Raw genomic sequence first — 112,994 nt, forward strand, 5'->3', positions numbered from 1 at the left:
CAGGCATTGCCCTGGCTCACAGCAGTGGCTACCTGCGCAGCCAGCGTACGGCCACCCCGTTCGGCGCCCAGTGCAGCGCGATGGTCACCGTCGACGGCTGCACGCAGTGCGTCCAGCAGGTGATGCGCCAGATCGCCATCCCACAGCGATTGCACTGCGCCCATCGCCACGTAGTTCTCCACGCCCGGTGCGAACACCGGCGAGGTCAGGCTGAGCGCCTGCAGTTTTTCCAACGGTTTCTTGGTCACCCGTGCCATCGCGCGCAGATCCATCACCCGCACCTGCGCATCGGGCAGGGCATGGATGAGGTCGGCCATCAGCCCGAACGACAGGAAGCCGCCGCTGACCGATTCGCCGTAGACCAGCGTGACCAGGCGCGCGCCACGGCGGCGGGCCAGGTCCAGGGTCTGTGCGAGGTGGGCGAAGTAGCCGTTGATGCCCAGCAGTTCATCGCGGCGCGCCAGCCGCTGGCCGGCGGTATCGACCAGCATCACGATGGGACGCTGCGGATGAGCAGCGGTGCTGGCCAGCACGGTGTCGGCCAGCACCAGCGCGTGGTCCACACCGACTTCGATCCTGTCGGTGGTGCCGATCACCGTCACCTCACCGTCGTCGGTGGTCGCTGTGCCGGTCAGTACCGAATCGTTCACCGCGATCGTATGGCCACGCGGGAACAGTGCGTCCAGCAGCGAATTCAATGGCAGGCTCATGGCAGGCTCCGGTGCGCAGTGGCGGCAAGGAAGGCATCGGTTTCCAGCAGCGCCAGACGTTCCGGGTCGGCAATGCCCTGGCGTGCCCAGATCTGCAGGCCATCGTTGCAGTCGCCCCACGCCTGTACGCGCGCCTTCAACGCGGCGTGGCGTGCCTGCAACGCGGCCAGTGCCGCGTCGGGGTCGGCGCTGGCGGTGTCGGGCTGCAGCGCATCCGAGGCGGCCTCGGCGAACGCGCTGATCGCATCGGGCACCAGCACCTGCGCCTGGTCGATCAGGTAGCGGTGCTTGCCACCGGTCACCCGCCACACCAATGCGCGGTCGCGCGAATCGAATTCCTCCACGCCGCGCACGGTCTCGATCACTTCGGGGCCGGACAGCGACAGCCGTCCTTCTTCGGACATGATCACCGTGCTGCAGCAGCGGGCGACGATGCCCATGCCACCGAAGGCGCCGTTGCCGCTGCCGATCAGCGCCACCACCGGTATCCCGGCGGCCCGCGCGGCGAGCGTGGCGCGCATGATTTCGGAAATGGCGATCAATCCCGCATTGGCTTCATGCAGGCGCACACCGCCGGTATCGAGCAGCAGCAGCACGCCATCGGGATGGGTGTCCGCCGCGCGGCGCAGCAGGCCGGTCAACTTGGCGCCATGCACCTCACCCACGCCGCCGCCCATGAATTCACCCTGCTGCGCGGCCACCAGCACGTGCTTGCCGTGCAGGCGTCCCTCACCGACGACGATGCCATCGTCGAAGGCGGCCGGCTGGTCCAGTTGCGCCAGATGCGGGCTGATGGCGCGCTGGGCTGGGCCGAGAAATTCGCGGAACGATCCTGCATCAAGCAGCCCGGCGATGCGCGCGCGGGCATCGGCTTCGTAATAGCTGATGCGCTGTGCGAGCGTCATGGCTGGCCTCCGGCAAGCAGGGTCTCGACGGCCTGGTCCAGGCGCAGGCTGACCACCGCCGGTGTAGCGCCGGCATCATTGATCGACACGCGTACATCGCGCAGGGGATGACGCTGGGCGAAGTCGGCGATCACCGCCTGCCATACCGTGCCGAAGCCACGTGCAGCGGTGATGATGCGCACGGTCATCGCACCGTCCAGGTCGGCCGGTTCCAGCAGGATTTCCAGGTTGCCCGAGGCCAGTACGCCCACCAGCACCGCATCGGTGGGGAAGCGCACGGGCGTCGTGCCGGCGAATCGATAGTCGAGGGTTTCCATGGCGTGGCCCTTACCAGTTGCGGAAGCGCTTGGGCGGGTCGTACAGACCGCCGGACCAGCGCACCAGGTCTTTCACCGAACGCGCGGCAAGAAGATCGCGGCTGGCATCGCGCACGTTGATGCCGAGATCGTCCGGGCGGCGGATCACTCCGCGGTCGCGCAGATTTTCCACCATGGCGCGGTCCCGTCCCCTGCCCACGGCGGTATAGCCGGCCACGCCGCGGATCGCCTGCTCGCGCTCTTCCGGGCTGCGGCACAGCAGCAGGTTGGCGATGCCTTCCTCGGTCAGCACATGGCTGACGTCGTCGCCGTAGATCATCACCGGCGGCAGCGGCATGCTCGCGCGTTCGGCCAGTTCCCAGGCATCGAGGCGGTCGACGAAGGCCGGCGCCATGTGCTCGCGGAAGGTTTCCACCATCTGCACCACCAGTTTGCGCCCGCGTGGCATCTCGCCGGGCCGCGCGGCCTGCTGGCCCGCCTTGATCCAGGCGTCGCTGGCGTGGCGGCGGCCGCGTGCATCCGAACCCATGTTGGGCGCACCACCAAAGCCGGCGATGCGGTCGCGCGTTGCGGTGGAGCTGTTGCCCTGCAGGTCGATCTGCAGGGTGGAGCCGATGAACATGTCGCAGGCATACAGCCCTGCGGTCTGCGAAAACGCGCGGTTGGAGCGCATCGAACCATCGGCGCCGGTGAAGAACACATCCCCGCGCGCGGCGATGTACTTCTCCATGCCCAGTTCCGAACCAAACGAGTGCACGGATTTGACGAAACCCGATTCGATGGCTGGAATCAGTGCCGGGTGCGGGTTGAGCGCCCAGTGCTGGCAGATCTTTCCCTTCAGCCCCAGCGACTCGGCGTAGGTCGGCAGCAGCAGTTCGATTGCTGCGGTATCGAAACCGATGCCATGGTTGAGCCGGTTCACCCCGTACTCGGCGTAGATGCCCTTGATCGCCATCATCGCCATCAGCACCTGGATCTCGGAGATCTGTGCCGGATCGCGGGTGAACAGCGGTTCGATATGGTTCGGGCGCGGCGCCTGCACCACGAAGTTGACCCAGTCGGCAGGAATATCGACGCGGGGGACGGTGTCGACGATCTCGTTGACCTGGGCGATGACGATGCCGCCACCGAATGCGGTGGCCTCCACGATCACCGGCGTGTCTTCGGTGTTGGGGCCGGTGTAGAGATTGCCGTGGCGGTCGGCGGCCTGCGCCGCGACCAGTGCCACACGCGGTGTGAGGTCGATGAAGTAGCGGCCGAACAGTTCCAGGTAGGTGTGGATGGCACCGATCTGGATGCGTCCTTCGGCCACCAGGTTGGCCAGCCGCACCGACTGCGGCCCGGAGAAGGAGAAGTCCAGCCTGGAGGCGATGCCGCGTTCGAACACATCCAGGTGCGAGGGCAGCGACAGCACCGACTGCACCATGTGCAGGTCATGCACCCGTCCCGGGTCGAGGTCGGCCAGCGTCTGGGCGAGGAAGTCGGCCTGCTTCTGGTTGTTGCCTTCCAGGCAGACCTTGTCGCCCGGCTCCAGCAGCGCGTGCAGCAGCTCGGCGACATCGCCAGCCGCCACCTCGTGGCCCCTGGCCCATGGCGCGGCGCGTTCCAGCCGCGCCTGGCGGCCCCGCTCCAGCGTGTCCCAACTCGGGTTCATCGACGGACTTCCGAATGGCGTTGGAATAATTACGCCATAATTACGGAGGGGTGTGCAACCCGCAGTGCAGCAAAGAAAAGGCCCGCGCGAAGGCGGGCCCATTCAGGTGGGCCACGACCGTGGGTCGTGGCGGAGCGTCAGAAGCGTGCCGACCAACGGTCGGCACCCACCCCCCCAACAGTGGGCACCCCCCAATGGTCGGAACCCACCGTTCCCGGGTTGCTCAGAACTTCCAGCGCAGGCTGGCCGCCACGAAGCGCGGTTCGCCATAGTTGTTGTAGTCGAGGTTGGCCCAGTAGGTCTTGTCCAGCGCGTTGCGCACGCTCAGCGTCGCCGTCCAGTTGTCGCTGATGCGGTAGTTGGCGTTGAACTGCACCAGCGCATACGCCGGCTGGTTCACCGTCACCGTGCCGCCGAGCGGGTAGGGGATGTTGTAGCCCTGCACCTTGCTCTGCCACTGCACGCCACCGCCGATGCTCAGGCGTTCCAGCGCGCCGCGCAGCTGCAGCTGGGTGTTGAGCTGCAGCAGGTCTTCGGCCGGATTGGCGTACAGCAGATCGGTGGCCGCGCGGGTCACCTTGACGTGGGTATAGCCGGCATTGACCGTCCAGCCCGGCAGGATCTCGCCGTTGACGTCCACTTCCCAGCCGCGCGCCTTGGTGCCGTTGACGCCGATGTAGGCCGAGCTGCCGTCGCTGAGTGAGCCTTCCGGCACGCTCATGTCACGCACCGCGTAGTTGTCCTGCTTGGCTTCGAACACCGCCGCGTTGGCGGTCAGGCGACCGTCGAACCACTGCGTCTTCAGGCCCGCTTCCAGGTTGGAGCCCTGCACCGGCGCCAGCAGGTTCTCGTTGCGGTCCTTGTAGTTCTGCGGGTTGAAGATCTCGGTGTAGCTGGCATAGGCCGCCACGTTCGGGGTGATGTCGTACACCAGGCCCACGTACGGGGTCACCTCATCGCTCACCTTGTACGCGCCGCTGGTGGCGGTGTAGGCGCCGGCCGCGTTGTAGGCGCGGGTCTGGGTCTGCCAGCGGCTCAGGCGTGCGCCGGCGATCAGCGCCAGCGGATCGGCCAGGCGCAGGCGGGTGGCCAGGTAGAAGCCGCTCTGCGTGGTCTTGGCCACGCGGCGTGCGCCGGTGAGGGTGTAGGTCACTTCGGAGATGTCGCCATCCCAGGTGTGCACGTTGGGAATGTAGTAGCAGCGCTCGCTGCCGCAACGAGCCCAGTCGCGCGGATAGTTCAGCGCCAGCGTGTTGGTGGTGCCTTCCAGGTCGGCCCACTGCGCGCCCACGGTCACGTCGTGCTGCTGGCCCCACAGGTTGAAGGTGCCGGTCAGGTAGGCGTCGACGTTGCGGCGGGTGTCTTCCGAATCGCCGGCGGCGGTGCGCAGGTAGATGCCCGCGCCGGTCACCGGATCGGGATTGCCGGTGCCGTACAGGCGCATGTTCTGCACGTTGCCACGCGTGTAGGCGGTGTTGATCTTCAGCAGCCAGTTGTCACCGAAGCGCTGCTCCAGGTTGGCGAACACCGTGCTGGTCTCGCGCTGCCAGTAGCTCCACTTCGGTGCCAGGTTGGTCGAGCGCGGCAGATGGGCGAAGTTGCCCTGGCTGTCGAAGAACGGCACGGTGCCCCAGGTCGAGCCCACCGGGTTGTTGTCCTGGGTCTGGTAGCCGACGGTGACCGTGGTGCTGTCGGTCACATCGCCTTCCAGCACGGCCATGCCGGCCATCTTGTTCTCTTTGTAGCGGTCGTAATAGAAATCACGATCGGTGTAGGCGGCGACCACGCGGCTGCGGAAGCGGCCGTCGGCGGTCAGTGGTGCGGTCACGTCCGCTTCCATGCGGCGGTAGTCCCAGCTGCCGGCACTGACCGAGAACGAAGCGTCGAACTCCTTGCCCGGGCGCTTGCGCAGCAGGTTCACCGTGGCCGACGGCACACCCGCGCCGCTGAGCAGGCCGTTGGCGCCGCGGATCACTTCCACCCGGTCATAGAAGGCGGTGTCGTATTCCTGGTTGGTCGAGCCGCTGTAGGTCGGAATGCCATCCACCTGGAAATCGGTGATGGCAAAACCACGCGCGTAGTACAGCGGGCGCTGGGTGTCATAGAAGGACACGCTGACGCCGGTGACATTGCGCATCACGTCGTTGAGGCTGAACAACGATTCGTCCTGCAGGCGCTGCAGGCCGATCACCGTCGACGACTGCGGTGTTTCCTGCAGGGTGATCGGCAGGCGGGTGGTGCTCGATGGTGGCGCGGACTGCTCGGCGCGCACGCTCACCCGGTCCAGGGTCTTGGCGTCGGAGGCGTAGGCAGCGACCTCGGCCAATGCCGACGGCGCAGCCAGGGTGAGGCAGGACAGCAGGGCGGCGGGCAGCAGCGCACGGCGGGGCAGGCGGCTGGGGAAAATCTGGGTCATGGCGGGCTCGGAGCGTAGAGGCGGGGAAGGGGCGGCAACAGTCGTCCAGCACCCGGGGCGGCGGCTTCGGGCACGTCAGGTCCATCTGGGAGGGGCGCGGTCACTGCGCAGGACGCAAATGTAAATAATTCTTAACAACATTACAATTCGCGTCATTGCGCAGGGGCTTTCAGGCGCGCAGCAAGCGTCAGGGCGGGGTCGGATCCCATTGCCGCAGGCACTGGGCTCTGACCCTGCGAGGGGTCTCCCGGAACGGGTCAGAGCCCTCCCGTGCGGGAGGGATCCGCCCCGTCGCCGCGCGCAAACGCAGACGGCCACCCGAAGGTGGCCGTCCGCAGGCATCCGCCAAGCGCAGGCTTACAGCGCCTGCAGCTCTTCGTTGGCGTTGCGCTTTTCCTTGGCCGGGGCCGGCGCGGCCGTCGGTGCCAGTGCAGGCGTCGTACCTGCTTCCACCGGAACCTCCAGGTAGGGCAGGTGCAGGGTCTGGCTGGTCAACGTGCGGATCTCGTTGGTCAGCGCGGCACTTTCGTTGAGCTTGCGGCCGTACGAGGGAACGATCTCGCGCAGGCGGGCTTCCCAACCGGCCTTCATCTGTTCCGGGAAGGCCTTGGCCATCAGGTCCAGCATGATCGGCGGCGAGGTCGAAGCGCCCGGCGAGGCACCCAGCAGCGCAGCGAGGGTGTGGTCCTTGTCGGTCACGATCTCGGTACCGAACTGCAGCACCGCGCCCTTCAGCGGATCACGCTTGATGATCTGCACGCGCTGGCCGGCGGTGACCAGCTTCCAGTCGCCCGGCTTGGCATTGGGGAAGTACTTGACCAGTTCGGCCTGGCGATCGGCATCGTTCAGGCGCGCCTGGCCCATCAGGTACTGCACCAGGTCCAGGTTGTCCTTGCCCACTTCCAGCATCGGGCCGACGTTGTTGTGGTTGACCGACGAATACAGGTCCCACCACGAGCCGTGCTTGAGGAACTTGGTGCTGTACAGCGCGAACGGCCCGAACAGGACCACCGGCTTGCCATCCAGCTTGCGCGCATCCAGGTGCGGCACCGACATCGGCGGCGAACCGGTCTCGGCCATGCCATAGGCCTTCACGCCATGGCGCGAGGTCACGTCCTGGCCCTGGAAGGCGAGGAACTGGCCGCCCACCGGGAAGCCGGCGTAGTCCTTCGATTCCGGGATGCCCGACATCTGCAGCAGCTTCAGCGCCGCGCCACCGGCACCGATGAACACGAAGCGGGCGTGGGTGGTCGATTCGGTGCCGGCCTTGAGGTCCTTCACCGTCACGTTCCAGCTCTTGTCCGCGTTCTGCCGCAACGCGCTGACCTCGTGGTTGAGGTGCAGGCCGAAGTTCGGGCTGTGCTGCAGGCCGGCGGTCAGCTGGCGGGTGATGACGCCGAAGTTGACGTCGGTGCCCAGCGGCATCCACGTTGCGGCAACCTTCTGCTTCGGGTCGCGGCCTTCCATCAGCAGCGGTGCCCACTGCTTGATCTGCGCCGGGTCCTCGGAGTACTGCATGCCGTAGAACAGCGGGTTCTTCACCAGCGCCTGCTGGCGCTTGTGCAGGTAGGCGATGTTGTCATCGCCCCAGACGAAGCTCATGTGCGGGGTCGGGTTGATGAAGTCGCTGGGCTGGCTCAGCCGCCCCTCCTTCACCTGGTGCGACCAGAACTGGCGCGAGACTTCGAACGATTCGGCGATGCCGACCGCGCGCTTGGTCTCGATGCTGCCATCGGGCAGTTCCGGGGTGTAGTTCAGTTCGGCGAATGCCGAGTGGCCGGTGCCGGCGTTGTTCCAGCCGTCCGAGCTTTCACCGGCGACGCCGTCGAGACGCTCGTAGACCTGGATGTTCCAGTCCGGCTGCAGTTCCTGCAGGTAGGTGGCCAGGGTGATGCTCATGATGCCGGCGCCGACCAGCACGACATCGACGGGCTTGTCGTTGTTCGCGGCGGGCACCGAGCGCTGGGTCAGCGGCCAGTACAGGAACAGCGCGGCCACCAGCAACAGCAGCACGAGCAGGGCGAGCAGGGCCTTGCCAAATTTCTTCATGGGGGCGGGATCGTTGGCGGGGAAGGGGGTCAGGATGCGCAAGAAACAGGGAAAGAGCGTGAAGAAACAACGCCTTGCAGCATTCCTGTGGCAATTTTAACCGCTTCCGGTCCGATTTTGATGCAACGCAGCATCCGATGGCTTGCGGCACCCTCACCCGGTAGCGCCGGGCCATGCCCGGCGATGCCCTCGATCACGCCAGCTCAAGGATCTCGTCACCGGCCTCATCGATCTCGCCGGTCGCCTTCCAGCCCAAGTGCCGGTAGAAGCCATGGGAACGCGAGCGCGGGTCGGCCGAGCAGGCCAGGAACAGGCGGCTGTGGCCGGCATCGCGGCTCAGGCTGACCACGTCCTGCAGCAGTTGCCGGCCGATGCCACGGTTCTCGAATTCCGGCAGCAGGGCCAGCACCAGCACCTCGCCGCTTTCGCGGTCGGCAAAGCAGTAACCGGCCATCCGTTGGCCCTCCCAGGCGACGCGGCCAATCGAATCGCCATCGGCGATACCTGCGGCCCAGCTCTCTTCGGTGATGCCCAGTTCGGCCAGTTGCGCGGCACTGAAGGCGTTCTCGCGGGTACGCCCGCGCAGGTCGATGCAGGCGGCGGCGTCATCGGGACGGGCATTGCGGTAGTGGATCGTCATCTGGGAAACCTGCGGTCGAATGGAACCGGGCGATTGTGGCCGACGCCTATGGAGATTGGATGGAGACCGGCGGCGCTCCTCACTCACTGCCGATGGTGAAGTACTCCGTCGCGAAGTAGCCCAGTTGATAGGCCAGCGTCGCTGCGGCCAGCCCCAGTTGCGCGCGCGTACTGCGCAGATGCCAGCCCAGCGCGGCGACGATGAGCATCAGCACCGTATGCAGGGGGTAGGCCTCGCCCAGCAGCCGCCATCGGCTTCCCCCTTTGATCGCGGTATCCACAAGATCCAGAAGGGTCAATATCGCGACCACCCCGAAGATCCAGCGTCGACGCTGCATCAGGTAGTTGCCGTAACTGCCGTACTCGCGCAGGTCTTCGGGAAACAGCAGCGCGCACAGCAGGAACCAGGTCGCGCAGTAGGTGATCACGAACAGATAGATTTCAAACGTCCAGCGGTGTACTTCAACCAGGCGGAATTCCCACCACCAGAAGGTCACCAGCGATACCAGCGTCCACACCACCCAGCACAGGTGCAGCGCCGAACAGCCACGCCGCTGCGGGTGTTCGATGATCTGCGCCAGCCCCTTCAACAGGGTGGTGATGGACAGGCCGAGGATGATCCCCATCACCACGCGGATATGCAGGAATACCGGTTCGGTTTCCATCGGTCAGCCCCCTCGTCGGTCGCACCGATGCTTGCATGAAAAGGGGGCGGAGGGGATCAAGGCGTTTGTAGCACAAGCGACTTGATCCTCTCCGTCCCCTCTTCAGCGCCTGCGCTGCACCAGTGCCGAGGCGGCGTCCAGCACTGCCCGGGTCAGCAGCGCCATCGTCTGCACGTCGCCTTTCCAGTGCTGCCAGTACAGCGGCACGTCTTCCCACGCGCGCTGCCGCACGTAGACCAGGCGCCCGGCGTCCAGATGGCGCTTGACCAGCGGCAGCGGGTTCATCGTCCAGCCCAGCCCGCCCAGATTGGCCTGCACGAAGGCGCGGGTGGAGGGAATCCACCACGTCGGCGCGGTGCTGGGCAGGTCGGCGCCGGCCATGCGCCGGGCAAAGCGTGACTGCATGTCGTCCTTGCGGTTGAACACCAGCACCGGTGCCTGCGCTAGCGCCTGTGCGGTCACGCCCTTGGCGAAGTGCTGCTCGCGGAACTCCGGCGTACAGGTGGCGGCGTAGCGGATGCTGCCCAGCGCGTGGATCTGGCAACCCTGCACCGGCTCGTCCAGGGTGGTCACGGCCCCCAGCACGGTGCCCTGGCGCAGCAGTTCGACGGTGTGGTCCTGGTCCTCCACCCGCAGGTCCAGGGTGGTGCCGGTGCCCTGCGCGAACTGCTGGGCGGCTTGTGGGAACCAGGTCTCCAGGCTGTCGTGGTTCACCGCTACGGGGATGCTGGCCTGCGGCAGGTCCTCGTCGGCCAGGCCCATCCGGTGCAGCGCGTCGTGCTCCAGCAGGGCGGTCTGCTCGGCCAGCTGCACCAGCAACTGGCCCTCGACAGTCGCGGTCGCAGGCGTGCCGCGCTTGACCAGCAGGCGGCCGATGCGGTCTTCCAGTGCCTTGACCCGCTGCGAGATGGCCGAGGGGGTGACGTTGAGCGACTGCGCGGCACGGTCGAAGCTGCCTTCGCGGATCACCGCAGCCAGGGCCCGCAGCTGGGCATGGTCGATGCGCATGGCGATTAAGCTCCGCTAATGTTGGTTTAGTAAGTTTAGCTCGTCTTTTCTATGTTGCGGCGCGACAATGGCGCCCGTTCCGGTGCTGTCCGCCTTCGCGAGGCACCGCTCCCCCCAAGCAAGACAAGGTAGTGAATCCCATGTTCTCGGTCATCTCCGCCAGCACCGGCCTTGGTGCCTGGTTCAGTGGTGCGGCTACCGGCATCGGCCTGTTTGCCGTGGTCGGCGCCCAGAGCGCCTTCATCCTGCGCCAGGGCATCCTGCGCAAGCACATCGTGCCGGTGGTCGCCACCTGCGCGGCCATCGATGCAATCTTCATCTTCGCCAGCGTGGCCGGCCTGCGCACGCTCACCACCGCGCTGCCGTGGCTGACCACCGCCGTCCTCTGGACCGGTGTGGCCTTCCTGGCCTGGTATGCGATGAAGTCGGCACGCCGTGCGATCGCCGGTGGCGGTGGCATGGGCGAAGCCGACAGCGATGACGGCAGCCGTCGTGCGGTGCTGATGGCGGCAGTCGGCTTCTCGCTGATCAATCCGCACTTCTGGCTGGACATGATGGTGATCGGCTCCATCGCCGAGAACTTCGGCAATGCGCGCATGGCCTTCGCGGCCGGCGTGGTCACCGCCAGCTGCCTGTGGCTGACCGCGCAGGGCCTGGGCGCGCGCCTGCTTGCGCCGCTGTTCACCAAGCCCAGCACCTGGCGCGTGCTGGACGGCACCATCGCGGTGATCCTCAGCATCCTGGCCCTCACTCTGGCGATGCGCGGGGTCCATTGACCCGGCGCACGCCCCCCGAACCCACGTCCTTACTCTCTCTCCAAGGTAGTGGCAACGACGGCACCGGCAACGGTGCCGTCGTTTTTTCTGCCCACTGGCGGCGCGGCCGCTTGCCTGCCTAGAATCGAGACTGCGGGCAGGGAGTCCGTTCTCAGGGGGAAGGATGCGCAGGATTGTGCTTGCCGCGCTGCTGTGCGCGGTGGTGGGCGGGACGTCGGCGGGTACCGGCGGGGGGGACCTGGACCGCTACCTGCGGCAGGAAGCATTCGCCGACATCAAGATTTCGCCGGGTGGCGAGTACGTGGCTGCCACGGTTCCGATCGAGGCGGGTACGGCGCTGGCGATCTACCGGATCGCCGACATGAAGATGGTCGGCACCTTCCGCCCACCCCGCAACAACCACGCCCATACCTTCGACTGGGTAAGCAATGAACGCCTGCTGGTGGGCATGGCGCAGAAGCTGGGTGTGCTGGATCGACCGGCGCCCACCGGCGAGCTGTTCGGCATCAACGCCAACGGCAAGGGGGGAGAACTGCTGGTCGGCTACCGCACCGCTGAAACCGGACTGGGCACCAACATCAAGGTCAAGCCTGCGGGAATGGTGGCGGCTTTCCTCACCGATGAGTTGAAGGACGACGATCGCAACGTGCTGGTGGCGGTCACTCCGTTCACCGACAACGCGGCCACCCAGATCGAACGCATGGACGTGAGCACCGGTCGCCGCAACGCGGTCGCGCGCGCGCCGATCGCGCAGGCCGCCTTCACTACCGACGCCCGGGGCGAAGTGCGCTTCGCTTACGGCGTCGGACCTGACCAGAAAAAGAAGCTGTATTACCGCGCCGGTGCCAGCAGCGAATGGATACTGCTGCACGACGAGGCCTTGAACCCGCGCAACGAAGCGGCCATCGGCTTCTCGGCCGACGGCCGCCTGGCCTATCTGCAGGTGGAGCAGGCCGAAGGCCCCGACGTGATCGTCAGCTGGGACCCGCAGAGCAACGAGCGGCGAACGGTTCTGCGTGATGAGATCGCCGACCCTGCACGCATCATCCACCGCCCCGGTACGCAGGTGCCGGTGGGCGCGCTGTTCATGGGCACTACCCCACGCACGCGCTTCTTCGATGAGACCTCGGAGGATGCCCGGCTTTATCGCAGCCTGGAAACCGCGCTGGGTGCTCCGGTATACATCACCTCCAGCACCCGCAACGGCAGCACTGTCCTGGTGGAATCCTGGTCGGGCCGCAATCCGGGTGATTTCTACCTGTATGACACGCTGGGCAAGCGCGCCCGGCACCTGATCAGCCGCAGCGACTGGATCGACCCGGCGCAGAGTGCCGACGTACGCGCCATCACCTTGCAGGCCCGCGACGGCCGCCCCCTGCATGGGTTCCTTACCGTGCCACCGGGGGTGCCGATGCGCGCGCTACCGATGGTGGTGGTGCCGCATGGCGGTCCGATCGGGGTCCTGGACGATGGCACGTACTCCACCGAGACGCAGATGCTGGCGGCCGCCGGCTATGCCGTGCTGCAGGTGAATTTCCGTGGCTCGGCCGGTTACGGGCGCGCACATGCGCAGGCTGCGCGCAAACAGTGGGGCGCGGCGATGCAGGATGATGTGACCGATGCCACGCGCTGGGCCATCGAGCAGGGAATTGCCGACCGTGAACGCATCTGCATCTATGGGGCCAGCTACGGCGCCTATGCGGCGCTGATGGGGACGGTGCGAGAGCCGGGTCTTTACCGTTGTGCGGCAGGTTACGTTGGCATCTACGACCTGCCCTTGATGTATGCGCGCGGGGATATCCAGAGTGACGAATCCGGGTTGATCTACCTGCGCGAGTGGCTGGGACGGCCCAAGGATCTTGTCGAACGCTCGCCGGTCAACCTGGCCGCGCAGGTTGGCGTGCCGGTGCTGCTGGCCGCCGGCCGCGAAGACCAGCGCGCACCGGTGCTGCATACCGAGCGGATGGAGGCGGCATTGAAGCAGGCCGGAACGCCTGTGCAGGCCCTGTACTACAAGAACGAAGGGCATGGGCTGTACAACCTGGCCAACCAGCGCGACTACTACGGCCACCTGCTGGCGTTCCTGTCGCGCAGCCTGGGCGGAGCAACGGCGCAGGTGACGGCCGCTGGCAATGCGGAGAAGGCGCCCTGAGTCCGGCGATGGCGGCCTCGCCACTGGCGGAGCCATCGCGGGCCTGCCTAGAATCGGCGAATCTGGACCGGGTGTCCGGGCAGGGAGGGGGAAGGATGCGAAGGACTGTACTTGCCGCGCTGTTGTGCGCGGTGGTGGGCGGGACGTCGGCGGGTACCGGCGGGGTGGACCTGGAGAAGTACCTGAAACCGGAGTCGTTTTCGAACGTCAAGCTCTCGCCCGGCGGCGACTACGTTGCCGGCACGGTACCGCTGGACGATTCCACCGCGCTGGTCATCCTGCGCACGTCCGACCGCAAGCCTGCCGGCGTGTTCCGCCCGCAGGACAAGAACCACGCCAACACCTTTGAATGGGTGAGCAACGAGCGCCTGCTGGTCGGCCTGGCCGAGAAGCTCGGAGTACTCGATACGCCGCAGCCCACCGGTGAACTGTACGGGGTCAACGTCGATGGCAAGGGCGGGGAACTGCTGGTCGGCTACCGCGTGCAGGGGCGCGGGTTGGGCACGCGCATCCAGCCGAAGAAGGTGGAGGACGTCGCGGCCTTCCTCACCGACGAACTGGCGGGCGACGACCGCAATGTGCTGATCGCGGTATGGCCCTTCGCCGAGGACCCCTACGCCCGGGTCGAGCGGCTTGACGTGGTCAGTGGGCGTCGCGTGCGCGTTTCCGGTTCACCCGTGCAGCGTGCCGATTTCACTACCGATCATCAGGGTGAAGTGCGCTTCGCCCACGGCGCAGCGTCGGACAACGTCAACAAGCTCTACTACCGCGCCGGGACCAATGCGCAGTGGTCGCTGGTCAATGACGAGTCGCTGAGCCACCGGATAGAAACCGCAATCGGCTTCTCCGAAGATGGCGCGCTGGCCTATCTGCAGGTCGAGCAGCCCACCGGGCCCGATGCCATCGTCAGCTGGAACCCTCAGACCGGCCAACGGCGCGAGGTGCTGCGCGATGGCGTGGTCGATCCTTACGCGATCATCTTCCGCCCGGGCACCCGCGTGCCGGTGGGCGCGCTGTTTGCCGGCGATGCACCGCGTACGCGGTTCTTCGATGAGAAGGGCGCCGATGCCCGTCAGTACCGCAGCCTTGAAGCGGCGTTCGGCGGCCCGGTGTTCATCACCTCCAGTACCCGTGATGGCGGCAAGGTGGTGGTGCAGACGTGGTCGGGCAGCAATCCCGGGGATTTCTACCTGTTCGACACCCGCGCGAAGGCCGCCGAGCATCTGCTCAGCCGCAGCGAATGGATCGACCCGAAACTGGCCGCCACCGTGCGTCCGTTCTCGCTCAAGGCGCGCGACGGACTGACGCTGCACGGCTTCCTGACCCTGCCGCCGGGCAGCGAAGGGCGCAATCTGCCGTTGGTCGTGCTGCCGCACGGTGGCCCCATCGGCGTATTCGATGAGGGCAGCTACAGCAACGAGCCGCAGATGCTGGCAGCAGCAGGGTATGCCGTGTTGCAGGTCAACTTCCGTGGTTCGGCCAACTATGGCCGCGCGTTCACCCAGGCGGGTGCGAAGCAGTGGGGCGCGGCCATGCAGGACGATGTGACCGACGCCACCCGCTGGGCCATCGCAGAGGGCATCGCCGACAGCAACCGCATCTGCATCTATGGGGCCAGCTACGGTGCGTATGCCGCGATGATGGGGCCGATCCGCGAACCCGGACTGTACCAGTGCGCGGCCGGCTACGTCGGTGTGTACGACCTGCCGCTGATGTTCAGTGGTGAGGCACAGTTGAGCGATTCGGCCATGGCCTGGCAGCGCGAATGGGTAGGCGATCCGAAGACCCTAGGAGCCCGTTCGCCGGTGAACCTGGCCGCGCAGCTGAAAGTGCCGGTGTTCCTGGCCGCTGGCGGCGAAGACACGCGTGCGCCGATCAAGCACACCGAGCGCATGGAGGCAGCGCTGAAGGCGGCCGGCTCACCGGTGGAGAGCCTGTACTACCGCACCGAAGGGCACGGTTTCCACCGGCCTGAGCACCAGCGCGAGTACTACAGCAGGCTGCTGGCCTTCCTGTCACGCAGCCTGGGCGGCAGCACCGCCAGCACCAGCGCGAGCGCAAGCGCCGACAAGGCGCCGTAAGGCAGGCGAGCCGCGCGCCGCGGACCCGGTGCCGGGCAGGGGGATGCCCGGCTTCAAGGAGAACGTCATGAAACATGCAACGGTGCTGGCCGCATTGATGGCCATCTGCGGCGTGGGTGGGGCGGAGGCTGCGGAGGTTTCGCTGGACGGCTACGTACGCCGCGCGGAGTTCAATGACATCCAGCTCTCGCCCACCGGCGAGTACCTGGCCATGACCTTGCCACTGGACGGCGCAACTGCCGTGGCGGTGCTGCGTACCGACACGATGGAACTGGTCGGCAATTTCCGGCCGCCACGCAACAATCATGCAGCCGAGGTCGACTGGGTGAGTGACACCCGCCTGCTCATCGGCCTGGCCGAGAAATGGGGGCCACTGGACCAGCCACGGCCGACCGGCGAACTGTATGCCATCGATGCCAATGGCAAGCGCGGTGATCTGCTGGTCGGTTACCGTGCGCGCCCGGACGAGCCCGGCTTCGTGACCGGACGGGTGGCCGAGCAGGTCGCTGCATTCCTGGCCGATCCGCTGGCTGCCGACGAGCGCAACGTGTTGATCTCGCTGTGGCCATTTGCCAACGACACCAATACGCGGTTGGAACGGATGGATGTCATCACCGGGCGCCGCGTCCTGGTCTCGCGCTCGCCGGTGCAGCGCGCAACGTTCACCACCGACAATCAAGGTGAACTGCGCTTCGCCCACGGTGCCGCCGCCGACAACGTCAACAAGCTCTACTATCGCCAGGACCGCGATCAGTGGACCCTGGTCAACGACGAAGGCAGCAGCCATCGCATCGAACGCCCGATCGGCTTCTCCGCCGATAACCGGCTGGCCTACCTGGTGGTGGAGCAGGCCCGTGGCCCCGATACGGTGGTCAGCTGGGACCCGGTCAGCGGCGAACGACGTACGCTGCTGCAGGACGACACCGTCGACCCCACTCGCGTGGTCTACCAGCCCGGCACGCGCGTGCCGGTGGGTATCCAGTTCGTCAGCGCCGTCACGCGCACCGCCTTCTTCGATGAGCAGTCGCCGACCGCCAGCACCCAGCGCAGGCTTGAAAAGGCGTTTCCCGGGCAGGTCGTGAGCCTGCTCACCGGCACCCGCGACAACGCGCGCCTGCTGGTGAAGGTGAGCTCTGCGACCAATCCCGGCGACTATTTCCTGTACACCACCGCCACCCGCAACGCCGCGTTCCTCACCAGCCGCCATCGCTGGTTTGATCGTGACGGCGGTGCCAGCGTTCGCCCGGTCACCCTGGCTGCACGGGACGGCCTGCCGCTGCATGGCTTCCTGACCCTGCCCAGGGGCAGTGATGGCCACAACCTGCCGATGGTGGTGGTCCCGCATGGTGGCCCGATCGGCGTGTTCGATGACGGTGGTTTCGAGCGCGAGAACCAGTTGCTGGCCGACGCCGGCTACGCGGTGCTGCAGGTCAACTTCCGCGGCTCGGGCAACTACGGCCGTGCACATACCCAGGCCGCTGCCCGGCAATGGGGCCGCGCGATGCAGGACGATGTGACCGACGCCACCCGCTGGGCGATCAGCCAAGGCATCGCCGACAGCGCACGCATCTGCATCTACGGTGCCAGCTACGGTGCGTACTCGGCCATGATGGGCGCTGTGCGCGAGCCGGGGCTGTACCGCTGCGCGGCAGGCTATGTGGGGGTGTACGACCTGCCGTTGATGTTCAAACGCGGCGACATCCAGGATCGCGCCTCCGGCGTGACCTATCTGCAGGAGTGGCTGGGTGATCCGGCCACGCTGGCGGCGGTGTCGCCGGTGAATCTTGCGGCGAGCATCAAGGTGCCCGTGCTGCTGGCCGCTGGTCGCGAAGATCTGCGTGCCCCGGTGCAGCACACCGAACGCATGGAAGCGGCATTGAAACAGGCCGGCGTGCCCGTGGAAGCGCTGTATTACCCGCGCGAGGGCCATGGCCTGTACGCCGAGGCCAACCAGCGCGACTACTACAGCCGATTGCTTGCCTTCCTGTCACGCAGCCTGGGCGGTGGCACGGCTGCCGCCGCGACGTCTTCCGACAAGGGCAAGGCGCCCTGAAACACGCGCGGCGGCGACCGACGTGGTGGCCGCCGCGGCATCCTACCGCCGGGCGTTACTTCACCCCATGCATCATCCGCTTCAACAGCGGCGCAGCGATGAAGGCCAGCAACGCGCAGCCCAGGCCGATCCACATCAGCAGCCAGAACAGGTGCGCATAGGCACCGGCCGCAGCGGCCATGTCCAGCGTTTCGCCTTCAGGCACGTCGATCGCCGCCAGCTTGCCGAACAGCGCGGCCAGCGTTTCGGAGAAGGCCGTCGCCAGGAACCAGGTGCCCATCATCAGGCTCATCACCCGTGGCACCGCCAGCTGGGTGACCGCCGACAGGCCGACCGGCGACAGGCACATCTCGCCGCTGGCCAGCAGGAAGTAGGCCAGCACCAGCCACCACACGCTGGCCATCTCGCCGGTGGCACCAACGTGCTGCGCGGCCAGCGCCAGCGGTACGAACGAGAGCGCACCGATCACCAGGCCCCAGGCCGACTTCACCGGCTTGCCCGGTTCCCAGCCGCGACGGTCCATCCAGGTCCACAACGCGGCGAAGGCCGGCGCCAGCAGCACCAGGAACAGGCCTCCGAGGTAGGTCAGCGAACCGGCGGTCTGCGGGATCACCAGGCAGTCGCGCACCAGCAGCACCAGCATCAACGCGACGATGGCGATGAAGAACGTGCGCGGCGCGGACGAGCCGGGGCGACGCTCGGACAGGCGCGCGCTGACCACGAAGCCCAGCGGTGCCAGCAGCAGCGAGAGGATCGACCACGGCAGCGGTGAGCCTTCGCGGATCACCAGCGCCGGCACGATGTCCTTGGTCAGCAGGCGGTCGGTGAAGGTCACCCACGAACCATACGACTGCTCGTACATCGTGAAGAACACCAGCGCCATGAAGATCAGCACCATCAGCGCGACCATCTGCTGGCGCTGCACCGGCGTGCACTGGGTGCCGGTGAACCACGCGAACCAGACCAGCACGCCGCCCAACACCACCAGCATCAGCATCAGTGCCAGGCTGATTTCACCGCCAAGCGCGAAGGCACCGTTGCCGGCCGCCCACATCAGCCAGGCCACCGGCAGCACGCCGATCACCGCGCACAGGTAGATCAGCCATTCGCGCGGCAGGCCCAGCACCTTCTGCTTCAAGGTCGCCGGTTGCGGCGGCTCGGCGTGGCCCTGCAGGTATTTCTGGCCCCACAGGAACATCGCCAGGCCGGCCAGCATGCCGATGCCGGCCGCACCGAAGCCGTACTTCCAACCGTAAACCTCGCCCAGGAAACCGCACACCAGCGAAGAGAACAGGGCGCCCAGGTTGATGCCGGCATAGAACAGCGAGAAGCCCGAATCGCGGCGCGGATCGTCCTGCGGATAGAGCTTGCCGACGATGGTGGAGATGTTCGGCTTGAGGAAGCCGACGCCCATGATGATCAGCGCCAGCGACAGGTAGGTCACGGCCAATGCCGAGGTGTCGCGCACTACTTCGCCATTGACCCGGTATGCGGCGTGGCCCTCGAAGGCCATGCCGAGGTGGCCGAGCACCAGCAGGATGCCGCCGAACAGCACCGCCCGGCGCATGCCCAGCCAGCGGTCGGCCAACATGCCGCCGAACACCGGGATGCAGTACACCAGCCCGCCGTAGGCGCCGAGCAGGTCCAGCCCGGCCTTGTCGCCGAACAGGTGGTACTTGGTGAGGTACAGCAGCAGCAGCGCCTTCATGCCGTAGAAGGAGAAGCGCTCCCACATTTCGGTGAAGAAGCAGACGTAGACGCCCTTGGGATGGCCCAGGAAGTCGTCGGAAACGATAGCAGTGGAATTCATCGCGGAATTATAGGCGTGCGCTGCAGGCCGCGCCGGGCAGCACCGGGCCATGCCCGGCGGTCCTGCGCAACGCCGGGCATGGCCCGGCGCTACCGTTCACAGGTACCGCAGCCAGGCCAGGTCGCGTCGGCGCGCCTTGAACCGCGCGAACGCCCGCGTCGGCGGGTACAGCACCACCGCCAATGCACAGGCCACCAGCAGCAGGCCGGCCACCGAGTCCAGTGCATACAGGCAACCGTGGGTCGGGCCCCAGGTCTTCAGGGCCGCCAGGTACAGCAGCTTCAGCACGTACAGGTGCAGCAGATAGAAGAACATCGGCGCTGCGCCGATATCGGCCAGCGGCTGCAGCGCACGCGCCAGCGGCGGCCACTCGTACAGCCGCAACAGCAGCAGGCCCACGCCCAGGGTCAGCAGCAGGAACTGCAGCGAGGGCGGGTACTTGGTGATGTTGAACACGCTCATCCACGTGCGCAGCGTGGTCTGCTGGTACTGCCACGGCGTGTCGCCATAGCCGTTGGCGAAGCGCAGCAGGGCGAAGGCGGCCAGCGCGCCCAGCCCGGACCACAGCAGCCGCTGCCGGCGCTGCTGCGGGTCGCTGCCGGCAGCGAACCACGGCGCCATCAGGTAGCCCAGCGCGATCACCCCGATCCACGGCAGCACGGGATAGGAGGTACGCAGGCTCAACGGCCCAGCCTCGATCCAGTCGCGCTGGTGCAGCACCTTCCACAGCACCGCCAGGGCGCCGTCGCCCTGCACCCGTACGCCGTCCAGCAGGTTGTGGCCGACCACCAGCGTCACCGCCAGAACGGCCAGCAGCGGCCGCGGCAGCCACAGCAGGCCGGCCAGCGCGATCATGCTCAGGCCGATCGCCCAGATCACCTGCAGGTACACCGTCTCCGGCGGCCACTGGAAGGTCCAGGCGACGTTGACCAGAGTCAGTTCCAGCACCACCAGGAACAGGCCGCGCTTGAGCAGGAAAGCCGCAATGGCACGGCGCGGATCGGCATGGCGCTGGCCGTACAGCCCGGCCGACAGGCCGGTCAGCAGCACGAACACCGGCGCGCACAGGTGGGCCAGCAGGCGGCACGCGAACAGGGCAGGGGACACCGTCGCCGCGTCCATCGGATCGCTGACCTGATGCTGCAGGAAGAACGTCTCGCGCACGTGGTCGAGCAGCATCAGCAGCATCACGGTGCCGCGCAACTGGTCGATGGAGGCCAGCCGGGAGGAGGGGAAGGAGGACATGCGGTGGGTGGGTACAGGTCAACCGAAAGTTATAACATAGCGTTTGCGGAGTGCCCACTCGGGCTTTGCCGCATCGGCTGGCTCGCGGTGCCGCTGCGGGCCCGTGCCTGTTCCAGCTGCAACCCCCATCCTTTGGCACGCTGGACTTGCTGCCCCCTGAACGCTAGCGTGACAGGGATTTTTTGCCAGCAGGGGCTTTCATGAACCATGACGCTGCGCCCAAGCAGCTCACTTTCCGCGCGGTGGTCCTGGCCATCGTGCTGGCGGTGGTGCTGTCGGCCGCAAACGCCTACCTCGGTCTGTTCGCAGGCCTGACCATCGCCACCGCGATTCCCGCCGCGGTCATTTCCATGGGCGTGCTGCGCCTGCTGGGGGGCGGTTCGATACTTGAGAACAACATCGTGCAGACCGGCGCTTCGGCCGGTTCGTCGATCGCCGCCGGTGTGATCTTCACCATCCCCGCGCTGGTGATCATGGGCTACTGGCCGGACTTCAAGTACTGGTGGGTGCTGGGCATCGCCGGTCTCGGTGGCCTGCTGGGCGTGCTGTTCTCGGTGCCGCTGCGCCGTTCGATGATCGTCGAAGATCCGCTTCCGTTCCCGGAAGGCAAGGCTGCGGCCGAAGTGCTCAAGGCCGGTGAGAACCCCGGCCCGGGCCTGAAGATCCTCGGCCTGTCGGCGGTGATCGGTGCGTTCGTGAAGCTGGCCGCGGAAAGCGGCATGCGCCTGATCCCAGACGCCTGGGCCACCTCGGCCTATGTCGGCAGCTCCAAGGTCACCGCCTTCATCGGCACCAACCTGTCGCCCGCACTGCTGGGCGTGGGCTACATCGTCGGCCTCAACGTCGGCATCGTGGTGGTGTCCGGCTCGATCCTGACCTGGCACATCGCCATCCCGATCTACCAGGCGTTCTTCATGAACACCGATCCGGCGCTGGCCGCCTCGATCGCCACCGCCTCGTCCACCGAAGCGGCGTTCGCCATCTGGGGTGCGAAGATGCGCTACCTCGGTGTCGGCGCGATGCTGATCGGCGGCATCTGGACCCTGATCTCGCTGCGCAAGTCGCTGCTCAACGGCGTCAAGAGTGGCTTTGCGGCCGCGCGCAAGAGCGGTGGCCCGGTGCTGGCGCACACCGAGCGCGACCTGCCGATGAAGTGGATGCTGGTGGCCTTGGTGGTGTTCACCCTGCCGCTGCTGGCGCTGTACCAGGCCATCGTCGGCCAGTGGCATGTGTCGATCCCGATGACCCTCATCATGATCGTCGCCGGCTTCCTGTTCGTTTCGGTGTCGGCCTACCTGGCCGGCCTGATCGGTTCGTCCAACAACCCGGTCTCGGGCATCACCATCTCCACCATCCTGTTCGCTTCGGCGGTGCTGGTGCTGCTGCTGGGCAAGGATGGCCTGCAGCCGGTCGGTGCCTTCGGTGCGCCGCTGGGTGCGGTGGCCGCGATCATGATCGGCGCGGTGGTGTGCTGTGCCGCCGCCGTCGGTGGCGACAACCTGCAGGACCTCAAGGCCGGCTACATCGTCGGCGCCACCCCGTGGAAGCAGCAGCTGATGCTGGGCATCGGCGCGTTCTCGTGCGCGCTGATCATGGCCCCGGTGCTGAACCTGCTGGCCACCGCCTACGGCATCGGCGTCAAGTCCGAGCTGCACCCGAATGCGCTGGCCGCACCGCAGGCCAACCTGATGGCGTCGGTGGCCAAGGGCCTGTTCGGTGGCGAGCTGCCGTGGACCTTCATCGGCATCGGTGCCGTGGTCGGTGCCGCCATCATCGCGTTCGACAGCTGGCTGAAGTCGCGCAACTCGCGTTTCCGCGTGCCGGTGCTGGCCGCGGCGATCGGCATCTACCTGCCGCTGGAACTGATGGTGCCGATCTTCCTCGGTGGCCTGATCTCCTATCTGGTCGAACGCTTCCACAAGGTGCGCGCCGATGACGAAGAGGGCCGCGACCGCGTGCACAAACCGGGCGTGCTGTTCGCTGCCGGCCTGATCACCGGTGAGGCGCTGATGGGTATCGCCATCGCCGTGCCGATCGTGGTCAGCAGCCGTGCCGACGTGCTGGCCGTGCCGTTCCACCTGCCGGCCGCGCAGTGGATCGGCCTGGCCGTGCTGTTCCTGGTCGGCTGGCTGATCTACCGCACCGGCAAGCGCGCCGTGGCGTAAGGGATGGGGGAGTGCCGGCCGCTGGCCGGCAACCCTGGAACCCGTAACGCCCCATGGGTGCCGGCCAGCGGCCGGCACTACCGGTGTCCCAAGTAAACCGCGCTACGGCGCGGTTTGCTTTTTCTGGCGGCAGCTCAGCCACGGCCATGACCGATGGCCTTGGCAGGCCCGGCCGCGCAGGCCTACCATCGGTTTTTTGCCGTCCTGCGGAGACCCCGATGAAACTGCGTCATGCCCTGCTGCCACTGAGCCTGCTGGCTGCCCTGCCCAGCGTCGCCGCTGCCCGTGGCCTGGAAGTCCGCGACATGGTGGCCATGGACCGCGTCTCCGCGCCGGTATTGACCGCCGACGGCGGCACCGTGGTGTTCGCCAAGCGCAGCACCGATGCCAACCTCAAGGCCAGCACCGCACTGTTCGCGCGCAACCTGCGCACCCGCGACGCGGCACCGCCGAAGCAGATCACGCCGGCTGGCTGGAACGTCAACTCTGCATCGCTGTCGGCCGATGGCCAGACCGTGTACTTCCTCAGCGCCAAGAACGGCAGCCAACAGCTGTACGCACAGCCGATCAGTGGCGGCGCCCCGCGCCAGCTGACCGACTTCCCGGTGGACGTGGACAGCTACCACGTGTCGCCGCAGGACGACCGCGTGCTGTTCAGCGCCGGCGTGTTCCAGGCCTGTGCCTCGGACCTGGCCTGCACCGAAAAGAAGCTGAAGGACGTGGAAGGCGCCAAGGCCAGCGGCAAGGTCTTCGATTCGCTGTTCGTGCGCCACTGGGATACCTGGAACGACGGCCGCCGCAACACCCTGTTCGTCGCCCCGTTGCCGTCAGCCAAGGCCGGTGCGGTCAAGGGCGCTTCGGCGCTGAGCGCGACCATCGACGGCGACGCTCCGTCCAAGCCGTTCGGTGGCAATGACGATTTCGCCTGGTCGCCGGATGGCAGCAGCGTGGTCGCCAGCATCCGCGTGGCCGGCAAGCAGGAGCCGTGGTCGACCAACTTCGACCTGTACCGCTTCGATGCCGCCGGCAAGCAGGCGCCGGTCAACCTGACCGCGTCCAACCCGGCCTGGGATGCCGGCCCGGTGTTCAGCGCTGACGGCAAGACCCTGTTCTACCGCGCGATGAAGCGCCCGGGCTTCGAGGCGGACCGCTTCGGCCTGATGGCGATGGACCTGGCCAGCGGCAAGACGCGCGAGATCGCGCCGCAGTGGGACCGTTCGGCCGGCGGCATCACTCTGTCCGCCGACGGCGCCAGCATCTACACCACCGCCGACGACCTCGGCGAACACCCGCTGTTCCAGATCGACGTGGCCAGCGGCAAGGCCACCAAGCTGATCGGCGATGGCAGCGTCACCGCCGTCGACGTGGCCGGCAACAGCGTGGCCATTACCCGCAACAGCCTGAAGAGCAATGACCAGGTGCTGGTCGGCCTGCTGCCGGCCGCTGGCGAGCCGATCGGCGCGCTGCGCGCGCTGACCCCGGCCGCTGGCGAAGTGCTCAAGGATGTGAGCTTCGGCGACTACGAGCAGTTCGAGTTCAAGGGCTGGAACAACGACACCGTGCACGGCTATGTGGTCAAGCCGCACAACTACCAGGAAGGCAAGTCCTACCCGGTTGCGTTCCTTATCCATGGCGGCCCGCAGGGCAGCTTCGGTAATGGCTGGAGCTACCGCTGGAACCCGCAGACGTACGCAGGCCAGGGCTACGCTGTGGTGATGATCGATTTCCACGGCTCCACCGGTTACGGCCAGGCCTTCACCGATGCGATCAGCCAGCACTGGGGTGACCGTCCGCTGGAAGACCTGCAGAAGGGCTGGAGCGCGGCGCTGAAGAAGTACGACTTCCTCAACGGTGACAAGGCCTGCGCACTGGGTGCCAGCTACGGCGGCTTCATGGTCAACTGGATCGCCGGCAACTGGAACAGCCCGTTCAAGTGCCTGGTCAACCATGACGGTGTGTTCGACCAGCGCATGATGGGCTATGCCACCGAAGAACTGTGGTTCACCGAGTGGGAGCAGGGCGGCACCCCGTACCAGAAGGCGGCGAACTACGAGAAGTTCAACCCGGTCAACCACGTGGCTGACTGGAAGAAGCCGATCCTGGTGATCCATGGCCAGCAGGACTTCCGCATTCCGGTCGAGCAGGGCCTGGCTGCCTTCACCGCGGCCCAGCGCCAGGGCATCGAGTCGAAGTTCCTGTACTTCCCGGACGAGAACCACTGGGTGCTGAAGCCGAACAACAGCATCCTGTGGCATGACACCGTCAACGCCTGGCTGAAGCAGCACATCGGCGAGTAAGCGATACCGGCGCCGCCCTTGTGGCGGCGCGCGGCTTTCCGGTAGTGCCGGCCGCTGGCCGGCAACTGCACGTTGCGACCTACCTACATGGGGTTGCCGGCCAGCGGCCGGCACTACCAGGATGCCTGCATGCCCTCGACTGCCCTGATCCAGAACGACATCGTCGTCTTCGGCCTGATCGCCGCCACCCTTGGCGCCGTGTTCTGGACCGCTTCGCGCGAGCAGGGCCTGTGGAAGCGCTTCTACACCTTCGTGCCGGCGCTGCTGCTGTGCTATCTGCTGCCGGGCATCTACAACACGTTCGGCCTGATCGACGGGCAGAACACCAAGCTGTACAACCCGGTCGCGCGTGACATCCTGCTGCCGGCGGCGCTGATCCTGCTGACTTTGGCGGTCGACATCAAGGGCATCCTGCGGCTGGGGCCCAAGCTGGTGCTGATGTACCTGGGCGCCTCGGCCAGCATCATGCTGGGTGCGGTGGTCGCGTTCCTGGTCATGCGTGCCATCCATCCGGACACCGTCGCCGGCGATACCTGGGCCGGCATGGCGGCGCTGGCCGGCAGCTGGATCGGCGGCGGTGCCAACATGCTGGCCATGCGCGAAGTGTTCGATGTCAACGCGACCACGTTCGGCCAGTTCGCCGTGGTCGATGTGGGTGTCGGCTACGTGTGGATGGCGGCGTTGATCTTCATGGCTGGGCGCGCGGCGAAGATCGATGCGCGCAGCGGTGCCGATACCTCCGCCATCGACGAGCTGAAGGAGCGCATCGCACGCTTCCAGGCCGAGCATGAGCGCATTCCCAGCCTGACCGATCTGATGCTGATCGTGGCCGTGGCCTTCGGTGGCGTCGGCCTGGCTCACGCCATCGGCGCGCCGCTGGCGGCCTGGTTCAAGGTCCACGTCAGCTGGGCATCGCAGTTCAGCCTGGATGCGCCGTTCGTGTGGGTGGTGGTGCTGTCGACTACGCTCGGCCTGGGCCTCAGCTTCACCCGTGCACGTACGCTGGAAGGCGCGGGCGCCTCGCGCCTGGGCTCGCTGCTGCTGTACTTCCTGATCGCCTGCATCGGCATGCAGATGGATCTGCTGGCGTTGCTGGATCGCCCGTGGCTGTTCCTGCTCGGCATCATCTGGATCAGCGTGCACATCGCGCTGCTGTGGTGTCTGGGCAAGCTGTTGAAGGTGCCGTTCTTCTACTTCGCCATCGGTTCGCAGTCGAACATCGGCGGCCCGGCCTCGGCACCGGTGGTGGCCGCTGCGTTCCATCCGGCGTTGGCGCCGGTAGGCGTGCTGCTGGGCACGATGGGCTATGCCACCGGCACCTATCTGGCGTATGTGGTCGGCATCACCCTGCGCGCGCTGGCCACGTGACCCACGGTAGCGCCGGGCCATGCCCGGCGAACCCCATCGCGGCGGCGGATGTGCATGCCGCCGGGCATGGCCCGGCGCTACCGATGCGTTAAGCCACCGGCAAGCCGCGTTCGATCAGCCAAGCCTTTGCGTCTTCGGCGTCCTGTTCAAACCACGCCTTCGTCGACCCCAATCGATACGTATACCCCCACGCATCCATGTCGGCCATCAGCCGCTCACTGCCGACACCGGGCAGGTGCCCGGCCAGCACGATCTGCAGGTAGCAGGTGGCGTCTTCTTCGGGCACCGAATCGGTGGCGTCGGTATGCACCTGCGCGCGCCGCTCCGGTGGCAGCACGATCAGGTGGCAGGCTTCGTGCAGCATCGAATGCACTGGCGTGTCATCGCGCACGTAGACGTCGCTGGCGATGATGCCCGCCTCGGGCTCGCCCCAGTAACTGCCCGGGATCGGTTCGCCGGCCGCAACGTGGTGCAGGCGCAGCTCATGTGCAGCGAGCAGGCGCTGGGCATCGGCGAAGGCGATGTCGCCGACGCGGGTAACGTTCGGTTCGGGCGTGGTATCAGTCATGCGGGTCAGGCAGCCCCGCCCATGCAGGCACGGGCGGGGCAGGGGGGTCAGGGTTTGTCCGGGCCTTCAGGCAGCGCCACGGAGATGTCCAGCACGTCGTGCTGGCCATCCTTGACCAGGTCCACCTTCACTGCATCGACGTCGATGTTGACGTACTTCTTGATCACTTCCAGCAGCTCGCGCTGCAGCAGCGGCAGGTAGTCGGGACCGCCGCGGTGGCTGCGCTCCTGCGCGATGATGATCTGCAGGCGGTTCTTGGCGGTTTCGGCGGTGGTCTTCTTCGCTTTGAGGAAATCAAACAGGCCCATGCTTACCCTCCGAACAGCTTGCTGAAGAAGCCCTTCTTCTCGACGTTGGTGAAGCGCATCGGGCGTTCTTCGCCGAGGATGCGTGCGACGGCGTCGTCATAGGCCTGGCCGGCAGCGGATTCGCCATCCAGGATGACCGGCTCGCCCTTGTTGGAGGCATTGAGCACGTCGCCCGATTCGGGGATCACGCCGATCGCCTTCAGGCCAAGGACCTCCTCGACGTCGGCGATGCTGAGCATCTCGCCGCTTTCCACGCGCACCGGGGTGTAGCGGGTCAGCAGCAGGAAGGCCGGCACGTCCTGGCCGGATTCGGCCTTGTGGGTCTTCGAATCGAGCAGGCCGATGATGCGGTCCGAGTCGCGTACCGAGGACACTTCCGGGTTCACCACCACCACGGCGCGGTCGGCGAAGTACATCGCCAGGAAGGCGCCCTTCTCGATGCCGGCCGGGGAGTCGCAGATGATGTAGTCGAAGCCGTCGGCGGCCAGGTCCTTCAGGACCTTGCCCACGCCTTCCTGGGTCAGTGCATCCTTGTCGCGCGTCTGCGAGGCAGCCAGCACGAACAGGTTGTCGAAGCGCTTGTCCTTGATCAGGGCCTGCTTGAGGGTGGCTTCGCCGTGCACGACATTCACGAAGTCGTACACCACGCGGCGTTCGCAGCCCATGATCAGGTCGAGGTTGCGCAGGCCGACGTCGAAGTCGATCACCGCCACCTTCTTGCCACGCCTTGCCAGGCCGCAGGCCAGGCTTGCGCTGGAAGTGGTCTTGCCGACGCCGCCCTTGCCGGAGGTGACTACGATGATTTCAGCCAAAGGACTTCTCCTGATGATTCTGTTTGAGGTGCTGCATCAGTCCAGCGCAGCGATCTTGATCTGGTCCTGTTCCAGCCACACCTGCACGGCTTTGCCGCGCAGGGTTTCCGGTACATCGTCCAGTACCTTGTAGTGGCCTGCAATGGCGACCAGTTCCGCATGGAAATCACGGCAGAAAATGCGTGCCGCGGTGTTGCCCTGGGCCCCTGCCAGCGCACGGCCGCGCAGGGTTCCGTAGATATGGATGCTGCCATCGGCGATGACCTCGGCGCCGGCGCCGACGGTGGCCATCACGGTCAGGTCGCAGTTTTCCGCATACAGCTGCTGCCCCGAACGCACGTTGCCCAGCTGCATGCGGCCCGGCTGTGGCGCGGCGGCATCGGCAGCCTTGCCCATCGGCGTGGCCGGAGCCGGAGCCGGCGCGGCCTTCGCTTCGGCGCGCGCGGCACGGCGCGGTTCCGGTGCGGCTGCCGGCGGCGGGGCAGGTTCTGCCTCGGCGCGCTCGTACTGGGCGCGGAACTTGGCCAGCAGCGGCAGGCCGAGCTGCTGCGAGAGCAGGTCGACCGCACTGGTGCCATAGGCCAATGCCACCGGCAGTACGCCGGCACCGCGCAGGCCATCGACCAGCGCCTGCGCCGTTGCCACGTCGGGCACCTGGCTGAGGCCGCCGAAGTCCAGAATCACCGCTGCACGGCCGAACAGCTTCGGTGCACGGCTTACCCGTTCCTGCATTTCCTGCACGAGGCGTTCAACATCAAGGGTGCGGATGCGCAGGTTGGCGATGCCCACCTGGCCGATCTTCAGTTCACCGGCCTGTTCGTAATCGAAATTCACTGCCACGCTCAGGTCCCCGTCGACCGCTGTGCCTGCGCCGGCAGCTGCCGGTCGCGCGCCCATGCAACATCAGGCAGCTTGCCGCCATAGGTTTCATTCACCCACGGGAAGCTGCACAGTTCCTTGGCCAGCATGCTGGCGCGCACGTCCACCTGCGGCATGGTGTTCTGGCCCAGCTCGCGGAAGCCGAAGCTGCCGTGGAACAGCAGGGCGGCATCGGCGCCGTGGTCCAGGAACACTTCACAGGTCATCTGCGGGTAGCGCAGCTCGGCGAAGCTCTGCGCATCGGCGTAGAACGCACGGCCGACGCCACCACCGCGACGGCGGCTGGCGACCACGATGCGGTCGATATAGAAGAAGGGGGTGTCCAGGTGCTGCTTGAACCAGGCGAAATTGCTGCTGTCGTGCTGGCTGTCGCTGCCGAAGCCGATCAGGAAGCCGGCCAGGTTGCCGTCGCGCTCGGCGACGCGGAAATATTCAGCGGTTGCATAGAACAGGCGCAGGCGCTCGGCATCCAGGGGAAGGATGGCCAGGCCAGCATTGTTGTTCAAAGCCAGGACGGAATCGAGCTCGTGCTCGCGCACGTCGCGGATGACAATCGACATTGTGACTCCGTGGGGTAACGCGGTTGGTCCCATGTACGGACCCTGCGCATGATTATTGCATGCCCGGGGTGGGCTGCGGCATGAACAGGGGACCGCACCGAACATGACTTTATGCCCTTGGGCCCTGACGCGCACAGGCTACGATGGGCCATGCTGGCCCGACTCAACCACAATGCGATGCTGCGCTACTCCGGGTTGTTCACCTGGGGCACCGTCGGCCTTTGGCTTGCGATCTACCTGATCGATCCGGTGTCGCTGACACTGGAAAGCCTGGACGGCGAGGCCGGCTTCCGGATCATTCCCTGGGCCTCGGCCTACCTGGCCTTCGGCTTCGTGTACTGGGTGCTGACGCGCTCGCTGGGCGAAAGCCGGCCCGGCTTCTTCGACCATGCCGCGCTGATCCTGCTGACGGCCTGCGCGATCGGCGTGAGCTATTTCTCCGGCACCGCACTGGGCAGCATCCTGCTGATGGTGGTGGCCGGCCTGCTGCCCTGGCTGCTGGGCCCGCGCATCGGCGTGGTGTGGCTGGTGGCCAGCAACCTGGCCGTGCTGCCGGTCTACATCCAGCCGCTGGGCTTCCCACCGGTCATCGCCGTGCTGCAGGCCGTCGGCTACATGGGTTTTTCCAGCTTCGTGTTCGTGATCGCGCTGGTGGCCCGCCGCCAGGCCGAAGCGCGCGAGGAGCAGCGCCGGCTGAATGCAGAGCTGCGCGCCACGCGTGCGCTGCTGGCCGAAAGCGCGCGGGTGAACGAGCGCACCCGCATTTCGCGCGAACTGCATGATCTGCTGGGCCACCAGCTGACCGCGTTGACCCTGAATCTGGAAGTGGCCGGCCACCTGGCCGAAGGGCAGGCGCTGGAGCACGTGAAGCGCTCGCATGCCCTGGCCAAGCTGCTGCTGGGCAATGTGCGCGAGGTGGTCAGCCAGCTGCGCGAGACCGGCGCCATCGACCTGGCCGCTGCGCTGCGTCCGCTGACCGAGCACGTGCCGTCGCTGGACATCCAGCTGGAGATCGAGGAGCCGCTGAACGTGGAAGACCCGCAGCGGGCCCACGTACTGCTGCGCTGCACCCAGGAGATCATCACCAACACCGTGCGCCATGCCGGCGCCCGCCACCTGTGGCTGCGGGTGTACCGTGAGGTCCCGGACCAGGTCGTGGTGGAAGCCCGCGACGACGGCGTCGGGGCGGAAACGGTCAATGTGGGCAATGGTTTGCGCGGCATGCGCGAACGCCTGCAACAATGTGGAGGCCAGCTGCAGGTGGAAACCCGCCCCGGCGAAGGCTTCCGGCTGCGGGCGACGGTACCGGCAACGGTGCTGGCGGCCCTTACCCAGGTTCCTGAAGGAGTGCGTTGATGATTCGCGTCTGCCTGGTCGACGACCAAACCCTGGTGCGGCAGGGGATCCGCTCGCTGCTGGCGCTCGACGACGGCATCGAAGTGGTGGCCGAGGCCGCCGATGGCCGCCAGGCGGTCGAGCTGATCCCGCAGATTCGCCCGGACGTGGTCCTGATGGACATGCGCATGCCGGTGATGTCCGGGCTGGAGGCGCTGCAGGTGCTGTCACGGCAGGAACAGCTGCCGCCGACCATCATCCTGACCACCTTCGACGATGACCAGCTGGTGCTGGCCGGGCTCAAGGCCGGTGCCAAGGGCTACCTGCTCAAGGATGTGACCCTGGCGCAGCTGGTCGGGGCGATCCGCACGGTGGCCGATGGCGGTTCACTGGTGCAGCCGGCGGTGACCCAGCGGCTGCTGTCCGGGCTGGAGCACATGCGCAACGACTTCGTCAGCCTGGACCGGCCCGACCCGCTGACCGACCGTGAGACCGAGATCCTGCGGCTGATGGCCAGCGGTTTCTCCAACAAGGAGATCGCCAATTCGCTGGGGGTCGCCGAGGGCACGATCAAGAACCATGTGTCCAACATCCTTTCCAAACTGGGCGTACGTGACCGTACGCGTGCAGTCCTGAAAGCGTTTGAACTCCAGTTGGTGTGAGGAAAATCCTTTAGCGACAAAGACTTGGCACGCAGTCTGGGCCCGGATTCAGGGTTGCCCCCCACTTGCCCCCTACATGCCGGGTACGCGGATGCGTTACCCTTCGAATTCTTTGTGCATACAAATGCGCAGCCGGCACGGAAACCGGTGCGCCAATCCCGATAACCAATGCCCGCGAAGCCTGCTAGGATTGGCGCTTCGCTTCAATCAACCCGGCCGTGGGATCGGCCCCGGAGACTCTCTGAATGACCCGTATTATCGAGTTCCTGATCGCCTTGGGGATCGTGGCTGGCCTGTTCGTCATCATTGGCGTCTGTCTGCCGGGCGAGCGTCACATCACCGAAAGCATCGAGACCAACCGCAAGATGACGATCGTGTACGACACGGTCAGCAGTCTGCGCCGCTTCAAGGACTGGAACCCGCTGGTACTGCGCGATCCCGCCGTTGAACTGAAGCTGTCCGGCCCGGCCTCCGGCGTCGGTGCCACTCTCGACTACACCTCCAAGGACCTGGGCACCGGTTCCTGGAAGGTGACCGAAGCCGAAGAGAACAAGCGTGTTGTTATCGCCATCGACGACGCCTCCAAGGGTCACGACAAGGTCAGCACCTTCACCCTGGAGCCGACCGGCAAGGGCGGTCGCAACGTCAAGATCACCCAGGACTACTCGGTGAAGTATGGCTTTGACCTGTTCGGTCGCTACGCAGGCCTGTATGTCAGCCGCCAGATCGGCGATGACATCAAGATGGGTCTGTCGCGCCTGGCGAACATGCTGGCCACCGTGCCGAATGTCGACTACCGCACCTCCGAAGCCCCGCTGACCGATCTGGGCATCGTCGATGTCCCGGCCGAAGACCTGCTGGTCGTCACCGCCGGTAATGTCGACCGTGGCCAGGATTCCATCACCAAGTCCATCAAGGACAACCAGGAGTGGATCAAGCGCGTGATCGAGGCCAATGGCCTGGAAGCCGCCGGTCCGCTGCGTATCATCACCACCGATTTCGGTGCTGAGAAGTACGCCTTCGACATCGCCCAGCCGGTGAAGAAGAAGGGTGCCGAAGGCGTGCCGGCCGAACAGCTGACCGTCAAGATCGACGGTGGCGCTCCGGTCAAGTACGTCCGCGTTGCTCCGCACCGTTCGGCGCATGCGGCCTACACCGGTCACATGGCAGGCCTGGACGTTGCCCGCAGCGCCCTGCGCGCCTGGGCCGTGACCTCGGGTAACGAAGTCATCGACCGTCCGTACGAAACCTGGAAGGACGGCGTGGACAAGTCGTTCACCCCGGAAGCGACGTACGACATCTACTGGGCCGTCAAGTAAGCCTCGGCTGACTCATGTAGTGCTGGACACGAAAACGCGCCGCTTCCTGCGGCGCGTTTTTTTTCATCCCGAGCCCGGTGTCGGGCATTGCGCAAGGAGCTGTCATGTTCAATTCCGAACGACGCGCGCGTAAACCGTCGTTGCTGGCCTGCCTGGGGGCGCTGATGGCAGCGGCCTCGATCGGTCTCTCGGCCTATGCCGCGCATGGCGTGTCCGATCCGCTGGCGCAGCAGCACCTGAACATGGCGGCGTTGTACGCCTTTGCCCACGGAGCGGTACTGGCCGCCCTCGGCCCGCGCGCGCAGGGCGCGATCGCGCATCTGGCGTTGTACGTGTTGCTGCTGGGCGTGCTGCTGTTCTCCGGCAGCCTGGTGGGCGGTGCGCTGTGGCAGTGGCCGACCCGGCTGGCGCCGGTAGGTGGCACCACGCTGATGGCCGGGTGGGTATTGCTGGCGATCAACGCGCTGCGGCGCTAGCCGCAACGCCCAAGCACTGGTAGCGCCGGGCCACGCCCGAGGTCGAGCGCAGCGACCCGCGTCTGCCTTTGCTTTTTTGTTTGTTCAATTCCGTGGCGGACGCACGCGGAAACTGTCCGTGGCCGGGAGGATGGGCGGCGCAGGGGCGTAAGCGCCATGGATGGCGCGCCCGAGCTTACATGGGCGTACTTGCAGCGGCCCCTGCGCCGCCCACCCTCCCGGCCAGCCCGAGGACCACAGTCGAGCAGCCGCCACGAAGGGCTCAGCCGTTGGCCGGTTTCCAGCACCAGTGCCACGGTTCGTAGACGATCCCATGCGGGTTGTCGCGCGGATAGCTCAGATGGAACCCGTGCGCCGCGGCATTGGCCTGCAGCCACGCAAACGCAGCGGTCGCCTCGAAGGTCTCCTCTGCCGGCGCATCCCCCGGTGTGCCGATGTCCAGGGCGTGACCACTGTGGTGTTCGCTGAAACCAGGGGCGGCATTGACCTTCAGGATCTGCGGCACGCTCTGCCCGCGCGCCAGCTTGCGTTCGAAAATGCCGAGCTGATACGCATGGCTGCGGAAGCCGGAGATCGCGTCCAGTGCAATTCCATCCCGGGCGGCATGCAGGCGCATCCGTCGCCAGCCCTGCGCGGCACCGCGGCGCAGCCACAACGGGCGGGCAAAGCGATCACGTCCGGCCCAGTGCAGCACGCACGGCTCGGCTTCCAGTGCCAGCCCGCTGTCGTGCGCATAGCGCTGTGCATCCAGGCCCAGCTGCTGCAGGCGCTGCTGCAGGCCAACCAGCGGCAGCCACTGGTCTTCCAGTGCAGCGCCGAACGGTCGTGACCGTGCGCCATCCAGCAGGGCCAGCGCGTCCTCCACGCCGGGCTCGCGTGGCAGGCGCGGCACCAGCGAGTGCACACCGTGCGCCAGTACTGCCGCCAGGTATCGGCCATCGCGCTTGCGCCGCAGTACCCATTGCGCGCGGGCCAGCAGGCGGGCGTCGAGATTGCTGCGCGCGCGCAGCAGCGGCGCAGGCCATAGTTCGACGATCTCGGTATTGATCAACAGCGGAGTGGTGCGGTGCATCGATCCAGCTTACTGCCGTGGCGCCGTGGCGGCCACCTTGCGCAGCGCCTCGAGCAGGGCCTGCGGGCGCTCCAGGCTGAGCAGCAGGGTGCTGCCGCCGCGCACCGGAATCACCAGCGTGCGTGCGCGGTCGGTGACCAGGGCAAAGCCCTTGCCGCCGCCCTGCAGGCGGAAGTGCCCGGAGTAGAAGCCGGGCATGCTGTAGCCGTTGGTCTTGAAACGGATGCCATAGCGGCGATCACGGCTCAGGTCGACCACCTCGGCCTGGTCCAGCAGCAGGTCGGCCACCGGCGTGCGGCGACGGTACAAGGTTGAACGCACGTCCAGCACGTTGCCTGCCAGCTCCACCCGGCGGCGGAAGAACGCCCAGCCCAGGCCGATGCCCATCAGCACGATCACCGCCAGGCTCCATGCCGCGCTGCCGCCCATCAGGAAGAACGGCGGCGACAGGGTGACCTCCATCCAGGGAGCCTCGCTGCGATTGTCGTGCAGCTGTGCCCACATGCCCACGCCCAGTACCGCCAGCAGTGGCAGCAGCACCCACAGCACCCGCAGCGAAGAACTCTCGGCAACCTCGAACGGGCGTGCATCACTGCCGCTCATCGCTGCGCCTCCACCCAACGCGCAACGTCATCGATCAGCTGCCCATCCACGTGGCCCGGCTGCGCGTATTCCTTCAATGAACTGGGGCCGCTGCCGGCGATGCCGATGTGGTTGAGGGCAGGGTAGGCCTTCCATTGCACGTCCCGGCGATCGGCCAGGGCTTTTTTCCACAGTGCCCAATCCGTTTCCGGTACCTGGAAGTCGCGGCCCCCGTGCAGCATCAGCAGTGGTTTTTTCAGCGCAACCGCGTCGCCGCGTGCGTTCACCGCTTCGATGCTTTTCCAGAACGTCTGCGGCACGCCCAGTGGCTGTTCGCTGGCTGGCACAAGAGTTTCGCTGCGGGCCGCGGCGATCTGCGCGTCGAGCTTGTCCAGGAACGCTTGTTCCGGGGCGCTGATCGAGCCGTCCAGCGACAGCAGGTAGCGGTTCTGCTCCGGCAGCAGTTCAAGCAATGTGCGCGCCGGCGCGGCCCACAGGATCGCGCCGCGCGCCTGTGGCCAGCGGCTGGCGATGCGCGGGGCGAGCATGCCGCCCTGGCTGTGGCCGAGCACGAAGATCCGCTTGCCGTCGATGCGTGGGTCCCCCGCCAACGCGCTCAACGCGGCGATGGCATCGTCGGTGGTCTCGTCATCAACATTGAAGCTGCCGCTCTGGAAGTCCTGGGGGCGGGCATGGGTGCGCTTGTCGTAGCGCAGCACGGCGATGCCCTGGGCGGCCAGGCCGCGGGCGATGTCCAGGAACGGACGGTTGCCACCGATGGTTTCGTCGCGATCCTGTGGGCCGGAGCCGTGCACCAGCACTACGGCCGGGAACGGTCCTTTGCCCTTGGGCAGGGACAAGGTGCCGGGCAGCGCACCGCGTGCCTGTGGCACGCTGAAATCGGCTTCGCTGTAGTTCGCGTCGGCCGGCGGTGGCGCTGCCTTGGCGGCCGGGGCCGGGCGCAGCAACAGGCCAGCCACTTGGTCCTGCCCGTTCACCGCCACCTGCGCGATCACCGCGCCACTGGCGAACTGCAACGGTACTTCCACCAGGTGCAGGCCCTGCTGCTCACTGCTGTGCGCCGGGCCGCGCTGCTTCAGCTCACCCAGCGACTGCCACAGGCCCTGCAGCTTGTCGGCAGGCACGGCCGCGGCCATCTGCGGGGTCAGCATGGCCTCGGCATCGGCGGTGCGCCCTGCCTGCAGGTGATCGAGCAGGCGTGCTGCGACCTGCTGCGGTTCGCCAGCGGATGCACTGGCGGACAACAGGGCAAGGGAAACAGCAAGCAACGAGCGGCGTGCGCTCATGGTCACAGCTCCTTCTTGAAGACCAGCAGGGCCGGGCGCATTGGCGCCGGGACGATGATGTTGACCAGTTCCCAGCCCAGCTGGCCCTGGCGGCTGAGTTCGGCCTGGATGTCGTCAGCTTTCTGCAGGCCCATCATGGATGTCTTGACCTCGACGGTCAGGTAGCTCCAGCGCTTGCTCATTCCTTGTCCTCCGGCGATGGCTTGGGTTTCGGCAGGCGGCCTGCCTTGCGCAGTGCGTCGCGCAGCACGTATTCGATCTGTGCGTTGAGGCTGCGCAGTTCATCGTCCGCCCAGCGCTGTGCGGCCGCCAGGACCTCGGCGTTGATGCGCAGCGGATAGGCTTTTTTCTCGCTCATGCAGACTCCTGGCGGGGCGGTGGGGCGCCCCGTTGCGAGGGTGGCTCAGTACAGCGAGCCGGTGTTGACGACCGGCTGCGTGCCGCGGTCCGAGCACAGCACGGTCAACAGGTTGCTGACCATGTGCGCCTTGCGCTCCTCGTCCAGCTGCACCACGCCGTTTTTCTGCAGCTCGGCCAGCGCCATCTCGACCATGCCGACCGCACCGGCGACGATGCGCGTGCGTGCGGCGATGACCGCGTTGGCCTGCTGCCGCTGCAGCATCGCCTGGGCGATTTCGGCGGCGTAGGCGAGGTGGCTGATGCGCGCATCGATCACCTGCACGCCGGCATCGGCCAGGCGCTCGGCCAGTTCGTTCTTCAGGTGCTGGGAGATCTCGCTGGCATGGCTGCGCAGCGCCAGCTGGCCGTCCTCGTGCTGGTCATAGGGGTAGCTGGTGGCCATCGCGCGCAGCGCCGATTCGGACTGGATGTGCACGAAGCTCTCGTAGTCGTCCACGTTGTAAACCGCTTCGGAGGCATCGACCACCTGCCAGACGATCACCGCAGCGATCTCGATCGGGCTGCCGTCCAGCTCGTTGACCTTCAGCTTGCCGCTCTCGAAATTGCGCACGCGCTGGCTCACGCGGCGCTTGCTGAAGAAGGGATTGTTCCAGCGCAGGCCGTTGTCCTTGACGGTGCCTACGTACTTGCCGAACAGGCTGACCACCGCCGCCTGGTTGGGCTGCACGGTGTACAGACCGGCCAGCGCGACCAGCGCCAGCGCAGCGATCAGCAGGCCGGCCAGGATCAGCAGCACGTTGGGCGAGCCGGTGCCGGCCTTCGCCGCGACCCCGGCCACGAACAGGGCGCCGCCGGCGAGGGCTACGACCAGGGACCCGGCGAGCGCGCCCAGGCCGTTGAGGGAGGACAGCGACTTCTCTTTCATGGCGGTACGTCCTTGAGGGTTCGAATTGAAGATATCAAAGTGATATCACATTCGGGCTACCGTTCGTCGGCTGGGCGTGCCCAGGCGCTGCGGCTGGACCGGCTAGAATGCCCACCCGCCTTCACATCGCTGCTGGAACCCCGCCATGGCCAAGCTTGGAACCCCGTTGTCCCCCTCCGCCACCCGTGTGCTGCTGCTGGGCTCGGGCGAACTTGGCAAGGAAGTGGCCATCGAACTGCAGCGACTGGGCGTGGAAGTGATCGCTGCCGACCGTTACGCCGATGCCCCGGCCATGCAGGTGGCACATCGTTCGCACGTGATCGAAATGCTGGACGCGATGGCCCTGCGCCAGTTGATCGCCCAGGAGCAGCCGCACCTGGTGGTGCCCGAGATCGAGGCGATCCATACCGAGACCCTGGTGCAGCTGGAGCAGGAGCAGGGCCTGCGGGTGATTCCGACCGCGCGTGCTGCGCGCCTGACCATGGACCGTGAGGGCATCCGCCGCCTGGCCGCCGAGACGCTGGGCCTGCCGACCTCGCCGTACCGCTTTGTCGACACCGAGGCCGAGTACCGCGCCGCCGTGGCGGCGATCGGCCTGCCGTGCGTGGTCAAGCCGGTGATGTCGTCCTCGGGCAAGGGCCAGAGCACGCTGCGCAGCGAGGCGGACATCGCCCCCGCATGGGAATACGCGCAGACCGGTGGCCGTGCCGGCGCCGGCCGCTGCATCGTCGAGGGTTTCATCGACTTCGATTACGAGATCACCCTGCTGACCGTACGCCACGCCGCCGGGACTTCGTTCTGCGCGCCGATCGGCCACCTGCAGAAGGAGGGCGACTATCGCGAAAGCTGGCAGCCGCAACCGATGTCGGACAACGCGCTGGCGCGTGCCGAGGAGATCTCGCGCGCGATCACCGATGATCTCGGTGGCTGGGGGCTGTTCGGCGTCGAACTGTTCGTGAAGGGCGACGAGGTGTGGTTCAGCGAAGTATCGCCGCGCCCGCACGACACCGGCCTGGTGACGCTGGTCTCGCAGGAGCTGAGCGAGTTCGCGCTGCATGCGCGGGCCATCCTCGGCCTGCCGATCCCGGTGATCCGCCAGCGTGGCCCATCGGCCTCGTGCGCGCTGCTGGCGCATGGCGAAGGCGTGCCGTACTTCAACAACGTGGCCGCCGCGCTGCAGGTGCCGGACACCGCCGTGCGCCTGTTCGGCAAGCCGAGCGTGCATGGCCACCGCCGCGTGGGCGTGACCTTGGCGCGCGCGGAATCCATCGACGAAGCACGCGCCATCGCGCGTGACGCCGCCGAAGCGATCGGCGTCGAGCTGCGCTCGTAAAACGGTAGCGCCGGGCCATGCCCGGCGGCTTCCCATAGGGCGCGCGACGCGGCCGGAAAAGCCGCCGGGCATGGCGCGGCGCTACCGGTTTATTTCACATCCACCCATACCAGGTGGTGGTCGCTGCCATCGGCGATCTTCGCTTCGGCACTCTCATTGGCCGGCCAGAACACGCCGCTGCCGAGGTACTCGAAACCGACCGAGGGCAGCACGTAGTCCAGGCGCATGGTGCCGGACTTCGGGCCGAAATCGCCGGTGGCATGGAACGGTGCACCCTTGCGGGTGATGCCCTTGGCCGCATAGGCCAGGCTGGTCTGCTCGGCGCCGATGCTGCGTGGGGTGGGGTAGCGCAGCACGCGGGCGTTCTCGATCAGTTCGACGATCGCCTCGTGGCGGCCATCGCCATCGACCGGATCATTGTTGAGGTCGCCAAGGATGACAAAACGCGCATCCTGGGCCAGGCCGCCGCACTGGCCCTTGTCGTCGCACAGCCACGGCTTGTCACCTGTGGACAGGTATTCCTGCCACAAGCGCAGTTCGTCATGGTTGCGCGCGGCGTTGCGCTTTTCCGGGCCGTCGAACACCGGCGGCGTCGGGTGCGAGACCAGCGCGTGGACCACGCCGGCCGGGGTCTTCACCGGTACATCCCAGTGCGACTTCGACGACAGCCGCAGCTGCGACCAGACGGTGTCGTTGTAGAAGCTCTTGCCGGTGCGCGGATCGACCGGGCGGATCGCGCCGGGCATCGCACTCCACTTCAGCAGCTGGAAGCTGCGCACCTTGGCTTCGTCGATCGGGTAGCGCGACAGCACCAGCATGCCGTACTGGCCCGGGTGCAGGCCGTAGCCCCAGGCGTCGTTGCCGCGACCGCGGCCTTCGCCGCCGACCACGCCGTTGTTGTCCAGGTCCAGGCCACTGGGCACGCCGGTGTTCACCGGCGCCAGGTAGCGGTAGGCGAAGTGCAGCGGCTTGCCGCCACCGGGCTGGGCCACTTCCAGGTAGCGCTTCTGGAACAGGTCGGCGGCACGATGGGCGTCATCGAAGTCGAACTCGTTCAGCAGCACCAGGTCAGGGCGCGCCTGCTGCAGTACCGCGGCGATCTTGCGCGCATGTTCGCTGTCGCCTTCCAGTTCGGCGATCAGGCCGCCGGCTTCGTCCGAATACAGCGAGGTGTTGTAGGTGGCCAGGCGCAGCGCTGCAGACGGTTTTTCGGTCATCGCGGGGGACGTGGCGAAGGCGGGAGCGGCGGCGCCACAGAGCAGGGCCAGGCCGAGAATCAGGGGTTTGGCGTTCATGGGCCATATTGTGCACCTGGCCCGGTGTCAGTGGTTTGTCAGCGTCCGTCCAGTTCGTCATCGAAATCATGCCAGCGGCGGCCATCGTAGGCCTCCAGCGGGCGATAGCGCCGCTTGTAGTCCATCTTCTGGTGCTCGCGTATCCAGTAGCCCAGGTACAGGTGGGGCAGGCCCTCGCGGCGGGCCCACTCCAGCTGCTGCAGGATCGCGAACGTGCCCAGCCCGCGCGCGGCATGGGCGGGGTCGAAGAAGGTATAGACCGCCGACAGCCCGTGTTCGGTCACATCGGTTACTGCCACGCCCAGCAGCTGGCTGGGCTGCCCGTCGTGGCCGGGCAGGCGCATTTCCATGAAGCGCGTGTGCGACCAGCTGCCGATCAGGAACTGTTCGAACTCGTGCGGGCCGTGGTCGTCCATGCCGCCCTTGGCATGACGATGCACCAGGTAGCGGTGGTACAGCTCGAACAGATCCTCGCGTGGCATGGCCGCGGTGATGCGTACTTCCAGATCGGCATTGCGGGCGGCGCAGCGGCGCTGGCTGCGATCCGGGGCGAAGCGGGCCACCGGAATGCGCACGGCGACGCAGGCGTGGCAGTTCGCACAATGCGGGCGATAGACCAGGTCGCCGCTGCGTCGGAAGCCCCAGCTCAGGGCCAGCGGGTACAGCCCGCCGAGGCGACGGTCCTGCGGGTCCAGCACCAGGTCGCGTGCAACCCGGTCCGGCCAGTACCCGCAGGGGTGCTCGCCGGTCTGGAACAGTCGCAGTTCGTCGTCTCTGTCGCCGTGTCTCGCCATGGGCACAGCATAGCTCCAGCCTGTCGCAATGGCGGCGACTGTCCGCCGGATGAATGGAATGGGCGGCTGCGTCAACCGAGGTCGTGGTCAGGCGTTGTTGTCCTCCGAGGGTGAGGTGTTCACCCCGATGCCAATCCCATTCCCAGGAGTGACCCCATGATCCGTACCCCCCTGCTGCTGGCCCTGCTGCTCGGCACCTCCGCGACCGGCATTGCCTTGGCTGCCGACACCCCGGCTGCACCGGCGCAGCGTTCGGCCAAGCTGGATACCAATGGCGACGGCGTCATCGACCGCAGCGAAGCGGCGGCCAACCCGCGCCTGGCCGCAAAGTTCGACGAGCTGGACAAGAACAAGGACGGCAAGCTCTCGCGTGATGAGCTGCCGCGCTGGAAGCATGGCCGCCACGGTGGTCGCGGCGGCGAGCGCTGGGCCAAGCTGGACACGAACAAGGATGGCCGCATCAGCCGTGACGAAGCCAAGGCCGATCCGCGCCTGGCCGAGCGTTTCGACCAGCTCGACCTCAACAAGGATGGCTACCTGGACAAGGCCGACCGCGAGCTGCGCATGAAGCAGCATCGTGACGCTTGGTTCGCCGCGGCCGATACCAACAAGGATGGCCAGCTGAGCAAGGCCGAGTTCGACGCCGCCAAGGGCCCGATGCATGGTGGCCCGCGCCACGGCGGCCCGCGTGACGGCGCCGCGCCGAAGCCGCAGCGCTGATTTTCAGTGCAGTGATCGACGACAACGCCGGCAGTGCGCCGGCGTTGTCCGTTACAGGCGGCCGCTGAGCGTCATCGTGTAGGCCAGGGCACCGATGACGATCAGGTTCACCGCCATCATGCCGGTCAGGCCGTACATGGATTCGTACTTCCAGTTGATCCCGTTACGCCCACGCCGGGCTGCATCACGCGCGAGCAGCGGCGCCATGATTCGCCGCAGCGTCACCAGGCACTGGTAGTTGACCACCACCAGGCCCAGTGCCAGCACCAGCAGCTGCGCCCACATCGGCGCCTGCAGCAGCACGGTGAACAGGATGGCCAGGCACCAGCCCAGGCTGGTGCCGGTGCTGAGGTTGACGAAGCGGCGGACCTGGACCTGCTCGGCACCGGTCTCTGCGTAGGACAGCAGGAAACGCCCTCCGAGATAGCTGCCGAGTGCGCCACCGACGACGCCACCGATGATCGCGGCCCAGCTTGACGCAGGCAGCATCTGCAGCTGGCCCAGCGTGGCGGTCAACGAGCCGAGCGCGGTGCCGCCGGCAGCGCTGGCGCCACCGAGGCCGAGCTTGCTGCCCCCCACGCCGACGCCGGTTCCCAGCAGGATCGCCGCGCTGGCGGTGCCGGGCGCGGCGATCATCACCATCGACACCACCGCCGTTGCGAACGCAGCACTGGGCGCGCTGCTGCGTGCGAATTCGCCGAAGCGCTGCAGCAGGCCCTCGCGCACCTGCGCACGGGCACGTGACAGGCGCTTGCGTACCGCCGCGTCGCTCAGCCCGAGCAGGTCAGCGACCTGCTGCGAATGCTGGCCCTCGCGGTAATACAACAGCAGGACTTCGCGGCTGTCGGCGGGCAGGGCAGAGATGATGTCTTCGGCAGCGATTTCCTCTTCCAGCCGCTGCAGGCGATCGGCCACGCCCGGGGTCGGATCCGCAGCCATGGTCAGCGCCACTTCGGCAGCCTCGCCGCTCAGCGGTCGGCCACGTTGTGCGCGCAGCCAGTCGCGGGCGAGGTTGCGGGTGATCTGCCGCAGCCAAGGCAGGAAGCTGCTCGCGCTGCGCAGCTGGTGCAGCTGCTGCCAGCCCTTCACGAACGCTTCCTGGGCGATGTCCTCGCTGGCCTGGCGGTCGCCGGTGATGGCCAGGGCGATGGCGGTGACCGTGTTCTGGCAGGCCAGCACGATGCGGCCATAGGCATGCTGGCAACCGCTGCTGGCGGCCGGCAGTTCGCGTTCCAGGGTTTCGTCGATGCTTGCGGCGAAGATCGTCATGGCGGCGGGCTCCTGCAGGGATTGTGTCCCATGACGGAGGCGCGCGCCGAATGTGACCGGTTCGCGTCCCGGTAGCGCCGGGCCATGCCCGGCGGCGTTTCTGTCAGGCCGCTGCGCTCGCCGGGCATGGCCCGGCACTACCTGCGCGTTACGTGGACGGCTGGATGCGGACCCGCACTTCCTCTTCTTCCGGCGGTGCCGGCGCGGTCGGCTGTGCTTGCTGCGGCTGTGCCTGCGGGGCGGGCACCGGCGCGGTTGGGGCAGGGGCACCGCGATGGCGCAGGCCGATCACCAGCGCCACCCCGGCGATCACCACCAGCAGGGCAATGCGGATGCGCCAGGCCCAGCCACGACCACCGGCACTTTCCTGCACATCATCGCGGAAGGCGAATTCGGCGGTCGGGTGGTCACGACGGGTGGTGTCGAGCAGACGGGCGTCGCGCAGGATTTCGCGCGCACGCGGCTGGTCGTCGGCGCGCACGACCCACACCGCCGGGTAGGCGCCTGCATTGCCCAGGTCGGTATAGCTGAACTGACCCCGGCGACGGGTCTTGTATGAGCGTCCGTTGGTGACCTTCACCTGGATGTCGTGGCTGCGCAGGAGCTCGGCCACGCCTTCCACGGTTTCCACGCGCTGGCTGCTGAAAATCTGACGCATCGGTCAATCCTTGGCCGGCACGGCGGCCGCTGCTGCCTGGTCCGGAACCACGCGGATCAAGCCTTCCTGGGCGGTGCTGGCAACCAGCACGCCATCACGGGTGAAGAACTGGCCGCGGGCCAGGCCGCGCGAATCCTGCGCACTCGGGCTGTCCAGCGAGTACAGCAGCCAATCGTCGGCGCGGAACGGGCGGTGGAACCAGATCGCGTGGTCCAGCGAGGCCATCTGCACGTGCGGATGATAGTAGCTGATGCCGTGCGGGAAGGTCGCCGTGCCCAGCAGGTGGAAGTCCGACGCGTAGGCCAGCAGTGTCTGGTGCAGCTCGGGAGCATCGCCCACGCGCTCGCTCAGGCGCAGCCAGACCTGGTGGTAGGGCGGGCGCTTGGGCGGGTTCAGTTCATCGCGCGGATACACATGGCGGAACTCGAACGGACCGCCGCGCGAGAGCCAGCGCTGCACCTTGATCGGCAAGCGCTCAAGCACCTCCGCCGGCAACGGCCGGTTCGGTTCGATGTCTTCCGGTTGCGGCACTTCGGGCATCTTGTGCTGGTGCTCGGCACCGGATTCGGCCTGCTGGAACGAGGCCGCGCAGAAGAAGATCACCTTGCCATGCTGGATGGCGGTCACCCGGCGCACCGAGAAGCTGCCACCGTCGCGGGTACGGTCGACGTCGTAGACGATCGGATGGTCGATGTTGCCGGCGCGGAGGAAATAGGCGTGCAGCGAGTGCACATGGCGACCATTGTCGACCGTGGCCTGCGCGGCCGCCAGGGCCTGGCCCAGCACCTGCCCGCCGAACACGTACTTGGTACCGATGTCGCGGCTCTGGCCGCGGAACAGGTTGTCCTCCAGCCGCTCCAGGGTGAGCAGATCGATCAGCTCGGAGACGACGGGTTCGGGCATGTCGTTCAAGGGGGCGGCCACAGCGATGAAAGAGGGGTCGATTATACCGGTGTAGGCCGGATGCCCCATCTTCGGTAGTGCCGGCCGCTGGCCGGCATCCGCAGGCGTCCCGGAAGGATCGCCAGGCTGCCGGCCAGCGGCCGGCACTACCGTTTACTTGCCGAGACGCGCCGCCAGTGCCTGCAGTGCGTTCTGCGCATCCGGGGCGAACCAGGCCTCGACGAAGCGGTCGAGCTGGATCAGGTCCGGATGCAGGGCGTCGTGCAGCTCGGCGCGGGCGATGGCACGGGTCAGCAGCATCGGCTGCCGCGGCTGCTTCAGCAGATCCTGCAGCCAGGCCACCGCACGGGCCGCCACCAGTTCGCCATCCACCAGTTCATCGACCAGGCCGATCTGCAGCGCCTGTTCGGCCGGTACCAGCGCGCCGGTGGCCAGCAGCACGCTGGAGCGGTGCGCGCCCACCGCACGGCGCAACAGGCGCTGGATGCCTTCCGGTGCGATCAGGCCGACCTGCACTTCGTTCAGGCCGATGGCATACGGGCGCGCCGGATCGGCACTGCGTGCCATCACCCGGTAGTCGCAGCACAGGGCCAGCACGCAGCCGCCCGCCGGTGCATGGCCGGTGATCGCCGCAACCACCGGGATGCGGCTCTCGGCCAGCGTGCGCACCGCGCCGAAGAACGCGTTCCAGGTGTCCAGCAGCTTGTGCTTGTCATCGCCATGCGAGAGCAGGTGCGGCACGTCCATGCCGCCGGTGAAGATGCGCTCGCTGCCGGACAGCACGATGCCGTGCGCGTCCTCGGCCATCGCCAGTTCGATGGCATGGATCAACTGCCGGCACAGCTCGGTGTCCAGTGCATTGACCGGCGGCCGCGCCAGCCGCAGTTCGCGGATAGGGCCATGGTTGATCACCTCGATGAGCGTCGTCATGCTGCGGGTCTCGTTGCGAAGAAGGAACCTGGGCGATGATAACCAAACCATTCGTTGGCGTACTGTTGATGATGTGTGCGGGCGCAGCATCGGCGGCGGCCGCGGTGCCGGAGTGCGTCACCGTCTCGCAGGGCTGGGTACGTCTGCCGCCCAGCCCGACGGCGACGCCCATGACTGCCGGCTATGGCGTGATCCGTAACGGCTGCCCCACCGCGGTGACCATCATCGGTGCGCGCAGTGCGAGTTTCGGTGATGTGTCGTTGCACGAGACCCGGATCGTCGACGGGGTCAGCCGCATGCGTGCCGTCGAGCGCCTGCCATTGGCGCCGGGCGAACGCGCCGTGCTCAAGCCCGGCGGCCTGCACCTGATGTTGATGGACGGCAGGCGCGTATTGGAGGAGGGGCAGCCCGTGTGGCTGCAGGTGCAACTGGAGGGTGGCACCGAAGTCAGCACGGCCCTGATAGTGCGCAAGGCCGCGCCGTAACGCGGCGCTCGTTCCGCCGGGCATGGCCCGGCGCTACCCAGGCATCACCACCGAATCGACATCGGTAGCGCCGGGCCATGCCCGGCGAGCGCGCAGCGCGGTGGGGCTTAATCGGTAGCGCCGGGCCATGCCCGGCGAGCGCGCAGCGCGGTGGGGCTTACGACCAGTCGTACGAGAACAGCACCGTGCGGCTTTCCGGCTCGTACAGCATCACGATCGCATCGGCACCGGTTGCACACCAGTTGTAGCCGGCCACTTCGGCCACGGCGAAGAACTTGTGGCCATCGCGGGTGATGATCGCGCGCTCGGCATCGTCCGGCGCATGCCGGTCGTCGGCAGCCTCGGTGAACGCCAGCGCGAAGGCGGCCGGAATCTCCGCGGTTTCGATCCAGTTGCCGGTCGAGATCTGCCCGCCCAGCACATCGAGGTACGCCTGCTCGCCGGGCTCGCCGTCGCCATAGCGCGAATAGCTGGCCAGGCGTCCATGCTGCTGGAAGTACGCACGTGCCTTGCTGTAGCTCTCACGCATCTCAGCGATGTGCTTCAGCGCGTGCTTGTCCTGCACCTGGTCGCCGATGAAGTAGCCCTCGTCGCCGAGAAAGCGCATGCGGTTGTCGGCGGTCAGTGCAAAGGCGATCCAGTTGGTGCCGGTTAACGCGTTGTGGTGCTCTTCGGTGGTTTCACCAATACAGCCGTCGTAGGGCTCGATCGGGCACAGCATCGTGGCCACGCTGCCGGCCAGTTCCGGGCGCAGCACGCCCAGGTCGATCTTCAGCAGCGGCAGCAGATGCTGGCCAAGCCAAGCCTGGTCATCGGGGAATACGTCGGCGGGGAAGGGGACCATGCCGGGCAGCAGGTCGCGCAGTTCGGTCTGGTGGATCATGTCAGTCCTTTGATTGGAACGGTCGCGCCGGGCCATGCCCGGCGGGGAGAGTGCCGGCCAGCGGCCGGCACTGCCTTCAGGTGGACGCGCTGCGGATCGCGTCCGGCAGCGGCGCGCTCTTGCCGGTCTGCGTGTCCATCCAGACCACCACCACGTTGCCGTCCGAATACAGCTTCGACTCGTCCTGCTGGTCGACGATGCGATGACCGATGGTCACGCTGCTGTTGCCCAGGCGCTCGACGAACAGCTCGACCAGGATGTCGTTGGGCCACACGATCGGCAACCGGTAGTTGACGTTGGTGGCAGCCACCACCGGTGCGATGCGGTCGGTCATCGACACGCCTTCCACGCCCAGCATCCAGCGCACGCGCGCCTCTTCCAGGTAGGAGATGTACTTGGCGTTGTTGACGTGGCCCATGCTGTCCATGTCACGCCAGCGCACGCTGATCGGAATGCGGGCCAGGATCTTGTGTTCGCTGCTCATCAGGCGTCCTTCTTCTTCTTGGTGCCGGCCGTGGCGGTCTTGCTGGCCTTGCCGGTGCTCTTGGCGGCGGCTGCCTTCTTCGCCGGCTTCTCGGGCTTGACCTTGCGCGGCGGGCGTGCATCGGGCTTGTTGGCCACGGCGGCGGGCTGGTCCGGTCGCGCAGTAGTGGACGGCAGCATCCGGGCGAGGAACTGCCCGGTATACGAATCCGGGCATGCGGCCACGTCTTCCGGCGTGCCGGTCACCAGGATGGTGCCGCCGCGATGACCGCCTTCCGGACCCAGGTCGACGATCCAGTCCGCAGTCTTGATGACGTCCAGGTTGTGCTCGATCACCACCACCGTGTTGCCCTCGTCGCGCAGCTTGTGCAGCACGCCGAGCAGCGCCTCGATGTCGTGGAAGTGCAGGCCGGTGGTCGGCTCGTCGAGGATGTACAGGGTGCGGCCGGTATCGCGGCGCGACAGTTCCTTGGACAGCTTCACGCGCTGCGCTTCACCACCGGACAGCGTGGTCGCGCTCTGCCCCAGCTTGATGTAGCTCAGGCCGACATCGACCAGGGTCTCCAGTTTGCGGGCGATGGACGGGACCGGTTCGAACAGCTTCAGTGCATCTTCGACGGTCATTTCCAGCACGTCGTTGATGTTGAAGCCCTTGTACAGGATCTCCAGCGTTTCGCGGTTGTAGCGCTTGCCATGGCAGACGTCGCAGGGCACGTACACGTCGGGCAGGAAGTGCATCTCGACCTTGATCAGGCCATCGCCCTGGCAGGCCTCGCAGCGGCCGCCACGCACGTTGAAACTGAAGCGTCCCGGCGAATAGCCGCGCGCACGCGATTCGGGCACCTGTGCGAACAGCTCGCGCAGCGGAGTGAACAAGCCGGTGTAGGTGGCCGGGTTCGAGCGCGGGGTGCGGCCGATCGGCGACTGGTCGATGTCCACCACCTTGTCGAACAGGTCCAGGCCATCGATCTCCTTGTACGGCGCGATCGGGTGCGAGGCGCCGTTGATCTCGTTGGCAGCCAGCGAGAACAGGGTGTCGTTGATCAGGGTTGACTTGCCCGAGCCGGACACACCGGTCACGCAGGTCAGCAGCCCTGCCGGGATGGCCAGGTCCACGCCTTTCAGGTTGTTGCCGGTGGCGCCACGCAGATGCAGCGTCATCTTCGGGTTCGGCTTGTGCCGGCGCGCCGGGATCTTGATCGCGCGCTTGCCCGACAGGTACTGGCCGGTCAGCGAACGCGGCGCATCCAGGAGGTCCTGCAGGCTGCCCTGGCCGACGATCTCACCGCCGTGCACGCCCGCACCCGGACCGATGTCCAGCACGTAGTCGGCCAGGCGGATCGCATCTTCGTCGTGCTCGACCACGATCACCGTGTTGCCAAGGTCGCGCAGGCGGGTGAGGGTGCCCAGCAGGCGCTCGTTGTCGCGCTGGTGCAGGCCGATGGACGGCTCATCGAGCACGTACATCACGCCCACCAGACCAGCACCGATCTGGCTGGCCAGGCGGATGCGCTGTGCCTCGCCACCGGACAGGGTGTCGGCCTTGCGCTCCAGGGTCAGGTAATCCAGGCCGACGTCGACCAGGAAGCCGAGGCGTTCGCCGATCTCCTTGACGATCTTCGCGGCGATCTCGCCACGCCAGCCCGGCAGGCTGAGTTCGCTGAAGAACTTCAGGGCTTCATCGATCGGCAGCACCACCAGTTCCGGCAGCGGGCGGTCGGCCACGAACACGTTGCGCGCGGCCTTGTTCAGGCGCGCGCCGTTGCACTCGGGGCAGGCATGTTCGCTGATGTACTTGCCCAGCTCTTCCTGCACCGCCGCCGATTCGGTTTCCTTGTAGCGGCGTTCGAGGTTGGGAATGATGCCTTCGAAGCGGTGCTTGCGCTGGGTGCGGCCACCGGCCTCGGTGAAGTAGGTGAAGGTGATCGCGTCCTCGCCGCTGCCGTACAGCACGGCCTGCTGCACCTTTGCCGGCAGTGAGTTCCACGCCGCGTCGGTGTCGAACTTGTAGTGCTTGGCCAGCGAGGCGATCAGCTGGAAGTAATAGGCGTTGCGGCGATCCCAGCCACGCACGGCACCGGCCGCCAGCGACAACTCCGGATGCACCACCACGCGCGAGGGATCGAAGAACTCGGCCATGCCCAGCCCGTCGCAGCCGGGGCAGGCGCCCATCGGTGCGTTGAACGAAAACAGGCGCGGCTCCAGTTCCGGCAGCGAGTAGTCGCAGACCGGGCAGGAATACTTGGACGAGAACAGGGTAGGGGTTGCCGCGGCATCGTCCAGCGACTGCACCGACGCCATGCCATCACCCAGCTTCAGGGCGGTTTCGAAGCTCTCGGCCAGGCGCTGCTTGATGTCTTCGCGCGGGCGGAAGCGATCGATCACCGCTTCGATGGTGTGCTTCTGGCGCAGCGCCAGCGGCGGCACCGCGTCGATTTCGTACAGTTCGCCATCGACGCGCACACGCACGAAGCCCTGCGCGCGCAGCTGGTCGAACACCTGCGCGTGCTCGCCCTTGCGGTCGCGGATCACCGGCGCCAGCAGCATGTAGCGCTGTTCCGGGTCCAGTGTCAGCATATGGTCGACCATCTGGCTGACCGTCTGCGCTTCCAGCGGATAGCCGTGGTCGGGGCAACGCGGCGTGCCGACGCGTGCATACAGCAGGCGCAGGTAGTCGTAGATCTCGGTGATGGTGCCGACCGTCGAGCGCGGGTTGTGCGAGGTCGACTTCTGCTCGATCGAGATCGCCGGCGACAGGCCTTCGATGTGGTCCAGGTCCGGCTTTTCCATCACGCTCAGGAACTGCCGCGCGTACGCCGACAGGGACTCGACGTAACGCCGCTGACCCTCGGCATAGATGGTGTCGAACGCCAGCGACGACTTGCCCGAGCCGGACAGGCCGGTGATCACGATCAGTTTGTCGCGGGGCAGGTCGAGGTCGATGTTCTTGAGGTTGTGCGTCCGCGCGCCGCGGATGCGGATGAAATCCATCGCCATGGGGAATCCGGTTGTGGGGGCGTGGCTGGGCCGCCGGGCCAGCGATAGGGCGGCAATCGGTCAGCCTACCGAGGTGACCAGATGGGGGCAATGGGCGACAATGCCAGCCCGGTGTCTCACCCGGTGAGACCGCCTGTCAGGCAGGGGTCAGATCCCTTTTCACCGTGTGAAAAGGGATCTGACCCCTGCCTGGGGGGCCCCGGGCCGTTCAGGGGGTTGACTTGACCCGTCCGGGCCCCTCTGCGTACAATCCCGCTCCTGTCCGCCCTCGACGGCGGCAGTCCATAGACCACAATAACTACAGAGGAAGTCTGGTCATGTACGCAGTACTGGTCACCGGCGGTAAGCAATACCGCGTGGCGCAGGGCGAAAAGCTCCGCATTGAAAAGCTCGAAGTCGAAGTCGGCAGCGAGATCAAGTTCGACAACATCCTGCTGCTCGGCGACAGCGATGGCATCAAGATCGGCGACGCCCTGAGCGGCGCTGCGGTCACCGCCACCGTCCTGTCCCAGGGTCGTGCTGACAAGGTCCGGATCATCAAGTTCCGTCGCCGTAAGCACCACATGAAGCGCCAGGGTCACCGTCAGTACTACACCGAAATCGAGATCACCGGCATTGCCGGTGGCAGCAAGTAAGGAGATAGGTCATGGCACATAAAAAAGGCGTAGGCTCTTCGCGCAACGGTCGCGACTCCAACCCGAAGTACCTCGGCGTCAAGATCTTCGGCGGCCAGGCCATCGAAGCAGGCAACATCATCGTGCGTCAGCGCGGCACCCAGTTCCACCCGGGTACCGGCGTCGGCCTCGGCCGTGACCACACCCTGTTCGCCCTGACGGACGGCAAGGTGGAGTTCACCGTGAAGGGCCCGAAGAAGCGTCGCACCGTCAGCGTCGTCTCGGTCGAAGCCTGATAAGGCTGCGTCCGGCGCCCATGCCTCGGCATGGCCGTGCTGGATGAAGAGCTCGCTGCATGAAGAGCCCCGCTTCGGCGGGGCTTTTCGTTGGAATCAATGGTAAAACGGGCATCGCCCGGTTGTCGGCCAGCGGCCGGCACTACATCAAGGTGGCGGCGTGCATGCCGCGCCCATCGCAGGCATCGAAACAATGAAACTGGTAGACGAAGCAGAAATCGAAGTGTTCGCCGGCAACGGCGGCAACGGCTGCATTGGCTTCCGTCGCGAGAAGTTCATTCCGCTCGGCGGCCCGGACGGCGGCGACGGCGGTGCGGGCGGCAGCGTGTGGATCCGCGCCGACGAAAACCTGAACACCCTGGTCGACTTCCGCCATGACCGCATCTTCAAGGCGCAGCGCGGCGAGAACGGCATGGGCCGCCAGGCCTATGGCAAGGGTGGCGAAGACCTGGTCATCACCGTGCCGGTCGGCACCGTGATCATCAACGTGGCCACCGATGAAATCATCGGCGACCTGACCCAGCATGGTGATCGCCTGCTGGTGGCCAAGGGCGGCCGCGGCGGCCTGGGCAACATGCATTTCAAGAGCTCCACCAACCGCTCGCCGCGCCAGGCGCTGCCGGGTGAGCCGGGTGAGGAGCGCACGCTGAAGCTGGAGCTGAAGCTGCTGGCCGATGTCGGCCTGCTGGGCTTCCCCAATGCCGGCAAGAGCACCCTGATCCGCGCCGTCTCTGCGGCAACGCCGAAGGTGGCCGATTACCCGTTCACCACGCTGTACCCGAACCTGGGTGTGGTGAAGGTGGAAAACTACCGCAGCTTCGTGATCGCCGATATTCCGGGCCTGATCGAAGGTGCTGCCGACGGTGCCGGCCTGGGCGCGCAGTTCCTGCGCCACCTGCAGCGCACCCGCCTGCTGCTGCATCTCGTCGACATTTCGCCGATGGAAGGTGGTGTGGAAGGTGTGTCGCCGGTCGAGCAGGTGCGTGCCATCGAGCGCGAACTGGAAAAGCACGATCCGGAGCTGCTGGCCAAGCCGCGCTGGCTGGTGCTGAACAAGGCCGACCTGATGTTCGAGGACGAGGCCAAGGCCGCTGCCGAGAAGATCGTCGCCGAGCTGGGCTGGAAGGAGCCGTGGTTCCTGGTGTCCGCACTGGGTCGTGAAGGCACCTTCCCGATCATGAGCCGGATCATGGCGTTCTTCGATCGCCAGAAGGAAGACGAGCTCGAGGCGGCACGCAACGCGCAGTAATGCCGTTGTGGTTCCCGCGAAAAACCCGGCTTCGGCCGGGTTTTTTTGTACGTGGGTAGTGCCGGCCGCTGGCCGGCAATCCACCGAGGTTGCCGGCCGGCGGCCGGCACTACCAGATTGCGGGCAACAAAAAACCCGGCCGAAGCCGGGCTTTTGCGTGCTGCCGGAGCCGGGGCTCCAGCAACCAACCGGATCAGGCGGCCTGGAGGGCCTTGATGCGGTCGTTCAGGCGGCTCTTGTGGCGAGCAGCCTTGTTCTTGTGGATCAGGCCACGCGCGCTGAAACGATCCAGGATCGGCTGGGCAACGGCGAAGGCGGCTTGAGCGCCGGCGGCATCGTTGGCGTCCAGCGCCTTGATCACTTTCTTGACAGCGGTGCGCAGCATCGAGCGCTGAGCCACGTTGCGCGCGTTGCGCACGACGGTCTGCTTGGCGCGCTTCTTGGCGGACTTGATATTGGCCACGGTGGTGGTTTCCTGAAAAATCGGTGTTATGGGAACAGCAAGCTAGCTAGTATGATGGCGTAAGAAATGTACGTCAAGTCGATTGTCAAGAGGGACGTTGAGTGAGTTCACCCAAGATGTTGCGGGGCCTGCTGTCGTTCAGCAGCATGACCATGGTCTCGCGGGTTCTCGGCCTGGTCCGGGACCAGGTGGTGACCTCGACCTTCGGCACCAACGCCATCACCGATGCTTTCTGGGTCGCCTTCAGGATACCCAATTTCCTGCGCCGGCTGTTCGCCGAGGGTTCCTTTGCCACCGCATTCGTGCCGGTGTTCACCGAGGTGAAGGAAACCCGCAGCCACGCCGAGCTGCGTGAACTGATGGCCCGCACCGCCGGCACCCTGGGCGGCGTGCTGATGCTGGTCACCGCGCTGGCGCTGATCTTCGCGCCGCAGCTGGCGTCGGTCTTCTCCAGTGGGGTGGACACCGACCCGGCCAAGCAGGGCCTGCTGATAGACCTGTTCCGCCTGACCTTCCCGTTCCTGCTGTTCGTCTCGCTGACGGCCCTGGCCGGCGGTGCGCTGAACAGTTTCCAGCGCTTCGCGATGCCGGCGCTGACGCCGGTCATCCTCAACCTGTGCATGATCGCCGGCGCGCTGTGGCTGGCGCCGCGGCTGGGTGGCACCCCGGAAAAGCAGATCCTCGCCCTGGGCTGGGCGGTACTCGCCGCCGGCCTGCTGCAGCTGCTGTTCCAGCTGCCTTCGTTGAAGGGCATCGACCTGCTGACCCTGCCGCGCTGGGGCTGGAACCATCCGGGCGTGCGCAAGGTGATGACGCTGATGGTGCCGACCCTGTTCGGCTCGTCGGTGGCGCAGATCAACCTGCTGCTGGACACCGTCATCGCCGCCAAGCTGACCGACGGTTCGCAGTCCTGGCTGTCGCTGGCCGATCGCTTCCTGGAACTGCCGCTGGGCGTGTTCGGCGTGGCCCTGGGCACGGTGATCCTGCCGGCGCTGGCACGGCACCACGTCAGCACCGACCGCGAAGGCTTCTCGCGCTCGCTGGACTGGGGCCTGCGCATGACCCTGCTGATCTCGGTGCCGGCCATGCTGGGCCTGCTGCTGCTGGCCGAACCGCTGATCTCCACGATCTTCCAGCACGGCCAGTTCACCGCCTTCGACACCCGCATGACGGCGCTGTCGGTGTACGGCCTGAGCTTCGGCCTGCCGGCGTTCGCGCTGCTGAAGGTGGTGCTGCCGGCGTTCTACGCGCGCCAGGACACCAGGACGCCGGTGCGCGCCGGTGTCGCCGCGCTGGTGGCCAACATGGTGTTCAACTTCGCCCTGCTGGCGGTGCTGTACCAGGTGATGGTGCCCGACGAGCTGAAGGCGCAGGGGGTGATGGCGGCGCTGGGCAAGCAGCCCGGCCTGCACCTGGCGCTGGGCATTGCCAGCGCGCTGTCCAGTTACCTGAACCTGGGGCTGCTCTGGTACTGGCTGGGCAAGACCGATGTCTACCAGCGGCGGCCGGGCTGGGGCGGCTACCTGCTGCGCCTGTTGCTGGCGTGCACGGCGATGGTCGGCGTGCTGCTGGCCCTGCTGTACTGGCTGCCGGGCTTCTCGTCGATGGGCGTGTGGGAACGGATCGGCGCGCTCGGCCTGCTGGTCGGCGGTGGCGGGCTGACCTATCTGCTTGCGATGGTGGCGATGGGCTTCCGTCCGCGCGACCTGCGTGGGCATTGATCGTGGCTCCCGGCGGCTATACTTCAGGGTTACACCATTGAAGGGGCGGGCTTCGGCCGGCCGGAACGAGAGTTGATGAGCAGGCTGTTCAGAAGCGTCGAGGGCGGGGAGCTGTTCCCCAACGGAAGCGTGGTCTGCATCGGTGCATTCGACGGCCTCCACCTGGGCCATCGTGCGCTGGTGCGGCACGCGGTCGCGCGTGCGCGCGCCTTGGGTGTGGCTGCGGTGGCGGTGGCCTTCGAGCCCTTGCCGCGTGAGTTCTTCGCCCAGGGTACGCCGCCGCCGCGGTTGACCCTGGCACGCAGCAAGGTCGAGATCCTGCACGAACTGGGCGTTGATGCGATCGGCCTGCTGCGCTTCGACGCGGCGATGGCGGCGATGCCCGCCGAAACCTTCGTGCGCCAGCTGCTGGCGCAGCGCCTGAACGCCCGCGAGGTGTGGATCGGGCCGGAGTTCTGTTTCGGCAACCGTCGCCGTGGCGATCTGGCCCTGCTGCAGGCGCTGGGCGCCGAGCTCGGTTTCAGCGCCGGCGAGATTGAAGCGGTCGACCTGCATGGTGACCGCATCTCCAGCACCCGTATCCGCCAGCTGCTGCAGGAAGGCGACTTCGCCCGCGTCGGCGACCTGCTCGGTCGCCCGTACTCGATCAGCGGGCGGGTCGTGCGCGGGCGCCAGCTCGGCCGTACGCTGGGCTTCCCCACCGCCAACCTGCGTTTCCCGAAGACCCCGGCACTGTCGGGCATCTACGCGACCTGGGTGCACGGGGTGTTCGACCAGCCGTGGCCGTCGGTGTCCAGTTTCGGTACCCGGCCGACCGTGGACGGCGTGGAGCCGCTGCTGGAGGCGCACCTGTTTGATTTCCAGGGCGACCTGTACGGGCGTCACATCGAAGTCGAATTCGTTGCCAAACTGCGTGACGAAGAGAAATTCAACGATCTGGCGGCGCTGACCGACCAGATGCACCGCGACGCCGAACAGGCGCGTGCCATCCTTTCCGAACATAGATTGCGAGCCACTGCGTGAGCCAGGACTACAAGACCACCCTCAACCTGCCGGCCACCGAATTCCCGATGCGCGGCGACCTGCCCAAGCGCGAGCCGGGCATTCTGGCGCGCTGGGAAGAGCAGGGGCTCTACCAGCAGCTGCGCGACAACGCCGCCGGCCGCCCGCTGTTCGTGCTGCATGACGGCCCGCCGTACGCCAATGCGCGCATCCACCTGGGCCATGCGGTCAACAAGATCCTCAAGGACATCATCGTCAAGTCGCGCTACCTGGCCGGCTTCGATGCGCCCTATGTGCCGGGCTGGGACTGCCATGGCCTGCCGATCGAAATCGCGGTGGAAAAGAAGTGGGGCAAGGTCGGGGTGAAGCTCGATGCGGTCGCGTTCCGGCAGAAGTGCCGCGAGTTCGCCGAGGAGCAGATCGACATCCAGCGCGCCGACTTCAAGCGCCTGGGCGTCACCGGCGACTGGGACAACCCGTACAAGACCCTGAGCTTCGATTTCGAGGCCAACGAGATCCGCGCGCTGTCCAAGGTCATCGCCAACGGCCACCTGCTGCGCGGCGCCAAGCCGGTGTACTGGTGCTTCGATTGCGGTTCGGCGTTGGCCGAGGCCGAGATCGAATACCAGGAAAAGACCTCGCCGGCGATCGACGTGGCCTACACCGCGCGCGATGCGCAGGCCGTGGCGCAGGCGTTCGGCGTAAGCGTGCCGGCCGACGTGGAAGTGGCCGTGCCGATCTGGACCACCACCCCGTGGACGCTGCCGGCCTCGCTGGCGGTATCGCTGGGCGCGGACATCCGCTACGTGCTGGCCGAAGGCCCGGCGCACAACGGCAAGCGCCGTTGGCTGGTGCTGGCCGCTGCACTGGCCGAGCGCTCGCTGCAGCGCTACGGCGTGGACGCGGTGGTGCTGCACGGTGAGGCCGAAGGTTCGGCGCTGGAAAACCAGCTGCTGATCCATCCGTTCTACCCGGAGCGCGAGATCCTCGTGCTCAACGGCGAACACGTGTCCGACGAGGACGGTACCGGTGCGGTGCATACCGCCCCCGGCCACGGCCAGGAAGACTACGTGGTCAGCCAGAAGTACGGCCTGCTGGACAAGTACAACGCCGGCCAGGTGACCCCGGTTGACGGCCGTGGCGTCTACCTGGAATCGACGCCGCCGGCAGGCGAGGTGGTGCTGGCGGGCCAGCACCTGTGGAAGGCGCAGGAGGCGATCGTGCAGGTGCTGCGCGACAGCGGCGCGCTGCTGGCCTTCGTCGAGATCCGCCACAGCTACCCGCACTGCTGGCGGCACAAGACGCCGGTGGTGTTCCGCGCCACCCCGCAGTGGTTCATCTCGATGGACAAGGCCAACCTGCGCAGCGATGCGCTGGCCGCCATCGATACCGTCGGCTGGTTCCCGACGTGGGGCAAGGCGCGCATCCAGAGCATGGTCGACGGCCGCCCGGACTGGACCATCTCGCGCCAGCGCACGTGGGGCGTTCCGATTGCACTGTTCACCCATCGCCAGACCGGCGAGATCCACCCGCGTTCGGTGGAGCTGATGCAGCAGGTGGCCGACCGCGTGCAGGCTGAAGGCATCGACGTGTGGTATTCGCTGGACGCGGCCGAACTGCTGGGCGCTGAAGCGGCCGACTACGAGAAGGTCACCGACATCCTTGATGTCTGGTTCGACTCGGGCGTGACCCACGAAGCGGTGCTGGCTGCCCGTGGCTTCGGCAAGCCGGCCGACCTGTACCTGGAAGGTTCGGACCAGCATCGCGGCTGGTTCCAGTCCTCGCTGCTGACCGGCGTGGCCATCGACAAGCGCGCGCCGTACAAGCAGTGCCTCACCCACGGGTTCACCGTGGACGAGCACGGCCGCAAGATGTCCAAGTCGCTGGGCAACGGCATCGAGCCGCAGGAAATCATGAACAAGCTGGGCGCGGACATCCTGCGCCTGTGGATCGCCTCGGCCGACTACAGCAACGAGATGTCGCTGTCGCAGGAAATCCTCAAGCGCACCGCCGACGCCTACCGTCGCCTGCGCAACACCGCACGCTTCCTGCTGGGCAACCTGGACGGTTTCGATCCCGCCCAGCACCTGCGCCCGCTCGACGAGATGGTCGCGCTGGACCGCTGGATCGTGCATCGCGCCTGGGAACTGCAGGAGAAGATCAAGGCCGCGTATGACAACTACGACATGGCCGAGATCGTGCAGCTGCTGCTGAACTTCTGCAGCGTGGACCTGGGCTCGCTGTACCTGGACGTGACCAAGGACCGCCTGTACACGATGCCGACCGATTCGGATGGCCGTCGTTCGGCGCAGAGCGCGATGTACCACATCGCCGAAGCGTTCACCCGCTGGGTGGCGCCGATCCTGACCTTCACCGCCGATGAGCTGTGGGGGTATCTGCCGGGCGACCGTGCCGGCCACGTGCTGTTCACCACCTGGTACGAGGGACTGGCTCCGCTGCCGGCCGACGCACAGCTCAACGCGGCCGACTTCGACCAGCTGCTGGCCCTGCGCGAGCAGGTGGCCAAGGTGCTGGAGCCGATGCGCGCCAATGGTGCGATCGGCGCCGCTCTGGAAGCGGAGATCACCATCGCCGCCAGCGAAGAGCAGGCGACCCGCTGGCAGCCGCTGGCCGATGAACTGCGCTTCCTGTTCATCAGCGGTGACGTGCAGGTGCGTCCGGCGACCACCGACGAGGTGTTCGTCAGCGCGCAGCCGACGCAGAAAGCCAAGTGCGTGCGCTGCTGGCACCACCGTGCCGACGTCGGCAGCAATGCCGACCACCCGGAACTGTGCGGCCGCTGCGTGACCAACATCGCCGGTGCCGGCGAAGTGCGGAGCTGGTTCTGATGGCCGCCGCGCGCCCGCATCCCAATGCGCTGATCTGGCTGCTGCTGTCGGCAGTCATCATCGGCCTGGACCAGTGGTCGAAGGCCTGGGTGCTGTCGAGCCTGCCGGAGTTCCAGCCGGTGGTGGTCATCGATGGCTTCTGGAACTGGTACCGCACCTACAACACCGGGGCAGCGTTCAGCTTCCTGAGCGATGCCGGTGGCTGGCAGAAGCATTTCTTCACCGTGCTGGCGATCGCCATCAGCGGCCTGATGGCCTGGTGGCTGCGCGCGACCGCCCGTGGCAACTGGAAGGCCGCCGTGCCGTACGCGCTGATCATCGGCGGTGCGATCGGCAACGTGATCGACCGCCAGGTGCATGGTCACGTGGTCGATTTCATCCAGTGGTACGTCGGCGAGCATGTCTGGCCGTCGTTCAACATCGCCGATTCGGCCATCGTGGTGGGTGCCGTAGGCATCGCCCTGTTTGGCCTGTTCGACGGCAAGTCCGCCAAAAAGGCGGATAATGCCAACCCGAAACCGTAAGCCGGCCGCTGCCGGGAGACTGAACTGATGGATGTGCTGCTCGCCAACCCGCGTGGATTCTGTGCCGGTGTCGATCGTGCGATCGAGATCGTCAAGCGCGCGATCGAAACGCTGGGCGCGCCCATCTATGTCCGCCATGAAGTGGTGCACAACCGCTTCGTGGTCGACGACCTGAAGCAGCGCGGCGCGATCTTCGTCGAGGAGCTCGACGAAGTGCCGGACAACAACACCGTCATCTTCAGCGCCCATGGCGTTTCCCAGGCCGTGCGCCAGGAAGCCGAGCGGCGTGGCCTGAAAGTGTTCGACGCGACCTGTCCGCTGGTGACCAAGGTCCACTTCGAAGTCGCCCGCCACTGCCGTGCCGGCCGTGACGTCGTGCTGATCGGCCACGCCGGTCACCCGGAAGTGGAAGGCACCATGGGCCAGTGGAACCGCGAAGCGGGCACCGGCCAGATCTACCTGGTCGAGGACGTGGAGCAGGTGGCCACGTTGCAGATCAACCAGCCGGAAAACTTCGCCTACACCACCCAGACCACGCTGTCGGTGGATGACACGCGCGGCATCATCGATGCGCTGCGCGAGCGCTTCCCGGCGATGCAGGGGCCGAAGAACGACGACATCTGCTACGCCACGCAGAACCGCCAGGACGCCGTGCGCGACCTGGCCAAGCGCTGCGACCTGGTGCTGGTGGTCGGTTCGCCGAACAGCTCCAATTCCAACCGCCTGAGCGAGCTGGCCCGCCGTGAAGGCGTGGAGAGCTACCTGATCGACGGTGCACACGAGATCGACCCGGCCTGGGTGGTGGGCAAGCAACATATCGGCGTGACCGCTGGTGCTTCGGCACCGCAGGTGCTGGTCGATGGCGTGCTGGCGCGTCTGGCCGAGCTGGGCGCCAGCGGCGTGGGCGAGCTGGAAGGCGAGCCGGAATCGATGGTGTTCGCGCTGCCGAAGGAACTGCGCCTGCGCCTGGTCGACTGACCGGCAGCGCTGCCGGTGGGTGCGAACCCTGGTTCGCACTGTCGGCTGTACGTCATCCACGCATGGCGTGGATCTACCCGGTACTGCTCTGCTTTCCAGCAGATCCACGCCATGCGTGGATGCTGTCAGTCTTCGCCAACGCTCCGATGAGGCTTTGCCGCATCTGGTCGATGCGCCACTGACCATGACCTTCGGCCATGGGGCTCGGCACCTCACAGGCCTAGCATCGGGGAATCCTTCGCTGCTGGAAGTTGCCGATGAATACCCGTGCCCTGGTGATGTCCGTGCTGTTCGCGCTGGCGGCTACGCCCGCGCTGGCGCAGACTCAGCTACCGGGTGATGCCGCCGCCCCCGGCCTGCTGCGCATCGACGTCGATGCACGCGACCTGGCCCGGCGCATCTTCAAGGTGACCGCCACCGTGCCGGCCAAGCCCGGCCCGCTGACCCTGCTGTACCCGCAGTGGATTCCCGGCAACCATTCGCCCACCGGCCCGATCGACAAGCTGGCCGGCCTGCGTGTGACTGCCAACGGCAAGCCGCTGGCCTGGCAGCGTGACCAGTACAACGTCTATGCATTCAAGGTGAACGTGCCCGAGGGCGTGAGCGAGATCGTCGCCCACTTCGACTTCCTGTCCTCGCAGGGCGGCAGCCAGGGCCGGGTGGTGATGACCCCGGAAATGCTCAACCTGCAGTGGAACGCCAACTCGCTGTATCCGGCCGGCGTGGACGCGCGCAACCTGCAGGCGCAGGCCAGCGTGACCCTGCCCAAGGGCTGGGCCTACGCGACCGCACTGGAAACCGCACGCCGCGATGGCGACACCGTGGTGTTCAAGCCGATTTCCTATGACCACCTGGTCGATTCGCCGCTGTTTGCCGGTGAGCATCACCAGCGCATCGACCTCGACCCGGGCGCGAAGGCGCCGGTACATCTGAATGTGTTCGCCGACGATGCCAAATCGCTGAAGCCGACCGACGCGCAGCTGAAGGTGCACCGTGCGCTGGTGCAGCAGGCGGACAAGCTGTACGGCGCGCGCCACTACGACCACTACGAATTCCTGCTTGCCCTGACCGATCGCCTCGGCGGCATCGGTCTGGAGCACCATCGTTCCAGCGAGAACAGCGCCGACCCGGGCTACTTCACCGAGTGGGACAGCAACGCGTGGATGCGCGACCTGCTGCCGCATGAGTACACCCACTCGTGGAACGGCAAGTACCGTCGTGGTGCCGACCTGGCCACGGCCAACTTCAATACGCCGATGGGCGACAGCCTGTTGTGGGTGTACGAAGGGCAGACCCAGTTCTGGGGCCAGGTACTGGCCGCTCGTTCGGGGCTGTGGTCCAGCGAGCAGGCGCGCGACATGCTGGCCAATGTGGCGGCCACCTATGATCGTGGTCGCCCGGGCCTGGCTTGGCGCCCGCTGCAGGACACCACCAACGACCCGACCATCGCCCAGCGTCGCACCCTGCCGTACCGCAACTACCAGATGAGCGAGGACTACTACTCCGGCGGGCAGATGTTGTGGCTGGAGGTGGAGGGCAAGCTGCGTGGGCTGACCGGCAACCGGCGCAGCCTGGATGACTTCGCGCGTGCCTTCTTCGGCGTCGGCAACGGCGATTGGGACGTCAATCCGTACACCTTCGATGACGTAGTGGCGACCCTCAACGGCATCGCGCCGTACGACTGGGCGAGCTTCCTGCGCCAGCGCCTGGACGGGCACGGATCGCTGACCGGTGGCCTGGAACTGGCGGGCTGGAAGCTGGTCTACCGCGATGCGCCTAACGAGGCCTACAAGGCGCAGGAAAAGCGCGCGAAGGCAGCGCTGCTGGCCTACTCGCTGGGAGCGACGGTGCTCGACAGTGGCGTGGTCGGTGATGTGGTCTGGGACAGCCCGGCGTTCAATGCCGGCCTGGCACCGGGCATGAAGGTAATCGCCGTTGGTGGCCGCGAATACAGCAGCCAGCGCTTGAAGGATGCGGTGGCTGCAGCCGCCACTGACAAGGCCCCGGTCACGCTGCTGGTCAAGCAGTTCGACCGCATCGACACGATGAAGATCGACTACCACGGTGGCCTGCAGTATCCGGTGCTGGAGCGCATCGCCGGCCGCCCGGATCGCCTTGCAGAGCTGTGGAAGGCACGATGAAGCTGCGCACGCGCGATGGGTTGATCCTGGTGGTGGCCGTGCTGGCCATCATCGGCGCCTACCTGGACGGCGACGGGCGCTGGCTGCACTGGTTGGCCAAGCCGGCGACCACGCTGCTGATCGCCGCCATCGCCTGGCAGGTGCGGCCGGCGGGCGATGCGTTCTACCGGCGTGCGGTGCTGGCCGGCATGCTGTTGTCCTGTGCAGGTGATATCGCGCTGATGCTGCCGATCGACGCGTTCGTGCCAGGCCTGGTGGCCTTCCTGCTGGCGCACCTGTGCTACATCGCCGCGTTCCGTGCCGGCCTGCGCGCGGGCCGCGGATTGCTCGCTGCCTTCGTGCTGCTTGCCGCATTCGCTTCGATCAACGTCACCGGCCTGTGGCCGCATCTACCGCTGCCGATGCGCGTTCCGGTGCTGGCCTATGTCGTGGTGCTGGCGCTGATGGCAGTGCTGGCACTGGCCCGCTACTGGAAGCGGCCACGCGTCGACGCACTGGAAGCGGGCAGCGCGCGTTGGGCTGCCGCTGGCGCACTGCTGTTCGTGGCCAGTGATTCATTGCTGGCGTGGGATCGCTTCGGCGGTGGCCTGCCGATGGCCAGCCTGCTGGTGCTGTCCACCTACTACGCTGCGCAGTACGCCATCGCCCGCTCGGTGAGATAGCCCTTTTTCTACTGCAGGTTGCCCTTGGCGTCGTAGCGCAGGCGCACGGTCTGGCGGTCGCCGGCTACTTCATCCGGCAACCACACCAGCTTGCCGCCCTTGCGGATGACCACATACACATGGCCGACGTCGGCCGGCGAACGCATCAGGGCATTGCGCTGTTGCTGCAGGGCCTGCGTCACCCGTGGCACGGCATCGAAATCGATGTTGGCCAATGCAGTGCTGCTGCGGCGCAGGGTGATGGTCGGCGCGAACTGCTGCGGATTCACCGCATCGCCCTTGCGCCATTGTCCACGTTGGTAGTGATAACTATCCACGTGGCCCGGCTGCTGTGGATCGACCAGGTCGATGTCGATGCGGCCGTCGTCATGGAAGTGGATGCTGTGGAAAACGACCAGGCGTTCGCCGGCCAGTCCGGGCATCGCCTCCAGCGCCTGCCGTGCCACCTGCAGGCGCTCGCTGTCGAGCAGCAGGTTCGGCCGCGCGCGCCTTGGCAGCGGCATCGGTTCGGGCGCCGCCCGTGGCGTTGCGATGGCCGCCGTTCGCAACGGTTGTTCCCATGGGTCTTGTTGCATCGCATCCGCAGGCACGGTCGATGCGGCGCCACGCAGGGTCGCGTTGACGGTCTGCAATGCGCCGCCTGCCGTGGCGGCACCGGCCAGGGCCAGCACCACCCCGGCGAACACCAGCGGCGTGGACACGGGCCGCTTCACGCGTGCTCCATGCGCACGCTGCGGCGATCATCCGGGTCGTAGAGGATGTCGACCTGCCCGCGTGGAATGTTGGCCAGTTCGAGCAGCGCAACGAAGCGGCGCACGCTGGCCTGCTGCACGTTGCCCTCGCGGTCGAGATATTCCAGCTTGAACTCGACCTGCGGTTGTTCGTTGACGTAGGTGCCGGTCTGGCGCACGTCGAGCACCCGCGCTTCGGCGCCGATACCACGGTACTTGAGCGCTTCGCCGCGCGCGTCGATCTGCAGTGTGCCGGCCAGCAGGCGCGCCAGCAGACGCAGGCCGATCAGGTAGCCGCACAGCACCAGCGGGCAGACCAGCAGCGGATGGCCGAAGCCCAGGAACGTCCAGCCCAGTCCATCGCTCTGCAGGCGATAGACCATGACGTACGCGGCAGCGACCACGACAATGCCGATCAGGCCGCCGATGCCGCGGCGCCACAGGCTGGCGCGGTCCAGTTCCGGTTGCGATCCTGCCAGCATCAGGTTGGGCGCGGGGCCGGGTGTGGGGCTGAGCAGCACCTCCAGCTGGCTGCCCACGGTGAAGCGCTGCAGCTGTGGCTTGCTGTCGACCACGACCAGCGTTTCGGTGATCGGGGTGCCGGACAGATTGTCGAAGGCCAGCTGCAGCCGCCACTGCGCGAAGCCGCGCACCTGCACGCCGGTCTGTTCGGCCTGCTCGATGCGTGCGTTGCGTGGCGTGCCGTCGGCCAGGATGCCGCGCACACGTTGTAACGCACGGGGTGGCGCCAGCAGCAGGTAATGCAGGAAGGCGTACAGCAGCACCAGCCATAGCGTCAGCGACGTCGCCAGCAGGGCCAGTGCCAGCCAGGGCGCGCTGCGGTCGCCCGCTTCCAGCGGCCAGCTGGTGCCGAAGTAGAGCAGGCAGGGGAAGGGCAGCGCGAAGAACAGCATGAGCGCTCCCAGGAACCAGAGGTAGGCTTTCATGACTCGCCTTCGACGCCGTGGAACAGGCGGCGTAGGGTACTACGCTCAGCGGAATTGCAGGGTCAGCAGGAAGTAGCGCCCGAGTGGATCGTCCAGCCCGGGCATCTGCCCGCCGCTGCCGACCAGGTGGTTTACCGGCCGCGTATCAAGCAGGTTGTGCACGTCCAGTGCGGCAATCACGCGCGGGCTCAGCCGCCGCGCCAGATGCAGGTTCCAGCGCAGCTGCGCCGGGTTCATGCAACGGCCCTGGTCATGCTGCTCCTGCGCGCACGCTTCACCGGCCAGCCATGCGCGGGTGCGGCCGACGCGGTTGCCTCGCAGGGCGATGTCCCAGGACGGGTTCTGCCACTGTACGTTGAGGATGCCCGCGTTCGCCGGCGTGGCATGCCCGCGCAGGTCCACCGATTCGCCATGGCCGCGATCACGACGCAGCTCCTGCTGTTTCAACGCATCCAGCGAGAACAGCCACTGCCCGTTGCGGCCGGTATCCACCCGATACTCGCCGCGCAGTACCCAGTTGCGCGAGGTGGTGCGGCCGATGTTGTCGAATGACAGGCGAAGATCACGCAGGCGGCCCTGCTCATCCAGCTCCCAGGTGCCGGGATTCCACAGGGCATCACTGGGTTGCAGGGCGAGGATCTCGTTGCGCAGTTCGACGATGTTGTGGGTCAGTGACAGCGAGAACGCATCGTTGGGTGTCCAGCTGGCGGCCAGCGAGTGGCTGCGCGAGGTCTCGGCTTTCAGCCCATCGTTCTCCACCACCTCCACTTCCACCGCGCAGCCGCCATCGCGCAGCGGGCGCGCGCACGGCGGCAGGGACTCCGAGGCGGGCAGGCCATACAGGCCGAAGTAGCCCGGTGGCCGCCGGCGCTCGAAGATGCTGGGAGCGCGGTAGCCGCGGCCACTGGCCAGCAGGAACGACCAGTGCGGGCTGGGGCTCCAGCGCAGGCCGGCACGCGGCGAAAACGCAGTGTCACCGCCATCGCGGTCCAGTCGCGCGGCCACGTCCAGGCGCAGTGTCGGCGCCAACGGCAGGCCCACTTCGGCGTAAGCGGCGTTGCTCTGCCGCGACAGCCGGCGTTGCTCCATCGGCAGTCCCAGCGCCAGCTCGCCCTTGCCCAGCAGGGGATCGGGCAGCGAGGTCCAGCGCTCGCGGCGCAGATCGATACCGGTGGCCAGTTGTGCTGCACCGCCGGGCAGTGTCATCAGGGTGCGCTGCATGCCCCACCAGCCCTGCCACTGCTCGGTACGTCCGCGGTTGTGGATGGCCGGGAACAGCTCCTCTGCCAGCCCCGCCGGCAGGGTGGAAAATCCGGGCAGGAAGTCCAGCGTGCGTGCTGCTTCCAGCAGGCGTTCGCTGCGCACGGTGCCTTCGGTGCGCAGGTCCACCTGGCTGCGCTGCGCGCTGAGGCCAGCATCCCAACTGCGGCCGGCGCGCTCACGGCCCATGCCGAAACTGATGTCGCCTTCGGTGGCATGCACGCGCGGGCGCACTTCGCCGCCTTCCTGCAGGACCACGTTGAGGATCGCGCCACGGCTGAAATTGAGGGCGACGGCGGTCGGGCCCAGCTCGAAACGCTGGCGGTTGTGGCTGGCGCGTGCTTCCACGTAGGCGTAGCGTCCGTCACCGCGCTCGTGGCGATAACGCAGGTAGCCGGACAGCGTTTCCGACGCCGGTTGCAGCGAGCGCGGGCGCGCGTTGTCGAACCAGCAACCGTCGTCTTCGCTCTGCAATGGCGGATGGCACTGCGTGGCCGGGTAGTAATCACCGTTGGGCATGATCAGCCCGATCGGGTACAGCGAGGTTTCCGCATGCCAGTCGCGCTGGTCACCGGCCACATGCTGCAGGCGATGCAGATCGATGCCGGCGAACCAGCGGTCGCCGCCTTCGCGCACGCCGCCCGTGGCCGCCTGCAGCCGGTACTGATCGCCATCGCCACGGCTGCTGACACCCGATTGCAGCGTCGCTTCCGGTCCCTCGGCCTGGTCACGCAGAATGATGTTGACCACGCCGGACATCGCATCGGCGCCGTAGATGGCCGAAGCACCGCCACGCACCAGCTCGATGCGCTCGACGAAGCTGAGCGGAATGCCTCCCAGATCGGTCAGCCCGCCTTCTTCCAGCGACACCATCGGATACCGCGGCAGGCGCCGGCCGTTGACCAGGAACAGGGTTGCGCGCGGGCCCATGCCGTCCAGGCTGGTGGTGGCGGCCGCGCCGACCGGCAGGTACAGCGAGTCGCCGCTGCGCGAGGTGCTCAATGGCGGATGGCCGTTCATGCCGGGCAGGTGGCGCAGCAGGTCGAACAACGTGCCGTAGCCGCTGCGCAGGATGTCTTCGCGATCGATCACCGTTACCGGCAGCGTGGTCTGCACGGAGGTGCGCGGCAAGCGGCTGCCGGTGACATGGATCGGCGCCAGTTCCACCTGCACCGGCTTGGCTGGCGCGGGCGGCGGTGGCCGCCGTACCGGCTGCGCGACCACTGCGGGAGGGGCAGCGTGCCGGCGGACCACGAATCCGCCGCTGGGGGTCTGCAGGATGTTCACCGGCATGCCGGCGACCAGCTGCTTCAGTGCGGCGGCCGGCGCCAGCGAGCCGGCGACGCCGCCGGTGCGCAGGCCAGTCAGTTCACGTGCGTCGAACACCAGGGCAATGCCACTCTGGCGTGCCCATTGCTGCAGGGCCGGCGGCAGGGCGCCGGGAGCGATCCGGTAGTCGATCTGTCTGACGGCTTCTGCTGACGCCGCCGTTGCCGCCACACCGGGCACCAGCACAACGCACAACAGGGCCTGCAGCAGACCCCAGCGCAGCACGTCCCACCGAAGCACGTCCCAACGAAGCACACCAGGCGCCGGCATCGGCCGCCGCCTCAGTAGGTGCGGCGCAGTTCCAGCGCGCCATCCGAGCGCGGCTGGCCAGCAATGGACCACCCCAGTTCCAGGGCGGAAAGCAGTTCATGCGCGTCGCCTGCACGGAAGGTGCCGCTGACCGCGAGGTCGGCGATATCCGGGTCGGCGACCACCAGTGGCGTGCTGCCATAGCGGTTCATGCGCTCGACCACAGTGGCCAGGGGCGTGCCGTCGAACACCAGCTTGCCCTGCGGCCAAGCCTCGGCGGCGGCAGTCGAGGACAGCTGCGGGCCGGGTTGGATCTTGCCGGAGGCCAGGACCTGCAGCTGCTGGCCCGGCGAGAGCGTGTGCTGCGCGCTGCCACTGGTGACTTCCACCACGCCTTCCAGCAGCGCGACCTCGACCCGGCCGTCAGCCAGGCGTTCAACCTGGAAGGTGGTGCCGATATCGCGGATCGAGCTGCCGCCGGCCTGCACCCGCAGCGAGCGCGATGACGGTTCGACCTGCAGCTGGATGCGACCGTGTTCCAGCGCCAGTTCGCGCTTGCGCCAGCCGAAGCGTGCGGTCAGCGTGGTGCCTGCGTCGAGCGTGGCGATGCTGCCATCGGCCAGGGTGCGCTGCTGTGGCAGCAGGCCGGCGTTGGCGTAGGTCAGCGGTGTGGGATTGCCATCGGTGTACAGCATCCAGCCCAGGCCAACGGCCAGGCACACGCCTGCAGCGGCGGCGACACCGGGCAGCCAACGCCGCTGCGGCCGGCGTGCCGCACGCGCGGCGGCGGTGCGCAGCCACGGGTCGCTGGCCAGGCCGGCGCTGCGCTGGTGCAGCTTCTCGGCCTGCACCCACGCGCTGACATGTGCCGGATCCTCGGCCAACCAGTCCTCGAAGGACTGCCGTTCTTCGGCGCTGCAGTCGGGGGCGTCCAGCCGGGCTACCCAGGCGCTTGCGTGTTCAAAAAGCAACGTGTCATCCCTGTTGTCGTTGCGGATCATTCGGCATCTCCATCATTGTGGAGAGGATCGGGGCCCAGCTCCTTGCGCAGGCCCTGCAATGCACGGGCAATGTGTTTTTCCACGGTCTTGGCGGTGATGCCGCAATGCCGGGCGATCTGTGTATAGCTCATCCCGGTGATGCGGTTGAGCAGATACACCTCGCGGGCACGTTCGGGCAGCTTGAACAGTGCCTGGCGCAGCAGGGCGAGCATCTGCCCGGATTCTGCCTGACGCAGCGGATCAGGAGAAGCACTGGCGGCTTCTTCGTTTCCGTCGCGTTCGGTCAGCGACAGGTGGTTGCGCGATTGTGGCGAGCGCCCGCGGTCTGCCAGGCGGTTGCGGGCGATGCGGTACAGCAGCAGCCGCAGCTCCTCGGTGCCGTGAGCGCGGTAGCGGATCAGGCGCTCCATGCAGTCCTGGGCGATGTCCTCGGCATCCTCGGGGCCGACACCGCGGGCGCGCAGGAAAGCGCACAGCGGCGCGCGTTCCTCGCGCACGAATGCGATGAAGGCATCCGGAACCCCGGGCAGATCCGGCGCAGGACGGAGCAAAGGGGAGGGCGCGGACAGGGGAGGGCCTCGGACGACGATGACGGACGCGTCACCGAGTTTTACGCGACGGTGACCGGATGGGGAAGCCCACGTTTCTTCCGTATTTCCATTGTGAATGCATTCATGTTTTTTCTCGCCGTCGACTGGGGGCGTCGAGCCCGCTGCTGCGTTCTGCTTTCGACCCGCGTGGTGCGGGCGGAGAGAGAGAACGCAATGAAGCATTCGAAGTTGAGCATCGCCCTGGCAGGCCTGGTGGGTATCGCGACCCTGGGCCAGATGGATGACGTCATGGCAATGAATTATCACGTGCAGGGCGATCGCGTCGTGCTGAGTGGCGGTGTCACCGTCGCCGACGTCGTCGCGCTGCCGGCGCTGCTGGCCAAAGCGCAGGCCGAAGGCCGCCCGATCCGCGAAGTCGTGCTGCGCACCTCCAATGGTGGCGCGCTGATCGCGGGTGAGTGGCTGCAGGGCGTGATCCGCACCAACGGCCTGAATACCATCGTGTCCGGCCACTGCATCTCGTCCTGCTCGATCATGCAGTCCGGTGGCGTCGAACGTTACCTGGCCGGCGACCTGCCGCTGGTCGACTCGGTGCAGATCCACGCTGCCAGCAACAGTGGCAAGGTGATCTACACGCCGTCGCCGCGGATGACCGAGATCTACACCGGCAACTACGGCGGCGGCATGGATGCCGGCCTGCTGCACAAGGCCATGTACGAGGTGGTGCAGCCCAACGGCCTGCTGGTGTTCCGCGACCCGGCCCGGACCACCGGCGCTTCGGTCAGCTTCGATCCCGATGGCAGCGGCCGCAGGCTGGAGACCTTCCCCGGCCAGGACATCTACAGCAACAACATCATCACCGCCGCCGGTTACCGCGATCCGGGCGATACCCTGACGGTCACCGGTAATGTCAGCGGCGACATCAATCCAGGCTACCTGCGCACTGCGCGCCAGCTGCAGGCGTTCGTCGATGACGACTTCGCGCGCTGGAACGATACCGACTTCGCCACCACGTACATCAACTATGCGGTGAACATCTACAACCGCTCCAGCGCCGGCCCGAACGGCATCGGCCCGGCTTCGGTGCAGGATTACCTCAACGATCCGGGTACACAGCAGCTCCTTCTGGGCCAGCTGCGCCTGGATGAACTGGACGCTTCCACGCTGGGCAATTCGGCTGGCGTGATCCGCGTCGCCAAGGGCGGCACCTGGCGCACCGCCGAAACCACCGGCGCCGATTTCATGCTGGTGGAGAACGGCACCATCGCCCTGGAAGGCGGCGCGTTGCGCACGCCGGAGCTGCGCGTACTGGCGGCCGGCATGGTGGTCGGCCACGGCGACATCGCCTCGGTTGCCACCGACTCGAGCGCACTGCTCAATGGCACCGGCCCGTCGTACCGCGAGGATGGCTTCAACCGCCTGCGCGTGTACGGCACCCTGATGCCGCGTGGTGGTGACCTGGTTACCCATGGCTACGTCAACATCATGCCGGGCGGCAAGGTGCTGTTCGACGTGACTGAAGCCGGCGGCTCCGAGGCCGGGCGCCTGCGTGTGGGCGACTTCTACGACAGCGGCGCCAACGAGGGTGCGCTGGTCATCTCGCCGGGCGCCCACCTTGAACTGAACGTGGCGCAGGGCTTCTACGCCGGCAACTACCAGCGTGAGCTGGTGAGCGGCCCGATCTACCAGGGCGGTTTCACCGATGCGGTGCGCCTGGGTGACACCGGCTATACGGCCAGCATCACCGACGGCGAGGTGTTCCGGCCGCGCCACAATTCGCTGCTGAGCTTCAACATCAACCAGACCGCCGAGGGCCTGTCGCTGACCGCCAACCCCGGCTTCGACCAGCTCGCGCAGCTTACCGGCAACAATGGCAACGATGGACTCGGTCGCGCGCTGGCCACTGCCGGCCAGCGCCAGGATGCCGGGCTGAAGCCGCTGCTGGGGGCGCTGCAGTTCGCTGACCGCGATGTGATCGCCCAGCAGGCCGGTGCACTGCGCGGTGATGGCCATGCCAGCCTGCGCCTGGCCGACAGCGCGCTGGTTGGCAGCATCGGCAGCGTGGTGCAGCAGCACCAGGCCGCACGGCGCAGCGGCAGCGGTGATGCCGGTGGTTTGGCCGCACAGGCCGCGCAGGCGGCGTCGGCGCAGCCGGGCATGGCCAATGGCAGCCTGTTCAACCAGTTGGCGATGCATCTGGTGGAGCCGGCGGGGACGGGCGGTGGCAGCACCAACTTCGCCGGCGAAGCGCCGCGCAGCCACGGCCTCTGGGGCCGGGGCTTCGGCAGCCATGGCCGCATCGATGGCGAGGGCGGCGTGGCCGGCCTGAGCCATACCGTCGGCGGCATCGTGCTCGGTGCCGATACGCAGCTGGCCGATGACCGGGTGACGCTGGGCGTCAGCGTTGCCGCCGCGGACATGTCGACCAAGGGCCGCGATGGTTCCGGTTTCAGCGGCGACGTGCGCGCGCTGGATGTGGGCGGCTACCTGGATGCCACCTACTCGCGTGGCTACCTGTCGGCCTCGGTGCGCTATACCGATCTGCGCCACGACACCCGCCGCAGCATCGATGGCATCGACGGCCTGCAGGGTCCGTTGCGTGCCAAGTACAACAACGATGCGATCTCGGCCCGGCTGGAGCACGGCTTCTCGTTCACCACCGCCAAGGGCGTAGTGATCCAGCCGCTGCTGCCGGTGGTCGATTACGCGCGCACCTCGGCCACCCGTTTCAATGAAGGGCAGGGTGCCGGCGCACTGGTGGGGCGTGGTGACAGCCTGGAAAGCATCCGCGTTGGTGCGGGCCTGCAGGTGTTCAAGACCTTCGAAGGCAACAACGGCGAGCGCATCACCCCGCGCGCGCGCGTTGTCTGGCAGAAGGAACTGGGCGACACCCAGGCCCGTTACAGCACCGGCTTCGCCGCGGCGCCGGACCTGGTGTTCGGTGCCAGCAGCCAGACCGTGGGCGAGCAGGTGCTGGCCTGGAACCTGGGTGTGACCAGCCGCGCCACCGATCGCCTGTCGGTGATGGTCGACTACGTGGGCGAGCGCCGCGACGGCCAGCTGCAGAACGGCGTGATGCTGGGCCTGGGCTATACGTTCTAAGGCAGTACCGGCACCGGCGGCCGTCGCGCCGCCGGTGCCATCCCCATCGGGGTGCGGGTGCGCTATGGTCGTGGCGGATTTCCGCGCAGACCTTGCCATGCAGATCGCCGTTTTCAGTGCCCGTCCCTACGACCGCCGCTTTCTCGAGGAAGCCAACCAGCGCGAGGGGGCAGGGCAGGATTTCCAGTTCGTGTACTTCGACGCGGCGCTGGACGTGCACACCGCCGCGCTGGCACAGGACTGCGCCGCCGTCTGCGTGTTCGTCAACGACAGGCTCGATGCACCGGTGCTGCAGACCCTGCATGCACTGGGCGTACGCGCGGTGCTGCTGCGCTGTGCCGGCTTCAACAATGTGGACTTGGCCAGCGCGAATGCGCTCGGCCTGTTCGTCGCCCGCGTGCCGGCCTACTCGCCGGAAGCGGTGGCCGAGCACGCACTGGCGCTGGTGATGACCCTCAACCGGCACACCCATCGCGCCTACAACCGCGTGCGTGAGGGCAACTTCATGCTCGATGGCCTGCTCGGCCGCACCCTGCATGGCAAGACCGTGGGCATCGTCGGTACTGGCAAGATCGGGTTGGCCACCGCGCGCATCTTCCGCGGCATGGGCTGCACCGTGCTGGGGCACGATCCGTATCCTTCGCGGGCTTTCGCCGAAATCGGCGCGAAGGTTGAACTGGACGAGCTGCTCTCGCGCTCGGACATTGTCTCGCTGCATTGCCCGTTGACCCCGGATACCCAGCACCTGATCGACGACGCCTCGCTGGCGCGGATGAAGCCCGGCGCGATGCTGGTCAACACCTCGCGTGGCGGCCTGGTCGATACCCAAGCGGTGATCCGCGCGCTGAAGTCGCGCCGGCTGGGCCACCTGGCCATCGACGTCTACGAGCAGGAAAGCGCGCTGTTCTTCCAGGACCTGTCCGGCGAGATCATCGACGATGAGGCGTTCCAGCGCCTGATGACCTTCCCCAACGTGCTGGTGACCGGCCACCAGGGCTTCTTCACCGTGGAGGCGCTGCAGGAGATCTCGGCGATCACGCTGGGCAACTTGGCCGATTTCGCGGCGGGGCGGGAGTGCGGCAACCGGGTAGCGGCGGGTTGAGGGGCCGGGCGGGTGGGCGTTTGACGGCAATCGTCACGACCGGATTGACCGCAGGGGCAGGGCGACCGTAAAATCGCTAGCTTCGCCGGAATAGCTCAGTTGGTAGAGCGGCGCATTCGTAATGCGTAGGTCGTAGGTTCGATTCCTATTTCCGGCACCAGTTTCAGCAAAAGCCCCGGCCTTGGCCGGGGCTTTTTGTTTGGGCGGCACGGTTCTCCGTCGGCCCTCGCCCCTGGGCCCTTCAGCTCTGCCTATAATCGGCCGCGCAGATCACCTGCACTGGTTCACCCGCACGGAGGCTTCCCATCATGTCCATTGCTGCAATCCCCGATGTTTCGCTGGTCGACAACAGTGAGCAGCGCACGCCGCTGATCCTGGTGCTGGACTGTTCCGGCAGCATGAGTGGTGGCCCCATCGAGCAGTTGAACGCGGGCCTGAAGCTGCTGGAGCAGGAGCTGAAAGCCGATGTGATCGCGGCCAAGCGTGTGCGCGTGCTGCTGGTCGAGTACGGCGGCATGGACAACGCGGCCATCAGCGGTGACTGGTGCGATGCGATGGATTTCACCGCGCCCACGTTGTCGGCCAATGGCACCACGCCGACCGGTGCGGCCGTGGAAGTGGCGCTGCAGGAGATTGAAGACGAGAAGGCGCGCTTCCGCCAGGCCGGCGTTGCCTACACCCGGCCGTGGCTGTTCCTGATGTCCGATGGCCAGCCCACGGACGCCTGGGAAGCGGTGGCCGAGCAGTGCCGCGAGGCCGAGCAGCAGAACAAGGTGGCGGTGTTCCCGATCGCTGTCGGCAATGCTGACATGAGCGTGCTGGGTCAGTTCAGCCGCAATGGCGAGCGCGGCGTGAAGCGCCTGCAGGGCCTGCAGTTCAAGGAACTGTTCCTGTGGCTGAGCGCGAGCATGCGGGTGGTCTCCAATTCGACGCCCGGTGGCCAGGTGCAATTGCCGGCCACCGACAGCTGGTCACAAGTGCCGGTCTGACCATGGCCTGGCGCGTGATGGCCGCATCGGCCACGGGACGGTCCCATCTGGACCGCGGGCAGCCCTGCCAGGACGCCTATGCGTCGGTGCAGGTGGGGCAGACATTGGTCGCGGTGGTCTGCGATGGCGCAGGCTCCGCATCGCACAGCGACGTGGGCGCCCGGCACGTTTCCAGCAGCGTGGCGGCGTCGGTTACCGGGTCCGCGCAGCTCGGCGCCGATCCACTGGCACTGCCGGTGGACACGCTGCGCAGCATCATCGAAACCGCTGTCGACGATGCGCGCGGGCAGCTGGCGATGCTTGCGCTGAGCCAGGGCCTGAAGCTATCCGACCATGCCTGCACGCTGGTAGGGGCGGTCGCTACGCGCGATGGCGGCTGGTTCTTCCATGTCGGCGATGGCGTGGCCGCGTGTGCGTTCAGCAATGAATCGCCCGATGCGGTATCGCTGCCTGCCAATGGCGAGTACGCCAACGAAACCTGGTTCGTGACCGGCGGCAACTGGCGCGAGCAGCTGCGGTTGACCCGCTTCGAAGGGACCATCGATGCGCTGGTGCTGATGTCCGACGGCGTGCAGCCGTTTGCGATGTCGCGCGCGGGCGACAGCCTGTTCCAACCGTTCATCGCACCGGTGATCCGTTATCTGGCCGGCGTGGACGAGACCCACGGCAGCCAGGCGTTGCACGCGACGCTGGCCGACCCGCGCACCGATCAGATCACCGGCGACGACAAGACGTTGCTGGTCGCGCTGCCGGCCTGAGCACATGCCCGGGCGCAGCGGCGAAAAGGTCTACGACGCGCAGCGCAGGCCGCTCACCCTGGAGCGGCTGCTCAAGAGTGGCGGTGCGGGCAGCGTGTTCACCCTCAAGGAGCGGCCGCGCGAAGTGGCCAAGCTCTACCATTCGGACAAGGACGCGCGCGTCTACGAGCGCAAGCTGCAGGCGATGCTGGAGCTGCAGCCGGACCTGCCGCCGATGGAAGGGCAGGGGGCCGACCAGGTACAGATTGCCTGGCCGATGACCCTGCTGCGGGATCGCAGTGGGCGTTTCATCGGCTTCACCATGCCGATCCTGGATCTGTCGGCCACCAGCGATCTGGAACATGTGCTGCAGGAGCGGCAGGCGCGCGCCGAGGGGCTGCCTACCGGATTGGGCGCGAAGATGACCCTGGCCGCCAACCTGGCGGTGATGCTGGCCGCGCTGCACCGGCGGCAGCACTATGTGGTCGACCTCAAGCCGCTGAACGTGCGGTTCTATCGCAGCACCTTGTTCATCGCGATGCTCGATTGCGATGGTTTCAGCATCCAGGGCAAGGGCGAGCGCTTTCCGGCCGGCCAGGTCACCACCGACTATCTGGCGTCCGAGTTCCAGCAGCCGGGGGTGAAGCCGGGGCAGGAGGAGGCGCAGGATCGCTTCGCGCTGGCGGTGATGGTGTTCCAGCTGCTCAATTCCGGCCTGCATCCGTATGCGGGCCGGCCGCAGGGGGCGACGGTGCCCAGTGACCTGCCGGCACGCATCGCCGCCAACCTGTACCCCTACGCGCGTGGCAAGCCGCATCCGCGGATGCTGCCCTCGCCGGTCAGCGGCCATGAGATGTTTCCGCCGGCGCTGCGCGACATGTTTGATCGTGCGTTCTCGGCGCAGGCGCGGCGGAGGCCTTCGGCGCAGGAATGGGCCACGCTGCTGCTGGACTACGCACGGCGCAACGCCGGTCAGCTGGTGGCGTGCGGCAAGGATGCGGCCCACCAGCATTTTGTCGGCATGCCCTGTGCCGCCTGCGCCCGCGCCGAACTGCTGGCCGGCAGCGCACGCGCGGCGCAGACCCGCACGCGGCAGAAGCCGAACAAGGCCCGCAAGCAGCGTGCACGCACCGCCGCGCGCGTCGCCCAGGCGCAGCCGGTCGCCGCGCAGGCGTCGGCGGCCAGCGGCGTTCCCGGCGTGATGTCGCGGGTGACGATGGCGGTGATCGGCACGCTGCTGCTGGGCTGGGTGATGGGCTGGGGCATGCCGGCCTACCGCCGCTACAGCGCGCTGGTGGACCCGGGCATCTGGGATGGCGTGGGGCTGGCCGTGCAGATGGCCATGCTGGCGATCGCGATCCTGCTGTTCATCCTGTTCGTGCCGATGCTGATCATGAGCAAGCGCCCATGAAGCTGCTGGGTGTACTGGCCGTGCTGTTGCTGGCGCTGATCGGGATGGCGCCGTTCTGGGGCGACCTCGGCGTGCTGGTCTACAGCTCGATCGGCTGGCTCGGACGAGTGCTGTCGAGCGGCGTGTTGAGTGATGGCAGGGCGGCGTTGCGTGCTGCGCTGCTGATCGGCGGAGCGGTGTCGGTGCTGTCATTCCTGCGCGTAGCGGTGCAGGACCGGGCCGTGGACTATCTGATCGCGTCGGTGATGTTCGGCTTCCTCTCTTTCGTCGTCTTTATCGTCACCGGCATTTCCGGGAATGGCGCTACGGGCGCAGGAAGCGGTCAACAGGGGCCGAGCTCGGTACTGGTCGGCGAGGATCGCACTACGGTTCCGCGCTGGTACTCGCGCGGTCATTTCGAGCGGGAAATGCTCAACAAGGTGCACGAAACCGCGCGCACTGCCGCCCGTGGCGATCTGCCGCGTACGCAGGCGCTGATGCAGGAGCTGGATCTGTGGGCGCGCAATGGCCCCGTGCTGCGCGAAGACCGCACCGAGTACGAGCGCCTGCGCGCGGCGTACAACGAGACCATCGAGACCCTTGCCGCCCGGTCCGGCCGCCGCACGCAAAGGACGGCGGGGCTGGCCAGCGATGCGGGCGCGATGGTGGACCGGCTGACGGCAGAGGAAGCGCGCGAGCTGGAGCTGAAGCAGGTCGAGCTGCTGCAGCAGATGTGGAAGCTCTCGCCATCGAGCACCTCGGTTGCGATGCGCCTGCTGGCGACGGATCTGCAGGAGCTGGCGATCCGCTCACGGTGGTCGCCCCGCAAGCCGTTCGACCGTGAGGGCGACGCGGCACTGGAAGAGCGCCTGTGGCGCATCCACGGCACGCAGGAGGTGTTGTTTGCCTATGCACCGCTGGAGGAGCGTCTGTGGAATGCCTACGCTTCGACGATGGTCGACACGGACGAAGAGCTGGCGCTGGGCGCGCTGGTGATTGCCGGACTGATCGACCGCAGTGACAAGAACGCTTCGTCCGATCCCGCCCGGTTCGACGTGAACACGCTGCTGCTTGGCAGCGACGTGTTCATGCTCTCGACGCTGCTGGCCAGTGCGTCCGAAGACCGCATGGAGATCCTGACGGCGCGCGCGACACTGCTGCTGGGCGATGACGATCGGCAGGCGAAGGCAGGCAAAGGCAATGCGCCGGACGCCGCCGACACCGCCGCAGACCCCGCTGGCCCGGCGGTGTCGGAGCCTTCGCCGCCGGCGGTCCCGAAAGCGGACACCGCCAGGCAGGCGCAACGCGCGATGCCGCCAGCGGGGATGCTGGTCGATCGCAAGGGCCTGGCGTTGCGTACGTCACCCTCTCTGCCGCCGTCGTCGCCACCAGCAGAGTATGGGCAGGTGCTGGTCGACCTGCCCGCCGCCGGCTTCAAGGACCTGCGCCATGGCATCCCGCTGCGCGCACCTGTGGAGGCCGACACCATGGTGACCCTGCAGGTGGATGTCTGGCAGACCGGCGTGGTTACGGCGGTGCTGGTGGAAGGCAGCAGTGGCAGCGCCCAGCTGGATGAGGCCGCGCGCCGGGGCGCACGCACCTGGCTCAGCGCGTCGAAGGTGCCCACAGGCGGCGAGCGCAGGCAGGTGACGGTCGTGTTCAAAGCGCCTGTCGCCGCCACGCCGCCAGCGGTGACCGTGGACGCACCAGCGCCGACGGCCATGGACCCGCCGCCGCCGCAGCTGGACCCCGAGCAGGCGTTGGGCGCGCAGTTGGCGGCGATGACGCGCCGTCATCCCCCGCGTTATCCGCGTGGTGACGGGGAGACGGTGCTGGAAGGCAGCGTCGAGCTGCTGATCACCATGTCAGCTGAGGGACGCGTGCTCGATGTGACCGTGGACCGCAGCAGCGGACATCCTGCGCTGGATCGCGCCGCCCGTGAGGCTGCACTGCAATGGCACGTCACCCCCCGGCGGCCGGTGACCACGGTCAAGCAGATAACCCTGCGTCTCCCGGTGCAGTTCCAGGGCGGCTGACGGATCAGCCCGGGACGCGGCCGTCACCGCGCCCGTACCGGTTGCCGCAGCACCGTTTTCAGGCGAGCAGGCTCTACCTTGCGTGGGTCGCCCAGGTAGATCTCATGATGCGGCCCGGCGAAGGTCAGCCCCTGTGCCGGCATGATCCGTTCATGCAGTTCGGCCAGCGTCGGGCCCTCGTCATCGTAGGCGCCTACATGCAGCGTCTGCAGGCACAGGCCTTCCTCGTAAAGCGCCAGGCGCAGGCTCTGCGGCGCGGTACCACGCTTGTCCGATGCCTTGGCAACCGCTTCGCTGAAACGCGGAACGTCGACGTCCAGCGGTGTGCGGATCATCATCGTCCAGCGCCACGCGTGCTTGCGCCGTGCCACGAAGCTGGACGGGTCGTCGGCCCACCACAGTCCCTCCAGCGGCGGCACCACGTAGTCCCGTCCTTCGGCCTTCATCGCGAACTTCAGTGCGTAGCTGACCGAGTACAGCCACTCCACCGCATCGCGATAGGCCGGCGCCTGGTTCGGATCACCCTGGCCATCGACCATCACGAAGGACATCGGCGGCACCTCGATCCGCACGAACGAGCCGACCGGTGGCCGGTACAGCGCCTTGTCCTGCGTCTTGAAGTCGATCTTCGCCGGCGTGGTGGCGGACCGGGTCATTGCGCGGCTCCGTTGGCAGGCCCCTTCAGCTCCACCGTGTTGCCGTCCGGATCCTTGAAGTACAACGACAATCCGTCGCCCTCGGCACCGAAGTTGACTTCGGCCGGCCCCGGTACCGGTACGCCGTGGGCGGCCAGGTGGGCGACCAGCGCGGCTTCGTCGAAGGGGTGCACGCGCAGGCACAGGTGGTCGACATTGCGCCCTTCGCTGCCCGGTCCGCTGCCGCCGTGGCGACCGAGCGTGCCGTCCAGGCTGATCAGGTCGATCATCGATGCACCCGCGCGCAGGTGCACCAGGCCCAGGTGCTCGCGCCGCCGCACCACCGCGCAGCCCAGCACCTGGCCATAGAAGGCTTCGCTGCGGGCCAGATCGCGCACCCTCAGCACCAGGTGGTCGATGCGTTCAACGCTGAAGGGTCTGTCCATGCCGGGTTCCTCGAAGAAAGGGGAGTCACAACTTGCTGAACCTGTTCAGTCGACTTTGCCGAACGAGGGGCCTCGTCGCCCTCGTGGCCGATGCTACGCTGCCGTCCCCGCGCGTTCTGCCTGCCGCAATGGCGCGGTGCGACAACGTGTCGCATCCAGATCCGGGCCTTTCCTGCGCCTGATCATTGTCAATGCCTTTCTTAAATGGTGGGTGACGGCCTAAAATTGAAAGGCTGACTCGACCCCACCTCACCTGCCTGTCTTCTGGACGGGTGGGCCCGGCTTTGGCCGGTGCGGGCAGGACGGGGAACGGCATTCCCTCGCAATTGGATCGACCGATGATTCCGTTGAAAACCCTTGGGCGCTGGTTGCGCCCGGGCCTGCTGCTCGCATTGCTGGTGATGCTCACCGGCTGCGATGCCGTGGCCATCCTCAGTCCGAAGGGCCAGATCGGCCAGGATGAAAAGACACTGCTGATCACGGCCACCGTGCTCATGCTGCTGGTCGTCATCCCGGTCATCATCATGACCCTGACCTTCGCGTGGAAGTATCGCGCCTCCAACACCAAGGCCCGCTACGAGCCGAAGTGGTCCCACTCGACGGCGATCGAGGTGGTGGTTTGGTCGATCCCCTGCATGATCGTGCTGGTCCTGGCGGTGCTGACCTGGCGGTCCTCGCACGCGCTGGATCCGTACAAGCCCCTGGAATCGGACGTCAAGCCGGTCACCATCCAGGCGATCTCGCTGGACTGGAAGTGGCTGTTCATCTATCCGGAAGAGAAGGTCGCGGTCGTCAACGAGATCAAGTTCCCGGTCAACACCCCGCTGAACTTCGAGATCACCTCCGATACGGTGATGAATGCGTTCTTCATCCCGCACCTGGGCAGCATGATCTATTCGATGGCGGCGATGGAGACCAAGCTCCACCTGATCGCCAACGAGACCGGTGAATTCCCGGGCATGTCCTCGCACTACAGCGGTGCAGGCTTCGCCAAGATGCATTTCACTGCCTACTCGGTCACCGATGCGCAGTACCGCCAGTGGCTGGACCAGGTCCGTGCCGGCGAGCAGAGCCTGGACAAGGCCTCGTTCAAGGCGCTGGGTGAAGCGAAGAATTCCGAGTGGTACCCGGTCACCTACTTCGGCAAGGTTGAAGACAACCTGTTCGACTGGGTCATCGCCAAGCACATGGGCGACAACAAGCACTACGGCATGAAGCATTCCCATGCGGGTGCGGCTGCTGCCGATGCGTCCAGCCATGAAGCGCACGAGGGGCACGCCCCGAGCGACGCGCATGATGCCAAGGAATCCGGGAAGAACCTGGATGCCACCGAAGAACACGAACACGCTGGCCATGAAGGCCACATGGGTTCGGGAGAATGAACATGTTGGGAAAACTCTCTCTTGAGTCGATCCCCCACGATCCAATCGTGCTGACCACTCTGGTCGGTGCGGTGCTGGGTGGCTTGGGCGTGATGGCCCTGATCACCAAGTTCAAGCTGTGGGGCTATCTGTGGAAGGAGTGGTTCACCTCGGTGGATCACAAGAAGATCGGCGTGATGTACATCATCGTCGCCTTCGTCATGCTGCTGCGCGGTTTCTCCGACGCGATCATGATGCGTACCCAGCAGGCCATCGCCGTTGGCGGTTCCGAGGGTTACCTGCCGCCGCACCACTACGACCAGATCTTCACCGCCCACGGCGTGATCATGATCTTCTTCGTGGCGATGCCGCTGATCACCGGCCTGATGAACCTGGCCGTGCCGCTGCAGATCGGTGCGCGCGACGTCGCGTTCCCGTTCGTCAACTCGCTCAGCTTCTGGCTGTTCGTGTCCGGTGCGGTGCTGATCATGCTGTCGCTGTGGATCGGTGAATTCGCCGCCACCGGCTGGCTGGCCTTCCCGCCACTGTCGGGCATCGAGTACAGCAACAATGTAGGTATGGACTACTACATATGGGGACTACAGGTGGCGGGTCTGGGTACCACGTTGAGTGGTATCAACTTCTTCATCACCATCCTCAAGATGCGCACCCCGAGCATGAAGCTCATGCAGATGCCGGTCTTCACCTGGACCGCTCTGGTGACCAACGTGCTGATCGTCGCCGCCTTCCCGGTGCTGACCATCACCCTGGTGCTGCTGACCCTGGACCGTTACCTGGGTACGCACTTCTTCACCAATGACGGTGGCGGCAACGCCATGCTGTACATCAACCTGATCTGGATCTGGGGCCACCCGGAAGTCTATATCCTGGTGCTGCCGGCCTTCGGCGTGTTCTCCGAGGTCATCGCGACCTTCTCGCGCAAGGCCCTGTTCGGCTACAAGGGCATGGTCTACGCCACCGCCTGCATCGGCGTGCTGTCGTTCATCGTGTGGCTGCACCACTTCTTCACCATGGGCTCGGGTGCCAACGTCAATGCCTTCTTCGGCATCACGACGATGATCATCTCCATCCCCACCGGCGTGAAGATCTTCAACTGGTTGTTCACCATGTTCCGCGGTCGCGTGCAGTTCACCACGCCCGTGCTGTGGACCATCGGCTTCATGGTCACCTTCACCATCGGCGGCATGACCGGCGTGATGCTGGCGATCCCGGCCATCGACTTCGTGCTGCACAACAGCCTGTTCCTGATCGCCCACTTCCACAACGTCATCATCGGCGGCGTGGTGTTCGGCATGTTCGCCGGCATCACCTACTGGTGGCCGAAGATGTTCGGCTTCCGCCTCAACGAGTTCTGGGGCAAGTGCGCGTTCTGGTGCTGGTTCATCGGCTTCTATGTGACCTTCATGCCGATGTACGTGCTGGGCTTCATGGGCATGACCCGTCGTCTGCAGAGCACCGTCAACCCGGCCTACGAGCCGTTCCTGCTGGTGGCCGCTGTGGGCGCCTTCATCGTGGGTGCCGGCATCCTGTGCCAGATCATCCAGGTGGCCGTGTCGATCCGCGACCGCAAGAAGACCGCCGACCTGACCGGCGACCCGTGGGATGCCCGTACGCTGGAGTGGGAAACCTCTTCGCCGCCGGCCTTCTACAACTTCGGCACCCTGCCGGAAGTCACCGAGCTGGACGATTTCTGGGAGCGCAAGCAGCGTGGTGAAGCCTGGCCGAAGCCGGCCAAGTACACCGACATCCACATGCCGCGCAACACCGGCACCGGCGTTGTCATCGGCGCCTTCAGCCTGGTGTTCGGCTTTGCGATGATCTGGCACATCTGGTGGCTGGCCATCATCGGCTTCGTCGGCATGATCGCCACGTTCATCTACCGCACCTTCGACCAGGACGTGGACTACTGGGTCCCGGCTGCCGAGGTGGAACGCATCGAGAACGAACACCGCAAGCACCTGGAAGCCCAGGGCCTGGTGAAGTCGGAGCTGAAGGCATGAGCACCAATACCTCGACCCTGAGCCACGGGCACGCCGCACACGCGGCGGCCCATGGCCATGACGACCACGAGCACCACGACACCGGCGGCAACACCGTCTTCGGTTTCTGGGTGTACCTGATGAGCGACTGCCTCATCTTCGCCTCGCTGTTTGCCACCTACGTGGTGCTGGCCGGCGGCACTGATGGCGGCCCCGGCGCGAAGGACCTGTTCGAGCTGCCGTTCGTGGCGTGGGAAACCGCGCTGCTGCTGACCTCGTCGCTGACTTTCGGCCTGGGCATGATCTCCATGCACCGCAAGCAGGTCGGCCAGATGTTCCTGTGGCTGGGCATCACCTGGCTGCTGGGCTTCGGCTTCATGTGCATGGAAGTCTATGAATTCCAGCACCTGATCCATCAGGGCTACGGTCCGGACCGCAGTGCGTTCCTGTCGGCGTTCTTCGCCCTGGTCGGTACCCACGGCCTGCACGTCAGCGCCGGCCTGCTGTGGCTGCTGGTGATGTTCGTGCAGCTGAAGAAGTACGGCCTGACCCCGACCAACAAGACCCGCATGGCGTGCCTGAGCCTGTTCTGGCACTTCCTGGACCTGATCTGGATCGGCGTGTTCTCCGTCGTCTACCTCAATGGAGCGCTGTAATGGCACATGACAACCATGCACACGACCACGCCGCCGGCGGCGAAAGCCACGGCACCGTGAAGTCGTACCTGATCGGCTTCGTGCTGGCGGTGGTGCTGACCGTCATCCCGTTCTACATGGTGATGTCGGGTGATTTCTCGCGCACCGTCAACGGTGTGGTAATCGCCATCACCGCGGTGCTGCAGATGCTGGTCCACCTGGTGTTCTTCCTGCACCTGGACCGCTCGTCGGAGAGCCGCTGGAACGTCAACGCTGCGGCCTTCACCGTGGTGGTGATCGGCATCATCGTGGTCGGTACCCTGTGGGTCATGCACAACATGAACGTGCACATGATGCACTGACGTCTTCGCGACATTGCCACGCAGAAAGGCCGCCCCCGGGCGGCCTTTCTGTTTGTTGCGCGATCGCGGGGAACGCATCCACGCATGGCGTGGATCTACCCGTCACCGCGAAGTCCCCGCACAGTAGATCCACGCCATGCGTGGATGCAGTTGCCGTTCAATGCATCCGGGGTATGCAGTAGATCCACGCCATGCGTGGATGCAGTTGCCGTTCAATGCACCCGGAGGATGCAGTAGATCCACGCCATGCGTGGATGCGGTTGCCGTTCAATGCACCCGGAGGATGCAGTAGATCCACGCCATGCGTGGATGCGGTTGCCTCTCAACCCACCTTGCGCAGGAATTCCTCGGCCTCCATCGGCCGCCCCAGGTGGTAACCCTGCAGCTGGTCGCAGCCCAGCTCGCTCAGGTAGTCGCGCTGGGCCTGGGTCTCCACGCCCTCGGCCACCACCTGCAGCTGCAGGGTACGGCCCAGCGCGATGATCGAGGACACGATGGCGGAATCTTCGTCATTGCGTTCAAGGTCATGCACGAACGCCCGGTCGATCTTCAGCTCGGTGGCCGGCATGCGCTTGAGGTACAGCAGGCTGGAATAGCCGGTACCGAAATCATCGATGGCGATGTGCACGCCCATCGCGGTCAGGTCGTTGAGGATCGCCAGGCTGGCCTCGACATCCTTCATCGCCGTGGTTTCGGTGATCTCCAGGGTCAGCCGCGCCGGGTCGATGCGGTGCCGCTGCAGGACTGAACGCACGCTCTCCAGCAGGGCCGGTGAGGCGAATTGCAGCGGCGACAGGTTCACCGCCATCGTCCAATGGCTGTGTCCGCCGTCATGCCAGGCCCGCAGCTGCGCGCACGCCTGGTCCAGCACCCAGTCGCCGATCGGCAGGATCAGGCCGCTGCGCTCGGCGATGGGAATGAACACGTCCGGCGCCAGCAGGCCCAGTTCCGGGTGCTGCCAGCGCAGCAGCGCCTCGGCGCCGGTGGCCGGTGCATCGGCCGCCGGGAATTTCGGCTGGTAGTGCAGCAGCAGCTCGTTGCGCGCGATCGCCTTGCGCAGGTCCTGCAGCAGCCGCAGCTGGCGGTTGGCACTGAGCTGCATCGAGGGAATGAAGAAGGTGTAGCCGTTGCGGCCGGTTTCCTTGGTGTGGTACATCGCCGCATCGGCATGTGCCATCAACTCGCGTTCGTCGCTGGCATCGTCCGGATACAGGGCAATGCCCAGGCTGGCGGTGACCTGCAGCTCGGCCGCGTCCAGCACGAACGGTTCACCTGCCGCGGCGATCACCCGCTCGGCGACCACCACCGCATCATCAGGCGTATCGATGGCCAGCACGATCACGAACTCGTCGCCGCCGAGGCGGGCGAGGGTGTCCTGCGGGCGCAGCTGCGCGCCCAGGCGCTGGGCCACTGCGACCAGCAGGCGGTCACCCAGCTGGTGGCCATAGGCATCGTTGACGGCCTTGAAGCCATCCAGGTCGCAGAACATCACCGCCACCGACTGCTGGCGGCGTTGCGCCTTCTCGATGGCCTGCTCGATGCGATCCTGCAGCAGCATGCGGTTCGGCAGCTGGGTCAGCGGGTCGTGCAGTGCGGCCTGGATCAGCTTGTCGTTGGCGTGTGCCAGGGAATCGGCCAGCAGGCCGGTGCGCACGCGCATCTGGCGGTCGAACAGCGAGGCCACCAGGGCGATGCCGAGCGTGGCCAGGGTGGTCACGATCACCAGCACTGCCAGCCAGCGGGGATCGATGCCGCCGCTGCCTATGGCGCCGCAGACGCTGCCTGGCGGGAAGCGCGCGGCGGCCATGCCGGTGTAGTGCATGCCGACGATGGCCAGGCCCATCACCAGCGACGCCAGCATCCGCAGGCGCACCGTGTTGCGCTGTTCCACGCGCAGCCGGAAGGCAATCCACAGCGCTGCACCGGCGGCAGCGATGGCCACTGCGATCGACGCGGCAAACCAGCCGGGGTGGTAATCGATACCGGGCTGCATGCGCATGGCCGCCATGCCCAGGTAGTGCATGGCGGCGATACCCAGTCCCATCAGCACCGCACCCGCGGCCAGCCGCTGCAACGGCAGGCTGGGGCGCGACACCAGCCACAGCGCATAGGCCGACGCGCCGATCGACACCGCCAGCGAATACAGGGTGATCGCCAGGTCGTAACCGACCGGAACCGGCAGCTTGAAGGCCAGCATCGCGATGAAGTGCATCGACCAGATGCCCAGGCCCATCGCGGCGGCACCGCCGGCCAGCCACCAGCGGGCGACCCGGCCCTGGGCCGTGGCCAGGCGGCCGGCCATATCCAGCGCGGTATACGATGCCAGCATGGCCACCAGCAACGAGATGGCGACCAGGCTCTGACTGTAACTACCAGTCATGTTGAATCCAGAGGAGGAGGGAGGGGCGCCCGCAAGGCGCACGCCCGCCACCGCTATCGGCACCGACGGGTGGGACTTGAGTGGTCGCAGCAGCTGCGACCCGGCTCGGCTATCCTGCCACGCTCGTTGCCCCTGCAGGAAATCTCCGATGGCCAAAGCCCGCACCGCGTATGTCTGCAATGAATGCGGCGCCGAATACAGCAAGTGGCAAGGCCAGTGCACCGAGTGCAATGCCTGGAACTCGCTGTCGGAAATCGTCCTTGAGAGCGCTGCGGCGGCCAAGGCGCCCGCCTCGCGCCGTGCCGGCTGGGCGGGCAAGATCGACCCGCCGAAGATCACCGCACTGAAGGACGTGGCGCAGACCGAACACAACCGGGTCAGCACCGGCATCGGTGAATTCGATCGCGTGCTCGGCGGCGGCCTGGTCGAGGGCGCGGTGGTGCTGGTCGGTGGTGATCCGGGCATCGGCAAATCCACCCTGCTGCTGCAGGCGGTGGCGAAGATGGCTGCGGTCCTGCCGGTGCTCTACGTCACCGGCGAAGAATCACTGGCCCAGGTCGCCGGCCGCGCGCATCGGCTGGAGCTGCCGCTGGAGGGCGTCAACGCGCTGGCCGAGACCGGTGTCGAATCCATCCTGCAACACGCCACCAAGAGTGGGCCGCGGCTGATCGTGGCCGACTCGGTACAGACGCTCTGGACCGAGACGCTGACCGCCGCGCCCGGTTCGGTCAGCCAGGTGCGCGAGAGTGCCGCACGGCTGGTGCGCTTCGCCAAGGAAACCGGAACCGCCGTGTTCCTGGTCGGCCATGTGACCAAGGAAGGCGGCATCGCCGGCCCGCGCGTGCTGGAGCACATGGTCGATGCCGTGCTGTATTTCGAAGGCGAGAGCGGCAGCCGCTTCCGCCTGCTGCGCGCGTTCAAGAACCGCTTTGGTGCGGTCAATGAGCTGGGCGTGTTCGCGATGGGCGACAAGGGCCTGAAGGAGGTCTCCAATCCGTCGGCGATCTTCCTTTCCGGTGCCAGCACGCACCAGCCGGGCAGCTGCGTGATGGTTACCCGCGAGGGCACCCGGCCGCTGCTGGTGGAAGTGCAGGCGCTGGTCGACGCCTCGCCGCTGTCCAATCCGCGCCGCGTGGCGGTGGGGCTGGAGCAGAACCGCCTGGCCATGCTGCTGGCGGTGCTGCATCGGCATGGCGGCGTGCTGGTCGGCGACCAGGACGTGTTCGTCAACGTGGTCGGCGGCATCCGCGTGCAGGAGACCGCCGCCGACCTGCCGGTGCTGCTGGCGGTGCTGTCCTCGCTGCAGGACCGTCCGCTGGCCGAGAAGACCATCGCGTTCGGCGAAGTCGGCCTGTCCGGTGAAATCCGGCCGGTGCCCAACGGCGAGGACCGCCTGCGGGAGGCGGCGACCCACGGTTTCAAGCGCGCCATCGTGCCCAAGGCCAATGCCCCCAAGGGCGGCTCGGTGAAGGGCATGGAAGTGATCGCGGTCGAACGCCTGTCCGAGGCCATCGACGCGGCGTGACCGGGGTCGGGTCCGTGCTCGGACCTGCAGATGCGGCCGACGGCACAGCAGCGGTCAGCCAGCCTGTGCTAGTTTTCCCGGCTCGACGAAGGCGCCCCCTGGCGCCTTTCCGTGGCAAGGAGTAATCGTTTACATGCAGGACCCGATGTTCAGCACCCCCGCCGCCGAAATCCGCCGCGCCGGGGTCGATCTCAATGGACTGATGACGGTGCTGGGCAAGCACCTGTATTCCACGCCGATGGTGGCGCTGCGCGAGCTTGTGCAGAACGCGCACGATTCGATCATCCGTCGCCGTATCGAGCAGCCCGGCATCCAGAGTGTGTCGCGCATCGACGTGCAGGTCGATGTCGCCGCCGGCGTGCTGCGCATCACCGATACCGGTGCCGGCCTGACCCGGCAGGAAATCCACGATTACCTGGCCACGGTCGGTGTCGGTTACACCCGGGGCCTGCGCCAGGACGGCGAGGACGATGAAGGCCTGATCGGCATGTTCGGCCTGGGTTTCCTGTCGGCCTTCGTATTGGCGCGTCGTGTCAGCGTGCGCACCACCTCGTACCAGGCGCCGCAGCTGGGCCACCTGTACGTGTCCAGCAACGCCGAGCAGTACACCGTCAGCGAAGTGCCGGCGCGCGCGATCGGCACCGAGGTCGAGCTGGAGCTGCATCCGGACTTCCTGCCGCTGGCCAACGAAGCGCGCCTGCACGAGGTGCTGGGCCGCTACTGCGCGCTGCTGTCCGAGCCGATCTTCATCGGTGCGGCGGCCGCCGCGATCAATCCCGAACCGCCGCCGTGGCGCGGGCAGGGTGACGTCGCCCTGCATCCGGTGCAGGCACGCCGCCAGGCGCAGCAGTTCGCGGCCCGTTTCGAACACGATTTCGAGCCCATCGTGACGATGCCGCTGCAGCCCGATGGCAGCAGCGACGCCGTCGGCATGCTCTGGGTGCAGGACGGTGCCACCTACGGCACCAGCGACAACCGCAACCTGTCGGTGTTCGTGCGCGGCATGCTGCTGGACGACGATGCACGCGACCTGCTGCCGCCTTGGGCCGGTTTCATCGGCGGGGTGATCGAATCGTCGAAGCTGACCCCGACCGCCAGCCGCGAGGACCTGCAGCGCGATGACCACTATCGCGCCGTGCAGCACGCCCTGCTGGAAGCGCTGATCGATGGCCTGGCCGACGTCGCCCGGCAGCAGCCCGAAGCCTGGCGCCGCGTACTCAGCCGCCACAATGAAGCCCTGCTGGGCGCGGCGCTGTGCGATGAGCGCCTGTTCGACCTGCTGCTGGAACACGTGCGGGTGCCGACTTCGCAGGGTGACCTGCCGGCCAGCGCGTTGCCGGCGCGCGGCGCGGTGCACGTGATCCTCGACAACGGTGGCGGCTTCGAGGAAATGCTGTTCCGCGCGATGGGCGTGCCGGTCGCGCATGGTCATCGCTACGCGGTGGTGCCGTTCCTGCGGCGCTGGGCCCAGGCCAAGGGCCTGCGCCTGGTCGAACTGGGTACCGAGCAGGGCAACCGCGCACTGTTCCGCACCGACGACAGCCTTGACGATACGCAGTTGGCCTGGCTGCGCGAACACCTGGGCGATGGCGAACAGCTGCTGCCGGCGCGGTTCAGCCCCGAGGCGCTGCCGGTGGTGGTGGTGCCCGACCGCGAAGCCGAACTGAAACAGCGCCTGGAAGACGACGAGAACGACAAGCGCGTATCGATGGCGGCATTGCGGCTGGCGCGCCAGTTCACCGCGCGCATCGAGGCGCGTGCGCCGTCGCGGCTGTACCTCAACCTGGACAATCCAGCGGTGCAGGCGTTGCTGCAGGCCCAGCGCGAGGGCCACCCGCAGGCCGGGGCGGCCGCGCGCCTGCTGCGATCGCTGAAGATCATCGTGTCCGCACAGGGCCGGCCGCTGCAGCAGAGCGCGGCGACGCCGGGCCCCGATCTCAATGGTGCATTTACCGACATTGCCGGTGCCCTGCAGCAGATGCTGCGCTGAGCACCGCTACTCCCTCTCATCCAGCCTTCGCTAGACAGGAGCATTACCCCCATGGATATCTGGAACTGGGTCGAAAAACTTCAGGAAGACCTGCGCCAGGCAGGCCAGGCGCAGAACGCCCACCTGCTGACCCGCCTTGCCGATGAAGTCAGTGAACTGCAGGTCGACCGCGTCGATGCACTGCTGCCCGAAGCGCGCGCGCTGGGCAAGGCGTTGGACAACCCCTGGGTCGACGTCTATGTCGGCCATTGGGCGCTGCGCAACCGCGTCGGCAACCGCGTGGAAGGCGAAAGCGCGCTGGGCGAGTCGGTGGCGCTGTTCGAGCGCGCACACCGTGCCGATACCCTGGACTGCCCGCAGTCGATCTGCGTCACCCAGGATCTTGCCGCCTGCTACGGCAACATCGATGGTCCGGGCTGGGTGCCCGAACGCATCGAGGTCTGCGACGAGACGCTGGGCCGCATCGACCCGAGCTGGGCCTGCTTCCAGTGCCTGAGCTGCGAGAAGGCCGACGCGCTGCTGGACGACGGCCGCGGCCAGGACGCGCTGGATTACCTGCAGGTGCAGGCGGCGGCGATCCAGGCGCGCGGCAAGGAAGTGTTCGACAGCTTCCCTGAAATGCAGATCAAGATCCTGCTGGCCAGCGGCCGTGCGCAGGAAGCGCTGGCGCTGATCGAGAAGCGCGAAGCCGAAGTGGCCGCTGCGGGCGAATACGAGCCTGCCAACTGCACGGTGCCGCGCCGGCTGTCCAAGGCCTGGGCAATGGCCCAGCTGGGGCGCGATGAAGAGGCGCTGCAGCAGCTGGTGCCATGGAGCGAGCTGACGCCGAATCACTGGCGGTTGTGGGCCAATACGGCTTCGACACTGTGCAGCCGTGATGCCGCCCGCAACACCTGGGATCTGGGAACGCGCTTCAACACGATCATCGAGCACTTTGCCGCTGTCGGCGCGCATCGCCTGGTGATCGAGATCGCCGCGTTGAGCCTTGAGCTGGCCCTGCAGCGCGGTGCACGCTGGGTGGCGCAGCGCCAGCTGGGTCTGGCCCGCACCCATCTGGCGCAGCTGCGCCAGGACCGCGGCGCTGCCGCACTGGTGGCCGGTCTGGCGGCACGCATCGAAGCGCTGCCGCAGATGGCGCCGCTGCCGGTGCCTGCCGCTGAGCTGCTGGCGTGGCTGGAAGCGCAGGGCGAACAGAACCAGTCGCGCGATCCCGAGCGCGAAGCGCAGTGGCTGCTGCAGGCGCACGCCGAGCGGCCGGACGACGGCGCGCTGGCCGAAGTTGCCGCCTCGGCGCTGCACGCATGTGGCGCGAAGACGGAAGCGCAGGCGCTGCTGTGGGACTTCGTGCGCGGCCACGCGCAGGAAGACGGCGCGGCGGCCTACACGCTGATGCGTTGGCTGGCCGAGCAGGGCGATGATGATGGCCTGCGCAGGCTGGCCGCGACCTACCGCGACAGCGTGCCGGTGTTCGCGCACTGGTGCGAGGTGCAGCGTGCACGGCGCGCGTCCGACTGGCCTGCATTGGAACAGGCCGCGCAGGCATTGCTGGCGTTGTCGCCAGACTCGAACGGCGCACGCGGGACGCTTGCCCGCATGTACATGGAGACCGGCCGCTTCAGCGAAGCGCAGGCCTGCTATGCGCAGCTGGTGGAACTGCTGGAAGAGCCCAGTGCCGCGCATTGGGACCATATGAGTGCGGCCAGTGCGGCGCGCGACTGGGATGCGGTGCGCCGCTCGGCGGCAGCAATCGGCATGGAACTGTCCAGCCAGCAGGGCGTGGTCGAAGAGCCTTGGGGCTGGGTGATCATCCGCAGCGAAGAAGGCGGCGAGCCGATGGAGTACTACGCCCGCCGCAGCGGCCCGGTGACCGCGCGCATCGTCGAGAACGCACCGGCCAACCGCGCGCAGCAGGTGGGGGACTGGGTGGTGTTCGACGCCGGCCTGGTACACCCCGCACCAGAGGACGAAGCGGAGCGCGAGCACTTCATACCGACCTATGCACAGGTGCATGTGCTGGAGCGGGGTGGTTTCGCGCGCAGCTGGCTGGTCGACGGCGCGCACCCGGGCGAGGAGGCATGGAACGCTTTCGTGGAGGCAGCCGAGGGACAGGGCTGGAAGGTGTGGTCGCACAGCCGTGCGGACTACACCGTGACCGATCCGGATGCGGAAGACGGGACGTTGCCGGGCCTGTTGTTCACCGTCGCCCAGCCGCAGGACCATGCGCCGCTGGCGCTGCACCGCTTCCTGCAGCAGGCCACGGCGGACTGGGCACATCCACACTGCTGGCTGCGCCTGGCCGAGGCCTGCGACCAGGACCGCCAGCCGCATCTGGACGCGATCGAACGGTACGGGTTGTAATCCCTGCCGCGCTGCGCGTTCGCCGGGCCATGCCCGGCGTCCTTCCACCGTCAAGGAACTGGATATGAGAAAGACAGGGACGTGGGTGATCATCGGCCTGCTGCTGGCCCCCACCGTGCAGGCCGCGCCGGCCTGCCAGCAACCGGCTGACGTGGCGCGGGCCTTCTTCGAAGCGACCACCGGCAAGGGCGACCTGCTGGAGCCGCCGCAGGCGCTGGTCAGTGCGGCGTTTGCCAAGGCGCTGCACGGCGAGCGTGCCTGCCAGGTGCGCGAAGAGGGCATCTGCACGCTCGATTCCGATCCGTGGCTGGACGCGCAGGACGGGGAGATCGACAGCCCGGTGCGCTACAGCTGGAAGCAGGCCTCCGCCACGGCCGGCCAGGTCGAAATGCGCTATCCGGTCTGGGGCAAGGCCTACGTGACCCGCGTGCCGATGGTGCGCAAAGGAGAGGGCTGCTGGCAGGTCGACGACATCCTCACCAACAGTGGTCGCTCGGTGCGCAGGATCCTGGCCCAGCCGCTGCCTTGAGCATCCGGGGCATCCACGCATGGCGTGGATCTACCGTGCTCCGACTGCCGGCCGCTGGCCGGCACGCCTCTAGCGCGAATGCCCGAACACCAGCTCGATCACGAACTGGCTGCCGAAGAACGCCAGCAGCAGCAACAGCATCGCCGTCAGCGTCCAATGCACTGCCTTCGTGCCGCGCCAGCCATAGCGGCGGCGGCCGATCAGCAGCACGCCGAACACAATCCACGACAGCACGCTCAGCACCGTCTTGTGCACCAGCTTCTGCGCCAGCAGGTCGTCGACGAACAGCACGCCGGTAACCAGGGTCAGGGTCAGCAGGGCGAAGCCGACGGTGATCACCCTGAACAGCAGCGATTCCAGATCGGCCATCGGCGGCAGCGCACGCAGCCACGGACGGAATTCACGGCGCCGCAGCGCACGCTCCTGCAGCCACAGCATGATCGCCAGCAGCGCGGCGATGCTCAGCGTGGCGTAGGCCAGCAGTGCCAGCCAGGCGTGGCTGGCCAAGCGCCAGCCCAGCACCTTGCTCGGTTCATGGCCGTAGCCGTGGTAGACCACCAGCAGCAGCGCGGCCAGCGGGAACACCACTACGCCCAGAGTGGACATGCGCCCGCGCGCGCCCACCAGCGAGGTCAGCCAGGCCATTCCCAGGCCGACCAGCGACAACGCAGCGAAGAAGTGCATGTCGGGGCCGCCGGTCGTGCGCATCGCCACCAGCACGTGGTAACCGCCATGCAGCAGCATCGCCGGCAGCGCAGGCCACAGCCAGGCGGGCGAGGTCACCCCGTCGTTGCGACCAAGGGCGCGCACCAGCAGGGCGCTGGCGGCCAGGTAGAGCAGGACGGCGATGAGAACGATTGTCATCGTTGAAGTTTCGCATACCCCCGCGGTGCTGGCGACGGGCGTGGCGTCGCAGTCCGGGGAGCGCGGTGGACCCGTTATACTGTGAGCCTTATTGTCCCCCGCTTTCAGACAGGTTGCGCCGCATGTTCGAGTCCCTGACCCAGCGCCTTTCCGGCACCATCGAGCGCCTGCGCGGCCGTGGCCGCCTGACCGAAGAGAACATCCGCGAGGCGACCCGCGAGGTCCGCATCGCCCTGCTTGAAGCCGACGTCGCGCTGCCGGTGGTGCAGGCCCTGATCGAACGCATCAAGGTGCGTGCGGTCGGCCAGGAAGTGCTGAAGTCGCTGACCCCGGGCCAGGCCCTGATCAAGGTCGTGCGCGACGAGCTGACCGCGGTGATGGGCGCCGAAGCCAGCGACCTGAACCTCAACGTTCCCGCGCCGGCCATCATCCTGATGGCGGGCCTGCAGGGCGCCGGCAAGACCACCACGGTCGGCAAGCTGGCCAAGCACCTGAAGGAAAAGCGCAAGAAGAAGGTGATGGTGGTCTCGGCCGACGTCTACCGTCCGGCGGCGATCGAGCAGCTGAAGACGCTGGCCGACCAGGTGGGCGTGCTGTTCTTCGCGTCCAGCGCCGAGCAGAAGCCGGAGGCCATCGTCCGCGCCGCCATCGATGACGCGCGCAAGTCGTTCGTCGACGTGCTGCTGGTCGATACCGCCGGCCGCCTGGCCATCGACGAAGCGATGATGGCCGAGATCAAGGCCCTGCACGCTGCGGTCAACCCGGCTGAAACGCTGTTCGTGGTCGATGCCATGACCGGCCAGGACGCGGCCAATACCGCCAAGGCCTTCGGTGATGCGTTGCCGCTGACCGGCGTTGTCCTGACCAAGACCGACGGTGACGCCCGTGGCGGCGCCGCGCTGAGCGTGCGCTACATCACCGGCAAGCCGATCAAGTTCGTCGGTGTCAGCGAAAAGCCGGAAGGCCTGGACGTGTTCCACCCGGACCGTATCGCCAGCCGCATCCTCGACATGGGCGACGTGCTGTCGCTGGTCGAGCAGGTCGAGCAGCAGGTCGACAAGGACAAGGCGCAGAAGCTGGCCGAGAAGGTCGCCAAGGGCAAGAAGTTCGATCTGAACGACATGCGCGACCAGCTCGAGCAGATGCAGAACATGGGCGGCATCGGCGGCCTGATGGACAAGCTGCCGGGACTGGGCCAGATTCCCGAGCACCTCAAGCAGCAGGTCAGCCAGGGCAAGGAAGTGCCGCGCATGATCGCCATCATCGGCTCGATGACCAAGAAGGAACGGCGCAACCCGAACCTGCTCAATGGCTCGCGTCGCGCCCGCATCGCCAAGGGCTCGGGCGTGACCCCGGCCGACGTCAACAAGCTCATGAAGCAGTACATGCAGATGGAAAAGATGATGAGCAAGATGGCCGGTGGCGGCATGAAGGGCATGATGCGCAGCATGAAGGGCATGATGGGCGCCATGGGCGGCCGTGGCATGCCGTTCCGCTGAGCGCGCGCTGTATCGAACGCTTGAACAACCCGCGGAATCAATCAAAGGAATGTGCATGAACAAGTCGATCGTGGTGATGGCGCTGGCGCTGGCCCTGGGCCTGGTTGCCTGCAAGGACGACACCTCCGTGTCGCAGAAGGCCGGTAGTGCCATCAGTGGTACCGCTGCCGATTTCGTCGCCGGGCTGGGCGAGGGCGTGGACAAGCGCATGAACGTGACGCTGCAGGCCGATCCGGGCCTGGCCGCGCAGGGCCTCACCGTCACCCTCGGCAAGAGCCGTGGCATGGGCTCCAAGGACGCGGCGGTGTACGTGGTGGCGGACAAGGCCTTCAAGGGCAAGCTGGTGGCGCGTGCGCTGGATGCCGAGGGCACCGAGATCGGTCGCGCCAGCGCCGAGGAAGAGTTCGCCGCTGATGACGCGCGCTACGTGACGTTCAAGTTCAACGAAGAAATGGACAGCCAGCTGGTCCGCACCTACGCGGTGTCTGCACGCTGAGCCAGGCGGGAGCGGATCGCCCGCGGCGACGCTCCCGTCCACAGTGTCTGGCGTATGCTGGCAGCGACTCCTCCCACAGGTGCGTCGCGTGAGCCTTTCGCCGATTCTCGAACGCGCCGACGATTTCTGTCGGCGTTTTTCATTGCAGCTGCCGATCCTGCTGGCACCGATGGCCGGTGCCTGTCCGGTTCCGCTTTCCGCCGCGCTGGCCAACGCCGGCAGCATGGGCGCGATGGGGGCCGTGTTGTCGCCGGCGGCGGATATCGGTCGCTGGATGCAGGACTTCCGTGCAGCGTCCAGCGGGCCGGCGCAGGTGAACCTGTGGTTGCCCGATCCCGCGCCGGTGCGCGATGTGGCCGCCGAGGCCGCCACGCGTGCGTTCCTGGGCCAGTGGGGGCCGGAGGTTGCGGCCAGCGCAGCGGATGCTACGCCTGCCGATTTCGAGGAGCAGTTCAGTGCGCTGCTGGCGGCACGGCCGGCGGTGGCCTCGACCATCATGGGCGTGCTGTCGCCGCTTCATGTGCAGCAGTTGAAGGATGCGGGCATCGCCTGGATCGCCTGCGCTACGACGCTGGCCGAAGCGCGTGCTGCGCAGGACGCGGGTGCTGACGCGGTGGTCGCGCAGGGCGCCGAAGCCGGCGGCCATCGCGGCGCCTTCGATCCGATGCGTGCAGAGCAGCAGCTGGTCGGCCTGTTCGCACTGCTGCCGCGGCTGGCGGACAACCTGAGTATTCCGGTGATCGCTGCGGGCGGAATCGGCGACGGTCGCGGCATTGCTGCTGCCCTGATGCTCGGGGCCAGCGCCGTGCAGATCGGCACGGCCTTCCTGCGCACACCCGAAGCAGCGGTGGCGCCGGCATGGGCCGATGCGTTGGCCCGCAGCGAACCCGAAGACACCTGGCCGACGCGCGCGTTCAGTGGGCGCCTGGGCCGCGGCCTGGCGACTGCCTACGTGCGTGCAGCTGCTGCCGAGGGCGCACCCGCGCCGCGCCCGTACCCTGTGCAGCGTGGCCTGACTGGACCGATGCGCAAGCAGGCCACGCAGGAAAACCGGCTTGCTGCGATGCAGGCCTGGGCCGGGCAGTCGGCATGGATGGCACCGGCAGCGCCGGCCGCCGACGTGCTGCGTGGCATGTGGGAACAGGCACAGGCGCTGCTGCGATGACGGTGACCTGCAACGGCGCAACGGCGCGGGCCGAAGACCTGCTGCCGGCGCTGACCAACTACGGCCACTTCACCTCGTTGCAGGTGCGCGGCAACGCGGTGCAGGGGCTTGATCTGCATCTGCAGCGGCTGGCGCGGGCAACGCAGGAACTCTTCGGCAGCGGGCTCGATATCGCGCAGGTGCAGGTGTGGATGGCGCAGGCGCTGCAACAGGCCGGCCAGGTCGACGCATCGATGCGGGTCACCGTGTTCTCGCGCCGTTTCGATTTCCGCGCGCCTCTGGCAAGCGTGCCGGTGGATGTACTGGTTGCCGTCTCCGCGCCGGTCGCGTTGACCGCGCCGAAACGCGTACGCAGCGCGACATGGCAGCGAGAGCTGCCGCAGATCAAGCATGTCGGTACGTTTGGACTGTTCGCCCAGCGCCGTGCCGCGTTGGCAGCGGGTTTCGACGATGCGCTGTTCGTCACTGGCGACGGGCAGATCAGCGAGGGAACCACCTGGAACCTGGCCGTGCATGACGGCGAACACCTGATCTGGCCACAGGCGCCTGCGCTGCGGGGAACCGCTGAAGCGCTGCTGCAGGCGGGCTGGGTGGGCCCACAGGAGGCCCGGCCGTTGCGGCTGGATGAGCTGGCCGGCATGCAGGCCGCCTTCGCCTGCAACGCCAGTGGGGTGTGGGCGCTGGATGCCATCAATGGTCAGGCGCTGCCGGGTTCGCAGGCCCTGGCCGAACAGGGCAGGGCGGTGTTGGCCCGGGTGCCCTGGCAGTCGCTTTCCTGAATGGAACCGTTGGAGTCAGAACCCTTTTGCTCGGTAAAAGGGATCTGACCCCGGGGTAGACGCCCGGGGTTGGCTCGGCCGGACTCTGCCGCTATAATCGCCCGCTTACCGCGCCATCCTGGCGACTGGGCAATAGGAAAAAACCACCATGGTCAAGATTCGACTGACCCGCGGCGGCGCCAAGAAGCGTCCGTTCTACCACATCATCGTCACCGACGTCCGCAGCGCCCGCGACGGCCGCAACATCGAGCGCGTTGGCTTCTACAACCCGGTTGCACAGGGCGGCGAGAAGCGCATCGAGCTGGACCTGGCCCGCGTTGACCATTGGGTCAAGAACGGCGCCCAGCCGACCGAGAAAGTTCGCAACCTGATCAAGGAAGCGAGCAAGTCCCAGGCCGCTGCGGCCTGATCCTGACGGGCCGCACCCTGGTGCGGCCCATCTGATTGAACGCAGATGAAAGATAACGAGCGCCGCATCCTGCTTGGCAGGATTGTCGGCGCTTTTGGTGTGCGCGGCGAAATAAAGCTCGAGTCCTGGACCGAGCCGCGTTCCGCTATTTTCCGTTACCAACCGTGGATCCTGCGCAGCCCCAACGGGCAGGAATCGACGCTTGAAGGCGCCCGTGGCCGGGATACCGGCAAGCATCTGGTGGCCCGTTTCCCGGGCATCGAGGATCGCGACACGGTCGAGGCGATGCATGGCACCGAGGTCTTCGTGGCCCGAAGTGCGCTGCCGCCGCCGAATGCCGACGAGTATTACTGGGTCGATCTGGAAGGCCTGGATGTGAAGACCGTCGAAGGCGTTGCCCTCGGCCAGGTCTCGCACCTGTTCAGTACCGGCGCCAACGATGTGGTGGTCGTACGCGGTGATCGCGAGCGGATGATTCCGTTCGTCGTGCCGGAGTTCGTCAAATCCGTCGACTTCGAGGCCAATCTGGTCGTGGTCGACTGGGACCCCGAGTTCTGAGTGTGAGCATGCGTTTCGACGTCATCACCCTGTTCCCCGATTTCCTCGCCCAGTCCGCTGGGCTGGGCGTGGTCGGCCGTGCGCAGGAAAAGGGATTGTTCAGCCTGCATGGCTGGAATCCCCGTGACTACGCCGAGGGCAACTACCGCCGGGTGGACGATCGTCCGTTCGGCGGTGGCCCGGGCATGGTGATGCTGATCGAACCGCTGCAGGCCTGCCTGCAGGCGATCCGTGAGGCCGATCCGACGCCTGCGCGGGTGATCCATCTCAGCCCGCAGGGCGCGCCGTTGACCCAGGCCAAGGTGCGGGAACTGGCGGCATTGCCGCGCATGGTCCTGCTCTGCGGCCGCTATGAAGGCATCGACGAGCGTTTCCTGGCCGCCAATGTCGATGAGGAGATTTCCCTCGGCGACTATGTGCTGTCCGGCGGCGAGCTGGGGGCGGCGGTCATCATCGACGCGGTGGCCCGGCTGCAGGAAGGCGCCTTGAATGACGCCGAATCCGCGGCGCAGGACAGTTTCGAGGGCGACCTCGGCCTGCTCGACTGCCCGCATTACAGCCAGCCGGCCCAGCATCCGCTGGGGGACGTGCCGGACGTGCTGCGCTCGGGCAACCATGCCGCCATCGCCGCCTGGCGCCGGCAGCAGTCGTTGATCCGTACCGCACAGCGGCGCCCGGACCTGCTGGATGAACAGGCGCTGGGCAAGGCCGACCGCAAGCTGCTGGCCCTGGCCCGCCAGGTCCCGGCGGGAAAGGGCAAGGTCTAGCGCCAGCCCTGCTTTATCGGCTATCATGGCCAATTACGCCGGCCCCGGCCGGTGCGCAGTACCCAAAACAAACGTGCAGCACAGTCCGGTGACTGCATGAGCCCACGCTGTCGAATGACACGCCCACCCGAACAATGAATCGGTGTAACCCATGAGCAAGCTGAACAAGTCCATCGTCGCGGAATTCGAATCCGCCCAGATCACCCGCGAACTGCCGCAGTTCAGCCAGGGCGACACCATTGTCGTCAACGTGAAGGTGAAGGAAGGTACCCGCGAGCGCGTGCAGGCCTATGAAGGCGTTGTCATCGCGACCAAGAACGGCGGCCTGAACTCCTCGTTCACCGTGCGCAAGATCTCGCACGGCTACGGCGTCGAGCGCGTGTTCCAGACCCACAGCGCCATCATCGACTCGGTCGAAGTGAAGCGTCGTGGTAAGGTCCGCGCCGGCAAGCTGTACTACCTGCGTGGCCTGGAAGGCAAGGCTGCCCGCATCAAGGAAGATCTGGCTGCTGCTGCTGCCGCCAAGGCTGCCCGTCTGGCAACCAAGGGCTGATAAACAACTTCGGTTGTTGCCGCGACGGCCGCCTTCGGGCGGCCGTTTGCGTTTGTGCTGCCGCCTCGTTAGTTTCAGTGAATGGATGAGAGCGACCATCGATACCCGGCGGACATCCAGGTGGCGTTGCGCTTCCTGGACCGTTCCGGGGTGCCACGGAGGGAAGCGGCCCCCTTGCTGCACCGCATGCTGTGGCGGCTGGGTGTCGCGCTGCCGCCGCCGATACTGGCCGGTTTCCTGACCAATACGCTGCTGCAGGGCCTGCTGTTTGGCGTGTTCTGGACGGTACTGATGTGGCTGCTGTTGTGGCAGGGCAGGGCCCCGGCGCTGGAACTGCTGTTGCTTGCCGGGGTGGCGGCAGGCGTGATGTTCGGCCTGGTGATGGCCACCCTGATGTGGTTCCTGCGCGGGGCCCGCAAGCTGCCCACCTGGCGGCAGTTCCGCAGCAGCCTCTGAGACCATGGCGCAGTGCGCCGTGACCGCTGCCGGGCGGCGGCGTACGCTCGGGCCTTCGACCCTCATGGCCCCTGCGATGCCCGCCAAGCGACCTGCCAGCAGTGCCGCGCCGAAGCTGCTGTCCGGCGGTAACCCGCAGATCGCCAAGGGTGAGGGCGATGCGCCCGTGCAGGCTTATATCGCTGCCATGCCGGACTGGAAACGGGCCGTTGGTGAGCGTCTGGACGCCCTGATCGAACAGGCCGTGCCCGGCGTGCACAAGGCAGTGAAATGGAACTCGCCGATGTACGGCGTTGCTGCCGGCGAGGGCTGGTTCCTCAGCTTCCATTGCTTCGCCCGCTACATCAAGGTCGCATTCTTCCGCGGCGCGCTGTTGCAGCCTGTTCCGCCTGAACCGTCCAAGAGCGCCGACACGCGCTACCTGCACATCCTTGGGGACGAGCCGCTGGACGAGGCGCGGTTCCTCGACTGGGTGCGGCAGGCCAGCCAGCTGCCTGGCGAACGCATGTAATCCCCCAGGTTCTTTCCCCGAACGAGACCACGCGATGGCCACGCAGAAGTCCGATCCCGCAGATGCCGCTCTCCCCGCTGCCGCCCTGATTGACGCCCGCATCGCCGAGCTCCCTGATTGGCGCGGCGACATCCTCGCCCGCGTGCGCGCGCTGATCCACGAGGCGCTGCCGGACGTGGAGGAAACCTGGAAATGGCGCGGCACACCGGTGTGGGAACACAATGGCATCCTGTGCACCGGCGAAACCTACAAGCAGGCAGTGAAGCTGACCTTCGCCCACGGCGCCGCGTTGCCGGACCCGAAGCGCCTGTTCAATGCCAGCCTGGAAGGCGGCACACGCCGCGCGATCGACATCCACGAAGGCGGCATGCCCAACGCCGCGGCGCTGAAAGCACTGCTGCGCGCCGCCGCCAGGCACAACGCGGAAAAGAAAAAGCGGTAGTGCCGGCCGCTGGCCGGCAATCCCATGGACTTCCCAGGTATCGCGCGGTTGCCGGCCAGCGGCCGGCACTACCGGTACATGTTCAACGCGGTGGAATGGTTTCCAGCGCCGCATCCGGGTCGGCCACCGGCGAAGGCGGACAGGCGGGAATCTCCGAGGGCGTGGCGAGTTCTTCGGCATGCACCGGTGTACTGATCATCTTCGCCTTACGCCAGCCACCCCAGCGGTAATACGCCAGCGACAGCAGCATCGACACCAGCGAGCCGGCCGGGAAACTCCACCAGATCGCATCGGCACCCCAGTACGGCTGCAGGAATTCGGCGAACGGCACGCGCACGCCCCACAGCGACGCGGCCAGGATCAGCAGCGGTGGCAGCACCGCGCCGGTGGAGCGCACCACGCCGGAGATCACGAAGCTGACGCCGAAGAACAGGAATGAACCGATCACGATGTGGTTCAGGTGCCGCGCGATCTGCAGCGACTCGCTGCCCTGCGGAAGGAACAAGGCCAGCGAATACTGGTCCAGCAGCACCAGCGGCAGGATCAACGCGCCGGTCAGCAGGAAGTTGAACGCGATGCCCTGGCGTGCGGTACCGCGCACGCGATCCCAGCGCTGCGCACCGACATTCTGCGCGGCCATCGACGAACACGCCGCACCGATCGCCATCGCCGGCATCTGCACATAGTTCCACAGCTGCAGCGATGCACCGTAGGCTGCGCCGGTGTCAGTGCCGTACTGGTTGACCATGGTCATCAGCATGATCACCGACAGCGAGATCAGCACCATCTGCAGGCCCATCGGCACGCCCTTGACCACCAGCGCGCGCAGGATGGTCATGTCCAGCTTGAACAGGTGCATGTCGGCGCGGCCCAGCCACAGCGTGTGCCGCTTGTGCCGCATGTACAGCAGCAGGCCGGCCAGCGACAGCGTCTGCGACACCAGCGTGGCCCAGGCCGAGCCGGCGATGCCCAGTTCCGGGAACGGCCCCATGCCGAAGATCAGCACCGGGTTCAGGGCGATGTCCAGCACCACCGAGACCAGCAGGAAGCGGAAGGGCGTGCGCGAATCGCCGGCACCGCGCAGCGCCGCACTGAGGAAGGCGAAGGCGTACAGCGTTGGCATCGCTAGGAAGATGATGCGCAGGTAGGCCTCGGCCAACGGCAGCGAGGCGGCGGGCGTGCCCATCGCCGCCAGCAGCGGGTGGGCCAGGAACCAGCCGGCGATGGCGATGATCACCGACAGGCCGATGAAGAACGTGGCGCTGGTGCCGACCACGCGTCGTGCCTGGGCGATGTCGCGCGCACCGATGGCCTGGCCGATCAGGATGGTCGAGGCCATGCCGAAGCCGAACACCGAACCGATCAGGAAGAACATGATGTTGTTGGCGTTCGCGGTCGCGGTCAGTGCCGCTTCGCCAAGGAAGCGCCCCACCCATACCGCATTCACCGAGCCGTTCAGCGACTGCGCGATGTTGCCTGCCAGGATCGGCAGCGCGAACAGCAGCAGGTTGCGGCCGATCGGGCCGGAGGTCAGGTCAAGCGGCGCTTTGGCCATGGAGTGGTGATCGATTCCCGGGAGGCGCACACTAGCATCAAGCCGGTTTGCAGGATGTGGCAATGCATCAACCACAACAGGCGATGCGGATGATCGTGGCGGCCTTGATCGCAGCGGCACTGGCCGCATGTTCGTCGGGTGACCGGCTGGGCGATACCCAGGTGCGGCCGACCGACCGCCCCGAGTGCCTGGTCGGCAGCCAGCGCCAGGACCTGGCGGCCGGCACGCCGGCATTGATCGGGGGCAGCGGCTGCCGCACCGACCCCGACAATCCGCGCCCCCTGAACAAGCGAACGGAGTAGTCCCCACCGATGTCCGAGCTTTCCCCGTTGGCGCCCAGCGTCCGTCTGGACATCTGGTTGTGGGCGGCCCGCTTCTTCAAGACCCGCAGCCTGGCCAAACAGGCGATCGAGACCGGCAAGGTATCCGTGGCCGGGCAGCGTCCGAAATCCTCGCGCGCAGTACGCGTGGGAGAGCAGCTGCTGGTCGATCGCGGTGAAGAACACTTCGAGATCCAGGTGCTGGGCCTGAGCGACCAGCGCGGTCCGGCGCCGGTGGCGCAGCAGTTGTATGCCGAGAGCGAAGCCTCCAAGGCCCGCCGCGCCGAACAGCGTGCGCTGCGCATTGCCGCGCGTGATGGCTACCAGGCACCGGAGCACAAGCCGGACAAGCGCGCACGCCGGTTGATCCGTGCACTGGGTGATATCGACGCCCTGTGACGGCGCCGCCCGGGCGCTGGTAGTCGCCCACCTTGGTGGGCGTTGCGCCATGTGCCGACCAGGGTCGGCATCCACCGGGTAAAGACCCCGCAGCAGTGCCTGGTAGTCGCCCACCTTGGTGGGCGCCGTGCCATGTGCCGACCAGGGTCGGCATCTACCGGGTAAAGGCCCCGCAGCAGTGTCTGGTAGTCGCCCACCTCGGTGGGCGCTGTTCCATGTGCCGACCAAGGTCGGCATCTACCGGGTAAAGACCCCGCAGCAGTGTCTGGTAGTCGCTCACCTCGGTGGGCGCCGTGCCATGTGCCGATCAAGGTCGGCATCCACCGGGTAAAGACCCCACAGCGGGGTCGGGTAGTCGCCCACCTTGGTGGGCGCCGTGCCATGTGCCAACCAAGGTTGGCACCTGGCATATCCGGTCAACCGTGCAGGTCGTAGCGATCCAGTTCCATCACCCGGGTCCAGGCGGCGATGAAATCCTGCACGAACTTCTTCTCGCCATCGGCGCTGGCGTAGACCTCGGCCAGGGCGCGCAGCACGGCGTTGGAGCCGAACACCAGGTCGGCACGGGTGCCGGTCCAGCGCGCAGCGCCATCGCTGCGGCCGCGGCCTTCATAGCTTTCGCGACCGGTCGCCTTCCAGGTGGTGCCCATGTCCAGCAGGTTGACGAAGAAGTCGTTGCTCAGCGTGCCGGGACGGCTGGTGAACACGCCGTGCCTGCCACCGTCGGCATTGGCGCCGAGCACGCGCAGGCCACCGACCAGGGCGGTCATTTCCGGTGCGGTGAGGGTCAGCAGCTGTGCCTTGTCGATCAGCAGCGCCTCACCCGGCACGCTGTAAGCGCCCTTGAGGTAGTTGCGGAAACCATCGGCAGCCGGTTCCAGCACCGCGAACGATTCGACGTCGGTCTGTTCCTGGCTGGCATCGGTGCGGCCCGGAGTGAACGGCACGCTAAGGTCATGGCCGCCGGCCTTCGCTGCCTGCTCGATGCCGACGCCACCGGCCAGCACGATCAGGTCGGCCAGCGACACCTGCTTGCTGCCCGCGCCGTTGAACTCGGCCTGGACCTTTTCCAGCGCGGCCAGCACCTTGCCCAGCTGCTGCGGCTGGTTCACCGCCCAGTCCTTCTGCGGTGCCAGGCGCACGCGCGCACCATTGGCGCCGCCACGCTTGTCCGAACCGCGGAAGGTCGAGGCCGAGGCCCACGCCGTGGACACCAGCTCGGCCACGCTCAGACCGGTCGCTGCGATCTTCTGCTTCAGCGCGGCGATGTCCTTGGCGTCGATCAACGGGTGCCTGGCTTCCGGCACTGGGTCCTGCCAGATGAATTCCTCGGCCGGAATCTCCGGGCCGAGATAGCGCGCACGTGGGCCCATGTCGCGATGGGTCAGCTTGAACCAAGCGCGGGCGAAGGCATCGGCGAACTCCTGCGGATCAGCAAGGAATTTCCGCGAGATCTTTTCGTAGGCCGGGTCCATGCGCAGCGACAGGTCGGTGGTCAGCATGGTCGGGCGGTGCTTTTTCGACGGATCGTGCGCATCGGGAATCACTGCGTCCGCATTCTTGGCGACCCACTGGTGCGCGCCGGCCGGGCTCTTGCTCAGCTCCCATTCGTGGCCGAACAGGATCTCGAAGAAGTCGTGGCTCCACTGCGCGGGGGTGCGGGTCCAGGTGACTTCCAGGCCGCTGGTGATGGTGTCGCCGCCCTTGCCACTGCCGAAGCTGTTGGCCCAGCCCAGGCCCTGGCTTTCCAGGCCCGCTGCTTCCGGTTCCTTGCCGACGTTGTCGGCCGGGCCGGCACCATGGGTCTTGCCGAAACTGTGGCCACCGGCGATCAGGGCGACGGTTTCCTCATCGTCCATCGCCATGCGGCCGAAGGTGTCGCGGATGTCATGCGCGGCCAGCACCGGATCGGGATTGCCATCCGGGCCTTCCGGGTTCACATAGATCAGGCCCATCTGTACCGCGGCCAGCGGGTTTTCCAGTTTGCGCGAGTGCACATCGCCATCAGCGTCGTCATCGGACACCAGCACGCCGTGGTCCTCTTGCACGCCCTCCGAGCCGTGCTTGTAGCGCACGTCGCCACCGAGCCAGGTGGTCTCGCGGCCCCAGTACACGTCCTGGTCCGGCTCCCAGGTATCGGGACGGCCGCCGGCAAAGCCGAGCGTCTTGAAGCCCATCGACTCCAGTGCGACGTTGCCGGTCAGGATCAGCAGGTCGGCCCAGGAAATGGCCTGGCCATATTTCTGCTTGATCGGCCACAGCAGGCGTCGCGCCTTGTCCAGGCTGACGTTGTCGGGCCAGCTGTTGAGCGGAGCGAAGCGCTGCTGGCCGCGGCCACCACCACCACGGCCGTCATCGATGCGGTAGGTGCCGGCGCTGTGCCAGGCCATGCGGATGAACAGGCCGCCGTAGTGGCCGAAGTCGGCTGGCCACCAGTCCTGCGAGTCGGTCATCAACGCCTTCAGGTCGGCCTTCAGGGCGCTGTAGTCCAGCCCGTTGAAGGCCTTGGCGTAGTCGAAGCCCGTATCAAGGGGATTGGAGCGCGTGGAGTGCTGGTTGAGCAGATCCACGCGCAGCTGGTTCGGCCACCAGTCGCGGTTGGTCGTCGCATCACCGACGACGGCATGGTTGAACGGGCACTTCGCTTCGCTTTTCATGGGTCTCTACCTGTGGGCTGGCGAATGAGGGAATCAGATCGCTTACCCACCATAGGCATCGCCTAATGATGGGTAAATTCGATTGATTCAACCGATGCGATAGTGGCCGCCTATGGCAGGCGGCGCTTGCATCGTTGTGCGCGATCAGCGCTTGAGCAGGCCCGCGCCGAGCTTGAACAGATCGCTGGCGCCGAACTGGCCATCGCCGTCCTGATCGAGCGCACCGCCGAGCAGGCTGCCGATGCCACCGCCGGATTGCTGTGCTTCCTGCCCCAGGGCCTGGCTGAGCTGGCCGGCGTTGCCGCTCTGGGCAAACCGCTGGGCCAGGAACGACATGACGATGGGGGCCAGGATCGCCAGCAGCTGGCTGGACCTGCCGCTGTCCAGGCCGGTCTTCTGGCCCAGCACTTCGGCCGCCTGCGAGGTCTGCCCACCGAACACGTGGCCGAGGATGCCGGCACCGTTGGTGGCGTTGCCGCCGCCACCGCCCATCACCGCGCCGAGGATGCTGCCGATGTCGAAACCGCCGCCAGCACCGCCACCGCCGCCCGAACCGAGGTGGTCGCGCTGCAGGGCATTGAGGAGGGACTGCGCACCCTGCGGCTCGCTGGCGTTCTGGCCCATCGCGCCGAGCAGCAGCGGCAGCGCGCTGCCGACGGCCTGGGTAGCCTGGCTGCTGTCCAGGCCGAGCTGCTGCGAGACCTGCTGCAGGCCTTGGCCCTGCTGCAGCTGCTGGAAGAGGGATGCAGCAAGGGATTCGGTGTTCATGGCGGTCTCCGGTCTGTGAAGGACGAACCGCCCGAGCATAACGCCGTGTACACGACGGCAATGCGAAGGCTTCATGGCGGGCGTCCGCCGGGCAGGGCCGGCGGAACCTGCGGCCTGCCTTACAGCAGCGCCTTCAACCGGTACAGCGCTTCCAGTGCCTGCTTCGGGGTCAGCTCGTCCGGGTCGATCGCGGCCAGCGCCTCCTGCGCCTTGTTCGGCGGAGCGGCAAACAGCCCGAACTGCTGCGGGGCATCCAGCGCCTGCGGGGCGAGTTCGGCGGCATGGCTTTCGCCGCCGCGCTGTTCCAGTTCGGCCAGGCGTCGGCGCGCCTGTGCCACGGTGGCACGCGGCAGGCCGGCCAGGGCAGCCACCTGCAGGCCGAAGCTGCGGTTGGCCGGACCGTCCTTCACTGCATGCATGAACACCAGTGCTTCGCCGTGCTCGACGGCATCCAGATGCACGTTGGCGATGCCGCTGCGGCCGCCTTCGTGCTGTTCGTCGGCCAACGCGGTCAGTTCGAAGTAATGGGTCGCAAACAGCGTGTAACAGCGGTTTTCGTAGGCGAGGTGGCGCGCTACCGCGTCGGCCAGGGCCAGGCCGTCGTAGGTGGACGTGCCGCGGCCGATCTCGTCCATCAGCACCAGCGAATGCGCGGTGGCGTGATGCAGGATGTAGCTGGTTTCGGCCATCTCGACCATGAAGGTCGACTGCCCGCGGGCAAGGTCATCGCCTGCGCCGATGCGGGTCAGGATGCGGTCGATCGGGCCGATCAGCGCACGGCTGGCCGGCACGAAGCTGCCGATGTGGGCCAGCAGCACGATCAGCGCGTTCTGCCGCATGTAGGTCGATTTACCGCCCATGTTCGGGCCGGTGATGACCAGCATGCGACGGTCCGGGTGCAGATCCAGGTCGTTGGGCTCGAACGGCTGGTCACGCACCGCTTCCACCACCGGATGGCGGCCGCGCTCGATCTTCAGGCACGGCTCGGCCTGCAGCTCCGGGCGCGCCCAGTCCAGCGCCTGCGCACGTTCGGCGAAGGCGGCCAGCACGTCCAGTTCGCTGAGTGCGGCAGCACACTGCTTGAGCGGCTCCAGCTGGGTGCCCAGCGTGTCCAGCAGCTGCTCGTACAGGTACTTTTCGCGCGACAGCGAACGGTCGCGGGCGGACAGCACCTTGTCTTCGAACGCCTTCAGTTCTTCGGTGATGTAGCGCTCGGCGTTGGTCAGTGTCTGCCGGCGGGTGTAGTGCACCGGCGCACGGTCGGACTGGCCCTTGCTGATTTCGATGTAGTAGCCGTGCACACGGTTGTAGCCGACCTTCAGGGTGGCGATGCCGCTGCTCTCGCGCTCGCGCTGCTCCAGGTCGACCAGGAACTGGTCGGCGTGGGTCGACAGGCGGCGCAGCTCATCCAGCTCGGCGTCGAAGCCATCGGCCAGCACGCCACCATCGCTGAGCTTGAGCGGCGGCATGTCGGCGATCGCGCTGGCCAGCAGGTGGGCGCATTCGTCGTGTTCGCCGAGCGCGGCGTGCAGGGTCTGCAAGCGCGGTGAATCCAGCGGTGCCAGCACCTCGCGTACGGCCGGCAGCAGGCCGAGGCCATCGCGCAGGGTGGAGAAGTCGCGCGGCCGTGCCGAGCGCAGGGCAACGCGGGTGAGAATGCGTTCAAGGTCGCCGAGGCGGCGGAACTGTTCGCGGATATCTGCGTCCGCGCCACGGTCGATCAGTGTTTCCACCGCGTGGTGGCGCTGCACCAGCACCTCGCGCAGGCGCAGCGGCCGATGCAGCCAGCGGCGCAGCAGGCGGCCGCCCATCGGCGTCACCGTGCTGTCGAGCACGCCGAGCAGGGTATTGCGGGTATCGCCGTCGACGCGGGTGTCCAGCTCCAGATGGCGCCGCGTTGCCGCGTTCATCGCGATCGCTTCGCCGGCGGTTTCCATCGAGATGGACGTAAGGTGCGGCAGGCGCTGCTTCTGGGTTTCCTCGACATAGCCGAGCAGGGCGCCGGCAGCGGCCGTTGCGCGCGGCTTGTCGTCGATGCCGAAGCCGCTCAGGTCATGCAGCTTGAAGAAGTTCAGCAGCTGGCGGCGGCCACTGTCGGCGTCGAACAGCCATGGCGCGCGGCGACGCACGCCGCTGCGCTGGCGCAGGAACTCCGGCCAGTTCTCCTCATCCGGCACCAGCAGTTCGGCCGGCTCCAGGCGCGCGAGTTCGGCTTCCAGCGCGTCATCGGTGTCCACTTCGTTGACCAGGAAACGGCCGCCGGCCAGGTCGGCCCAGGCCAGGCCATAGCCGCTCTTGTTGCGCGACAGGGCCATCAGCAGGGTGTCGCGACGCTCGTCCAGCAGCGCTTCGTCGGTGACCGTGCCGGGGGTGACGATGCGCACCACCTTGCGTTCGACCAGTCCCTTGGCCAGTGCCGGGTCGCCGATCTGTTCGCAGATCGCCACCGATTCGCCCAGCGCGACCAGTCGTGCCAGGTAGCCCTCGTAGGCGTGCACCGGCACGCCGGCCATCGGAATCGGTGCACCACCGGAGCTGCCACGCTGGGTCAGGGTGATGTCGAGCAGGCGCGCGGCCTTGCGCGCGTCGTCGTAGAACAGCTCGTAGAAGTCGCCCATGCGGAAGAACAGCAGCAGGTCCGGGTAGTCGGACTTGGCTGCGAAGAACTGCTTCATGAGGGGCGTGTGCTCTGCACTGGCCTTGGATGCAGACGGTTTCGCTTTTGAATCAGTGGTTTGCAATTGAGCTTCCTACGTTTGTAGCGATCGATCCAGGTCACTGACGGCGAGTAACGGGGTTCTTCGTTGCGCCACGGTTGCGGCGGTCACTCAAAGAGCATCAAATCGATGTTGCGACGGATACACGGCGGATCGACCATGGATACGGTTGTTGCGGCGCAGGCAGATGCCCCGCGCCGGCGAGGCACCAAGTTTAAGCTGACCTGCCGCCAAATCTGCGAACTGAGCGTGGCCAAGGGCCCGCTCGACGGCAAGCAGGGGAGGGGGGCATCGCCCCTCGACCACCCGCAGACCCCGGAAAGCCTTACCGCGTCTTGGACGGCAAATGGGTCGCTTGAGTGCGGTGAAGCTAAACGGCGCGGTTGCTGCGGAATACCGCTACAACGATCTTGGTCAGCAGATTCCTCGGAAGGCCGAAGGTGCTTCAGCCCTGAATCTCTACGACGAGCGCGGGCAATGGATGGGGGAATACGACCAGACGGGTGTTGCGCGTCAGCAGGTAATCTGGTTGGACAACCTTCCCGTCGGATTGCTGAGCGAGAGTGCCCTTTACTATGTCCAGCCGGATCATCTGGGTACCCCTCGCGTTGTCGTTGACCCAGCCCGTGACGTGGCGGTTTGGAGTTGGGATATGAAGGGGGAGGCGTTCGGTGCAACGGCCCCAAATGAGGATCCTGACCAGGACGGCAGTCCGTTTGAGTTTGCGATGCGCTTCCCTGGGCAGCTCTATGAAGGTGTTTCTGGTCTCAACCAGAACTACTATCGTGACTACGATCCGTCTGCTGGACGCTATGTGCAGAGCGATCCCATCGGAATTGCGGGTGGCATTGGAACCTACGGATACGCCGAGAATTCGCCCATCCAGCTTAGTGACAGATTTGGTCTAGCTAGCTGCTATTACTCGATCCGGGATGAGCGAATGGAGTGCTTCCCGTCGACAGAAGGAAAGCAATACCTTTCGATCAGGGTTGCCTCTGGAAACAATGGGGGCGGGATGCAGTGCAAGAACAACCCGGCTTGTACAAGCCTCCAAGGACGTGGCCCTATTCCGACAGGTAAATGGAACTGGACAAGTACCTGGACCAGCAAGCCCAATGACCGAGCTTTGGAGCCTGCTCCAGAAACCAATACCTTTGGCCGATCCCTGATAAGGTCGCGCAGCTGTGCAAACGCCTTTGGTCCGTCGCTGGGCCCGCACTTCTGTTCCGAGGGGTGCGTGACAGGTGCTGCCGCGGACCTGAAAAAGCTCAATGAGCTAATCGACGATGAGCCAGGGAGTACTCTGCAGGTGATGGATCAGTTTACGCGTCTTCCCCCAAGATTCTGGTGAGCCGATGAAAACCACTGTGCTGATTTCGTGCTTCGTCCTTTGTGTTCTATATGGCTCCTCGGTGTCCGCCCGGCCGCTGGCAGAAAGACTCGCGGCAGACATGGAGATGGCCGAACACTCTATTCTTGCCTCGCTGGTAGTGCACAAGAGTTCCGAGAGCAAGTCACTGTGCTCTCAGACGCCATATGCCTGTGTAGGAGCTGACGGTGCTGAGCTTGGTCTTGCCTTGATAGGGGGCAGTAGGAGTCCGGCTGCCCCTCGGACCTTGGTTGAACTGTCCCGCTTCCGTATGGACGGAGCGCTCTCCGAAGACTACAAGTGCTACGTCGCCGCGCAGGGCAATTCAATGGTTCAGGCTGCGTCGAGGCTGGATGCCAAGAAGCTGGCAGGTCAATGCCTCTCCGAACTTGCTGCTTTCAAGCGTCGGGCGGGCGGGGCGAAATTCGACGTGGCGCCTGAGAACATCTGTAGCTCAGTCGCGGACATCCAGAGTTCCCTGCGTGACGTGGTCAGGCTCGCCAAGGCCGGTAGTGACTGCGATGGCGTCTGAATCGGCCGTTTGACATGTACTACCACAACCGGTCGCGCTGTAACGGTTGGCGTGTTCCGCAGGCGGGATGCCGCAGGGGGGCCGCCACTTCAGGCGCACACCAGTTCAACGTTCGGGTGGCTGGCGAAGATCTCCATCACGATGTCGAAGTAGGTCTGCCCCTCGCCACGTTGCAGGGCGTCCAGCTGGCGGCCGATGGTTTCGGCATTGAACGTACCCGGCTGCCGCAGCTTGTCTTCCAGCCACGCGCGCGTGGCCTCCAATCCCAGTGCCTCGCGGCTGCGGTCGATGTCGCGCCAGACCAGCGTGGCGGTTTCGTGCCCGGCCAGCGCGCCATAACCGCCGTACAGCAGATCGTCCAGCCCATCGAGACTGGGCCCGAGCTGCCAGGCTTCGCCGGCCATGAATACCCGGTTGATCTCCGCATAGAGGCTGGGGATATCAACAATGGCGGTGCCATTGATCTGCAGGAATACGGTCATGCGCCGACTGTAGCGTGGGCCGGCGAAAGGCGTTGTGCTGAACGCCGTTGCTTTGCGACGTGGCGCGTGCGTGCGCATACTCTGGATCTCTGCCTGCGGTGTTCTGTCCCGTAGTCCTGGGCATTTGAAAATTTCCCTATAGAAATCCTTCGGGCGGTCGATAGCCTATGCGCCACTTCGCGTCGGGCGCGGTGGCATGCCGTTGCATACCCCCGGCGAACCTCGATTCAAGCCATTGGGTTGGCCCTTCTCCTTTCCGGGAGCAGGACCGCTGACGCGTGGCATCAACACGTGGAATTGATTGTGCAAGCAAGGAAGATGTCTGTGCGCGGTGCGCGCCGCAGTGGTGGAGGGTTGGTGCTTCTGGGCATGGCCTTCAGTGTTGCTGCCCAGCAGGTGGGTGACCCGGGCGCGCAGGAGCTGCTGCGCCAGCAGGAACGAGAACGCGTGCTGCGCGAGCAGCAGGAAAGCCGGCCCGATGTACGCCTGGAGAGCGGCCAGGGTGAACAGGGGGAGCGCCTGCCGACGCAGGAGCAGCCCTGCGTGCGTATTGATCGCATCGTGCTGGACGGCGAGGGTGCCAAGGGCTTCCAGTGGGCATTGGCTGCAGCCGATCCGCGCGAAGATCCCGCCAGCGGCCGCTGCCTGGGCACTGAAGGCATCAACGTGGTGATGAAGCGCGTACAGAACGCGATCATCGCGCGCGGCTATGTCACCACCCGCGTGCTGTCGGCCCCGCAGGATCTGAATACCGGCACGCTGACACTGTCGGTGGTGCCCGGGCGATTCCGCGAGGCGGTGTTCACCGAGGCGGACGGGCGGCATCCGGCCATCGCCAATGCGCTGCCGATCCGCAGTGGCGGCCTGTTGAACCTGCGCGACATCGAGCAGGGGCTGGAGAACCTGCAGCGCGTGCCCACCGTCACTGCTGACATCAAGATCGCACCTGCAGACGGCGAAGGCGCCGCGCCCGGGCAGAGCGACCTGAACATCGACTGGAAACAGCGTTCGCCGGTGCGTGCCAGCCTGACCCTGGACGATGCAGGCAGCCAGGGCACCGGCAAGCTGCAGGCCAACGCCACGCTGTCGTTGGACAACCCGCTGGGCCTGAACGAGCTGTTCTACGTCAGCGCGGGGCGCGGCGTGTTCAATGGCAAAGGCAAGGACACCAACAGCTGGACCGCGCACTACGACGTGCCCTACGGCTACTGGCTGTTCGGCGCCACGGCCAGTGCCTACGACTACAGCCAGACCGTGGTGGGCGCGTACGAAAGCTATGACTACAGCGGCCGCAGCGGCAACGCCGAGGCACGCGTGGATCGCCTGC

General features: G+C 66.7%; 102 protein-coding genes and 1 tRNA gene (3 of these 103 running past the window's edge). 56 read left to right on the forward strand and 47 right to left on the reverse strand.

The window, feature by feature from the left end:
- Nucleotides 1-7: the start of a malonate decarboxylase holo-[acyl-carrier-protein] synthase gene (mdcG, locus tag BW38_RS12570; RefSeq protein WP_032975930.1), read on the reverse strand. The gene continues 644 nt to the left of window position 1, outside the view; 7 of the gene's 651 nt are visible here — the first part of the coding sequence; it begins with the start codon at nt 5-7; its stop codon lies off the left edge, out of view.
- Nucleotides 1-704 carry the 5' portion of a biotin-independent malonate decarboxylase subunit gamma gene (gene mdcE, locus BW38_RS12565; RefSeq protein ID WP_032976063.1) on the reverse strand. 1 nt of this gene lie to the left of the window's left edge, so the window shows 704 of its 705 coding nt (coding positions 1-704); the start codon lies at nt 702-704; the stop codon is cut by the window's left edge — 2 of its three bases fall inside, at nt 1-2. Before mdcE ends, mdcG begins: the two co-directional genes overlap by 8 nt.
- A gap of 2 nt (nt 705-706) precedes the next feature.
- Nucleotides 707-1,615 (reverse strand): biotin-independent malonate decarboxylase subunit beta, encoded by a 909-nt coding sequence (locus BW38_RS12560; RefSeq protein ID WP_032975931.1) that lies wholly within the window; start codon nt 1,613-1,615, stop codon nt 707-709.
- Nucleotides 1,612-1,932: a malonate decarboxylase acyl carrier protein gene (mdcC, locus tag BW38_RS12555; RefSeq protein WP_032975933.1), complete on the reverse strand. Its 321-nt coding sequence runs from the start codon at nt 1,930-1,932 to the stop codon at nt 1,612-1,614. The genes BW38_RS12560 and mdcC overlap by 4 nt, the downstream gene beginning before the upstream one ends.
- Nucleotides 1,933-1,942: 10 nt before the next feature.
- Nucleotides 1,943-3,586 (reverse strand): malonate decarboxylase subunit alpha, encoded by a 1,644-nt coding sequence (gene mdcA / locus BW38_RS12550; RefSeq protein WP_032975934.1) that lies wholly within the window; start codon nt 3,584-3,586, stop codon nt 1,943-1,945.
- A 223-nt stretch (nt 3,587-3,809) separates the two neighbouring features.
- Nucleotides 3,810-6,002, reverse strand: a complete 2,193-nt coding sequence (locus tag BW38_RS12545; protein WP_032975936.1) for a TonB-dependent siderophore receptor — start codon at nt 6,000-6,002, stop codon at nt 3,810-3,812.
- A gap of 357 nt (nt 6,003-6,359) precedes the next feature.
- On the reverse strand, nt 6,360-8,051 hold the full coding sequence (mqo, locus tag BW38_RS12540) for a malate dehydrogenase (quinone) (RefSeq protein WP_025873893.1): 1,692 nt from the start codon (nt 8,049-8,051) through the stop codon (nt 6,360-6,362).
- 193 nt (nt 8,052-8,244) lie between these two features.
- Nucleotides 8,245-8,691, reverse strand: coding sequence for a GNAT family N-acetyltransferase (locus BW38_RS12535; protein WP_032975937.1), 447 nt, complete (start codon nt 8,689-8,691; stop codon nt 8,245-8,247).
- Nucleotides 8,692-8,770: 79 nt separating this feature from the next.
- Nucleotides 8,771-9,355, reverse strand: coding sequence for a hypothetical protein (locus BW38_RS12530; RefSeq protein WP_032975938.1), 585 nt, complete (start codon nt 9,353-9,355; stop codon nt 8,771-8,773).
- A gap of 102 nt (nt 9,356-9,457) precedes the next feature.
- Nucleotides 9,458-10,363 (reverse strand): LysR family transcriptional regulator ArgP, encoded by a 906-nt coding sequence (locus BW38_RS12525; RefSeq protein ID WP_032975940.1) that lies wholly within the window; start codon nt 10,361-10,363, stop codon nt 9,458-9,460.
- 140 nt (nt 10,364-10,503) lie between these two features.
- On the opposite strand from BW38_RS12525, the gene BW38_RS12520 reads away from it, so the two are divergent.
- From BW38_RS12520 to BW38_RS12505, 4 genes are all read left to right on the forward strand, one after another.
- A complete protein-coding gene (locus tag BW38_RS12520) occupies nt 10,504-11,139 on the forward strand; it encodes a LysE family transporter (RefSeq protein WP_032975942.1) in 636 nt (211 codons plus the stop codon).
- Between the two features lie 163 nt (nt 11,140-11,302).
- Entirely contained in the window at nt 11,303-13,291 is a 1,989-nt protein-coding gene (locus BW38_RS12515) for a S9 family peptidase (protein ID WP_032975943.1), read from the forward strand.
- Between the two features lie 95 nt (nt 13,292-13,386).
- The gene (locus BW38_RS12510; RefSeq protein ID WP_032975944.1) at nt 13,387-15,372 is read left to right on the forward strand and encodes a S9 family peptidase; all 1,986 of its coding nucleotides are present in this window, start codon (nt 13,387-13,389) and stop codon (nt 15,370-15,372) included.
- Between the two features lie 67 nt (nt 15,373-15,439).
- Nucleotides 15,440-17,425 carry a S9 family peptidase gene (locus BW38_RS12505; RefSeq protein WP_032975945.1) on the forward strand — a complete coding sequence of 662 codons (1,986 nt, stop codon included), beginning with the start codon at nt 15,440-15,442 and terminating at the stop codon, nt 17,423-17,425.
- A 55-nt stretch (nt 17,426-17,480) separates the two neighbouring features.
- Here BW38_RS12505 and BW38_RS12500 read toward each other — a convergent pair whose 3' ends face one another.
- Together BW38_RS12500 and BW38_RS12495 are read right to left on the reverse strand one after the other, a co-directional pair.
- The gene (locus tag BW38_RS12500; protein WP_032975946.1) at nt 17,481-19,235 is read right to left on the reverse strand and encodes an oligopeptide:H+ symporter; all 1,755 of its coding nucleotides are present in this window, start codon (nt 19,233-19,235) and stop codon (nt 17,481-17,483) included.
- A gap of 96 nt (nt 19,236-19,331) precedes the next feature.
- Nucleotides 19,332-20,480 carry a heparan-alpha-glucosaminide N-acetyltransferase domain-containing protein gene (locus BW38_RS12495; RefSeq protein ID WP_032975947.1) on the reverse strand — a complete coding sequence of 383 codons (1,149 nt, stop codon included), beginning with the start codon at nt 20,478-20,480 and terminating at the stop codon, nt 19,332-19,334.
- Nucleotides 20,481-20,680: 200 nt separating this feature from the next.
- Here BW38_RS12495 and BW38_RS12490 point away from each other — a divergent pair, with 200 nt between their 5' ends.
- The 3 genes from BW38_RS12490 to BW38_RS12480 all read left to right on the forward strand — a co-directional run bounded on the left by BW38_RS12490 (nt 20,681) and on the right by BW38_RS12480 (nt 26,310).
- A complete protein-coding gene (locus tag BW38_RS12490) occupies nt 20,681-22,645 on the forward strand; it encodes an oligopeptide transporter, OPT family (RefSeq protein WP_025873881.1) in 1,965 nt (654 codons plus the stop codon).
- A gap of 218 nt (nt 22,646-22,863) precedes the next feature.
- Nucleotides 22,864-24,942 (forward strand): S9 family peptidase, encoded by a 2,079-nt coding sequence (locus tag BW38_RS12485; RefSeq protein WP_032975948.1) that lies wholly within the window; start codon nt 22,864-22,866, stop codon nt 24,940-24,942.
- A 129-nt stretch (nt 24,943-25,071) separates the two neighbouring features.
- Nucleotides 25,072-26,310: a DUF819 family protein gene (locus tag BW38_RS12480; RefSeq protein ID WP_032975949.1), complete on the forward strand. Its 1,239-nt coding sequence runs from the start codon at nt 25,072-25,074 to the stop codon at nt 26,308-26,310.
- Nucleotides 26,311-26,398: 88 nt separating this feature from the next.
- On the opposite strand, the gene BW38_RS12475 is transcribed toward BW38_RS12480, so the two are convergent.
- The 5 genes from BW38_RS12475 to BW38_RS12455 are packed head-to-tail and all read right to left on the reverse strand — an operon-like array spanning nt 26,399 to nt 29,437.
- The gene (locus BW38_RS12475) at nt 26,399-26,878 is read right to left on the reverse strand and encodes a hypothetical protein (RefSeq protein WP_032975950.1); all 480 of its coding nucleotides are present in this window, start codon (nt 26,876-26,878) and stop codon (nt 26,399-26,401) included.
- Between the two features lie 47 nt (nt 26,879-26,925).
- Nucleotides 26,926-27,186 (reverse strand): cell division topological specificity factor MinE, encoded by a 261-nt coding sequence (minE, locus tag BW38_RS12470; protein ID WP_005408532.1) that lies wholly within the window; start codon nt 27,184-27,186, stop codon nt 26,926-26,928.
- Nucleotides 27,187-27,188: 2 nt separating this feature from the next.
- The gene (gene minD, locus BW38_RS12465) at nt 27,189-27,998 is read right to left on the reverse strand and encodes a septum site-determining protein MinD (RefSeq protein ID WP_025873877.1); all 810 of its coding nucleotides are present in this window, start codon (nt 27,996-27,998) and stop codon (nt 27,189-27,191) included.
- Nucleotides 27,999-28,034: 36 nt separating this feature from the next.
- The gene (gene minC / locus BW38_RS12460; protein WP_051562325.1) at nt 28,035-28,895 is read right to left on the reverse strand and encodes a septum site-determining protein MinC; all 861 of its coding nucleotides are present in this window, start codon (nt 28,893-28,895) and stop codon (nt 28,035-28,037) included.
- Nucleotides 28,841-29,437 carry a GNAT family N-acetyltransferase gene (locus BW38_RS12455; RefSeq protein WP_025873875.1) on the reverse strand — a complete coding sequence of 199 codons (597 nt, stop codon included), beginning with the start codon at nt 29,435-29,437 and terminating at the stop codon, nt 28,841-28,843. The genes minC and BW38_RS12455 overlap by 55 nt, the downstream gene beginning before the upstream one ends.
- Nucleotides 29,438-29,587: 150 nt before the next feature.
- Between BW38_RS12455 and BW38_RS12450 the strand changes: the two genes are divergently transcribed.
- The 4 genes from BW38_RS12450 (at nt 29,588) to BW38_RS12435 (ending at nt 33,229) form a co-directional block, all read left to right on the forward strand.
- Nucleotides 29,588-30,793, forward strand: a complete 1,206-nt coding sequence (locus tag BW38_RS12450; protein ID WP_025873874.1) for a sensor histidine kinase — start codon at nt 29,588-29,590, stop codon at nt 30,791-30,793.
- Nucleotides 30,793-31,434, forward strand: coding sequence for a response regulator transcription factor (locus BW38_RS12445; RefSeq protein WP_025873873.1), 642 nt, complete (start codon nt 30,793-30,795; stop codon nt 31,432-31,434). Before BW38_RS12450 ends, BW38_RS12445 begins: the two co-directional genes overlap by 1 nt.
- Before the next feature lie 245 nt (nt 31,435-31,679).
- Nucleotides 31,680-32,753 carry an SRPBCC family protein gene (locus BW38_RS12440; protein ID WP_032975952.1) on the forward strand — a complete coding sequence of 358 codons (1,074 nt, stop codon included), beginning with the start codon at nt 31,680-31,682 and terminating at the stop codon, nt 32,751-32,753.
- A gap of 104 nt (nt 32,754-32,857) precedes the next feature.
- Nucleotides 32,858-33,229, forward strand: coding sequence for a DUF423 domain-containing protein (locus BW38_RS12435; protein ID WP_032975953.1), 372 nt, complete (start codon nt 32,858-32,860; stop codon nt 33,227-33,229).
- Nucleotides 33,230-33,491: 262 nt separating this feature from the next.
- Here the strand turns inward: BW38_RS12435 and BW38_RS12430 are convergent, their stop codons facing one another.
- The 6 genes from BW38_RS12430 to BW38_RS12405 are packed head-to-tail and all read right to left on the reverse strand — an operon-like array spanning nt 33,492 to nt 37,475.
- The gene (locus BW38_RS12430) at nt 33,492-34,301 is read right to left on the reverse strand and encodes a M15 family metallopeptidase (RefSeq protein ID WP_032975955.1); all 810 of its coding nucleotides are present in this window, start codon (nt 34,299-34,301) and stop codon (nt 33,492-33,494) included.
- Between the two features lie 9 nt (nt 34,302-34,310).
- Nucleotides 34,311-34,904 carry a PH domain-containing protein gene (locus BW38_RS22000; protein WP_025873869.1) on the reverse strand — a complete coding sequence of 198 codons (594 nt, stop codon included), beginning with the start codon at nt 34,902-34,904 and terminating at the stop codon, nt 34,311-34,313.
- The gene (locus BW38_RS12420) at nt 34,901-36,190 is read right to left on the reverse strand and encodes an alpha/beta fold hydrolase (RefSeq protein ID WP_032975956.1); all 1,290 of its coding nucleotides are present in this window, start codon (nt 36,188-36,190) and stop codon (nt 34,901-34,903) included. The genes BW38_RS22000 and BW38_RS12420 overlap by 4 nt, the downstream gene beginning before the upstream one ends.
- 2 nt (nt 36,191-36,192) lie before the next feature.
- Nucleotides 36,193-36,372, reverse strand: a complete 180-nt coding sequence (locus tag BW38_RS12415; RefSeq protein ID WP_025873867.1) for a DUF4177 domain-containing protein — start codon at nt 36,370-36,372, stop codon at nt 36,193-36,195.
- On the reverse strand, nt 36,369-36,548 hold the full coding sequence (locus BW38_RS12410; RefSeq protein WP_005412615.1) for a hypothetical protein: 180 nt from the start codon (nt 36,546-36,548) through the stop codon (nt 36,369-36,371). Before BW38_RS12410 ends, BW38_RS12415 begins: the two co-directional genes overlap by 4 nt.
- Nucleotides 36,549-36,593: 45 nt before the next feature.
- A complete protein-coding gene (locus BW38_RS12405; RefSeq protein ID WP_032975958.1) occupies nt 36,594-37,475 on the reverse strand; it encodes an SPFH domain-containing protein in 882 nt (293 codons plus the stop codon).
- Between the two features lie 145 nt (nt 37,476-37,620).
- Between BW38_RS12405 and purT the strand changes: the two genes are divergently transcribed.
- Nucleotides 37,621-38,808 carry a formate-dependent phosphoribosylglycinamide formyltransferase gene (gene purT, locus BW38_RS12400; RefSeq protein WP_032975959.1) on the forward strand — a complete coding sequence of 396 codons (1,188 nt, stop codon included), beginning with the start codon at nt 37,621-37,623 and terminating at the stop codon, nt 38,806-38,808.
- Between the two features lie 89 nt (nt 38,809-38,897).
- Here purT and BW38_RS12395 read toward each other — a convergent pair whose 3' ends face one another.
- Nucleotides 38,898-40,103 (reverse strand): endonuclease/exonuclease/phosphatase family protein, encoded by a 1,206-nt coding sequence (locus BW38_RS12395; RefSeq protein ID WP_032975960.1) that lies wholly within the window; start codon nt 40,101-40,103, stop codon nt 38,898-38,900.
- A 38-nt stretch (nt 40,104-40,141) separates the two neighbouring features.
- Nucleotides 40,142-40,897 (reverse strand): arginyltransferase, encoded by a 756-nt coding sequence (locus BW38_RS12390; protein WP_032975961.1) that lies wholly within the window; start codon nt 40,895-40,897, stop codon nt 40,142-40,144.
- A 156-nt stretch (nt 40,898-41,053) separates the two neighbouring features.
- On the opposite strand from BW38_RS12390, the gene BW38_RS12385 reads away from it, so the two are divergent.
- Complete coding sequence (locus BW38_RS12385; RefSeq protein WP_032975963.1) at nt 41,054-41,617, forward strand: EF-hand domain-containing protein; 564 nt, start codon at nt 41,054-41,056, stop codon at nt 41,615-41,617.
- A gap of 51 nt (nt 41,618-41,668) precedes the next feature.
- On the opposite strand, the gene BW38_RS12380 is transcribed toward BW38_RS12385, so the two are convergent.
- The 4 genes from BW38_RS12380 to BW38_RS12365 all read right to left on the reverse strand — a co-directional run bounded on the left by BW38_RS12380 (nt 41,669) and on the right by BW38_RS12365 (nt 45,377).
- Entirely contained in the window at nt 41,669-42,880 is a 1,212-nt protein-coding gene (locus BW38_RS12380) for an RNA polymerase sigma factor (RefSeq protein WP_170919603.1), read from the reverse strand.
- A 154-nt stretch (nt 42,881-43,034) separates the two neighbouring features.
- Complete coding sequence (locus BW38_RS12375; RefSeq protein ID WP_032975965.1) at nt 43,035-43,544, reverse strand: pathogenicity-like protein; 510 nt, start codon at nt 43,542-43,544, stop codon at nt 43,035-43,037.
- 3 nt (nt 43,545-43,547) lie between these two features.
- A complete protein-coding gene (gene tesB / locus BW38_RS12370; RefSeq protein ID WP_032975966.1) occupies nt 43,548-44,447 on the reverse strand; it encodes an acyl-CoA thioesterase II in 900 nt (299 codons plus the stop codon).
- Nucleotides 44,448-44,600: 153 nt separating this feature from the next.
- Nucleotides 44,601-45,377: an enoyl-CoA hydratase/isomerase family protein gene (locus tag BW38_RS12365; protein WP_025873858.1), complete on the reverse strand. Its 777-nt coding sequence runs from the start codon at nt 45,375-45,377 to the stop codon at nt 44,601-44,603.
- 35 nt (nt 45,378-45,412) lie between these two features.
- Here BW38_RS12365 and BW38_RS12360 point away from each other — a divergent pair, with 35 nt between their 5' ends.
- Nucleotides 45,413-45,862, forward strand: coding sequence for a copper chaperone PCu(A)C (locus BW38_RS12360; RefSeq protein WP_032975967.1), 450 nt, complete (start codon nt 45,413-45,415; stop codon nt 45,860-45,862).
- Between the two features lie 157 nt (nt 45,863-46,019).
- On the opposite strand, the gene BW38_RS12355 is transcribed toward BW38_RS12360, so the two are convergent.
- The 3 genes from BW38_RS12355 to uvrA all read right to left on the reverse strand — a co-directional run bounded on the left by BW38_RS12355 (nt 46,020) and on the right by uvrA (nt 50,225).
- The gene (locus BW38_RS12355) at nt 46,020-46,745 is read right to left on the reverse strand and encodes a hypothetical protein (protein WP_032975968.1); all 726 of its coding nucleotides are present in this window, start codon (nt 46,743-46,745) and stop codon (nt 46,020-46,022) included.
- 76 nt (nt 46,746-46,821) lie between these two features.
- Nucleotides 46,822-47,229, reverse strand: a complete 408-nt coding sequence (locus BW38_RS12350; protein WP_025873855.1) for a thioesterase family protein — start codon at nt 47,227-47,229, stop codon at nt 46,822-46,824.
- Complete coding sequence (gene uvrA, locus BW38_RS12345; RefSeq protein ID WP_032975969.1) at nt 47,229-50,225, reverse strand: excinuclease ABC subunit UvrA; 2,997 nt, start codon at nt 50,223-50,225, stop codon at nt 47,229-47,231. The genes BW38_RS12350 and uvrA overlap by 1 nt, the downstream gene beginning before the upstream one ends.
- Before the next feature lie 317 nt (nt 50,226-50,542).
- Between uvrA and rplU the strand changes: the two genes are divergently transcribed.
- Genes rplU through obgE form a run of 4 tightly spaced genes read left to right on the forward strand, consistent with a single transcriptional unit; the run spans nt 50,543 to nt 52,384 of the window.
- A complete protein-coding gene (gene rplU, locus BW38_RS12340) occupies nt 50,543-50,860 on the forward strand; it encodes a 50S ribosomal protein L21 (protein WP_004148331.1) in 318 nt (105 codons plus the stop codon).
- An 11-nt stretch (nt 50,861-50,871) separates the two neighbouring features.
- The gene (gene rpmA, locus BW38_RS12335) at nt 50,872-51,135 is read left to right on the forward strand and encodes a 50S ribosomal protein L27 (RefSeq protein WP_025873853.1); all 264 of its coding nucleotides are present in this window, start codon (nt 50,872-50,874) and stop codon (nt 51,133-51,135) included.
- 59 nt (nt 51,136-51,194) lie between these two features.
- A complete protein-coding gene (locus BW38_RS21930) occupies nt 51,195-51,332 on the forward strand; it encodes a hypothetical protein (protein ID WP_157804331.1) in 138 nt (45 codons plus the stop codon).
- Nucleotides 51,329-52,384: a GTPase ObgE gene (obgE, locus tag BW38_RS12330; protein ID WP_032975970.1), complete on the forward strand. Its 1,056-nt coding sequence runs from the start codon at nt 51,329-51,331 to the stop codon at nt 52,382-52,384. The genes BW38_RS21930 and obgE overlap by 4 nt, the downstream gene beginning before the upstream one ends.
- A gap of 193 nt (nt 52,385-52,577) precedes the next feature.
- On the opposite strand, the gene rpsT is transcribed toward obgE, so the two are convergent.
- Entirely contained in the window at nt 52,578-52,847 is a 270-nt protein-coding gene (gene rpsT / locus BW38_RS12325) for a 30S ribosomal protein S20 (RefSeq protein ID WP_025873851.1), read from the reverse strand.
- A gap of 116 nt (nt 52,848-52,963) precedes the next feature.
- Between rpsT and murJ the strand changes: the two genes are divergently transcribed.
- From murJ to BW38_RS12290, 7 genes are all read left to right on the forward strand, one after another.
- Nucleotides 52,964-54,568 (forward strand): murein biosynthesis integral membrane protein MurJ, encoded by a 1,605-nt coding sequence (gene murJ / locus BW38_RS12320; protein WP_032951562.1) that lies wholly within the window; start codon nt 52,964-52,966, stop codon nt 54,566-54,568.
- Nucleotides 54,569-54,643: 75 nt separating this feature from the next.
- A complete protein-coding gene (locus BW38_RS12315) occupies nt 54,644-55,591 on the forward strand; it encodes a bifunctional riboflavin kinase/FAD synthetase (protein ID WP_025873849.1) in 948 nt (315 codons plus the stop codon).
- Nucleotides 55,588-58,419 (forward strand): isoleucine--tRNA ligase, encoded by a 2,832-nt coding sequence (ileS, locus tag BW38_RS12310; protein ID WP_032975971.1) that lies wholly within the window; start codon nt 55,588-55,590, stop codon nt 58,417-58,419. Before BW38_RS12315 ends, ileS begins: the two co-directional genes overlap by 4 nt.
- The gene (lspA, locus tag BW38_RS12305; protein WP_032975973.1) at nt 58,419-58,943 is read left to right on the forward strand and encodes a signal peptidase II; all 525 of its coding nucleotides are present in this window, start codon (nt 58,419-58,421) and stop codon (nt 58,941-58,943) included. The genes ileS and lspA overlap by 1 nt, the downstream gene beginning before the upstream one ends.
- Before the next feature lie 27 nt (nt 58,944-58,970).
- Nucleotides 58,971-59,921: a 4-hydroxy-3-methylbut-2-enyl diphosphate reductase gene (ispH, locus tag BW38_RS12300; protein ID WP_032975974.1), complete on the forward strand. Its 951-nt coding sequence runs from the start codon at nt 58,971-58,973 to the stop codon at nt 59,919-59,921.
- Nucleotides 59,922-60,178: 257 nt separating this feature from the next.
- Nucleotides 60,179-62,062, forward strand: a complete 1,884-nt coding sequence (locus BW38_RS12295) for a M61 family metallopeptidase (protein ID WP_032975975.1) — start codon at nt 60,179-60,181, stop codon at nt 62,060-62,062.
- A complete protein-coding gene (locus BW38_RS12290) occupies nt 62,059-62,724 on the forward strand; it encodes a lysoplasmalogenase (RefSeq protein WP_032975977.1) in 666 nt (221 codons plus the stop codon). Before BW38_RS12295 ends, BW38_RS12290 begins: the two co-directional genes overlap by 4 nt.
- Nucleotides 62,725-62,732: 8 nt before the next feature.
- Here the strand turns inward: BW38_RS12290 and BW38_RS12285 are convergent, their stop codons facing one another.
- Genes BW38_RS12285 through BW38_RS12265 form a run of 5 tightly spaced genes read right to left on the reverse strand, consistent with a single transcriptional unit; the run spans nt 62,733 to nt 68,738 of the window.
- Entirely contained in the window at nt 62,733-63,437 is a 705-nt protein-coding gene (locus BW38_RS12285; RefSeq protein WP_032975978.1) for a hypothetical protein, read from the reverse strand.
- Entirely contained in the window at nt 63,434-64,402 is a 969-nt protein-coding gene (locus tag BW38_RS12280; protein ID WP_032975981.1) for a hypothetical protein, read from the reverse strand. The genes BW38_RS12285 and BW38_RS12280 overlap by 4 nt, the downstream gene beginning before the upstream one ends.
- Before the next feature lie 45 nt (nt 64,403-64,447).
- Nucleotides 64,448-67,261 carry a TonB-dependent receptor gene (locus BW38_RS12275; RefSeq protein ID WP_051584966.1) on the reverse strand — a complete coding sequence of 938 codons (2,814 nt, stop codon included), beginning with the start codon at nt 67,259-67,261 and terminating at the stop codon, nt 64,448-64,450.
- 11 nt (nt 67,262-67,272) lie between these two features.
- Nucleotides 67,273-68,241 (reverse strand): FecR domain-containing protein, encoded by a 969-nt coding sequence (locus BW38_RS12270; protein ID WP_032975982.1) that lies wholly within the window; start codon nt 68,239-68,241, stop codon nt 67,273-67,275.
- On the reverse strand, nt 68,238-68,738 hold the full coding sequence (locus tag BW38_RS12265; protein ID WP_080149532.1) for a sigma-70 family RNA polymerase sigma factor: 501 nt from the start codon (nt 68,736-68,738) through the stop codon (nt 68,238-68,240). The genes BW38_RS12270 and BW38_RS12265 overlap by 4 nt, the downstream gene beginning before the upstream one ends.
- Before the next feature lie 267 nt (nt 68,739-69,005).
- On the opposite strand from BW38_RS12265, the gene BW38_RS12260 reads away from it, so the two are divergent.
- From BW38_RS12260 to BW38_RS12235, 7 genes are all read left to right on the forward strand, one after another.
- On the forward strand, nt 69,006-71,894 hold the full coding sequence (locus BW38_RS12260) for an autotransporter outer membrane beta-barrel domain-containing protein (protein ID WP_032975983.1): 2,889 nt from the start codon (nt 69,006-69,008) through the stop codon (nt 71,892-71,894).
- A gap of 97 nt (nt 71,895-71,991) precedes the next feature.
- The gene (locus BW38_RS12255) at nt 71,992-72,996 is read left to right on the forward strand and encodes a 2-hydroxyacid dehydrogenase (RefSeq protein ID WP_032976066.1); all 1,005 of its coding nucleotides are present in this window, start codon (nt 71,992-71,994) and stop codon (nt 72,994-72,996) included.
- A gap of 84 nt (nt 72,997-73,080) precedes the next feature.
- Nucleotides 73,081-73,156: transfer RNA gene (locus BW38_RS12250), tRNA-Thr, on the forward strand.
- 148 nt (nt 73,157-73,304) lie between these two features.
- A complete protein-coding gene (locus tag BW38_RS12245; protein ID WP_051584968.1) occupies nt 73,305-73,985 on the forward strand; it encodes a VWA domain-containing protein in 681 nt (226 codons plus the stop codon).
- Nucleotides 73,986-73,987: 2 nt separating this feature from the next.
- Entirely contained in the window at nt 73,988-74,743 is a 756-nt protein-coding gene (locus tag BW38_RS12240) for a PP2C family serine/threonine-protein phosphatase (protein WP_032975985.1), read from the forward strand.
- 4 nt (nt 74,744-74,747) lie between these two features.
- A complete protein-coding gene (locus tag BW38_RS21935; RefSeq protein WP_051584969.1) occupies nt 74,748-76,133 on the forward strand; it encodes a hypothetical protein in 1,386 nt (461 codons plus the stop codon).
- Entirely contained in the window at nt 76,130-78,148 is a 2,019-nt protein-coding gene (locus BW38_RS12235) for an energy transducer TonB (RefSeq protein WP_032975987.1), read from the forward strand. Before BW38_RS21935 ends, BW38_RS12235 begins: the two co-directional genes overlap by 4 nt.
- 23 nt (nt 78,149-78,171) lie before the next feature.
- Here the strand turns inward: BW38_RS12235 and BW38_RS12230 are convergent, their stop codons facing one another.
- Nucleotides 78,172-78,804: a GyrI-like domain-containing protein gene (locus tag BW38_RS12230; protein WP_032975988.1), complete on the reverse strand. Its 633-nt coding sequence runs from the start codon at nt 78,802-78,804 to the stop codon at nt 78,172-78,174.
- Nucleotides 78,801-79,229: a VOC family protein gene (locus BW38_RS12225; RefSeq protein WP_032975989.1), complete on the reverse strand. Its 429-nt coding sequence runs from the start codon at nt 79,227-79,229 to the stop codon at nt 78,801-78,803. The genes BW38_RS12230 and BW38_RS12225 overlap by 4 nt, the downstream gene beginning before the upstream one ends.
- Before the next feature lie 338 nt (nt 79,230-79,567).
- Here BW38_RS12225 and cyoA point away from each other — a divergent pair, with 338 nt between their 5' ends.
- The 4 genes from cyoA to cyoD are packed head-to-tail and all read left to right on the forward strand — an operon-like array spanning nt 79,568 to nt 83,587.
- A complete protein-coding gene (gene cyoA, locus BW38_RS12220; protein ID WP_025873834.1) occupies nt 79,568-80,611 on the forward strand; it encodes a ubiquinol oxidase subunit II in 1,044 nt (347 codons plus the stop codon).
- A 2-nt stretch (nt 80,612-80,613) separates the two neighbouring features.
- Complete coding sequence (gene cyoB / locus BW38_RS12215) at nt 80,614-82,611, forward strand: cytochrome o ubiquinol oxidase subunit I (protein ID WP_025873833.1); 1,998 nt, start codon at nt 80,614-80,616, stop codon at nt 82,609-82,611.
- The gene (cyoC, locus tag BW38_RS12210) at nt 82,608-83,246 is read left to right on the forward strand and encodes a cytochrome o ubiquinol oxidase subunit III (protein WP_025873832.1); all 639 of its coding nucleotides are present in this window, start codon (nt 82,608-82,610) and stop codon (nt 83,244-83,246) included. The genes cyoB and cyoC overlap by 4 nt, the downstream gene beginning before the upstream one ends.
- A complete protein-coding gene (gene cyoD / locus BW38_RS12205) occupies nt 83,246-83,587 on the forward strand; it encodes a cytochrome o ubiquinol oxidase subunit IV (RefSeq protein ID WP_025873831.1) in 342 nt (113 codons plus the stop codon). The genes cyoC and cyoD overlap by 1 nt, the downstream gene beginning before the upstream one ends.
- A 322-nt stretch (nt 83,588-83,909) precedes the next feature.
- Here cyoD and BW38_RS12200 read toward each other — a convergent pair whose 3' ends face one another.
- The gene (locus tag BW38_RS12200; RefSeq protein WP_032975990.1) at nt 83,910-85,967 is read right to left on the reverse strand and encodes a bifunctional diguanylate cyclase/phosphodiesterase; all 2,058 of its coding nucleotides are present in this window, start codon (nt 85,965-85,967) and stop codon (nt 83,910-83,912) included.
- A gap of 148 nt (nt 85,968-86,115) precedes the next feature.
- Between BW38_RS12200 and radA the strand changes: the two genes are divergently transcribed.
- The 4 genes from radA to BW38_RS12180 all read left to right on the forward strand — a co-directional run bounded on the left by radA (nt 86,116) and on the right by BW38_RS12180 (nt 92,369).
- A complete protein-coding gene (radA, locus tag BW38_RS12195; RefSeq protein WP_025873829.1) occupies nt 86,116-87,492 on the forward strand; it encodes a DNA repair protein RadA in 1,377 nt (458 codons plus the stop codon).
- Between the two features lie 133 nt (nt 87,493-87,625).
- Nucleotides 87,626-89,482, forward strand: a complete 1,857-nt coding sequence (locus BW38_RS12190; RefSeq protein ID WP_032975991.1) for an ATP-binding protein — start codon at nt 87,626-87,628, stop codon at nt 89,480-89,482.
- Between the two features lie 51 nt (nt 89,483-89,533).
- The gene (locus tag BW38_RS12185; protein ID WP_032975992.1) at nt 89,534-91,840 is read left to right on the forward strand and encodes a tetratricopeptide repeat protein; all 2,307 of its coding nucleotides are present in this window, start codon (nt 89,534-89,536) and stop codon (nt 91,838-91,840) included.
- A gap of 64 nt (nt 91,841-91,904) precedes the next feature.
- Nucleotides 91,905-92,369 carry a hypothetical protein gene (locus BW38_RS12180; RefSeq protein ID WP_032975994.1) on the forward strand — a complete coding sequence of 155 codons (465 nt, stop codon included), beginning with the start codon at nt 91,905-91,907 and terminating at the stop codon, nt 92,367-92,369.
- Between the two features lie 69 nt (nt 92,370-92,438).
- Here BW38_RS12180 and ccsA read toward each other — a convergent pair whose 3' ends face one another.
- Nucleotides 92,439-93,233 carry a cytochrome c biogenesis protein CcsA gene (gene ccsA, locus BW38_RS12175; protein ID WP_025873825.1) on the reverse strand — a complete coding sequence of 265 codons (795 nt, stop codon included), beginning with the start codon at nt 93,231-93,233 and terminating at the stop codon, nt 92,439-92,441.
- Between the two features lie 122 nt (nt 93,234-93,355).
- Between ccsA and ffh the strand changes: the two genes are divergently transcribed.
- The 11 genes from ffh to BW38_RS12120 all read left to right on the forward strand — a co-directional run bounded on the left by ffh (nt 93,356) and on the right by BW38_RS12120 (nt 100,868).
- Nucleotides 93,356-94,732: a signal recognition particle protein gene (ffh, locus tag BW38_RS12170; protein WP_032975995.1), complete on the forward strand. Its 1,377-nt coding sequence runs from the start codon at nt 93,356-93,358 to the stop codon at nt 94,730-94,732.
- A gap of 55 nt (nt 94,733-94,787) precedes the next feature.
- A complete protein-coding gene (locus BW38_RS12165) occupies nt 94,788-95,228 on the forward strand; it encodes a hypothetical protein (protein ID WP_032975997.1) in 441 nt (146 codons plus the stop codon).
- Between the two features lie 88 nt (nt 95,229-95,316).
- Nucleotides 95,317-96,393, forward strand: coding sequence for a nitronate monooxygenase (locus BW38_RS12160; protein ID WP_032975999.1), 1,077 nt, complete (start codon nt 95,317-95,319; stop codon nt 96,391-96,393).
- Entirely contained in the window at nt 96,390-97,172 is a 783-nt protein-coding gene (locus BW38_RS12155; protein ID WP_032976000.1) for an aminotransferase class IV family protein, read from the forward strand. The genes BW38_RS12160 and BW38_RS12155 overlap by 4 nt, the downstream gene beginning before the upstream one ends.
- A 148-nt stretch (nt 97,173-97,320) precedes the next feature.
- Nucleotides 97,321-97,581 carry a 30S ribosomal protein S16 gene (gene rpsP, locus BW38_RS12150; RefSeq protein WP_025873821.1) on the forward strand — a complete coding sequence of 87 codons (261 nt, stop codon included), beginning with the start codon at nt 97,321-97,323 and terminating at the stop codon, nt 97,579-97,581.
- A gap of 45 nt (nt 97,582-97,626) precedes the next feature.
- Nucleotides 97,627-98,139: a ribosome maturation factor RimM gene (rimM, locus tag BW38_RS12145; RefSeq protein WP_025873820.1), complete on the forward strand. Its 513-nt coding sequence runs from the start codon at nt 97,627-97,629 to the stop codon at nt 98,137-98,139.
- An 8-nt stretch (nt 98,140-98,147) separates the two neighbouring features.
- On the forward strand, nt 98,148-98,906 hold the full coding sequence (gene trmD / locus BW38_RS12140) for a tRNA (guanosine(37)-N1)-methyltransferase TrmD (RefSeq protein ID WP_032976069.1): 759 nt from the start codon (nt 98,148-98,150) through the stop codon (nt 98,904-98,906).
- A 151-nt stretch (nt 98,907-99,057) separates the two neighbouring features.
- Nucleotides 99,058-99,459, forward strand: coding sequence for a 50S ribosomal protein L19 (gene rplS, locus BW38_RS12135; protein WP_025873818.1), 402 nt, complete (start codon nt 99,058-99,060; stop codon nt 99,457-99,459).
- An 81-nt stretch (nt 99,460-99,540) separates the two neighbouring features.
- The gene (locus BW38_RS12130) at nt 99,541-99,915 is read left to right on the forward strand and encodes a DUF6404 family protein (protein ID WP_032976001.1); all 375 of its coding nucleotides are present in this window, start codon (nt 99,541-99,543) and stop codon (nt 99,913-99,915) included.
- A 76-nt stretch (nt 99,916-99,991) separates the two neighbouring features.
- Nucleotides 99,992-100,426 carry a DUF1801 domain-containing protein gene (locus tag BW38_RS12125; protein ID WP_032976003.1) on the forward strand — a complete coding sequence of 145 codons (435 nt, stop codon included), beginning with the start codon at nt 99,992-99,994 and terminating at the stop codon, nt 100,424-100,426.
- 34 nt (nt 100,427-100,460) lie between these two features.
- Nucleotides 100,461-100,868, forward strand: a complete 408-nt coding sequence (locus tag BW38_RS12120) for a DUF1801 domain-containing protein (RefSeq protein ID WP_032976004.1) — start codon at nt 100,461-100,463, stop codon at nt 100,866-100,868.
- 82 nt (nt 100,869-100,950) lie between these two features.
- Here the strand turns inward: BW38_RS12120 and BW38_RS12115 are convergent, their stop codons facing one another.
- A complete protein-coding gene (locus BW38_RS12115) occupies nt 100,951-102,423 on the reverse strand; it encodes an MATE family efflux transporter (RefSeq protein WP_025873814.1) in 1,473 nt (490 codons plus the stop codon).
- Between the two features lie 62 nt (nt 102,424-102,485).
- On the opposite strand from BW38_RS12115, the gene BW38_RS12110 reads away from it, so the two are divergent.
- The gene (locus tag BW38_RS12110) at nt 102,486-102,725 is read left to right on the forward strand and encodes a hypothetical protein (protein ID WP_025873813.1); all 240 of its coding nucleotides are present in this window, start codon (nt 102,486-102,488) and stop codon (nt 102,723-102,725) included.
- Nucleotides 102,726-102,734: 9 nt separating this feature from the next.
- Nucleotides 102,735-103,142 (forward strand): RNA-binding S4 domain-containing protein, encoded by a 408-nt coding sequence (locus tag BW38_RS12105; protein ID WP_025873812.1) that lies wholly within the window; start codon nt 102,735-102,737, stop codon nt 103,140-103,142.
- A 416-nt stretch (nt 103,143-103,558) separates the two neighbouring features.
- Here the strand turns inward: BW38_RS12105 and katG are convergent, their stop codons facing one another.
- The 3 genes from katG to mutS all read right to left on the reverse strand — a co-directional run bounded on the left by katG (nt 103,559) and on the right by mutS (nt 109,242).
- Nucleotides 103,559-105,799 carry a catalase/peroxidase HPI gene (katG, locus tag BW38_RS12100; protein ID WP_032976006.1) on the reverse strand — a complete coding sequence of 747 codons (2,241 nt, stop codon included), beginning with the start codon at nt 105,797-105,799 and terminating at the stop codon, nt 103,559-103,561.
- Nucleotides 105,800-105,943: 144 nt separating this feature from the next.
- Entirely contained in the window at nt 105,944-106,567 is a 624-nt protein-coding gene (locus tag BW38_RS12095; protein WP_025873810.1) for a DUF937 domain-containing protein, read from the reverse strand.
- A 119-nt stretch (nt 106,568-106,686) separates the two neighbouring features.
- Complete coding sequence (mutS, locus tag BW38_RS12090; protein WP_051584971.1) at nt 106,687-109,242, reverse strand: DNA mismatch repair protein MutS; 2,556 nt, start codon at nt 109,240-109,242, stop codon at nt 106,687-106,689.
- A gap of 388 nt (nt 109,243-109,630) precedes the next feature.
- Between mutS and BW38_RS21435 the strand changes: the two genes are divergently transcribed.
- A complete protein-coding gene (locus tag BW38_RS21435) occupies nt 109,631-110,635 on the forward strand; it encodes an RHS repeat-associated core domain-containing protein (protein WP_081794551.1) in 1,005 nt (334 codons plus the stop codon).
- 4 nt (nt 110,636-110,639) lie between these two features.
- Nucleotides 110,640-111,185, forward strand: coding sequence for an Imm57 family immunity protein (locus BW38_RS21750; RefSeq protein WP_152543298.1), 546 nt, complete (start codon nt 110,640-110,642; stop codon nt 111,183-111,185).
- 89 nt (nt 111,186-111,274) lie between these two features.
- On the opposite strand, the gene BW38_RS12085 is transcribed toward BW38_RS21750, so the two are convergent.
- Nucleotides 111,275-111,667: a barstar family protein gene (locus BW38_RS12085; RefSeq protein WP_032976009.1), complete on the reverse strand. Its 393-nt coding sequence runs from the start codon at nt 111,665-111,667 to the stop codon at nt 111,275-111,277.
- A gap of 369 nt (nt 111,668-112,036) precedes the next feature.
- Here BW38_RS12085 and BW38_RS12080 point away from each other — a divergent pair, with 369 nt between their 5' ends.
- On the forward strand, nt 112,037-112,994 hold the 5' portion of the coding sequence (locus BW38_RS12080) for a ShlB/FhaC/HecB family hemolysin secretion/activation protein (RefSeq protein WP_235189927.1). The gene runs 719 nt beyond the window's last position; only the first 958 of its 1,677 coding nucleotides appear in the window; its start codon is at nt 112,037-112,039; its stop codon lies beyond the right edge, outside the window.

This window comes from Stenotrophomonas sp. RIT309 (assembly GCF_000632045.1).
Lineage (GTDB): Bacteria > Pseudomonadota > Gammaproteobacteria > Xanthomonadales > Xanthomonadaceae > Stenotrophomonas > Stenotrophomonas indicatrix.

Excerpts from the sequence above, each read along its gene's own strand:
- BW38_RS12560 (WP_032975931.1), bottom strand. The coding sequence starts at position 1,615 with ATGACGCTCGCACAGCGCATCAGCTATTACGAAGCCGATGCCCGCGCG.
- mdcC (WP_032975933.1), bottom strand. The coding sequence starts at position 1,932 with ATGGAAACCCTCGACTATCGATTCGCCGGCACGACGCCCGTGCGCTTC.
- mdcA (WP_032975934.1), bottom strand. The coding sequence starts at position 3,586 with ATGAACCCGAGTTGGGACACGCTGGAGCGGGGCCGCCAGGCGCGGCTG.
- BW38_RS12545 (WP_032975936.1), bottom strand. The coding sequence starts at position 6,002 with ATGACCCAGATTTTCCCCAGCCGCCTGCCCCGCCGTGCGCTGCTGCCC.
- mqo (WP_025873893.1), bottom strand. The coding sequence starts at position 8,051 with ATGAAGAAATTTGGCAAGGCCCTGCTCGCCCTGCTCGTGCTGCTGTTG.
- BW38_RS12535 (WP_032975937.1), bottom strand. The coding sequence starts at position 8,691 with ATGACGATCCACTACCGCAATGCCCGTCCCGATGACGCCGCCGCCTGC.
- BW38_RS12530 (WP_032975938.1), bottom strand. The coding sequence starts at position 9,355 with ATGGAAACCGAACCGGTATTCCTGCATATCCGCGTGGTGATGGGGATC.
- BW38_RS12525 (WP_032975940.1), bottom strand. The coding sequence starts at position 10,363 with ATGCGCATCGACCATGCCCAGCTGCGGGCCCTGGCTGCGGTGATCCGC.
- BW38_RS12520 (WP_032975942.1), top strand. The coding sequence starts at position 10,504 with ATGTTCTCGGTCATCTCCGCCAGCACCGGCCTTGGTGCCTGGTTCAGT.
- BW38_RS12515 (WP_032975943.1), top strand. The coding sequence starts at position 11,303 with ATGCGCAGGATTGTGCTTGCCGCGCTGCTGTGCGCGGTGGTGGGCGGG.
- BW38_RS12510 (WP_032975944.1), top strand. The coding sequence starts at position 13,387 with ATGCGAAGGACTGTACTTGCCGCGCTGTTGTGCGCGGTGGTGGGCGGG.
- BW38_RS12505 (WP_032975945.1), top strand. The coding sequence starts at position 15,440 with ATGAAACATGCAACGGTGCTGGCCGCATTGATGGCCATCTGCGGCGTG.
- BW38_RS12500 (WP_032975946.1), bottom strand. The coding sequence starts at position 19,235 with ATGAATTCCACTGCTATCGTTTCCGACGACTTCCTGGGCCATCCCAAG.
- BW38_RS12495 (WP_032975947.1), bottom strand. The coding sequence starts at position 20,480 with ATGTCCTCCTTCCCCTCCTCCCGGCTGGCCTCCATCGACCAGTTGCGC.
- BW38_RS12490 (WP_025873881.1), top strand. The coding sequence starts at position 20,681 with ATGAACCATGACGCTGCGCCCAAGCAGCTCACTTTCCGCGCGGTGGTC.
- BW38_RS12485 (WP_032975948.1), top strand. The coding sequence starts at position 22,864 with ATGAAACTGCGTCATGCCCTGCTGCCACTGAGCCTGCTGGCTGCCCTG.
- BW38_RS12480 (WP_032975949.1), top strand. The coding sequence starts at position 25,072 with ATGCCCTCGACTGCCCTGATCCAGAACGACATCGTCGTCTTCGGCCTG.
- BW38_RS12475 (WP_032975950.1), bottom strand. The coding sequence starts at position 26,878 with ATGACTGATACCACGCCCGAACCGAACGTTACCCGCGTCGGCGACATC.
- minE (WP_005408532.1), bottom strand. The coding sequence starts at position 27,186 with ATGGGCCTGTTTGATTTCCTCAAAGCGAAGAAGACCACCGCCGAAACC.
- minC (WP_051562325.1), bottom strand. The coding sequence starts at position 28,895 with ATGGGCGCGCGACCGGCAGCTGCCGGCGCAGGCACAGCGGTCGACGGG.
- BW38_RS12455 (WP_025873875.1), bottom strand. The coding sequence starts at position 29,437 with ATGTCGATTGTCATCCGCGACGTGCGCGAGCACGAGCTCGATTCCGTC.
- BW38_RS12450 (WP_025873874.1), top strand. The coding sequence starts at position 29,588 with ATGCTGGCCCGACTCAACCACAATGCGATGCTGCGCTACTCCGGGTTG.
- BW38_RS12445 (WP_025873873.1), top strand. The coding sequence starts at position 30,793 with ATGATTCGCGTCTGCCTGGTCGACGACCAAACCCTGGTGCGGCAGGGG.
- BW38_RS12440 (WP_032975952.1), top strand. The coding sequence starts at position 31,680 with ATGACCCGTATTATCGAGTTCCTGATCGCCTTGGGGATCGTGGCTGGC.
- BW38_RS12435 (WP_032975953.1), top strand. The coding sequence starts at position 32,858 with ATGTTCAATTCCGAACGACGCGCGCGTAAACCGTCGTTGCTGGCCTGC.
- BW38_RS12430 (WP_032975955.1), bottom strand. The coding sequence starts at position 34,301 with ATGCACCGCACCACTCCGCTGTTGATCAATACCGAGATCGTCGAACTA.
- BW38_RS22000 (WP_025873869.1), bottom strand. The coding sequence starts at position 34,904 with ATGAGCGGCAGTGATGCACGCCCGTTCGAGGTTGCCGAGAGTTCTTCG.
- BW38_RS12420 (WP_032975956.1), bottom strand. The coding sequence starts at position 36,190 with ATGAGCGCACGCCGCTCGTTGCTTGCTGTTTCCCTTGCCCTGTTGTCC.
- BW38_RS12415 (WP_025873867.1), bottom strand. The coding sequence starts at position 36,372 with ATGAGCAAGCGCTGGAGCTACCTGACCGTCGAGGTCAAGACATCCATG.
- BW38_RS12410 (WP_005412615.1), bottom strand. The coding sequence starts at position 36,548 with ATGAGCGAGAAAAAAGCCTATCCGCTGCGCATCAACGCCGAGGTCCTG.
- BW38_RS12405 (WP_032975958.1), bottom strand. The coding sequence starts at position 37,475 with ATGAAAGAGAAGTCGCTGTCCTCCCTCAACGGCCTGGGCGCGCTCGCC.
- purT (WP_032975959.1), top strand. The coding sequence starts at position 37,621 with ATGGCCAAGCTTGGAACCCCGTTGTCCCCCTCCGCCACCCGTGTGCTG.
- BW38_RS12395 (WP_032975960.1), bottom strand. The coding sequence starts at position 40,103 with ATGAACGCCAAACCCCTGATTCTCGGCCTGGCCCTGCTCTGTGGCGCC.
- BW38_RS12390 (WP_032975961.1), bottom strand. The coding sequence starts at position 40,897 with ATGGCGAGACACGGCGACAGAGACGACGAACTGCGACTGTTCCAGACC.
- BW38_RS12385 (WP_032975963.1), top strand. The coding sequence starts at position 41,054 with ATGATCCGTACCCCCCTGCTGCTGGCCCTGCTGCTCGGCACCTCCGCG.
- BW38_RS12375 (WP_032975965.1), bottom strand. The coding sequence starts at position 43,544 with ATGCGTCAGATTTTCAGCAGCCAGCGCGTGGAAACCGTGGAAGGCGTG.
- tesB (WP_032975966.1), bottom strand. The coding sequence starts at position 44,447 with ATGCCCGAACCCGTCGTCTCCGAGCTGATCGATCTGCTCACCCTGGAG.
- BW38_RS12365 (WP_025873858.1), bottom strand. The coding sequence starts at position 45,377 with ATGACGACGCTCATCGAGGTGATCAACCATGGCCCTATCCGCGAACTG.
- BW38_RS12360 (WP_032975967.1), top strand. The coding sequence starts at position 45,413 with ATGATAACCAAACCATTCGTTGGCGTACTGTTGATGATGTGTGCGGGC.
- BW38_RS12355 (WP_032975968.1), bottom strand. The coding sequence starts at position 46,745 with ATGATCCACCAGACCGAACTGCGCGACCTGCTGCCCGGCATGGTCCCC.
- BW38_RS12350 (WP_025873855.1), bottom strand. The coding sequence starts at position 47,229 with ATGAGCAGCGAACACAAGATCCTGGCCCGCATTCCGATCAGCGTGCGC.
- uvrA (WP_032975969.1), bottom strand. The coding sequence starts at position 50,225 with ATGGCGATGGATTTCATCCGCATCCGCGGCGCGCGGACGCACAACCTC.
- rplU (WP_004148331.1), top strand. The coding sequence starts at position 50,543 with ATGTACGCAGTACTGGTCACCGGCGGTAAGCAATACCGCGTGGCGCAG.
- rpmA (WP_025873853.1), top strand. The coding sequence starts at position 50,872 with ATGGCACATAAAAAAGGCGTAGGCTCTTCGCGCAACGGTCGCGACTCC.
- BW38_RS21930 (WP_157804331.1), top strand. The coding sequence starts at position 51,195 with ATGAAGAGCCCCGCTTCGGCGGGGCTTTTCGTTGGAATCAATGGTAAA.
- obgE (WP_032975970.1), top strand. The coding sequence starts at position 51,329 with ATGAAACTGGTAGACGAAGCAGAAATCGAAGTGTTCGCCGGCAACGGC.
- murJ (WP_032951562.1), top strand. The coding sequence starts at position 52,964 with ATGTTGCGGGGCCTGCTGTCGTTCAGCAGCATGACCATGGTCTCGCGG.
- BW38_RS12315 (WP_025873849.1), top strand. The coding sequence starts at position 54,644 with ATGAGCAGGCTGTTCAGAAGCGTCGAGGGCGGGGAGCTGTTCCCCAAC.
- lspA (WP_032975973.1), top strand. The coding sequence starts at position 58,419 with ATGGCCGCCGCGCGCCCGCATCCCAATGCGCTGATCTGGCTGCTGCTG.
- ispH (WP_032975974.1), top strand. The coding sequence starts at position 58,971 with ATGGATGTGCTGCTCGCCAACCCGCGTGGATTCTGTGCCGGTGTCGAT.
- BW38_RS12295 (WP_032975975.1), top strand. The coding sequence starts at position 60,179 with ATGAATACCCGTGCCCTGGTGATGTCCGTGCTGTTCGCGCTGGCGGCT.
- BW38_RS12290 (WP_032975977.1), top strand. The coding sequence starts at position 62,059 with ATGAAGCTGCGCACGCGCGATGGGTTGATCCTGGTGGTGGCCGTGCTG.
- BW38_RS12280 (WP_032975981.1), bottom strand. The coding sequence starts at position 64,402 with ATGAAAGCCTACCTCTGGTTCCTGGGAGCGCTCATGCTGTTCTTCGCG.
- BW38_RS12275 (WP_051584966.1), bottom strand. The coding sequence starts at position 67,261 with ATGCCGGCGCCTGGTGTGCTTCGTTGGGACGTGCTTCGGTGGGACGTG.
- BW38_RS12270 (WP_032975982.1), bottom strand. The coding sequence starts at position 68,241 with ATGATCCGCAACGACAACAGGGATGACACGTTGCTTTTTGAACACGCA.
- BW38_RS12260 (WP_032975983.1), top strand. The coding sequence starts at position 69,006 with ATGAAGCATTCGAAGTTGAGCATCGCCCTGGCAGGCCTGGTGGGTATC.
- BW38_RS12255 (WP_032976066.1), top strand. The coding sequence starts at position 71,992 with ATGCAGATCGCCGTTTTCAGTGCCCGTCCCTACGACCGCCGCTTTCTC.
- BW38_RS12245 (WP_051584968.1), top strand. The coding sequence starts at position 73,305 with ATGTCCATTGCTGCAATCCCCGATGTTTCGCTGGTCGACAACAGTGAG.
- BW38_RS12240 (WP_032975985.1), top strand. The coding sequence starts at position 73,988 with ATGGCCTGGCGCGTGATGGCCGCATCGGCCACGGGACGGTCCCATCTG.
- BW38_RS21935 (WP_051584969.1), top strand. The coding sequence starts at position 74,748 with ATGCCCGGGCGCAGCGGCGAAAAGGTCTACGACGCGCAGCGCAGGCCG.
- BW38_RS12235 (WP_032975987.1), top strand. The coding sequence starts at position 76,130 with ATGAAGCTGCTGGGTGTACTGGCCGTGCTGTTGCTGGCGCTGATCGGG.
- BW38_RS12230 (WP_032975988.1), bottom strand. The coding sequence starts at position 78,804 with ATGACCCGGTCCGCCACCACGCCGGCGAAGATCGACTTCAAGACGCAG.
- BW38_RS12225 (WP_032975989.1), bottom strand. The coding sequence starts at position 79,229 with ATGGACAGACCCTTCAGCGTTGAACGCATCGACCACCTGGTGCTGAGG.
- cyoA (WP_025873834.1), top strand. The coding sequence starts at position 79,568 with ATGATTCCGTTGAAAACCCTTGGGCGCTGGTTGCGCCCGGGCCTGCTG.
- cyoB (WP_025873833.1), top strand. The coding sequence starts at position 80,614 with ATGTTGGGAAAACTCTCTCTTGAGTCGATCCCCCACGATCCAATCGTG.
- cyoC (WP_025873832.1), top strand. The coding sequence starts at position 82,608 with ATGAGCACCAATACCTCGACCCTGAGCCACGGGCACGCCGCACACGCG.
- cyoD (WP_025873831.1), top strand. The coding sequence starts at position 83,246 with ATGGCACATGACAACCATGCACACGACCACGCCGCCGGCGGCGAAAGC.
- BW38_RS12200 (WP_032975990.1), bottom strand. The coding sequence starts at position 85,967 with ATGACTGGTAGTTACAGTCAGAGCCTGGTCGCCATCTCGTTGCTGGTG.
- radA (WP_025873829.1), top strand. The coding sequence starts at position 86,116 with ATGGCCAAAGCCCGCACCGCGTATGTCTGCAATGAATGCGGCGCCGAA.
- BW38_RS12190 (WP_032975991.1), top strand. The coding sequence starts at position 87,626 with ATGCAGGACCCGATGTTCAGCACCCCCGCCGCCGAAATCCGCCGCGCC.
- BW38_RS12185 (WP_032975992.1), top strand. The coding sequence starts at position 89,534 with ATGGATATCTGGAACTGGGTCGAAAAACTTCAGGAAGACCTGCGCCAG.
- BW38_RS12180 (WP_032975994.1), top strand. The coding sequence starts at position 91,905 with ATGAGAAAGACAGGGACGTGGGTGATCATCGGCCTGCTGCTGGCCCCC.
- ccsA (WP_025873825.1), bottom strand. The coding sequence starts at position 93,233 with ATGACAATCGTTCTCATCGCCGTCCTGCTCTACCTGGCCGCCAGCGCC.
- ffh (WP_032975995.1), top strand. The coding sequence starts at position 93,356 with ATGTTCGAGTCCCTGACCCAGCGCCTTTCCGGCACCATCGAGCGCCTG.
- BW38_RS12165 (WP_032975997.1), top strand. The coding sequence starts at position 94,788 with ATGAACAAGTCGATCGTGGTGATGGCGCTGGCGCTGGCCCTGGGCCTG.
- BW38_RS12155 (WP_032976000.1), top strand. The coding sequence starts at position 96,390 with ATGACGGTGACCTGCAACGGCGCAACGGCGCGGGCCGAAGACCTGCTG.
- rpsP (WP_025873821.1), top strand. The coding sequence starts at position 97,321 with ATGGTCAAGATTCGACTGACCCGCGGCGGCGCCAAGAAGCGTCCGTTC.
- rimM (WP_025873820.1), top strand. The coding sequence starts at position 97,627 with ATGAAAGATAACGAGCGCCGCATCCTGCTTGGCAGGATTGTCGGCGCT.
- trmD (WP_032976069.1), top strand. The coding sequence starts at position 98,148 with ATGCGTTTCGACGTCATCACCCTGTTCCCCGATTTCCTCGCCCAGTCC.
- rplS (WP_025873818.1), top strand. The coding sequence starts at position 99,058 with ATGAGCAAGCTGAACAAGTCCATCGTCGCGGAATTCGAATCCGCCCAG.
- BW38_RS12130 (WP_032976001.1), top strand. The coding sequence starts at position 99,541 with ATGGATGAGAGCGACCATCGATACCCGGCGGACATCCAGGTGGCGTTG.
- BW38_RS12125 (WP_032976003.1), top strand. The coding sequence starts at position 99,992 with ATGCCCGCCAAGCGACCTGCCAGCAGTGCCGCGCCGAAGCTGCTGTCC.
- BW38_RS12120 (WP_032976004.1), top strand. The coding sequence starts at position 100,461 with ATGGCCACGCAGAAGTCCGATCCCGCAGATGCCGCTCTCCCCGCTGCC.
- BW38_RS12115 (WP_025873814.1), bottom strand. The coding sequence starts at position 102,423 with ATGGCCAAAGCGCCGCTTGACCTGACCTCCGGCCCGATCGGCCGCAAC.
- BW38_RS12110 (WP_025873813.1), top strand. The coding sequence starts at position 102,486 with ATGCATCAACCACAACAGGCGATGCGGATGATCGTGGCGGCCTTGATC.
- BW38_RS12105 (WP_025873812.1), top strand. The coding sequence starts at position 102,735 with ATGTCCGAGCTTTCCCCGTTGGCGCCCAGCGTCCGTCTGGACATCTGG.
- katG (WP_032976006.1), bottom strand. The coding sequence starts at position 105,799 with ATGAAAAGCGAAGCGAAGTGCCCGTTCAACCATGCCGTCGTCGGTGAT.
- BW38_RS12095 (WP_025873810.1), bottom strand. The coding sequence starts at position 106,567 with ATGAACACCGAATCCCTTGCTGCATCCCTCTTCCAGCAGCTGCAGCAG.
- mutS (WP_051584971.1), bottom strand. The coding sequence starts at position 109,242 with ATGAAGCAGTTCTTCGCAGCCAAGTCCGACTACCCGGACCTGCTGCTG.
- BW38_RS21435 (WP_081794551.1), top strand. The coding sequence starts at position 109,631 with ATGGGTCGCTTGAGTGCGGTGAAGCTAAACGGCGCGGTTGCTGCGGAA.
- BW38_RS21750 (WP_152543298.1), top strand. The coding sequence starts at position 110,640 with ATGAAAACCACTGTGCTGATTTCGTGCTTCGTCCTTTGTGTTCTATAT.
- BW38_RS12085 (WP_032976009.1), bottom strand. The coding sequence starts at position 111,667 with ATGACCGTATTCCTGCAGATCAATGGCACCGCCATTGTTGATATCCCC.